We start from the raw sequence: 114,247 nt of genomic DNA, 5'->3' as shown, positions 1-114,247 counted from the left end.
AGCCATGAGGAGATTCCATGCCCACGCCGGACCGCACGTCGCTCGAGGAGATCGTGGCGGCGGCCTGGGCGGTCCTGGAGGCAGAGGGGCTCTCGGGGCTGACGATGCAGGCCGTCGCCGTGAAGGTCGGGGTGCGCGCCCCGTCGCTGTACAAGCGCGTCCGCGACCGCGACGCCCTGCTCGCGCTGGTCGCCGTCGCCGCGGTCGACGAGGTGGCACGGCGCCTCGAGCCGGCGGCCACGCTCGCCGACATCGCCCGCACCTACCGCGCGTTCGCGCACGAGTGTCGGCAGGGGTTCCGCCTCATCCAGTCCGCTGGTGCCGACCCCGCGTCCCTGGCCCGCGCGAGCGAGCCGGTGCTGCGCATCGCGGCCGACCTGGTCGGCCCGGGAGAGGCGCTGGAGGCCGCCCGGCTCGTCACGGCGTGGGCGACCGGGTTCCTCACCATGGAGCTGGCCGGCGCGTTCCGCCTCGGCGGCGATCTGGACGAGGCGTTCGAGTACGGGCTGGCCCGGCTGACGGCGGCACTGACGCCCGCCGGAGGCCTGTGACCAGGCGGCATGCAAGCCGGTCGGGTGTGCTCGCCCGCCCTGCCAGGACGGTCAGAGGCCGACCGACCGGCGCCCGGCTCGCGCCGCGAAGGCGTCGAGCGCTGAGAGCACCTGTGCCGACTGCCACAGGATCGACCGGCGCCGACCGCCCACCTGGCTGAGCGCGCCGACCTCGACCAGGCGACCGATCGCCTTCATCGCGTTGGTGTGCGACACCCCCAGCTCACGCTGGACGAGGGCCGTGCCGAGGACCGGCTGACGCAGCACCAGGTCCATGAGCGGCCACACGGTCGCGTCGGTGCGGGCTCTCGTGCGGTCGGCCCACCCGGCGCGCACCTCGCGCAGGTCGGCGACGAGCTGGCGCCCGTTGACCACGGCGTCCGCCGACGCCTGCGCCATCGCGTCCACGATCGGCGCGAGGTCACCCTCCCGGTAGGCGGTGAGCGCGTCGAAGTAGCGCCGCACGTCCACCAGGAGCCCGGCGGACACGGGCACGGTGACCGTCCGGGTCAGCGCCCGGTGGCGCAGCAGCGCGTGGATCAGTGCGCGCCCGGTCCGCCCGTTGCCGTCGACGAAGGGGTGGATCGTCTCGAACTGCGCGTGAGCGACTGCGGCGTGCTGGAGGGCCGGGACGTCGTCGCGTCGGCAGAAGGCGACCAGGTCGTCGATGGCCGCCGGCACGCGCTCCGGATGCGGCGGGACGAACGCGGCCCGGTGGGGGGAGAACCCGCTGCCCCCGATCCAGACCTGCTCGGTGCGCCAGCGCCCGGCGATCTGCTGCTCGGTCGTCTCCATGAGGGCGTGGTGCATCGCGAGCACCGACGCGGCATCCACGCGCTCGGACATCGCCACTGCGGCTTGCATCGCGTGGACGTTGCCCACGACCTCGGTGGCGTTCCGCCTCGCGTCCTCCCCGAGCTCGGCGAGAGCGATCTGCCGGGCCCCTGACGTGAGGTTCTCGATCTGGGACGACGACGCCGACTCCGAGCGCAGCAGGATGGCGGCGAACGGCGCGATGTCGGCGCCGACCTCCGCGTCGAAGTCACGGACCAGCACGGACGCCTCCTCGGCTGCGGCTGCCGTGCTGCGGGGCAGGCGCACGTCGAGGTCGGCGACCGCAGGGGGCACCGCCGCGCGGTACGGCTGCGACATCTCGTCGCGCTGCGAGCGGGACAGCAGGTCCCGAGCCACCGTCGACCGCCACGGCCGCTGCTCCCAACCGAGCGCGGGCCAGCGGTCCTGCCGTGCAGCGTGATCCGTGTCCACGGCGTGAGCCTATCGCTGGATCCCCGCTAAAGATGGATAAGCGGCGCCGCTGTCACTCTTTCTGGATGGCTCCGGATCCGCGGTCAGGCTCCCAGATGTCTCGACGCCCCGTGCCCGAAAGGACGGACCAGCCGCACGGCTCCGGTCCTCGCCCAACCGTCGGCGTCGGCGAGGCCTCGTGAGCGACGCGTCAGCCGGTGCGTGTCGCCAGGTAGCGGCGCACGGCCTCCGCTGCCACGGCGTGGTCGACGACGTCCGGCTCGCCCGAGGTCGTCAGCGTGCCCACGACCTCGCCGTCGACACGCAGCGGGACCGCGCCGCCGTGCGCCCTGAGCAGGTCGTGGTCGACGTCGGCACGCTGCTCGAACGGCGTGCCCGCTGCCTCATGGCGCCGTCGCACCAGCAGCGACGGCTCACCGAAGCGGTGCGCGACCCGCGCCTTGCCCTCGAGCCACGGCACGTTGCCCTCACCCGTCGACCCGGTCATGGCCACGAACACCGTCTGGCCGCTCAGCTCGACGCGCACCGCGAGGTTCGCGCCGCGCTCGCGGGCCACGGCGACGGCCAGCAGGCCGAGGTCCACGGCGTCGTCCTGCGTGAATGCCGGGAGGTCGAGCCGGGGCTCGGCCTCGAGGTCGGCGACGGTGAAGGTGGGGGGCTCGCTCACGGGCTCATCCTGGCGCACGTCGGTGGACCCGTCGCGACCGTCCGCGCGGATCAGGCCGGCGGGGTCGTCCCGGCCAGGGCCGGCAGCACGTGTCCGACGAGCAGGGGAGCGAGGTCGTCGGGCAGGTCGCCGGACGGGTCGAGCCAGCGCAGCTCCTCGATCTCGCCCGCCGCCGCCGGGGCGCCGGTGTACGGGTGCTCGAAGACCGTGCCGAGGACCTCGTGCCCCGCCTCGTTCGCCGCCGCGGCGCGGAACGTGCCGATCGCGTGCAGCCGCGCCTCGTCGAGCACGGCGCCGACCTCCTCGTACGCCTCGCGCACGGCCGTCCGTGCGGCGCTCTCACCGGGTTCCGGCTTGCCGCCCGGGAGCATGAAGCGCTGCGTGCCGCGCTTGCGCACGGTGAGGACCTCACCCGTCGGCCGTCGCAGGACGACGGCGCTGACGCGGATGACGGGAACGGTTGGCACGCTCGGGATCGTACGGCGCGCGCCTGGGAGCGCGCGGCCCGTGCCGTCCGGACGCTGCGGATCCGCGCAGGCTCAGAGCTGCGCGGCCAGCGCGTACGCCGAGTTCACCGCCTCGCCCACCTTGGCCGGCTCCACGCAGTCCCCGACCGCCTGCACCGGGAGCCCGGCGGCGGTCAGCTCGGTGAACAGGTCCGTGCGCGGCCGGCTGCCGAGCGCGAGGACGACCGTGTCGGCCGGCAGCGTCCCCACGCCGTCGGGTCCCTCGACGATGACGCCGTCGTCGGTGATCTCCCGCACGCGGGTGCTGGTCAGCAGCCGCACGCCGGCCTCGTCCAGGCGGCGCAGCAACGTGATCCGGTTGACGACGAGCATGTCGCGGGCGATCTCGTCGAGCATCTCCACGACCGTCACGTCGTGCCCCTCGTTCGCGAGCTCCAGCGCCGCGTCCGAGCCGGACAGGCCGCCGCCGACCATGACCACTCGGTGCCCGACGGGCGCTCCCTGGTGGAACCGCAGGACGTCGACGACGTCGTCACGGTCGGTGCCGGGGATGCTCGCGGGCACCAGCTGGGTCGACCCCGTCGCGACCACGACCTGGTCGGCGTCGCGCAGCTCGGAGGAGTCGGCGGTGATGCGGTGACCCAGGTGCACGCTCACCGGCAGCTCGGCGAGCTGTCCCTGCCACCAGTCGACCATCCGGCGCAGCTCGCGCTTGAAGTCGGGCGTCGCGGCGGGCCACAGCACGCCCCCGGCGTGGTCCGCTTCGTCGTAGACGTCGACCCGGTGCCCCCGCGTCGCCGCGACGCGCGCCACCTCCAGCCCGGCCGGGCCCGCGCCGACGACGACGACGTGCCGCTGCTCGGGGGCCGGCCCCGGCAGGTGGGCCTCGAAGCCGACCTCCGGGTTGACCGCGCAGCCCAGGGGCTCGCCGGCGAGGATGTTGCCGACGCACAGCTGGTTGCAGCGGATGCACGGGCGGACGGCCGCGGGCTGCGCGGCCGCGAGCTTGCGCGGCAGGTCGGGGTCGGCGATGAGCGCGCGGCCCATGCCGATGAAGTCGACCTCGCCGGCGGCCACCGCGCGGTCACCGATCTCGGGGGTGATGTTGCCGGTGGCCATCACGGGCACGTCGACCACGGCCCGCACGGCGGCGGCCCCGGGCAGCAGCGGTGCGTCGCCCATGTAGTACGGGGGGAAGATCCAGTCGACGGTCTCGAACGCGCCGTCGTCGACCATGAGCAGGTGGATGCCGGCCTCGGCGATGATCGGTGCCATCTGCAGCGACTCCTCGAGGCTGCGGCCCCCGGGCATGTGGTGGTCGACCGTGAGGCGGAACGTGATCGCCAGCTCCGGTGCGGCCGCCCGTGCGGCGGCGATGAGCTCGAGCGGGAAGCGCAGCCGGTTCTCCAGCGAGCCGCCGTAGCGGTCGGTGCGCTGGTTCCACTGGCTGCTCATGAACTGGTCGATGAGGTACCCGGTGTGGGAGTGGATGTCGACGGCGTCGAACCCGGCCGCGGCCAGGCGCGCCGCGGCAGGGCCGTACTGCTCGACCAGGTACTCGACCTCACCGGTGGTGAGCTCGCGGCACGCGCGCGACGGGTCGGCGAGCCACGGCGTGGCGGAGGCGGACACCGGGACCTCGCCCCCCGGTTCCGGCGGGCCGACCCGCCCGGAGCCGGGGGTGAGCTGCCCGGCCAGCAGGGCGCCACCGGCGTGGACGGCGTCCGCGAGCCGCGCCAGGTCGGGGATCGCCCCGTCGTCCTCGACCTTGGGCCACCCCTCGTTGTCCTCGAAGCGCGACGTGGTCGTCATCGTCCCGGTGATGATCAGGCCCACACCCCCGGCGGCGCGCGCCGCGAAGTACGCGACCTCACGCTCCTCGACACGTCGGCCGAAGCCGACGTGCATGGGCGGCATGACGATCCGGTTGCGGGTCTCGAGCCGGCCGATGCGGCCACGGCTGAGCAGGTGATCGAACACGGCGCCCCCTTGCGTCCACGGTCACTCTCGACGCTACGTCGCCCCGCCGTGCGGCGCACCCGGCGGGCGGCGTCGCGGAGGTCGACCCGGCCGGGGTGGACACAGCGGGTCGTCGGTCCCTCGCCGTGCGAGGCTGGTGCGGTACGCAGCAGACCTCTCGACAGGAGCACCCAGGTGGTCGACCTCGCCTACGTCATCGCCGGATCGGAAGCGACCGGCGGTGCCGGGATCCAGGCGGATCTGCGGACCTTCCAGTCCCTGGGGGCCTTCGGGCTGGGGACCGTCACGTGCATCGTGTCGTTCGACCCGGCGAACGACTGGGGGCACCGGTTCTTCCCCGTCCCGGCCGACGTGATCGCCGCGCAGATCGAGGCCGCGACCGCGGCGTACGCGCTGGACGTCGTGAAGATCGGCATGCTCGGCACGCCCGCGACCATCGACGTCGTCGCCGAGGGGCTGCGCTCGCAGCCGTGGCGGCACGTGGTCCTCGACCCCGTGCTCATCTGCAAGGGGCAGGAGGCCGGGGCGGCGCTGGACACCGACAACGCGCTGCGCGAGCAGGTCGTGCCGCTCGCCACGGTGGTGACGCCCAACCTGTTCGAGGCCCGGGCGCTGTCCGGCATGGAGACCATCGAGACGGTCGAGCAGCTCACGGAGGCCGCGCGTCGCATCCAGCAGCTCGGTCCGCGCGCCGTCGTCGCGAAGGGCGGCGTCGAGCTGCCCGGTGACGACGCCGTGGACGTGCTGGTCGACGGCGACGAGGTCACGGTGCTCCGTGCACCCAAGGTCGGTCAGGAGCGCGTCGCCGGTGCCGGCTGCACGTTGGCCGCCGCGATCACCGCCGAGCTGGCGAAGGGCGCGGAGGTGGCCGATGCGGTCGCCGCGGCGAAGCGGTTCGTGACCTCGGGCATCGAGGGACGCCTGGCCGGTCGCGCGCCGTTCGAGGTGGTCCGGCAGGGCGCCTGAGGAGGGCCGACCACCACGCGGTGCGGCCAGGTGCGGGCCCTGTAGTCGAGTGTGCCCCCGCGGCCCGCTCCGCAGGGAGCGAGCCGCAGGGGCACACGGTGTCGATCAGACCTCGACGGCTACCGCTGCATCGTCAGCAGGCCGGGCCGGTACGGCAGGGCGCCGTAGTCGCCGCCGGAGGACGGGTTGCGGCCCTGGTAGAGCAGCTGCAGGTTGCACGGGTCGACCGTCATGGTCTGGTCCGCGTTGGTGCGCAGCAGCTCACCGTGGGAGATGTCGTTCGTCCACGTCGCGCCGCTGTTGGCCTTGCCGGCGAACGGGTTGGACTCCGAAGCGGCCTGCGGGGTCCACTGCCCGTCCAGGCTGGTGGCCGTGAAGGACCGGAAGTAGCGGCCCTGCGACCCCATGGCCTCGACGATCATGAGGTAGCGCTGCTGGCCCTGGAGCTTGTAGACCTGCACCGCCTCGAAGAGGTTGGCCTGGGTGTCGGTCATGATCGTCGTGTAGTTCGACCCGAAGCTGCCCGGGAAGTTCCCGATCGGCATGGACGCCCGGTAGATGCGCCCGTTGTCACCGGCGAAGAACAGGTACATGTTCCGGTCGTCACCGATGAGCGCCTGGTCGATCGGGCCGGTGCCCGAGTCGCTGATCGACCCGGTGAAGAGCGTCTGGTGCGCGCCCCAGCTGTTCGGGTCGGACGGGTTGGTCGACGTCCGGTAGGAGAACGCCGGGCCGCCCCACTGGTAGGCCAGGACCCAGACGTTCTTCGGCGCGAAGTAGAACAGCGACGGCGCGACGGCCGTGAACGGCATGGACCGCTGCTGCGCCGAGGCCATCTGCGAGTAGCTGGAGAACGGGGCGAACGCCGTCGACTGCCACGCGGTGCCGGTGTTCGTCGTCGCGTACACGAGCTGCTGGCCGTTGACCGGCGCGACGGTGAAGTCCTTCAGCGACACCCACCCGGAGCGCGGCTGGGCCAGCACGCCGGAGTCACGCCACCGGTACGACGACGGCAGCGAGCAGGTGCCCGTCGGCGGCGGTGTGGTCGGCGACGTGGTGGGCTGCGTCGTCGGGTTGCTCGTCGGGTTGCTCGTCGGCTGCGTGGTCGGCTGCGGGTTGCTGCCGACGCGGACGAGCTGCCACTGCTGGTTGTTGCCGCCCCAGTTGCTGTACTGGACGATGTTGGCGCCGTCGGCTGTCGAGCCGCCCTGGACCTCCACCGCGAGGCTGGAGTGCCGGTTGACGAGGATGACGTGCCCGTTGGGTGCGTCCTGCAGGCGGAACTGCTGGTTGTTCGTGTTGTTGTCGGTGTACTGGACGATCGCGCCGCCGTTGGCGGTCGACCAGTTGTGCACGTCGAGGACCTTGCCCGAGAGGCGTGACTTCAGCCGGTAGTACCCGTTGCCGGAGTCGACGAACTGCCACTGCTGCTGCGAGCCGTCGTTGCGGGTCCACTGCGTGATCCGCGCGCCATCGCTCATCGAGAGGTTGTACACGTCGAGGGCCTTGCCGCTGCCGCGGTTGATCAGGACGTACGACGCGCTGGTGTCGACCGTCGCCGCCGAGGCCGCGGGGGCGGCAACGAGCGCGACAGCGCCTGCTGACACCGCAGTGGCCGCGGCGACGAGGACCGACGCCCAGCGGCGGCGTCCTCGTGCCGGGGCAGGCGCCCCGTGGGCACGTGCTGATCTCATGCTGCTCTCCTTCGAGTTGTCGGGGGGTCGAGCGGCCCTTCGCGGCGGCGGTCGACGTCGACTGCCGGGCGAGGGCGATGTGAGCCTTCACATCCCGGTTCGAGCGGTTTGTGAAGGTTCACATTGTCATGTGGGATCGCTCCGACTGAAGAGCTGCCGAGCACTCCTAAACGGTTCGGGCCGTCGCGTCGGGCGCCGGGTTGGCAATCGTTCCCTCGTTCTGGTGGGCAGGGGGGCGAGGTCATGTCCGGAACGTCGGTTGCGCCCCGTCCGACCGGTCCGGCACGGTAGGTCCTCCGCCGCCGATCGAAGGGACCCCATGTCGCCCAGCCCTCGTCGTCCGACCGTCCTCGCCTCCGCGACCGCCGCGCTGCTCGCCCTGCCGCTGGCGCTCGGGGCGACCAGCAGCGCGTCCGCGGCCGCACCCGCCGGCGCCTCCGCGCCCGTCGGCACGCCGACCCTGGCCGAGCAGGACCCGGCGGCCCTGTCGCGCGCCGTGCGGGCCGCGTTTGAGGAGGCGTCGGCGTCCACCGCCTTCTCCGCCCGCGGCCACGGCCCCGACCGGCCGGCGCCGTCAGGCCCCGACCGGCGCGCGCTCGACGCCGCTGTGCGCACGATCGTCGACGAGGGTGCCGTCGGGGTCACCGCGCGCGTCGAGTCGTCGCGGCTGCGGTGGGCGGGCGCGGCGGGATCCCGGCAGCTCGACCGCCGGCCCACGGCGCACACGGGTGACCGCTTCGAGGTGGGCAGCATCACCAAGCCGATGATCGCCACGCTCGTGATGCAGGAGGTCGAGAAGGGCACCTGGCAGCTCGACACCCCCGTCGAGGACGTCCTGCCCGGCGTCCTGGGGGGTCGTGCAGAGGTCACCCTGGAGCACCTGCTGAGCCACCGGTCCGGCCTGCCGACCGGCTCAGACGTCATGGTGGCCCTACGCATGACCGACCTGACCTCGTGGGACGAGTTCATCCGGGTGCTCGGCGAGGAGTACACCGACGCCGAGCACGTCGCGGCGGCGCTCGCCACGCCGTGGCTCTTCGAGCCCGGCACGGACTGGTCGTACTCCAACGCCGGCTACATCGTCCTGGGGATGATGCTCGAGGAGGTCACGGGCCAGGACCTCGACGCGCTGCTGCGCCACCGCGTCACGCGCCCTGCGGGCATGCGCCACACCGAGCTGCCGCACGAGCCCCGGTCCCACGGCCCGTTCCTCGTCGGTGCGGCGTTCACCGGCCCGGACACCGGGTGGTACTCCCTCGGGCACGGCGACCCCGACCTGTTCGGCGCCGCCGGGGCGGTCACGAGCACCACGGCGGACCTGATGTCCTTCACGGACGCGCTGCTGGGCGGTCGCCTGGTGCGGCCGGACACGGTCGCGGACATGGTCACGCCGCGGTCCCTCGCGCCGCTCGAGTACGGCTTGGGTGTCTTCCGGGTCGCAGACCCGTGCGCCCCGCCCGGGTCCGGCGCCTACCTGTACGGGCACAACGGGGCGACCTACGGCACGCTGAGCATCGTCCTCAGCTCGCCCGACGGCGCCCGGTCGCTGGCGGTCGGCGTCACCGGCCGTGACCTGACCAGCGAGAAGTCGGTCGAGGACTTCAACGCGCTGCTGCTGCCGATGGCTCTCGCGACCTGCTGACCGACGGCCGGCACGGGCCGCGGCGCTCGAGCAGGGGGTACTCGCGGCATGACAGGACCTGTCCTCATCACCGGCGCCACCGGAGGCCTCGGGCAGGCGACCGCGCGCGCCGTAGCCCGCGAGGGGCATCCGCTCCTCCTCGTCGTGCGTGACCTGGACCGGGGCGAGGCGTTCGCGCGCACGCTGCGTGAGTCCACGCCGGGGATCGCGGTCTCGGTGCGCCGCGCGGACCTCGCCGACCTGTCGAGCGTCCGGGCGCTGGTGGACGGGCTGATCCGCGAGGAGGTGGTCCCGCGGGCCGTCGTCTGCAACGCGGGGCTCCAGGTGGTCGACGGGATCCAGTGGTCTCCCGACGGCTACGAGCTCACGATGGCGACGAACGTCCTGGGGCACGTCGCGCTGCTCGCCCCGATCCTCGAGCACATGGGCCCCGGCTCACGCGTCGTCACGATCGGCAGCGAGACGCACCGGGGTGGCGCGAAGGCGTTCGGCTTCCCCGCCGCACGATGGACCGACATGACGGCGCTCCTGCGGCCGCCGCCGGGCACCCCGTCGCACCAGGCGGCCGGGAGGGTGCGGTACTCGACGTCGAAGCTGGCCTGCATCGCGCTCGCCTACGAGATCGACGCGCGGTGGCGCGGCCGGGGCGTGCGCGCCGCGGCCTTCGACCCGGGTCTGATGCCGGAGACGGGGCTGGCCCGGGAGTACCCCCCTGCGATCCGGTCCGCGTACGCGGCCCTCACCCCGCTGCTGGTGTGGCTGCCCGGGGCGAGGAGGGTGACGGACTCCGCCGTGGACCTCGCGTGGCTGGCGACCGCCGAGGAGGCCGAGCCGCTCATGGGCCGCTACGTGAGCGAGCGGCGCGCGCGCGACAGCTCGGCCGCGAGCCACCGGGCGGGGCTGGGTGCGGCGATCTGGGACGGCTGTCTCGCGGCAGCGGGCGTCGAGCCCACGGGCGCCTGACGGGTCGGGACCCACGTGCGCCGGTGTCCTGACGGTCGCCGTGCCGTCCCTCCCCGGTGCCGCGTCCTCCTCCCGTGGGAGGAGGACGCCGCGCGCCACCTCTCCTCCACCGGCAGGTGCTGGGCACCCACCCCGTCTCCGTAGCGTCGCCGACGGACGCACCGCAGGGTGCGACGCGACGACGAGGAGACGCCATGATCGAGGTGGAGGCGCTGACCAAGCGCTACGGGAGCACGACGGCGGTGGACGGTCTGACGTTCACGGCACGGCCGGGGACGGTCACCGGGTTCCTCGGTCCCAACGGGGCGGGCAAGTCGACGACCATGCGCGTCGTCGTGGGGCTCGAGCGTCCGACGTCCGGGAGCGCGCGCGTCGGCGGGCACCGGTACGCCGACTTGACGGCACCCCTGCACGCGGTGGGCGTCATGCTCGACGCCCGCTCGGTGCACCCGGGCCGCACGGCCTACAAGCACCTCCTCGCGATGGCGCAGACGCACGGCATCGGCAAGGCGCGCGTCCGCGAGGTCATCGCGCAGACCGGCCTCGAGCCGGCCGCGCACCGCCGTGCGGGCACGTTCTCGCTCGGCATGGGGCAGCGCCTGGGGATCGCCGGTGCGCTGCTGGGCGACCCGCAGACGCTGATCCTCGACGAGCCGGTCAACGGCCTGGACCCCGACGGCGTCCTGTGGGTGCGTCGCCTGGTCCGGGAGCTGGCAGCCGAGGGGCGCACGGTGCTGCTGTCGTCGCACCTCATGCACGAGCTCGCGCTGTGCGCCGACCGCGTCGTCATCATCGGCCGCGGGCGGCTGCTCGCCGACGCGACCGTGCAGGACATCGTCGAGCGGACCGAGCGTGCCGGCGCGGTGCGCGTCCGCACGACGGAGCCCGAGGCGCTGGCCCGCGAGCTGCTCGCCACAGGTGCCCAGGTCACGCCCGCCGAGGGCGGGGCGCTGCAGGTCCGCGGCGCGTCGGTCGACGAGGTCGGCACCGCCGCGCGTCGCTGCGGCGCCACGGTCCTCGAGCTCGCCACCGAGTCCGGCACGCTCGAGGAGGCGTACCTGCAGCTCACCGGCGACGCCGTCGAGTACCGCACGGCCGACACCCGGGGCGGTGCGCGATGAGCGCCACGACGGTGCCCCGCGCCGCCCGTCCGGCGGCCGGCGCGCGCTCCGGCGGCCCGACGTTCGGACGCGTGGTCGCCGCGGAGTGGACCAAGCTGACGTCGCTGCGCTCGCCGTGGTGGACGGCGCTCGTCACGGTCGTCGTCGCGGGTGCGATCTCGTACATGTCCGCGACGGCGTCCTCGGTGGACCCCGGGTTCGAACCGACGCGCGACCTGTCGACCGGACTCATGCTGGCGCAGCTCGGGCCCCTGGTGCTGGGCGTCCTCTACGGGGCCGGCGAGTTCCGCACGGGCGCCTTCCGCACGACGTTCGCGCTGGTCCCGCGGCGGTGGCCGGTGCTGGCGGCGCAGGCCGTGGTCCTGACGGCGTTCACGCTGGTGCTGGGCGTCGTCACCGTCGCGGTCTGTGTCGCGGGTGTCATGCCGGCGGCCGCGTCGCGTGACATGCCGCTCCGGCTCGCCGAGGGGGAGACCCCCGGGGCCATGCTCGGCATGGTGGTGCTCCTGCTCGGCATGGCGCTGCTCGGTCTGGCGTTCGGTGCGCTGCTGCGCAGGACGGTCCCCGCGCTCGTCACGGCGCTCGTGGTGCTGGTCTTCCTGCCGGTGACGCTCCAGATGATGAGCGACCCGGGGGTGGACGCGAACGGCATGGCCCTGCCGCACAGCGTCACGCCCGCGGGTGCGGTCAGCGTGTTCACACCCGGGACCGGGATCGCGCTGCTGACGACCAGCGCCTCGAGCGAGGGCATGCCCGGCACACCCGACGTCGGGCCTGTCGGCGGCGGCCTGGTGGTCGGTGCGTGGATCGTCCTGCTGCTCGTCGTCGCGGGCGTCCGGCTGCGGGCGAGGGACGCCCGATGACCACGCTCACCCCCCGCGCGGCGGCACGTCCGTCGCGCGGGGCGCCCACCCGGCCTGGCGTGACGTTCCCCCGTGTGCTCGCCGCGGAGTGGACCAAGCTCACGAGCATCGTGTCGAACCCCTGGCTCGCGCTGGGCACGGTCGCGGCCACGGCGCTCACCGCCTACGGGCTCGGCCTCTTCGTGCGGACAGGGGACGGCCGGTCCGGCTCCTGGGTCGTGGTGTCCGGGTTCCTGCTCGCGCAGATCGGGTTCCTCGTGCTCGGCGCGGTCGTCGGGACGTCGGAGCACACGACCGGCACCGCGCGCGTGACCTTCACCGCCGTGCCACGACGGCAGCCGGTGCTCGCGGCGCAGGTCGTCGTGACGACCGTCGCGGCGGCCGTCACCGCGGCGCTGGCGCTGGGGGCGTCGTACCTGGCGACCGCCGGGCCGCGCGCGGGCGAGGCGCCCGCGCTCGACCTGGCCGTTCCCGGCACGCTGCGCGTGCTCGCGGCGTTCGTCGCCGTCGGCGTCGCGTTCGCCCTGCTGGGCCTCGGCCTCGGGGCCCTCCTGCGCCGCCCGGCGGACACGATCGTCACGGGCATCGCCCTGGTCTACCTGCTCGACTTCTTCCTGCAGGCCAACCCCGGCCGGTTCACCGACACCGTCCGCGCGCTGCTGCCCTCGGCGGGCCGACGGCTCCTGGAGGACGACGCCGCCGTCGCGACGATCGACGCCACCTCCCAGGGCCTGCAGCTCGGCGTGTGGGGCGGGGGAGCGGTGCTCGCCGCGTGGGTCGTCGTCGCGCTCGGGGCCGCGGCCTACCGGTTGGGCCGTCATGACGTCCGCTGAGCGCGCCAGGGCGGTGATGCCCGCCGCCCGGGCGGTGCGCGGCCCCGACGCCCACGGGTGGGAGAGTGGGCCGGTGATCCGACGTGGAGCCGTGCTGCGGGCGCCCCGCACCGACGACGAGCCGCCGCTCACCGAGGAGCAGGTGCGCGGCGCGAGCCCCGTCGCGCGGCTCGTGACGGCCCGGCCGTGGGTCATGGACGTCACGGTCGCCTTCGTGGTCGCCCTCGTCGGGCTCGTGGGTGCGGCCTTCATCGAGCAGACCGCGTACGGCGCGCTGGTCCTCGGCATCTACCGGCCGGACTCGGGGATCGTGTCCCTCGCGACCGGCACCTGGCTGGTCGGGGTCGCCGTCGGCGCGGCGCTGCTGGTCGTGCGGCGCCGGGCCCCGGTCACGGTGACCGCCCTGCTCGTCGTCGCCGCCGCGGTGTCCCTGCAGGTGGCGGGGGTCCTGGGCATCCTGGGCGCGTGCCTGGCCTGCGCGCTGTACAGCGTCGCGGCCTCCCGCGGGACCACCACGACATGGGTGGTGTTCGGGGTGGTGCTGACCACGGTGACCGTCGCCCTGTGGCGGTGGGAGGACCTGGGCCTCTTCGAGATCATCAGCTGGTCCGGCGTCTACGCCTCGTCAGGTGAGGAGTGGCTGGAGTACCGCGGTGCGCCGAGGTTCTCGGCCGGCAGCCGCACGGGATCGGTGCTGCTGCTGGCGGTGATGCTGCTGCTGGGCGTGGCGGTGGGATCGGCCGCCCGCTCACGACGCCTGCACGCCGCCGAGCTGGTCGAGCGGTACCGGGCGCTGGCACGTCAGCGCGACGACGGCATCGCGCTCGCGCGCGCCGCCGAGCGCGCGCACATCGCCCGGGAGATGCACGACGTCGTCGCGCACAGCGTGTCGGTCATGGTGGCGCTCGCCGACGGCGCCGACGCCGCCTTCGAGCGGGCGCCGGACCGCTCGCGCGACGCGCTGCGGCAGCTGGCGGGCACCGGACGGGCGGCTCTGGCCGACATGCAGCGCGTCCTGGGCGCGCTGGGCCCGACAGGGTCCGACGGCGCCGACCGGCCCGGGGAGCCGACCGACGTGGACCTGCCGACCGTCGTCGGGCGGTTCGCCGCCGCCGGGCTCCCGATCACCGCGACCGGCCTGGACACCGCGCTCCCGCAGGACACCTCCGTACGCCTCGCGGTGCTGCGGATCCTCGGCGAGGCGCTCACCAACGTGCTGCGCCACGCGCCCGGTGCGACGGCCGTCGAGGTCACGTTGCAGCGCACCCCGACGACCGTGCGGCTCGACGTCGCCGACACGGGCGGCGCACGGCCCGGTACGGGCGGCGGCACCGGCCGCGGCCTCGTCGGCATGCGCGAGCGGGCCGCGCTGCTCGGCGGGCACGTCGAGGCGGGCCCGCGCCCGGAGGGCGGGTGGCGGGTGCGCGCGGTGCTGCCGTGGGAGGGTGTGCCCGCGTCCGACGGGCACGGACCCGACGCGGACGGAGCCGGGGCCGGGGCTGACAGGGACACGGCCGGCAGGGACGTGGCGGACCAGGGCGGAGGACGACGATGACGACCGTGCTGCTGGTGGACGACCAGCCGCTGCTGCGCATGGGGTTCCGGCTCGTCGTCGACACCGAGCCGGACCTCGAGGTGGTCGGCGAGGCGTCGGACGGTCGGGTCGCGCTCGAGCAGGTCGCGGCGCTGGCGCCCGACGTCGTGCTCATGGACATCCGCATGCCGGGCATGGACGGCATCGAGGCGACCCGGCGCGTCGTCGCCGAGCACCCGGCGTCCCGCGTGCTGGTGCTCACGACCTTCGACGTCGACGACCTCGCGTTCGCCGCGCTGCGTGCGGGCGCCAGCGGGTTCCTGCTGAAGTCGGCCCGGCCCGACGAGCTCGTCGACGCGATCCGCACGGTCGCCGCCGGCACCTCGGTCGTCGCGCCGCGCGTGCTGCGCCGCATGCTCGACCTGTTCGCGGGTCATCTCCCCGCCGGCGGCGACGTGCCGACGGCCGGCGACCCGCACCCGCGCCTGGCTGCGCTCACCCCCCGCGAGCTCGACGTGCTGCGCCTCATCGCGGGCGGTGCGTCTAACTCCGAGATCGCCGCCGAGCTGTTCGTGTCCGAGACGACCGTGAAGACGCACGTCGGGAACGTCTTCGCCAAGCTCGGTGCCCGGGACCGCGTACAGGTCGTGATCATCGCGTACGAGTGCGGGCTGGCGGCCGGTGGCCGGGAGACCGTGCGGTGATGCCCACGGCCGCCGCCTGCGCGGCCCGGCCGACGAGTACGCCGAGCTCCTCGCCGATGCTCACCGCGAGTCGGCGGCCGGCTCCCGCGGGTCGACGGGGCCGACGGGGTCGGCCGTGCGGACCGGAGCGGGAGCCCCGCCCGATCGTCGCCAGCCCCACACCTCCCGGCCCTTGTCGACGCCCGCGTGCCCCGCGGCCCGCGCCTTGTCGAGCCACCGGCGCGCCCACGCGAACTCCGTGGCCAGCAGCGCGAGGCCCGCGAGGATCGCGAGGATGCCCGGACCGGGCAGGACGAGCATCGCCACCCCGGTGAGCACCACGGTGCCGCCGACGACCGCGACGGCGACCATCCGCACGGGACGCGGCAGCAGCTGGATCTGGGCGCGGGTCCGGTCCCAGCGCTCCGACCACGAAGCCATGCGTCCCCCTCCCGTCGTCGTCGTCGGCGCGTGCGCTCCTGCTGACCTGCCAACGTCGGGCGGGTCCGTACCGTGCCCGGTGCTGGGAATCTAGTCGAGCCGGGCGTGCACCGCCGCCGCGACCACGCCGGCCGCCTCCGGGACGACGTGCAGGTTGAGCGCGGGCTCGAACAGCTCGGCCTCCAGCAGGACCAGCCCGTGGGCGGCGGAGTCGACCGTGTCGATGCGCGCGTACAGCGGGACGCCCAGCCCGGTGGCCTCGGTGACCGCCGCGACGACGCGCTGCGCGAACGCCGCCTCGGCGTCGGTGACGTCCACCTGCTCGGGGTGCTCCGCGTAGACGCCGCCGATGAGCCCGCCACCCGGCGCGAGCAGCGCCCCCTTGGCGATCGCGTGCGTGAGCCGGCCGTCGATCACGTACAGCGCCTTCTCGCGCCCCTGCGACAGCTCGGGCACCTCGGGCTGGACCATCACCACGCCGCCGCCGTCGAGGATGCGGGCCGCCAGGGCGAGCGCACGGGCGTCGTCGGCGTGGAACAGGCCCGTGTCGCGTGCACCGGCCGACACCGCGGGCTTGAGCACCACGTGCGCACCCGGGGCAGTGCCGGCGAGGTCCGCGCGCACGTCGTCGAGCGACGTCCGGTACGTCGTGGGGACGACGTCGACGCCCAGGGCGGCGAGCTGCGTCAGGTACCGCTTGTCGAGGTTCCACCGCACGAGCGCGGGCGGGTTGAGCACCTGCGTCACCGAGCCGGCGTGGTCGAGCCACGCGAGGAACTCCGGCAGTCGCTCGGGGTAGTCCCACGGGCTGCGCAGCACCAGCAGGTCGTAGGTGGACCAGTCGACGCTCGCGTCGTGCCACACGGTCGCGTGCGCCTCGACCCCGCGCGCCCGCAGCGCGGCGACGAGCGGCGCGGTGTCGTGGTCGAGGTCCTCGGCGGGGTAGGAGTCGGTGACGACGACACCCACGCGGGTGCCCGGTCGTGAAGGCGTCGTGCTCACCTGCGGGACCTTACGTGGGGTCGGGCCGCGGGCGCGCGCGCCCGAGTAGGGTCGCGCGTCGTGAGCACCGAGGGTCGGCCGTCGACGCAGCCGCAGGAAGCGGCGCCCGGACGGCGCGGGCTCGTCGTGGGAGCGGTCGCCGCGCTCGTGCTGCTGGGCGTCGGGGGGCTGCTGGTGCGCGACGTGCCACCGGCGGGCAGCCACGGCTGCGCGGTCCACGCGGACGACGGGCGGCCTCCCGCAGCCGTGACCGAGGCGGCCGGACGCCTGCGCGAGGGCGTCCCGGCCGACGTGGCGTCCCTCGAGGTCGTGTGCCGCCTCGCGGTGGAGGCGTTGCCGACGGGCCCTGGTGCACCGGACGTGCGCGACGACCCCGCCTCCTGGGTCGTCGGTGTGGACGCCGAGGCGCCGCAGACGCAGGGCGTCGTGGCGGCGGCCCGCACCCTGCTGGATGCAGCGCCGACCGACGTGCCCTTCACCTGGGACCTGCGTGTGCGGGACGCCGCCCGCTCCCTGGAGGTCCTGCTCTCGGCCGGCGGCGGCACGGGCCTCGTGGCGGACGCGGTGGCGGTACGGCTCGTCCCGGGGGTCGTCGAGACGTGGTTCGGGGCGGAGAGCGGCACGGTCACCGTCGCGTCGGCGGGCGACGTCGTGCCGGTGCTCCGGACCACCGCGGGGCGGGACCTGCCGGTGACGACCGTGACGACCGGGGACCCGTGGGTCGAGGTCCGCCAGGTGAACCCCGGGGCGTGGCCCGACGAGGACGCGGTGGCGCTCGCGCTCGACGTCGCGGGCTGGGACGGCGTCTGGCGCGTCCTGCTGGACGGGGGTGAGCCCGCGTCGACGACGCTGACGACCGCGGTCGAGGACGACGCCCAGCGTGCCTACGTGGTGTCGCGTCTCGAGGCGCTCGTCGCCGCCCCGCGTGTGTCGTTCCGGGTGGAGTCGCCCGCCGCGGCGATCGAGGGGACCGTGGGTGGCCCGGCTCCGGCGTCCGACGTGGCGGCGCCTGACGGGGCGGCGGCCGACGGGGTGCCGGCCGACGGGGTGCCGGCGTGCACGGGTGCCGAGCTGGACGTCCAGGTGCTGGGCACGGACGCCGCCCTCGGCTCGCGCTTCCTCTTCCTCGCCGCCACGCACACGGGCGAGCAGCCCTGCGTCGTGCAGGGCTTCCCCGGGCTGGCGTTCACACGGGCGTCGGGGACGTGGACACCGGACCTCACGCAGCTGCCCGACCGCGGCACGCCGCCCGTCGTCGTGCTGGCTCCGGGCTCGTCGGTGCAGTCCGAGGTGCGGTGGGGGGCGATGTCGACGGCGCAGGACCCCGACGTCGCCGTCGCGGTCACCGTGCAGCCCGTCCCCGGCGGCCCGACGGTCGAGCTCGCCCTGCCGACGGACCTGGACGTCCTCGCAGGGGCGACCGTGAAGGTCCGGCCGTGGGACGTCGGCGGTGAGCTGCCCGAGACCGGGAGCTGACGGCCCGGCTGAAGGGCGGGCTTGCGGAGCAGGCGTCAGGTGGGGTCGGTGCCGGGTGCGGCGCCCGATGCGTGCGCGGGTGCCGTGCGGTTGACCGTGGCGAGCAGCCTGCCGAGCACCGCGAGCTCGTCGGCGTCGAGCCCGAACGCGGCGACGACGCGGGTGGGCACGTGGGCCACCCGGTCCCGCAGGGCGTGACCCTCGTCGGTGAGCGCGACGGTGACCGAGCGCTCGTCGTCGGCACGTCGACGGCGCTCGAGCAGGCCGCGCGCCTCGAGCCGCTTGAGCAGCGGTGAGACCGTGCCGTAGTCGAGGTGCAGGACGTCGATGACCTGGCGCACGGTCTGCTCGCCGCGGGTCCACAGCACGACGAGCACGAGGTACTGCGGATAGGTCAGGCCCACCGGGTCGAGCAGCCCGCGGTACACGGACGTCATCGCCCGTGAGGCCGCGTACAGGTCGAAGCAGAGCATCGTCGCCAGGGAGATGCCTTCGGTCGGCGCGTCGTCCGGGCGGGTGTCGTCGTCCACAGCCCGAGTGTAGATCCACTATTGACGCCCGCAACTAGATCGTGCACGATGTAATCGCCCCCGCCTGATCCGGCGGGGAGTCGATGCGTCCAGGCCACCGCCCGGACGCCGAGGAGAGGGCAGGGGCATGCCGTACATCACCAGCACCGCGACCGACCAGACCGTCGAGCTCTACTACGAGGACCACGGCACCGGGCAGCCGGTCGTGCTGATCCACGGCTACCCGCTCGACGGGCACTCGTGGGAGAAGCAGACCGTGGCCCTCCTCGACGCCGGCTACCGGGTCATCACGTACGACCGCCGCGGCTTCGGCCGCTCCACCAAGGCGACGCAGGGCTACGACTACGACACCTTCACCGCCGACCTCGACGCGGTCCTGACGACGCTCGACCTGCGGGACGCCGTCCTCGTCGGCTTCTCGATGGGTACCGGCGAGGTCGGTCGCTACCTCGGCACGCGCGGGTCGGACCGCGTGGCCAAGGCCGCGTTCCTCGCTGCCATCGAGCCGTTCCTGCTGCAGACGGAGGACAGCCCCGAGGGTCTGCCGCAGAGCGCCTTCGACGGCATCGTCGCGAACGCCCGCGCCGACCGCTTCGCGTGGTTCGACGAGTTCTTCGCCAACTTCTACAACCTGGACGAGAACCTCGGCTCGCGGATCAGCGAGGCCGCCGTGCGTGGCTCGTGGGCCGTGGCCGCCGGCTCGGCCCCGTGGGCCGCGTGGACGGTCGTCCCGACGTGGCACACCGACTTCCGCGCCGACATCGCGAAGATCGACGTCCCCACGCTCATCCTGCACGGCACCGGGGACCGCATCCTGCCCGTCGAGGCGACGGGACGCGCGTTCGCGGCGCTGCTGCCCGAGGCGACGTACGTCGAGGTCGAGGGCGCGCCCCACGGTCTGCTGTGGACGCACGCCGACGAGGTCACGCGCGCCCTGCTCGACTTCCTCGCCGCCTGACCCGCCCGTCGGTGCCGGCCGCGACGAGCAGGCCGGTCGGCACCGACGGCCCGCCGGACGGTGGAGGATGGCCCCGTGCGCGCGGTCGTGATCGAGCAGTTCGGTGTGATCCCCCAGGTGAGGCAGGTCCCCGACCCCGCCTGCCCGCGCGACGGCGTGGTCGTGCGCGTCGCCGCGACGGGCGTGTGCCGCAGCGACTGGCACGCCTGGCAGGGGCACGACGACGACGTCACGCTGCCGCACGTGCCCGGCCACGAGCTGGCCGGCACGGTCGTCGAGGTCGGCCCCGACGTGCGCGGCTGGCGCGTGGGTGACGTCGTCACCACCCCGTTCGTCATGGCCTGCGGCGCGTGCACGACGTGCCGCGCGGGTGACCACCAGGTGTGCCCGCACCAGACGCAGCCGGGGTTCACGCAGTGGGGCTCGTTCGCCGAGCTCGTCGCGCTGGACCACGCCGACACCAACCTGGTGCGGGTCCCCGCGGGCCTCGCGCCGGTCGCCGCGGCGGCGCTCGGCTGCCGGTTCGCGACGTCCTACCGCGCGGTCACGGTCCACGCCGCCGTCCGCGCGGGCGACGAGGTCGCGGTGCTCGGCTGCGGGGGCGTCGGCCTCTCCGCGGTCATGGTGGCGGCGGCAGCAGGCGCGCACGTCGTCGCGGTCGACCCGTCACCGGCAGCCCGGGAGGCCGCCCGCGCGGCCGGTGCGCACGCGACCCTCGACCCGCGGACCGACGGGCCGGCGTCCGTGGCGGCCGCGATCGTCGAGGCCACCGGGGGAGGGGCCCACGCGACGCTCGACGCGCTCGGCAGCCCCGCCACCGCGCAGACCGGTGTACTCGCCCTGCGGCGCCGCGGCCGGCACGTCCAGGTCGGGCTGCTGCTGCGGGACGACGCGTGGACCGCCCTGCCGATGGACCGCGTCGTCGCGTGGGAGCTGTCCGTGCACGGCAGCCACGGGATGGCGGCGCACGAGTACCCGGCGATGCTCGAGGCGATCGCCGCCGGGCGCCTGGCGCCGGCCGGTCTGGTCGGGCGCACGACCGACCTCGAGGGCGCGGGTGACGCGCTGGCGGGCCTGGCTGCGACGGGTGCCGCGGGGATGACCGTCGTCGTCCCCTGACGCCGGGCCGCTCCGTGAGCCCGGCGGCGGACGCGGCGTGCGCGACTGTGGTTGACGTCACGTCCGGATGTCCGGTAGACCTTGCGCAGGCGACACAACGGCGTGGCGCCGAACGCAGGACACGGGCCCGGTTCCTCGGTAAGGCCGAGCGCCCGACGTGCTCGCCGGTCGCATCGCGACGGCGGCGAGCACGTGCGAGGTGGGAGCGCATCCACAGCGCCCGGCCCGATCCCGGGACCTCCGCGCAGCTCTCCAGGACCGTGCGGGCGTCCGCTCAGCGGCCCAGCCCGTCGATGGCCGCGACCTCCTCGGCCGTCAGCGTCAGGTCCAACGCAGCGAGGTTCTCCTCGAGGCGCTCGCGCCGCACCGACTTCGGGATCACGACGACGTCGTGCGCGACGTGCCAGCGCAGGACGACCTGGGCGGGGGTCGCGCCGTGGGCCCGGGCGGCGGCCGCGATGGGCCCGGCGTCGAGGTCCGTGCGCTTCAGCGGGCTATACCCCTCGACCACGACACCGCGCTCGCGGTGCGCCGCCAGCAGCGCCGCGTCGTGGTCCACCGGCGAGTACGGGATCTGGTTGACCGCCGGTGCCTCGCCCGTCGCGGCGATCAGCTCGTCGATCTGGGCGATCGAGTAGTTCGACACGCCGATCGAGCGCACGTGGCCCTCGTCGCGGGCACGGCGCAGCTCCTCCCAGACGTCGGGCCGTGCGTGCCCGCCCGGCGGCCAGTGGATGAGCCACAGGTCGAGGTGGTCCGTGCCGAGCGCGGCCAGCGACTCCATGAGCGTCTGCCGAGCGCGGTCGGCGTGGTCCGGTGGCAGCTTGGTGGTGAGGAAGATGTCGTCACGGTCGATGCCGCGGGTGGCGAGGACGCGGCCGACCTGCGCCTCGTTGCCGTAGCCGGTCGCGGTGTCGACGTGCCGGTAGCCGAGCTGCAGCGCGGTGCTGACGGCGAGCTCGGCGTCCGAGCCCTCCGACTGCCACGTGCCGAGGCCCATCACGGGGATGACGCCGCCGGGCAGGGTCAGGGTGGGAGCGGTGAAGTCGGGCATGCGTCCATCCTCAGGGAGGGTGGGGCGGACCGCAGGTCGGGCGGGGGTGGGCCCTCCGCAGCGACGGGGGCGCCGCCCACCACCACGACTCCGCGAGCAGCGCGCGGACCAGGTCCGCACCTGCGACCCGGAGGTCGACCAGGACCAGGTCGGTGCCCCGGTGGTGGTCGGTCGTGGAGTACACGTCCGGGTCCTGCGCGGCGAGGGCCCGCCGCTCGCCGTCGTCCTCGACGTGCACCGTCAGACGGTGCTCGTCCCACATCCGGGCGACGAGCCGCTGGTGGAACCACGCGGGCAGCCCCCAGCTCAGGCGTTCCGTGACCTCGGGGAGTGCGAGCGCCAGGCGGCGCACCACGTCGAGCTCCGTGCCTGCCACCTGAGCCGCCCTCAGGCCTCGGAGCCCGGGCCGGTACGCCCCGGTCCCACCTCGAGCCGGTCGCCCGGGTGGCCCGTCAGGCCGAGCTCGTCGGCCAGGAACATGAAGGCGCGCGCATAGGGCTGCCCCTCGATCTCCTCGCGCACACGGTCCCAGTCGATCTGCTCGCGCAGCGCCCGGGCCATCGGCAGCAGCCACGTGAAGTCGCAGTAGTGCTCGCCCAGCACGCGCATCTTGGCCGAGATGATGTCGGTGGCGGGCAGCACGGGCATGCGCACCGCCAGGACCTCGAGCTCGTCGGCCTGCGCGAGCTGCTCGCGCGTGACCGGTTCACCGACCATCCGGAAGATCACGTCGACGAGCTGGCCGTGGTGGTACGCCTTGAACAGCCAGTTCTCGGCCGGCTGCTGCACGTCCAGGCCCGCCGCCGCGAGCGCCGCACGGGCCTCGTCGACGTCGTCCTCGGCGACCGCGAAGTCCGCGTCGTGGCTGGGCTCGGGCGCGCCCCGGGCCCACGCGGCATACCCGCCGACGAGGGCGAACGGGATCTGTGCCTCCAGGAGCGCGACCGCGGTACGCCGCAGGCCGTCCTGCAGGGCCGCGCGGTCGTCGGGGGTCTCCGCGCCGGTCGGCTGCGGCAGGGGCGGCGGTGCAGCACCGGTGAGCGGCGCCGGCGCGTCTGTGGGGGTCGAGTGCATGGCACGGTGTCTACACCGCACCGGCGGACCGCGCGCGTCGAGGCGGTCGCGGGCGCACATGACGACCGCGGCCGGGTCGACCGCGCCCCGGGGTCGTCGCGGGCTGCCGTGCGGGGGCCCCGGGGACCGGTGAGAATCGCAGGGTGCGGCTCGCGACCTTCAACATCCTCCACGGGCGTTCGCTGGTGGACGGGCGGGTCGACCTCGACCGGTTCGGCGACGCCGTGCGGCACCTCGACGCCGACGTCCTCGCGCTGCAGGAGGTCGACCGGGCGCAGAGCAGGTCGCACGGCGCCGACCTGACCGCCGTGGCCGCGGAGGCGATGGGCGCGCCGCACCACCGGTTCGTCGCGACCCTGCACGGCGAGCCCGGCCTGTGGGTCGCCGGCACGGGCGAGGACCAGCCGGACACCGCCGCCTACGGCATCGCGCTGCTCTCGCGCCGCCCGGTACGCGCGTGGCACGTGCTGACGCTGCCCACGCTGCGCCGCCGCACACCGGTCCGGTTCCCGGGCTCGCGCTGGCCCGAGCTCGTGCGCGACGAGCCCCGCACCGCGCTCGGCGCGGTCGTCGACGACGAGCACGGGCCGCTGACCGTCATCTGCACCCACCTGACGTTCATCCCCGGGTGGAACGTGCGGCAGCTGCGCCACCTGGTGCGCGAGACGCGCACGCTCCCGGGCGCGAAGGTCGTGATGGGGGACCTCAACCTGGCGGGCGAGCAGCCGGCGCGGCTGTCCGGCCTGCGCTCGCTCGTGCGGGCGCCCACGTTCCCGGTCGACGAGCCGGTGCGCCAGCTCGACCACGTCCTCGCCGGGCCGGGCGTCCGCGCGGCAGGCCCGGGCCGGGCGCTCGACCTCGGGCTGTCCGACCACCGCGCCCTCGTCGTCGACGTCACGCGCTGAGGCGCAGACAGCAGGACCACCCGCGTGAAGGTGCAGCCCGGGGGTGCACATGCCGGGAGGGATCTCGCGGGTCGGACGAGCGTTTGCGTCCCTGGTGCAGCCCGGGTCACGGTGGAGGGGTCCGACGGCGTCGGACCGGGGCACGTCGTCCCGCCCGTGGTGCGGCCCTGCGGTCGCCGACGCGGCGGGGCCGCGGGTGCCGGCCGACGTCCCCAGGCCATGGGAGAGGAGCCCTCGTGCTCACACTGACCGACACCGCCCGCACCGCCGTCGAGACCCTCACGATCCAGGCAGGTCTGTCCGCGGAGGGCGGCCTGCGCATCGCCGAGCAGGAGGCGGGAGGCTTCGAGCTCGAACTCGTCGCGGCACCCGATCCGGGGGACGACGTCGTCGCCGAAGGCGCCGCCCGCGTCTACGTCGACCCGCGCACGTCCGAGACGCTCGCCGAGCAGCTGCTCGACGTGGAGGCGACGGAGACAGGGGCCGTCTTCACCCTGACGCACCAGTGACGCACGCCTGACGCGGCGCAGCGCCCGAGGGGCCGACCACCACCGGTGGTCGGCCCCTCCTCGTCCCGTCCGTGCGCGGGCGGCGGTCAGGAACCGCCGAGCAGGTCCTCGAAGGACGGCACGGCGTCGTACAGCCCCGTCCTGGTGACCGGCTCGCGCGCCGCGACGCGCTGGGCGAGCTCGGCGGCCGCCCGGCGGATCCGGGCGGGCAGCGGCTTGACCTGGTCGGTGCCCGCGTCGGCCCAGTCGTCGGTCGCGGCGAACACCGACGTCGGCACGACGTCCGCGTGCAGGTACGCGAACAGCGGGCGCAGCGCGTGGTCGAGCGCGAGCGAGTGACGCACGGTTCCGCCGGTCGCGCCCAGGAGCACGGGCGTGCCGTCGAGCGTGTCGGCGGCCAGCACGTCGACGAACGACTTGAACAGCCCGGCGTACGACGCCGCGTACACCGGGGAGACCGCGATGACGCCGTCGGCCCCGGCCAGGGCGCTCTGGGCGGCGGCGAGGTCCGGCCGGGCGTACCCGGTCAGGGTCATGTCGACGACGTCGTGCGCCAGGCCGCGCAGCTCGACGACCTCGACGACCGTGTCGACGCCGCGCGCGGCGAGGTCGGCGACGGTTGCCTCGGTGAGGCGGTCGGCCAGGATGCGGGTCGACGACGGCTGCGACAGCCCGCCGGACACGACGACGATCGATCGGGATGCCACGGGGTCCTCCTGGGGACGTGCTGGGCGGAACTGGATTGCTCTCTCGCGGGAGCGGCGGGTGACTGGATTGCACTCTCGCGGGGGTGGCGGGTGACTGGATTGCACTCTCGCGGTGAGAGGGCGATCCAGTTGCGTTCAGGGGAGGGTGGTGGCGCCGGCGGCCTCGGCGGCGGCGAGGTCGTCCTCCGCCGCCTTGCCCGTCCAGTGGTCCGCGGGGGCGGACTGCTGCACGTGCACGTGCCCGGCGGCGCGGGCGGCGGCGACGCGCTCGGCGTGCGTCGGCGGGTTCGCCGGGACGTCGGCGGGACGGCGGGACTCGGCCTCCTTGCGGAGCACGGGCACGACGTCCTCGGCGAGGATGTCGATCTGCTCGAGCACGGTCTTGAGCGGCAGGCCGGCGTGGTCCATGAGGAACAGCTGGCGCTGGTAGTGGCCCACCTGCTCCCAGAACGCGCCGTAGCGGTCGATGACCTGCTGCGGCGAGCCCACCGTCAGCGGCGTCTCGCGCGTGAAGTCCTCCATCGACGGGCCGTGGCCGTAGACGGGCGCGTTGTCGAAGTACGGCCGGAACTCGGTCCACGCGTCCTGCGAGTTCTTCCGCATGAACACCTGGCCGCCGAGCCCGACGATCGCCTGGTCCGCGCGGCCGTGGCCGTGGTGCTCGTACCGCTGCCGGTAGAAGTTCACCATCTGCGCGGTGTGCTCCATGGGCCAGAAGATCGCGTTGTGCAGGAACCCGTCGCCGTAGTACGCGGCCTGCTCGGCGATCTCGGGGGAGCGGATCGAGCCGTGCCAGACGAAGGGCGCGACGCCGTCGAGCGGGCGGGGCGTCGAGGTGAAGCCCTGCAGCGGCGTGCGGAACTTGCCGGACCAGTCGACGACGTCCTCCTCCCACAGGCGGCGCAGCAGCGCGTAGTTCTCGATCGCGAGCGGCAGGCCCTGGCGGATGTCCTTGCCGAACCACGGGTAGACGGGGCCGGTGTTGCCGCGGCCCATCATGAGGTCCATGCGGCCGTCGGCGATGACCTGGAGCATCGCGTACTCCTCGGCCAGGCGGACCGGGTCGTTGGTGGTGATGAGGGTGGTCGCGGTCGACAGCACGATGTTCTTCGTGCGGCCCGCGAGGTAGCCCAGCATCGTCGTCGGCGACGACGGGACGAACGGCGGGTTGTGGTGCTCGCCGGTGGCGAAGACGTCGAGCCCGGCGGCGTCGGCGTGCTCGGCGATGGTGAGCATCGCGCGCACGCGCTCCGTGTCGTCCGGGGTCCGTCCGGTGGTGGGGTCGGTGGTCACGTCACCGACGGAGAAGATCCCGAACTGCATGCTGCACCCCGCTCGTCAAAGTCCATGCGTTTGCATCGAACAGGTGGCTCAACGGCCCGGTCGGTGCAGGTATTCCGGCCGTCCGGACGAGGGGTCGCTCGGGTCACCCGGCGGGGGTCGGGAACACGAGCGACGTCGACACGACGGTGGTCGTCCGCGCGGTGTCCGTCAGGAGCGCCGCCGTGAGCTCGACCGCCGACGACAGCGCCAGCAGCACCAGCAGCAGGGTCAGCACGGCGAGCCGCACCCACGTGCCGCGGGCAACGGGGGCCGCCGTCCGCGCGTCACTCGAGGACGAGCGCATCGACCCTCCTGTCGTCCTGCGGGCGCTGGGTGCGCCGGCCGCGTCGCCGTCCTTCGAGCACCGAGACCACCTCGAGCGTCGCGAGGGCGAGCAAGGGCGGGACGAGCATGACCGCGCGCCCGCGCGGCGACGTCGCCCACGACAGGACCGGTCCCCAGCCGTGGTGGACCTCCAGCAGCACACCCTGCACGCGCTCGACCGGCGTGGCGTTCGCGTCCGGGCTGTGGTTCGCGTCGCCCTGGGTGCGGATGTACGGCTGCAGGACCGGCTGGCCGTCGTCGCCCAGGACCGGCTCCATGCGGCCCGACCCGTCACCGACCTCACGCATGGCCGGGAGGCGGTGCAGGGACACGATGCGGTGGGTCACCAACCCGGTCTGGCCGACCGGCTGGAAGGTGACGACGAGGTTCGGCTTGAGCTCGGAGGCGTCCGACACCGCTCGCAGGACGACGACGTCGCCCGCCACGAACCGCGGGGCCATCGAGCCGGACGTCACGATCAGCAGCCGCTGACCCTGCGCCTGGAACCACAGCGGCGCCGCGAGCGAGGCCGCGAAGGTCACGACGCCCACGGTCACCACGGTCCACAGGGCCACGCTCGTCGCGCGTCGCCACCAGGGCGTGCTCGGACGGGCCGCCGGGCGCGACGCGCGGCGGTCGACGAAGGGCTGCGGGGCCGGGAGGTCCGGGGTCAAGGCCGTCTCAGTTGTTCACCGTCTGCTCGGAGTCGAGCTGGAAGGTCAGCTCGGCGGCCGTGTTCTGGTATGTGTCGTCGGCGTCGCTCGACATGTCGACCCGCAGGCACAGCGTCTCCGACCTGACCACGGCGTCGAGCGTGCGGTCGTCGGGCTGCGCACCCGTCGCCGGGTCCCCGACGATCGCGGCCGGGTCCGGACCGGGCGGGAGCCCGAAGTCGCCGTCGACGAGATTCGCTGTGTCGCCCAGGGACTCGGCGTCGTCCGTGGCGGCGAGCGTGCACGCCGGCCCCGGGAAGACGCGTGCCCGCAGCTGGGTGCGCAGGTCTCCCGTGCCGGCGGTGCCCGCGGACGGCGTCGTCGTCGCGGCCGCCATGCTCACGGCGTACCGCAGCGCGAGCGAGCCCTCGTTGTTCACCGTCAGGGGCGCGAAGACGCTCCCGCCCGGCGCCAGGCCCTCGAGGGGCAGCTCGAACTGCGCGCCGTCCGCCGTCAGCACCACCGTGCCCGTGGTGATGGCGCCGCTCAGCGAGTCCTGGTCGGTGAACAGGGCGGACGTCGTCAGCGACGTCACGCCCACGCCTGCCAGGACGAGGATCGAGCCCGTGGCCCAGAAGCGGCGACGCCGTGCGACGTCCTGCCGCGACGGTTCGGGGTCGATCATCTCCTCGAGCAGCTCGTCCATCATCGCGTCGGCCCCCTTCGTCCGGTCGTGCGCCATCGCCGGCCGAGACGCGGCCGCACTCCACCTGCTTCGTCCCTCATCGGCTCGGGTCGCCCGAACCTTGAGGTATGTCCTGCTACTTCACCCGATCGGGTGAAGCGAGCTGCCGCCGGGCGGATGCACCGCGGACGCCGGTGCCGGCCGTGCCCACAGGAAGCCCTGCGCCCGGTCGACGCCCAGACGCTCCAGCGTGCGGGCCGTCGGCTCGTCCTCCACGCCCTCGGCCACCACGCGCAGGCCGAACGAGTGCGCCAGGTCCACCATCGCCTGCACGACGACCTCGGAGCCCGCCCGGCCACCCTCACCGAGGTCGGCGACGAACACCCGGTCGATCTTCAGCTCGGCCACCGGCAGGTCGCGCAGCTGGGAGATCGACGTCGTCCCCGTCCCGAAGTCGTCGATCGCGACGCACACCCCCAGGGCGCTCAGGCGCTCCAGGACCGGGACCACCCGCGTGCGGTCCGCCACGAGCGCGGTCTCCGTGACCTCGACCTCCAGCAGCGAGGCGTCCACGCCGTGCCGGGCGAGCAGCAGCTCGATCATGTCGACCACCGCGGGACTCGCGACGTCGTGCGCCGACAGGTTGACCGCGACCGGCACGGCCTGGCCCTGCGCGTGCCAACGCGCGAGCTGGCGCACCGACTCCTCGAGCGCGAACTCCGTGACGCGGTGGATCAGACCCGACTGCTCGGCGAGCGGCACGAACGCACCCGGTGGCAGCAGTCCTCGCGTGGGGTGCCGCCAGCGGATCAGGGCCTCCAGCCCCACGGTCCGCTGCGACGCCAGCTCGATCTTCGGCTGGTAGTGCATCTCCAGCTGCGGGACCTCCGTGGGGTCCCCCCGGGACTCGAGCGCGCGGTGCAGCTCACCCAGCAGCACCAGCCGCGCGGGCGAGGAGTCGTCCGAGGCGGGCGAGTAGACGCTGACGCCCGTGCGGTGGTGCTTGGCGGCGTACATCGCGATGTCCGCCGTGCGCATGAGGGCAGAGGCGTCCGCGGCGTGGTCCGGCAGGCACGCGACGCCGATCGACGTCTCGACGTGCAGCGCGATGTCGCTCAGCTCGAACGGGCGGGCGAAGAGGCCGCGCACGCGCAGGGCCAGGCGCTCGGCGTTCGCGACGGTCCGTACGTCGGGCAGCAGGATCGCGAACTCGTCGCCGCCGAGGCGCGCGACCACGTCGTCGTCGCGCAGCGCGTGGCGCAGCCGCTCGGCGACTTGCTGCAGCAGCTCGTCGCCGTGGTCGTGCCCCAGGGTGTCGTTGATGTCCTTGAACCGGTCGATGTCGAGCAGGATCAGGCCCACGCGCGCGTCGTCGTCGGCCACCTTCTCGATGGCCCGTTGCATCTGGTCGGCGAGCAGCCGCCGGTTGGGCAGGCCGGTGAGGGAGTCGAGCAGCGCGAGGCGTGCGTTGTCGAGCGCGGTCGTACGCAGCCGGCGCGACGTGGCGTGCACGATCCGGAACAGCAGCAGCCACAGCACGACGAGGCTGCCGACGACGACGAGCGTGACCGTGCGGGTCGTGCTCTGCAGCGTCTGCTGCGTCACGGTGTGGTCGAGCATGACCTCCGCGCCGCCGACGCGGGCCGTGGCCGCGACGTCCGTCGGCTCCTCGGGCGTGGCGGTGTCCGACAGCCTCACCGGGACGTACACGTCGAGGACCGTGCGCTCGTCGGGGGCGGGGACGCCCGCGCGCACGTCCGGCTGGACGACGGCGTCGGGGGTGCCGGAGCGCATGACCCGCGTCAGGCGGTCGGCGCGGGGCAGCCCGGTCGTCGCCCCGTCGGAGGAGTACATCAGCCGCCCGTCCGCGCTCCACAGCCGCAGCTCGACCAGCTCGTCGCCGAACCCGCGGATCGCGTCCGTCACCGCGTCGCGCTCCTCGGCGGACAGGAGGCCCGTCACGAAGGCCGTCGACGGGACCGCGCGTGCCGCGAACATCGCGGTCCTCGCCGCCGCCGCCGTGCCGTCCCGGACGGCCTGACCGCGCATCTGCGACGACGTCACGACGACCAGGGCGACACCCACGAGGAGCATGCCGACGAGGCTCACGAGAGCGAACCGGCGCGTCGGGCTCGAACGGCGGCGTCCAGCTGGCACGTGCACCTCGCGGCTCGGGCGGACCGGGGGATCTCCCCGCCAGGCTATGTCCCCAGGTGGCGACGGTGACGGACGCCGGGCTGGGCGGTGTCCAGGTCCGCAGGGAACGCCGGGTGAATCTCGGGTGTTGAGTCCGACGGAGCCGCCGCCAGGGCGGCACCGGGAGGAGCCCGACGTGACCGAACCCCGTGCGTACCCCGTGACCAAGAGTGACGCCGAGTGGTCGCTCGAGCTCGAGCCCCAGGAGTTCGCGGTACTGCGCCGTGCGGGCACCGAGCGCGCGTGGACCGGTGCGCTGCTGGACGAGCACCGCGAGGGCGTGTACCGCTGTCGCGCGTGCGGCAACGAGCTGTTCCGCTCGGACACCAAGTTCGACTCGCACTGCGGGTGGCCGAGCTTCTTCTCCCCGCTGGCGGGGGACCGCGTCGAGCTGCTCACGGACCGGACGCTCGGCATGGTGCGGACGGAGGTGCGCTGCGCGCGCTGCGGCTCCCACCTGGGGCACGTGTTCGACGACGCGCCGCAGACGCCCACGGGGGACCGCTTCTGCATGAACTCCGTCAGCCTCACGTTCGAGCCCACCGGGCACGACGGGTGACGGGTCGTCCCTCGGAGGTGCGAGGCGCGCTCCCGGCGGGGGGACCGTCGGGGTGACGACACGCCGCGACACGCCGCCACGTCCGGAACTCCGCCGTGGACGGGACTGAAGTACCGCGCTCCCCGTGCCGATAATGCGGACGTGGACGAGGTCCTGAAAGTTCGGCGATGGCGGCGATACGGTGCCGACCGCCTCTACGTGACGCACGAGACGACCGGCGCGCGCATGGGTTCCGTCGACCTGCAGTCCGGTGAGGTCGTCGCGGACGACCCGGTCCTGGAGGCCAGGGTCCGCCGTGCCGCGCAGGCCTACCTGCGGTCCGACGTCCCGGAGCTGGTCCTGCCAGTCACCTCCGAGCTGGCGTCGATCGACGCGCTGGAGGGCGCCGGCGTCGAGGCCTGGCTCGGCGAGGACGACGACCACCCGCGCGGTGAGCGCGGCAGCCCGGTGCGGCTGCGCCTCGACCGTCTCGCGGACGAGGGCTGGCAGACCGTGCACGACGTGCCCCTGGGCCGGCAGGGCACGGTCGTCGAGCACCTGCTCATCGGCCCCGGGGGGATCTTCACCGTCACGGAGCGCAAGCACCCGGGCAGCCACGTGCGTGCCGCGTCCCGCACCATGCACGTCGACGGACGCGCCGTGCCCTACCTGCGCGACGCACGGCTCGAGGCCTCCCGCGTCCAGGGGCTGCTGCACTCCGCCGGCTGCGCCGGTGTCGCCGTGCGCGCGGTCCTCGTCATCGCCGGCGACCTCGAGCGGGACGTGCAGGACCCGCCCCAGGACATCCTGGTCATCGCCCGCCACGAGGTCCCGAACCTGTTCCGTCGGATGCCCGAGCGGCTCGACGCGGCCAGGGTGTCGGCCGTCGCGCACGTCGCCCGCCGTCGCACCACGTGGGCGCGCTGAGCGGGTCGCCCGTCCGGCCGTGCGGTCCCCGCGCACGTCGTCGCTGCGTCAGGATGAGCGCATGAGCGATGACCCGGTCCTGCGTGTCGAGCGGGAGCTCGGGCTCTTCCTGCGCCGGGCGCGCGCCGCCTCCGCAGGGCTCGCACGCACGGTGCACCCCGACCTGGACTCGTCCGCGTACCTCCTGCTCGCGACCGTGGCGCGCACGCCCGGCACGCGCACGAGCGACCTCGCCGACCTGCTGGGGGTGGGACGCGGCACCATGTCACGCCAGGTGACCCGCCTCGAGCGGCTGGGTCTGGTGACGCGCACGGCCGACCCGCGCGACTCCCGGAGCCAGCCCCTCACGCTCACGGAGGAGGGGGCGCGTCGGCTCGCGCGCGCGAGGACCGGCCGCCAGGAGTACATGCGGCGCTCCCTGGACGGGTGGCGCGTCGAGGAGCTCACGCAGCTCGCCGACCTGCTCGCGCGCCTCAACGCGGACCTGGTGGCGGACGTCGAACGGCCCGCCGACACCGCCTGAGGGCGGCGTCAGCGCGAGGTTGCCGGCGCGTCCTGCGCCCGAGCCGCCTGCGCCGCGAGCCGCTGCTCGACGCCCGACGCGCGCCCCAGCGGGACCTCCCGCAGCGCGATCACCGCGACGAGGGCCAGCAGCGCGACGGGTGCGCCGATGAGGAACAGCTCCGCGACGCCCACGCCGAACGCGTGCTCGACGACCTGGCGGACCGGGCCGGGGAGCGTCGCGAGGTCGGGCAGCGACGTCGCACCCCCGGAGCCCAGCGCGGAGGCGGGGACGCCGAGGCCCGCGAGACCGTCGACCATGAGGTGCGAGACCCGGTTCGACAGGACCGCGCCCAGGGCCGAGACGCCGATGGTGCCACCGAGGGTGCGGAAGAACGCGACGGTCGCGGTGCCCGCGCCCATGTCGGTGATGGGCAGCGTGTTCTGCGTCGCGAGGACGAGGTTCTGCATGAGCATGCCGACACCCGAGCCCAGCACCAGCATGTACAGGCCGACGAGCGTGAAGCTCGTGTTCTCGTCGATCGTGCCCATGAGGCCCAGGCCCGAGGTCAGGAGCACCGCTCCGACGACCATGACCTTCTTGTAGCGGCCGCTGCGGGAGATGGCCCGCCCCGAGAGCGTCGAGGCGAGGAACGTGCCGGCCACCATGGGGATGGTCAGCAGGCCGGACTCCGTGGGCGTCCTGCCGCGCGCCAGCTGCATGTACTGGCTGAGGAAGACCTGCGTGCCGAACATCGCGATGCCGACGGCGACCGACGCGAGGATCGCCAGGACGACGGTGCGGTTGCGGAACAGGTGCAGCGGGATGATCGGCTCGGCGGCCTGCGACTCGACGGCGATCACGGCGACGACGCCCAGCAGCGCGCCGCCGACCATGGCGCCCGACTGCCAGGACACCCACGCGAACGACGAGCCCGCGAACGTGATCCACAGCAGCAGCGTCGCGATCGACGCGGAGAGCAGCAGGGCCCCGGCCCAGTCGATGCGGACGCGCCGCCGGACGACCGCGGGCAGGCGCAGCGTGCGCTGCAGCACGACGATCGCGGCGACGGCGAACGGCAGACCGACGAAGAAGTTCCAGCGCCATCCGGCCGCATCGGTGATGACGCCGCCGAGCAGGGGGCCGCCCACCATCCCTACGGCCATCACGGAGCCCATGAGGCCCATGTACCGGCCGCGCTCGCGCGGGCTGATGATGTCGGCGATGAGCACGGTGCCCAGCGCCGTCAGGCCGCCCGCACCGATGCCCTGCAGGGCGCGCATGCCGATGAGCATCTCGGTGCTGTGCGACAGCCCGGCCAGTGCGGACGACAGCACGGAGATCACGAGGGCGAGCTGGACGAGCAGCTTGCGGTCGACGAGGTCGGCGAGCTTGCCCCAGATCGGCGTCGAGACGGTGGTGGTCAGGAGGGTCGCGGTGACGACCCAGGTGAACGCCGACTGGCTGCCGCCGAGGTCGGTGATGATGCGCGGCAGGGACGTCGACACCACGCTCGTCGCGAGGATCGAGACGAACATCCCCAGGAGGATCCCGGAGAGGGCCTCGAGGACCTGCCGGTGCGTCATGGGGGCGGTCGGGGGGGTGTCGACGGCGCTGCCGTCGAGGGGGGTGGTCGTGCTCACGCGTGCTGCTCGCTTCCGGGCGCGGGGACGGGGGAGACCGGGCGTCGTCGGCGGTCGAGAGCGGCCGGAAGGGGCGATTCCGACAGTTGCTTCGGGCAACCCTACGCGGACCGGTTACCTCGGGCAACATGTTCTGGGCCACACACGGGACGTCAGGCCGGCGCTCGGCGCCCGCGGCGCTCGACCTTCAGGCCCTCCATGTCCTCGAGCTGCACGCCCTTGGTCTCCGGCACCTTCGTCAGGACGAAGACGAACGAGATCAGCGCGAAGGCCGCGTACATCAGGTAGGGGACGGACGCGCCCCACCGGTCCAGCATCTCGGGGAACGACAGCGTGATGAGGAAGTTCGCGACCCACTGCGCGGACGCCGCGACGCCGAGCGCCGCGGCGCGGATCCGGTTCGGGAACATCTCGCCCAGCAGCACCCAGACCAGCGGCCCCCACGTCGCACCGAAGAACACGACGAACGCGTTGGCCGCGACCAGCGCGATCACGCCCCACGACCCCTCGAGCCGGATGTTCTCTCCCGTCCCCGTCCCGTTCATGAACGCGACGGCCATCGTGGCCAGCGCGACCGTCATGCCCGCGGACCCGATGAGCAGCAGGGGCCGGCGTCCGACCTTGTCGATGAGGCCGATGGCGATGAACGTCACGGCGACGTTGGTCACGGCCGTGATCGTCGAGATGAGGAACGACTGGCTCTCCTCGAAGCCCACCGCCTGCCAGAGCGTCGTCGAGTAGTAGAAGATCACGTTGATCCCGACGAACTGCTGGAACACCGACAGCAGGATGCCGACCCACACCACGGGCAGCAGGCCCAGCACCGGACCCCGCAGGCTCGCCTGGTTGACGAGGGCCTCGTCCGTGCGGATCGTCTGCTCGATCTGCGCGACGCGCTCCTCGGGGTCCTCGTCCGCCCCGAGCACGTCCGCCAGCACCGCGCGGGCCTCGTCGCGACGGCCCTGGGAGACCAGGTAGCGCGGCGACTCCGGGATCCGCATCGCGATGATGCCGTAGACGGCCGCCGGGACGACGCAGACCAGGAACATCCAGCGCCACGCCTCCAGGCCGAACCACAGCTCGCTCGACGCGCCGCCCGCGGTCGTGGCCAGCAGCTGGTCGGACAGCAGCGCGGCGAAGATGCCGAGCGTGATCGCGAGCTGCTGCAGGGAGCCGAGCCGGCCGCGCATCGCGGCCGGGGCGATCTCCGCGATGTAGGCGGGCGCGATGACCGACGCGATGCCGATGCCGATGCCCGCCACGACCCGCCACAGCGCGAGGTCCCAGGCGGAGAACGCGAAGGCCGACAGCACGGAGGAGACGAAGAACAGCACGGCGCCGAGGACCATCACGCGCGTGCGGCCCCACCGGTCCGACAGGCGCCCGCCGAGCCACGCGCCCTGCGCGCACCCCAGCAGCGCCACCGCGACCACCAGCCCGGTGACGACACCCGAGAGGTCGAACTCGCCCTGGACCGCGTCCACCGCGCCGTTGATCACCGAGCTGTCGAAGCCGAACAGGAAGCCGCCCACCGCGGCCGCGGTCGCCAGCGCGACGGCCTTGCCCTTGTACTTCCCGGTCCCCGCCGGTGACGAGCCCCTGGACGTCGCGTCGGCCATGACCAGCACCCCCCTCGCCCGGGTCCGTCCCGGTCAGACCCACTGTGAACCGCACGACCCGACCCCGCACGTCGGCGCCGCGAAGCGCCCGGGGGCACGCGACCGGCACGTGCGGCTGGTGGTCGGCGCCAGGGCGAGAGATCATGCCGCCGTGAGCGAGCACGGGACAGGCAGCGGCGGCGGAGCGGACGACGGCCGGCAGGGCGGCGGGTCGTCCGGCGGGCGGCGGTACCACCGGCCGGTGGTCGTCGACCCCGCGGTCGCCGACGAGCTGCCCGGTGCGCTGGACCCGACGCTGCGTGACGAGATCGCGCACACCACCGCCAACGCGCTCGTCCGGCACGGCCGGGCCACCGAGGACCCGCAGGTCGTCGAGCGGCTCGTGGCGCTGGTCGAGACCGAGGGCCTCGACGTGGTCGCCGCGATGTGGGCCGACAGCCCGTCCGACACGCTGCCCGGGGCGCTGTGGCGGCTCTACGTCCTGCGCGAGTGGGTCCGTCGCGACCCCGAGACGGTCGCCGACCGGTACCGCCAGGGGGTGGCCGCCGCGCCCGTGCACGACGTCGTCGCCGGCGTCGTCGACGGGCCGGGGCCGGACGACGTGCGGACCGTGGCGGACGCCGTGCTGTCGGGCGTCTACACCGGGGACCTCGCGACCGCACTCGAGCGTGCGGCCGCGTTCTGCCAGGTCCTGGCCACCGGGGCGGCGTTCGACGCCGACCACCTGGACGCCCTCGACCCGGGTGCGGCCGCGCGCCAGACGCGCGGGGCAGCCTCCCTCGTCCGGACGGCCGAGGAGCTCGCGCACGCCGCCCAGCTGTGGCGCGCGGACCGGCTGGAGTGACCGAGCCCCAGTACACTGGCGGAGCGACGTCGGGTCGGTAGCCCCGGGCTCCATCATCAGCCGCTTCGAGCGGCCTCGCGCCGTCAGGCGCTCCGGCCCGGCGTCGCACATCTCACACGGCCCAGCGATCTTCCCGGATCGCCCGGGCCGGAAGTCCCGGCACATCTGGTGTTCGCCGCCGGTTACGCTGAGCATGCCCCGCCCCTGGGGCGTCCACCAGTCGATGACCCGGAGCCCTCCGTGCGCCTGCGCCTGACACCGCGCGATACCTCGTACTTCGACCTCTTCGCCGCATCCGCCGTCCATCTCGTGACGGGCGCGAACATCCTGGCGGAGATGCTCGGTGCCGATCGCGCCACCCGCAAAGAGCTGAACAAGCGGATGGCCGCGGAGGAGCACGCCGCGGACGACGCGACGCACACGATCATGCGTCGCCTCAACCAGACCTTCGTCACCCCGTTCGACCGCGACGACATCTACGACCTCGCGTCGAGCCTCGACGACTGCATGGACTACATGGACGAGGCCGCCGACCTCATGGTCCTGTACAAGATCGGGGAGCTGCCGGCCCGCGTGTCGGACCAGGTCCAGGTCCTGCAGCGCGCCGCCGAGCTGACGGCCGAGGCGATGCCGCGGCTGCGCTCGATGGAGTCGCTCCAGGAGTACTGGGTCGAGATCAACCGCCTGGAGAACCAGGCCGACAAGTCGCACCGCAAGCTGCTCGCGGAGATGTTCGACGAGATCGCCGACCCGATCCTGCTCATGAAGCTCAAGGAGATCGTCGAGAAGCTCGAGGACGCGGCGGACGCCTTCGAGAAGGTGGCCAACACGGTCGAGACGATCGCGCTCAAGGAGTCCTGAGCACTCGTGGAACCTGTGCTGGTCGTCTTCGTCGTCGCGCTCGCTCTCGGGTTCGACTACACGAACGGTTTCCACGACGCCGCCAACGCGATCGCCACGTCGGTCTCGACGCGTGCGCTCACGCCGCGGGCGGCGCTCATCATGGCCGCGGTCATGAACTTCCTGGGCGCGCTGCTCGGCACCGAGGTCGCCGAGACGATCGCCACCCAGATCGTGGACCTGCAGTCGGCGTCGTCCCACAGCGCGCTCGTCGTCATCCTGTGCGCGCTCGTCGGCGCCATCACCTGGAACCTCGTCACGTGGTGGTTCGGGCTGCCGTCGTCGTCGACGCACGCCCTGATCGGCGGTCTCGTCGGAGCGGGTCTCGCCGGTGGGTTCGGTGTGTACGGCAGCTCGATCGTCGACAAGGTCGTCCTGCCGATGATCTTCTCGCCGCTGATCGGCTTCACCCTCGCGTTCTTCGTGATGGTCGGCCTGCTGTGGCTCATCCGCAACCGGCCGCCGGCGCGTACCAACCGCCGTTTCCGGTTCGCGCAGACCGTCTCCGCGGCCGCCATGGCACTCGGTCACGGCCTGCAGGACGCGCAGAAGACGATGGGCGTCATCTACCTGGCGCTGCTCACGGCCAACTGGGCGGACCCCGATCACGGCATCCCTTTGTGGGTCAAGCTGGCGGCCGCGGGCGCGATCTCGCTCGGCACGTACGCGGGCGGGTGGCGCATCATGCGCACCCTGGGGCGCAAGATCATCGAGCTCGACCCGGCGCGCGGGTTCGTCGCCGAGTCCGTCTCGGCGGTCGTGCTCTACGTCAACGCGTTCTACCTGCACGCGCCGGTGTCGACGACGCACACGATCACCTCGGCGATCATGGGTGTCGGCGCGACCAAGCGGCTCTCGGCCGTGCGCTGGGGAGTCGCCAAGAACATCGCCGGTGCGTGGATCCTCACGATCCCCGCGGCAGCCGCGGTGGCCGCCTTGGTGTTCTGGTTCGTGCACCCGATCCTGGGCTGAGACGCCCGTCGGGACCGTGGGCTGAGACGTCAGTCGGGCATCGCCGGCGACAGGTGACGCTCGACCGCCAGCACGCGGACGCCGCGGGGCGTCTCGCCCCGGTGCGCGACGAGCAGCTCCGCCGGGGCCAGGAACGGGTTCTTCTCGGGCAGGGCGTCGGCGACCTGCCGACGGCTGTGCTCCGCGAGCACGTCCAGCACCGTCGGCAGCACCGGGCGGTGCGTGCACAGCAGCGCGTCGCGGGGGTCGACGAGCATCTCCCGGACGATGGCGCCGACCCGGCCCGGTGACTCGTCGTGCCTCGCCTCGGTGAGCCCGTCGGCGACCTCCGCCCCGATCCCGGCCGCCGTCGCGTACGGGGCGACGCTCGCGGCGCACCGCTCCCAGCGGCTCGTCACGACCCGGTGGACGCCGAACGCGGCCAGGACGGGCACCGCGGCCACCGCCTGCCGCAGCCCGAGGCCCGTCAGCGGGCGGTCCTCCTCGGTGCCGCCCCACAGGGTGCGCTTGCGGGCCTGCGCGTGCCGCGCGACCACGAGGGCCCGTGTGGCCAGCCGGCCCCGCTGGTGCGCCTCGACGAGGGCGTCGAGCGGACGTCGGTCGGCGCCGCGGGTCAGGCGCCGCGCAGCGTCCCCCACGTCGAACCACTCCCACAGGTCGATCTCGGCGCGGGCGGCGTGCGTGACCGGGGGGCGGGCGCCCAGCGGTGCCTCGTCGCCGCGACCGCCGGCCAGGGCCGCCCAGTAGTGCACGAGCTTGCGCCGACCGTCGGACAGGCGGTACTCGAGCCCGGGCAGCGGGATCCCCAGCACGACGGCCATGCCCGTCTCCTCCTCGACCTCGCGGACCGCCGCGACGGGCGCGATCTCACCGGGGTCGAGCTTGCCCTTGGGCCACGACCAGTCGCGGTACCGCGGACGGTGGACGAGCGCGACCTGCAGGCGACCTGAGCGCACACGCCACACCAGCGCCCCGGCGGCCTCGACGGGGGCAGGGGCGAGAGCCTTCACCGCGCGGCGCCCGGACGGCGCCTCTGACGGTGGATCAGCACCTCCTGCAGGTCCACCAGCGGCCCGTCGGGGCCGACGTGGTGACGGACCCACTCGCCGTCCGGCTGCAGGTGCCAGGACGACGTCGCGTCGTCCATCGACTCCTCGAGGTAGTCGACGAGCTCGCGGACCTGCGCCGCGTCGGCGACGCGGACCAGGGCCTCGACGCGGCGGTCGAGGTTGCGGTGCATGAGGTCGGCGGAGCCGATGTAGACCTCGGGCCCGTCGAACCCGTCCTCGCCCGGCGTCGCGGCCGTGTGCGCGAACGCGAAGACACGGGAGTGCTCGAGGAAGCGTCCGAGGATCGAGCGCACCCGGATCGTCGCGGACATCCCCGGCACGCCCGGACGCAGCGCGCAGATCCCGCGCACGTTGATGTCGATGGGCACGCCCGCCTGCGACGCGCGGTACAGGGCGTCGATGATGGCCTCGTCGACCATCGAGTTCACCTTGATCCTGATCCACGCCGGCTCGCCCCGTCGGGCCGCCTCGGCCTCGCGCTCGATGCGCTCCAGCAGCCCCGAGCGCACGGAGCGCGGCGCCACCAGCAGGCGGTGGAACCGGGACTTCGGCGCGTACCCCGACAGCTGGTTGAACAGCCGCGTGAGGTCCTGGCCGACGTCCGGGTCGGCTGTCAGGAGCCCGAGGTCGGTGTACAGGCGCGCGGTCTTCGGGTGGTAGTTGCCCGTGCCGACGTGGCTGTAGCGGCGCAGGCCGTCGGCCTCCTGCCGCACGACGAGCGAGAGCTTGCAGTGGGTCTTGAGCCCCACGATGCCGTAGACGACGTGCACGCCCGCCTGCTCGAGCTTGCGGGCCCACGAGATGTTGTTCTGCTCGTCGAACCGCGCCTTGATCTCCACGAGCGCGAGGACCTGCTTGCCGGCCTGCGCCGCGTCGATGAGGGCGTCGACGATGGGGGAGTCGCCCGAGGTGCGGTACAGGGTCTGCTTGATGGCCAGCACGGCGGGATCGGCCGCGGCCTGCTCGAGGAACGTCTGCACGGACGTCGAGAACGAGTCGTACGGGTGGTGCAGGAGGATGTCGCGGGCGCGGATCGCCGCGAACACGTCCGTCGGCGTCGCGGACTCGACCTCCGCGAGGTGGCGGTGCGTCACGGGGACGAACCGCGGGAACTGCAGCTCGGGCCGGTCGAGGTCGGCGATGAGGTTCAGCCCCGTGTGGTCCAGCGGCGCGGGGAGCTCGTACACGTCGTCCTCGGACATGCCGAGCTCGCGCACCAGGAACTTGCGGACGCGCGGGCTGATGCCCTCAGCCACCTCGAGGCGCACGGGCGGGCCGAACCGGCGCCGCAGGAGCTCCTTCTCCATCGCCTTGAGGAGGTTCTCCGCGTCGTCCTCCTCGACCTCGAAGTCCTCGTTGCGGGTGATGCGGAAGGTGTGGAACTCGCGCACCTCCATGCCGGGGAAGAGCATGTCGAGGTGCTGGGCGATGACGTCCTCGACGGGCACGAACGACATGGGCCCGCGCTCGGGGGCGGCGGTCTGCGGGACGGGCGCCGACGGACGGCCGGCCGCGTCGACGGCGATGTAGCGCGGCAGCAGCGGCGGCACCTTGACCCGCGCGAAGTGCTCCTTGCCCGTCGCCGGGTTCACGACGCTCACGGCGAGGTTCAGCGAGAGCCCCGAGATGTACGGGAACGGGTGTGCCGGGTCCACGGCGAGCGGCGTCAGCACCGGGAAGATCTGCCGGCGGAAGAACTTGTGCAGGCGGTCCTGCTCGGCCTCACCCAGGTCGTCCCAGCGCACGATCGTGATGCCCTCGGCGGCGAGCGCCGGCTGGACGTCCCGCGCCAGGACCCGTGCGTGGCGCTCCATGAGGTCGTGCGCGCGCTCGCTGATCGACTCGAGCACCTGCCGCGGTGACAGCCCCGACGCGGCGGTGACGGCGATGCCGGTCGCGATGCGTCGCTTGAGGCCCGCGACCCGCACCATGAAGAACTCGTCGAGGTTGGACGCGAAGATCGCCAGGAACCGGACTCGTTCCAGCAGCGGCAGGCTCGCGTCCTCGGCGAGCTCCAGGACGCGCTGGTTGAACGCCAGCCAGGACAGCTCCCGGTCGAGGAAGCGGCCCTCGGGCAGCGGCTCGTGCGCGGTGGGCACGACCTCCTCGGGCGTCTCCACGTGCTCGGCGATCCGCTCGGCCAGCGCCGGGTCGATCGGTGGGGCGTCGGTCATGTGCTCATCGTGACACCGTCGCGGGGACTCGTCGTGTCGGCGCCCTCCACCTGCACGACGGGCGTCCCGTGGGGAGGGCTGCCGGCCGCCGGGGGACCGAACATGACGTCGACGGCGGTCCGGACGAACCCGGCACGCTCGTAGGTGTGCACCGCGACGGTGTTCTCCGCGCCCGTGTAGAGGATGACGGTGCGCAGCCCCCGGTCGCGCAGGTGGGCCAGGCCGAGCGAGGTCAGCGCGCGGCCCATCCCCAGGCCCTGCGCGTGCGGGTCCACCCCCACGACGTAGATCTCGCCGACCTCCTCGCCGGGTGCGCCGTCCGGGGCCGTCCCCGCCGGGTGCACCTTGGTCCACACCGACCCGAGCAGCCGGCCGTCGCGTTCCGCCAGCAGGAAGCCCGCGGGGTCGAACCACGGCTCCGCCTCACGTGCCCGCAGGTCCGCCGAGGTCATCCGCCCCTGCTCCGGGTGGTAGGCGAACGCGCGGGCGTTGACCCGTCGCCACGCCTCCTCGTCCTGCCCGGGGACGAACGGGCGCACCTCGACGCCCTGCGGGAGCCGCGGCGCCGCCGGTGGGTGCTCGGTGAGGTCGAGCGCCATGCGCCACAGCTCGCGGACCACGACCATGCCCGTCGCCTCCGCGGTCGCCCTGGCGGCGGGCAGGTCGCCGTGCGCCCAGACCTGCAGGCGGCGTCCCGGGACCCGTCCGGCCTCCTGCGCGGCACGCGCCAGCAGCACACGCGCGACGCCGTGGCGACGGTGCGCCGGGGCGACGACGAGCTCGGCGCGGACGGTGGTCGAGCTGCCCACGTCGAGCTGGGCGTACCCCACGAGCCCGGCGTCGTCCTCGGCCGTGGGGTCCGTGGCGAGCAGGTGCACGACCGGCGCCTGGTCGTCGGACAGCCACAGCAGGGGTTGCTCGGACAGCGGCGACACCCCGTCGTGGCGCGTCGCATCGTCCTGCAGGGTCCGCACGGCACCCGCCTGCGAGGAGGGCAGGGGACCGGTGACGACGGCGAGCGACGTCGGGACGTCGGTGTCGGACGGCATGCCCCCATCCCATCACGGACGCTTGTCCACCGCGGCCGCGATCCGGGTGATCCGTGTCGGCACACCCACCGTGGCGTCGGCACCGCACCAGCCCCCGGATCCCCGGTACCGTGGACGCGCCATGCCCCCTCCTCCCGCACCCGCGCCAGCTCCGGCGTCCCGACGTGCGCGGCGGGACCGCAGCCGCCCGCGGAGCGTCGAGGTCGACGTCGTCGTCGTCGGTGCTGGGCAGGCCGGCCTGTCGACCGCGTACCACCTGCACCGCACGGGCCTGGTGCCCGTGGGGTCGGCCGGCTGGGAGCGGGCGCGCGGCACCTACGTCGTCCTGGACGACAACCCGCGCGCCGGCGGTGCGTGGCAGCACCGCTGGCGCTCCCTGACGATGGCCGACGCCCACCGCGTGCACGACCTGCCGGGCATGCCGCTGACGATCGTGGACGGTGCGGAGCCTGCAGCCGACGCCGTCCCGTACTACTTCGCGCAGTACGAGGAGGCCTTCGGGCTGAACGTGCAGCGCCCGGTCCGGGTCGAGCGCGTCGAGCGGGCCGAGGGCAACGAGGGGGACGACCCGCGGTTCGTCGTGACGACCCGGCACGTCGAGCACCCCGACGAGGTCGTGGTGTGGTCCGCGCGCGGCGTCGTCAACGCGTCGGGCACGTGGGGCAAGCCGTTCTGGCCCGCGTACCCCGGCCGCGCCACGTTCCAGGGGCGCCAGCTGCACACGCGTGACTTCCGCTCGGCGCAGGACCTCGCGGACGGGCACGTCGTGGTGGTCGGCGGCGGGACGTCCGCCGTCCAGCTGCTGCTGCAGGTCGCCCAGCTCACGACGACGACCTGGGTGACCCGGCGGCCTCCGGTGTGGACGGACGAGGAGCTCACCCCCGAGCTGGGCCGCGACGCCGTGGGGCGCGTCGAGGAGCGCGTGCGCGCCGGCCTGGCGCCCGGCTCGGTCGTGTCGGTGACGGGACTGCCGCTGACGCAGGCCTACCGCGCCGGGATCGACGCAGGCGTGCTGCGTGCCCGCCCGATGTTCACGCGCATCGTGCCTGAGGGTGTCGAGTGGGAGCCGGGTGCGGGCGGTCTGGGCGGTCCGCGGGGCGACGACGGTGCGGGCACCGGCGGGTGGGTCGACGGTCCGTCGTCCGTGGCGGCGCGCACGATCCTGTGGGCCACCGGCTTCCGGGCGTCCCTCGACCACCTCGCACCACTGGGCCTGCGCGGCCCCGGCGGTGGCATCGCGATGGACGGCACCCAGGTGGTCGCGGAGCCGCGCGTGCAGCTCGTCGGCTACGGCCCGAGCGCCTCGACGATCGGCGCGAACCGCGCCGGCCGGGAGGCCGCGCGCCGCCTGCGCAGCGCACTGGGCTGGTAGCACCCGCCGGCTCGGCACCGCCCGGAAGTGGTCACATCGGGCGCCTCCCAGGGCTCTCCCACGGGGCAGATGTGACCACTTCCGTCGGTGCTCAGGCCAGGCGGGCCCGTAGGCGGGCCCGGCCCTGTGCCGTGAGGGTCGAGGTTCGCAGCAGCGAGAGCCACGGGCGGATACGGGCGGGTGCGTGAGGGCGACCGACTGCGCTGTCGATGTCGCGGAGCACCGCGACCGGGTCCCGGCACAGGTCGGCCGCGACATAGCCCCGCCGCGTCCAGCCGGCGGCGGTCAGTGCCCGGTCCCGTCGGAGGTCTCTCGTGTGCGCCTGCGCGGTGCGGTGGACGCCGCCGTCGTACTCGTGCAGCACCCGCGTCGCGGGGAGCCACAGGTCGCCCCGCGCCACGAACATGCCATCGGCCGTCCGGACGACGTGCTGGGGGACCACCGGCGCGTCCACGGTGACGTGCAGCACGCGCAGCACGGTCTCCCAGGGTGACTCGCTGCGAGATCCGCCAGGCCGAGCGCCCGACGCAGCAGCGGCCCACCCCGGCTGCCGTGCGCGGCCACCTCCCCGATCTCGTCGGCGACGCAGCCGTCGCGCAGGGCGGAGTCGACCAGCACCACCAGGTCGAGCAGCCCCAGATCGCGTGCGCACGCGAGGAGCGCGGTCGCCGGCGTGGCGACGCGGACGCCGTCGACGAGGATCGCGGGCACGTCCCGCGCGACGCGGGTCACGCGGATCCCCTCGCGCCGCGATCGTGGTTCGGCTCGTGGCTGGTCGACGAGCACGGGAAGGTCGGGCGGCAGCTGCGGCAGCCACCACCCGTGCAGACCCGCGGCCGTGAGGTGCGAGAACGCTGCGGACGCGGGCAGCACCGCCTGCCACGCAGCGACGTCCTGGGTCGCGGCACGCCGGTGGAGCGCGTGCGCGACGCGGACCCAGCCGGGCCCGCGGCTGCGCCCGACGAGCACCCCGTGCGAGCCGTCCCTGTCCACCGGACGAGCCTCACGCATGGATCAGCCGGACCGACGGGCCGCGCACCCACCTGTGGACACCGCACCCGCACGCGACGCCTGTGGTCCGGTCGGCGAGGGTGGCACGGAAGTGGTCACGTCTGCCGACCCGCGGGTGGCGGAGTGGTCACATCCGTGACCACATCCGGCGCGCTCAGTCGGAGACGGGTCGGCCCCGCCCTGGAGGGGAAGGGGGCGGGGCCGACCGGTGGACGCGCACGTGCGCGCGCCCGCTGGGGGGACCGGTCAGCGGCAGCTCACCGCGACCGCGCCGGTCGGGGCGGAGCCGGAGCCGATGAACCCGTAGGTCACGGTCTGCCCGGCACCGAGCCGGCCGTTCCAGGCCGCGTTCGTGGCCGTCACCGCGCTGCCCGTGCCGCTGAACGTGGCGCTCCACCCCTGCGAGACGGACGCACCGCCGGGCAGGGTGAAGGAGGTCGTCCAGCCGGACAGGGCGGTGGCCCCTGCCGTGACGTCGACCGTCCCCTGGAACCCGCCGGGCCACGCGTTGGACACCGTGAGCCGCGCCGTGCACGCCCCGCCGGGGCTGGTCGTGGGCGTCGCCGTGGGTGTGGGCGTGCGGGTCGGGGTGGGGGTCGGCGTGGGCGTCACGGTCGGCGTGGCGGTCGGCGTGGGCGTGACTGTCGGCGTGGGTGTGACCGTCGGCGTCGGCGTCGCACCGGAGAAGAACGTGGCCGTCCGCGCGGTCGCCTTGATGCCGTTGGTGCCGTCGAAGATCAGGGTGCCCCACGCCGTCTTCCGGGCCGGGTCGAAGTTCGTCACCATGTCGAGGTACTCGACACCGCCGCCGTTGCCCGACCACGACCAGCCGTAGTAGCCGATGCCGCGCGCGACGGCCTCCCGCATGATCGTCGCCTCGTCGGGGTTGCCGTCCGAGTGGTCGTGCCCGAACTCGCCGATGACGAGCGGCAGGCCCTGGGCCTCGAAGGCGTCCAGGTACGACGTGATGGTGGAGGCCTGGGCGTACACGCCGTACATGTGGACGGAGAACAGGGTGTTGCGCTCGGGGTCCGCGGCGGCGACGGTCCCGGCGGTGTCGCGCATGACGCCCTTCCAGTCCTGGCCCCAGTTCGGTGCGTCGACGACGATGTTGTGGCGCAGGCCGGCCGCCCGGACCTTCTTGATGGCGTTGGCCGTGTCGGTCGTCCACGCGGTGACCTGCGGCTCGTTGTTGCCCGTCGGCTCGTTGCCGATGTTGATCTGGATGAAGTCCTCGGTGCCCTGCAGCGCGGACCTCAGCGAGATGAAGTAGTCGGCGGCCGTGTCGAGGCTCACGGCGCCCGACTGCTCGCCGTAGCCGGTGGTGTCGTGGTTCTCGAGCATGCAGACCAGCTGGTTGGCCCTGCACAGGGCGATGACGCCGGCGACGTCGGTGGCGTCGTTCTCGGTCCAGCGGTCGCCGCCCGACAGCACGACGCGCAGCGCGTTGGCGCCGGCGGCCCGGATGGCGGGGATCGCCGTGGGTGTCTGCGACGTGTACCAGGTGTGCGCGTGGCTGACGCCGCGCGCGACGAACGGTGTGCCGTCCTGCTCGACGAGCCGGGCGTCGGAGATGTGCAGTCCGACGGGCTCGGCTGCGGTCGCCGTGGTGGCGGCGGTGGTGATCCCGCCGACGACCACGAGTGCGGTCGCGCAGGCTGCTGCCGCGCGCAGGGAGGTGCTCTTCATCGACTTCCTCGTTCCGCGAAGGTGTCCGGGGGGCACGCGTCGACGCCGACGTGCGGCGGGGACGGGGGTGCGGCCGTCAGAAAACCAGCAGGCCCCAGGCCCCTCCATCGGTGAAGCGTTTCGCCGCGACATCGGCGAAGCGCGTCTCCCCGGGGTCCGGCGCGGGACGCGCGCGGAGGTCCGTCGGCCCGGTGCCCGGGACGGCGGACGGCCCGGGACGACGTGCGTCCCGGGCCGTCACGACGGACCGCTCTCAGTCCTCCGACGACGCGACCGGCGTGGCCAGTCCCTGGGCGATGAGGTCCATGACCGACGAGTCGGCCAGGGTCGTCGAGTCCCCGACCTGCCGGTGCTCCGCCACGTCACGCAGCAGGCGCCGCATGATCTTGCCGGACCGGGTCTTGGGCAGCTCCGCCACGACGAGGATCTGTCGCGGCTTGGCGATCGGGCCGATCTCCTTGGCGACGTGCGTGCGCAGCGTCTCCTGGACTGTCGCGGCGTCGGCCGCGTTGCCCTCGACGACGTCGCTGCGCAGGATGACGAACGCGACCACCGCCTGCCCGGTCGTCTCGTCGGTCGCACCGACCACGGCCGCCTCGGCCACCCACGGGTGCGAGACGAGCGCCGACTCGATCTCCGTGGTCGACAGCCGGTGGCCCGACACGTTCATGACGTCGTCCACCCGACCCAGCAGCCAGATGTCGCCGTCGTCGTCCTTCTTCGCGCCGTCCCCGGCGAAGTAGATGCCCTTGAAGCGGGACCAGTACGTGTCCTTGTAGCGCTCCGGGTCGCCCCAGATGCCGCGCAGCATCGACGGCCACGGCTCGGTGAGCACGAGGTAGCCGCCGCCCCCGTTCGGCACCGGCTGCGCGTCGTCGTCGACGACGTCCGCGGCGATGCCGGGCAGGGGCACCTGCGCCGAACCGGGCTTGGCCGCGGTGACGCCCGGCAGCGGGCTGATCATGATCGCGCCCGTCTCCGTCTGCCACCACGTGTCGACCACCGGGGTGCGGTCCGCGCCGATGACCCGGCGGTACCACATCCACGCCTCGGGGTTGATGGGCTCGCCCACCGACCCGAGCACGCGCAGCGAGGACAGGTCGAAGTTGCTCGGGATCTCCTCGCCCCACTTCATGCAGGTGCGGATCGCCGTGGGTGCCGTGTACAGGATCGTCACGCCGTACTTCTGCACGATCTCCCACCAGCGCCCGCGGTGCGGGGTGTCGGGCGTGCCCTCGTAGATGACCTGCGTCGCGCCGTTGAGGAGCGGTCCGTAGACGACGTACGTGTGCCCGGTGATCCAGCCGACGTCGGCGGTGCACCAGTACACGTCCGTCTCCGGCTTGAGGTCGAAGACGTTGAGGTGCGTGTACGCGGCCTGCGTGAGGTACCCGCCGGTCGTGTGGAAGATGCCCTTCGGCTTCCCCGTGGTGCCGGATGTGTAGAGGATGAACAGCGGGTGCTCGGCGTCGACGTCCACCGGCGTGTGCTCGGGCGACGCCGCCTCGACGGCGTCGTGCCACCAGACGTCCCGGTCCGGCGTCCACTCGACCGACTGGCCCGTGCGACGCACGACGAGCACGTGCGCGACGCTCGGTGCGCCCTTCGCGAGCGCCTCGTCGACCGCCGGCTTCAGCGCCGACGGCTTGCCGCGGCGGAACCCGCCGTCGGCGGTCACGACGAGCTTCGCCTCGGCGTCCAGGATGCGTGAGCTGAGCGCCTCGGCCGAGAAGCCGCCGAACACCACGGAGTGCGGCGCGCCGATGCGCGCGCACGCGAGCATCGTGACGACCGCCTCGGGGATCAGCGGCAGGTAGATCGCCACGCGGTCACCCGTGCGCACGCCCAGCGTGGTCATCGCGTTGGCGGCCCGCGAGACCTCGCGCTGCAGGTCGGCGTACGTCAGCGTGCGGGTGTCGCCGCCCTCACCCTCGAAGTGCAGGGCGACGCGGTCGCCCCGGCCCTCCTCCACGTGGCGGTCCACCGCGTTGTACGCGGCGTTGAGGCGGCCATCGGCGAACCACCGGGCGAACGGCGCGTCCGACCAGTCGAGGGTCTGCGTGAACGGCGTCGACCACGTCAGCAGCTCACGCGCCTGGTCGGCCCAGAACCCGGTGCGGTCGGCGTTCGCCCACGCGTAGGTGTCGGCGGTGGCGTTGGCCTGGGCGGCGAACTCCGCCGACGGAGGGAAGCGACGCTCCTCCGACAGCAGGTTCTCCAGGCCGTGGGCGCCCGGGGAGTTCGGTGGTGCGTCGGTCAGTGCGGCAGACGGTTCGGTCACGGTGTCTCCTACGCAGCGGCTTCGGTGCGATGGTGGGGCTGACCTGTGCGGTCCTCGTCAGGGGACCTTAGTCCTGGTCGTCCGGTTCGCGCACCGTGCCGCCGGTGACGTGTTGCCTCAGGCCGCTCTGTTGCGCTCGCGGAAGGTGCCCAGACGCACGCCGTGCCGCCGCGCGAGCGCGGTGATCGCACCACCGGCGAGCAGCAGCACGCCCGCGACCATCGTGGTGCCGGAGGTGCCCGCGACGGTGACCTGCGTGACCGTCAGGCTCCAGGCGTCCGCGTCGACAACCTCGAGCGTGGTCGCGCGCGCGATGCCCGGGGCGTACAGCTGCAGCCCTCCCAGCACCCCCAGCAGCAGCCCCGCGGTGACGGGCACGGCCGCGGTCCACAGGCCCAGCACGAGCAGCGCCGCGAGGATCAGCACGCCCGCGCTGACCAGCACGATCCCGAGCAGCTCGAGCGACGCGTCCCAGCCCTCGACCTGGACGTCGAGGATGCGGCTCTGCCCGAGCAGCAGCAGGCCGATCGCAGCAGGGGCGAGCACCAGGCCGACCAGCACCCCCAGCACGTGCGTGCCGGTGTGCGGCGTGCGCGGCGCGTGCGGGTCGGGGAAGAGCTCGTCGTCGCTCCCGGTCCGCTCGTGCCCGTCGTCCCGACGGCCGCGGGTGTCGGTGGGCGTGTCCCCGGTGCGCGTCGTCGCGGCGGTGGTGTCGCCCGCGGCGGCACCGGGGCCGGCGGAGGCCTCCGCCGTCGCGTCCGGTCCGGGCGTCACCGACCGTGCCGTGCCCGGGCGGGCGACCGGGTCGGGTCGCTCGCTCCCGGGTGTCGAGGGGTCCGCGGGCTCGGGCGGGGTGGGAGCGGGCCGCTGCACGGCGTGGCGCCCCGTGTCGGTGTCGAGCGCTTCGGTCGGCGTCGTGCCCGTGTCGGTGTCGGGCGCTTCGGTCGGCGTCGCACCCGTGCCGACGGCGTCGTCGGGTCGCTGGGGGTCCGTGGTGCTCACGCGTGCTCCTCGGGGTCGCGGGGCGCGTCGGCGACGCATGCCCGGCCACGGTATTGCGCCCGGCCGGTGTGCGCCTCGCGGCGCGCGGGCCGTGGGCCCAGGACCTACGTCCCTGAGCCTGCTCGCGGAGCCGGTGGAGCGGAGCGGAGGGCCCACCGTCGGCCTGACCTGGCGTGACGTTGGTCCCCCGGTACCCCATCGCCGCCACTCCACGATGTGCGTCACGCCCGACGGCGGGCACAGACGTGGGAGGAGTCACTATGGGGTGGCTGGACAAGAGTCGAACGGTCGCACCGCGCGGCTACAACCGGTGGCTCGTGCCGCCTGCCGCCCTCGCGGTTCACCTGTCGATCGGCCAGGTGTACGCGTTCTCGGTGTTCAAGAACCCGCTGCTCGACCGCTTCGGGACCAGCCACACCTCGGTGGCCGTCATCTTCTCGATGGCGATCGTCATGCTCGGCCTGTCGGCCGCGTTCGGTGGCAAGTGGATGGAGCGCAACGGCCCGCGCAAGGCGATGGTGCTGTCGACCATCTGCTGGGTGACCGGGTTCCTCGTGGCGGCGCTCGGCGTCTCCGTCGGCCAGCTGTGGGTCGTGTACCTCGGGTACGGCCTCATCGGCGGCATCGGCCTGGGCATCGGCTACATCTCGCCGGTGTCGACCCTCATCAAGTGGTTCCCCGACCGTCCGGGCCTGGCCACGGGCCTGGCGATCATGGGGTTCGGGGGCGGTGCGCTCGTCGCCTCGCCACTGACTGCCAAGCTGCTCGAGACGTACGCGCCCACGCCGTCCGAGGCGATCGTGCCGACGATGCTCACGCTCGCGGCGATCTACGCGGTGCTCATGACGTGCGGTGCGGTCACGATCCGCGTCCCGGAGCCCGGCTGGCGGCCTGCCGGCTGGACCCCGTCCGTCGCCGGCACCAACCGCATGCAGTCGCACGCGGACGTGCGGGTCGCCAACGCGGTGCGCACGCCCCAGTTCTACCTGCTGTGGATCGTGCTGTTCACCAACGTCACGGCCGGTATCGGGATCCTCGAGCAGGCGTCGCCGATGATCCAGGACTTCTTCCCAGCGGTCACCGCCGCGACCGCCGCCGGGTTCGTCGGCATGCTCTCCCTGGCGAACATGGGTGGGCGGTTCGTCTGGTCGACCACGTCCGACAAGCTGGGCCGCAAGCGGACCTACATCATGTACCTGGGCGTGGGGGCGCTGCTGTACGGCTGCCTCGCGGCCGTCGGTGCCTCGGCGGTCGGCCTGTTCGTCGGGCTGACGTTCGTGATCGTCAGCTTCTACGGCGGCGGCTTCGCGACGATCCCCGCGTACCTCAAGGACCTCTTCGGGCAGCTCGAGGTCGGGGCCATCCACGGGCGCCTGCTCACCGCGTGGTCCGCGGCGGGCATCGCCGGACCGCTGATCGTCAACGGCATCGCCGACGCGCGCAGCGCGCAGGGTGTCACCGGTGCCGCGCTGTACCTGCCGTCGCTCGTCACGATGTGCGGGGTGCTCGTCGTGGGCTTCGTCGCCAACATGCTCGTCCGCCCGGTCGCGGCACGCTTCCACGAGCCCGTCGCCGACGCTGCCGTCGTCACGCCCGCCGAGCCCGTCGGGGTCGGCGCCACCACCGAGGAGACCCGATGACCACCACCCAGCAGCCGCGCACGGACGAGCCCGTCGCCACGGACGACGTCGCCACGGTGACGGGTGCGCCCGTGCGTGCCATGGCGCTCGCGCTGTGGGTCGTGGTCGGCTCGCTCCTCACGTACGGGGTCGCCCAGACCGCCCTGAAGGCTGCCGCGCTCTTCGGCTGAGACCGCGCGGCCACGCGCCGCCGTCGCGCATCCGCGCGACGGCGGCGCTGCTGTGCGTCCGGGGCGGTCGCGCGATCTCTCGACGGGCCTGCGGGACCCGTCCGAACCGGTACATTTGCCCGCGTCCGGCGCGAGGGAGCGATCCCACGAAAGGTCGTCATCTGTTCGTTATCGCAGGTCCTTGACTGGGCCCCACCCCGACGCCTAGCGTCCCGACACATCGACGGCTGTATCGTTAATACTCGGTACATGTCACGATGTTTTCCGACATGCCGCCGGCGATGATGCCGGCGGTCCTCGGGCCGACGACGTACCGCACACAGGCGGGGTCGCCGGTGCTCGTTCCCTGCTCCAACGCCCGGGTCGTGGCCTGGGACGGATCTCGAAGAGGAGAGCCCTGATGGCACGTGCGGGATACCTGGCAGGACGGCGGACGCGCTCGGCGCGAGCTGCCGGTGCGCTGACGCTGGTGGGTGCGCTAGCGCTTGCCGCCTGCGGCGGCGGGGACGGCGGGGACACCACCGCCGACGGTGAGTCGAAGGACCTGGAGTGCTCCTCCGAGTCGGTCGCCGACGAGCAGTGGAAGGCCGCCGAGCCGCGTGAGTTCTCGCTGCTCTGGACGGACTGGGCCGACTACCCGATCACGGACACCTGGGAGTTCTTCGACGAGGTCGAGAAGCGGACCAACGTCAAGCTCAAGCTCACCAACATCCCGTTCAGCGACGCGACCGAGAAGCGCAGCCTGCTGATCAGCGCCGGCGACGCGCCGCAGATCATCCCGCTCGTCTACACGGGCGAGGAGCGCCAGTTCGCGGCCTCCGGCGCCGTGGTGCCGCTGAGCGACTACGCCGACTACATGCCCAACTTCAAGAAGTACACGGAGGAGTGGGACCTCGTCGACATGGTCGACGACCTCCGCCAGGAGGACGGCAAGTACTACATGACGCCGGGCCTCCAGGAGGTCTCCGTCCCCACCTTCACGCTCATCATCCGCAAGGACGTGTTCGACGAGGTCGGCGCCCCGGCGCCCGAGACCTGGGAGGACCTGCAGGAGGGCCTCGAGCTCATCAAGGCCAAGTACCCGGACTCCCTGCCGCTGGCTGACGGCTTCGAGGCCTGGTCGATGATCAACTACGCCGCGCACGCGTTCGGCACGGTCGGCGGCTGGGGCTTCGGCGACGGCGCCTGGTGGGACGAGGACGCCGGCGAGTTCGTCTACGCCGCGACGACCGACGGCTACAAGGACATGGTCACGTACTTCCGTGGGCTGTACGACGCCGGGCTGCTCGACGGGGAGTCCTTCACCGCGGCCAACGACGGCGGCGGCACGGTCGTCGAGAAGGTCGCGGCCGAGAAGGTCTTCGCCTTCTCGGGCGGCTCGTGGACCGTGCAGGAGTTCGGCACGGCGCTCGAGGCTGCCGGTGTCACGGACTACGAGCTCGTCCAGATCGCACCCCCGGGTGGCCCGGCCGGCGACGTCGTCGAGCCGCGCAACTTCTGGAACGGCTTCATGCTCACCGCGGACGCGGCGAAGGACGAGAACTTCTGCGACCTGCTCCACTTCACGGACTGGCTGTACTACAACCCCGAGGCCCGTGACCTGATCCAGTGGGGCGTCGAGGGCACGCACTTCACGAAGGAGGACGGCAAGTACACGCTCGAGCCGGACTTCACGCTCAAGACCCTCAACCTCAACCCGTCGGGCACGATCGACATCAAGAAGGACCTCGGGTACGCCAACGACGTCTTCGCCGGCTCGACCGAGTCGCGCGAGCTGAAGGAGTCGTACAACGTCCCGGCGTACGTCCAGTACATCGACGACGTGCAGTCCAAGCGCACGCCGCGTGACCCGTTCCCGCCGCACCCCCTCGACGAGGCGGAGCTCGAGCAGTCGTCGCTGCTCGGCACGCCGCTGAAGGACACGGTCGACACGGGGACGCTCGAGTTCATCCTCGGGCAGCGCGACCTCTCGGAGTGGGACTCCTTCGTGTCCCAGCTCGAGGGCCAGGGCCTGCAGAACTACATGGACCTCATCAACGGCGCGTACAAGCGTGCCGCTGAGGCCAACGGCTGAGCCCACGCTCGACGAGGTGCGGTGGGTCGGTCCCTGCGGGGACCGGCCCACCGCACCACCGATCCGCTCACGAAGGAGTGAGACATGAGCGCTGCTCACGCGACGGGTGACGCACCAGCTACGACCGTCCAGGCACCACCGGGCGGCACCGCGCCGCCGAAGGTGGCGGGCGAGGAACCCGGCGGTACCGGACGACTGAAGGCGCGCAAGATCGGGTGGGGACACACGATGCGTCGCGACTGGGTGCTCTACGCGATGGCACTCGTCCCGGTGCTGTTCCTGCTGCTCTTCCGGTACGTGCCGATGTTCGGCAACATCATCGCCTTCCGACGGTTCCGCCCCGGTGGCAGCATCATCGGTGACGAGTGGGTCGGCATGCGGTATGTCGAGCTCTTCCTGAACGACCCGAACTTCTGGAACGTCTTCACCAACACGGTCATTCTCGGCGGACTCACGCTGCTGTTCTGCTTCCCGCTGCCGATCGTCCTCGCGCTGCTGCTCAACGAGGTCCGCAAGACGACCTTCAAGCGCGTGATCCAGTCGATCTCCTACCTGCCGCACTTCCTGTCGGTGGTCATCGTCGTCGGCATGGTGATGCAGCTGCTGTCGCTGCAGGGCACCGTCAACCAGCTCATCGAGGCGACGGGCGGGGAGGCGATCCCGTTCCTGCAGCGCGCCGAGTGGTTCCGCACGGTCTACGTCGGCTCCGAGATCTGGCAGACCGTCGGCTGGGGGACGATCCTCTACCTCGCCGCCCTGACCACGGTGGACGCCTCGCTGTACGAGGCCGCTCGCATCGACGGCGCGGGCCGGCTGCGCCAGACGTGGCACGTCACGCTGCCGGGCATCCGGCCGACGATGATCACGCTGCTCATCCTCAACATCGGCCTGTTCCTCAACGTCGGTTTCGAGAAGGTCCTCCTCCTGTACAACCCCCTGACCTACGCCACCGGTGACGTCGTCTCGACGTACCTCTACCGCGTCGGTCTCGTGTCCAACAACTTCAGCTATGCGACGGCCATCGGCCTGTTCCAGGCGATCATCGGCCTCGTGATGATCCTCTCTGCGAACTTCCTGTCGCGACGAGTGGTGGGAGCAAGCCTGTGGTGACCCAGAGCGCACTCACGGCCACGCCGGAGGTCGGTGCAGGAAAGTCCGTCGGACCCCGCGACTCGCGTGGGTACAAGGCATTCACCTGGTTCAACGGCACATTCCTCGTGCTGCTGTCCGGGCTCATGCTGTACCCGTTCGTGACGGTGCTCGCGCAGTCCTTCAGCAGCGCCGGCGCCGTCAAGGCCGGCATGGTCAACGTGGTGCCGATCGGCTTCAACATCGACACCTACAAGGTCGTCATCGCGAACGACCTGTTCTGGTCGTCGTACCGCAACACCATCGTGTACACGCTCGTCGGCACGACCATCGCCATGGTCCTGACGACGCTGCTGGCCTACGTGCTGGCCAGGAGACACCTGCGGGGGCGCAACGTCCTGATCGGCATCGCCGTGTTCACGATGTTCTTCAACGGCGGTCTGATCCCCAACTACGTGCTCATCCAGACCCTCGGGCTGAAGAACACGATGTGGGCGGTCGTGCTGCCGGGCGCGATCTCGGTGTTCAACCTGCTGGTCATGAAGTCCTTCTTCGAGAACATGCCGATGGAGCTGGAGGAGGCTGCGCAGATCGACGGCCTCGGCTGGTGGGGGATCTTCCGCCGGATCGTGCTGCCGCTGTCGAAGGCGGTCCTCGCGACGATGATCCTGTTCTACGCGGTGGCGATCTGGAACGACTGGTTCGCCGCGTTCCTCTACCTGGACAAGCAGGAGCTGTTCCCGGTGACGCTGTACCTGCGCAACATGATCGCGGGTGCCTCGTCGACGGCCTCCCAGGGCGCGGCTGCCGCCGGGTCCACCAAGGAGGCGATCTCGGCGAACATCCAGGCCGTGACGATGATCCTGACGATCATCCCGATCCTGTGCATCTACCCGTTCGTCCAGCGGTACTTCGTGTCCGGCATCATGCTCGGCTCCGTCAAGGGCTGACCACGACGCCGGCCGGCGGGCGGCACGTCCGCCGGCGAGCACGACAGCACGCGACCCCGGCGAGGACTCCTCGCCGGGGTCGCGTGCGTTCAGGCTCCGGCGGCGCGGACCGTCGCGATGGCTCCGGTGTCGGGCCGGGCGTGCGCGGCACCGGCCTCGGCCTCGGCCGCGGCGCGGACGGCGGCGGCGACGGCGGTCGTCGCCTCGGGGTTGAAGACGCTGGGGACGATGTAGGTCGGATTGAGCTCGTCCGGGTGCACGACGGACGCGAGAGCGCGCGCAGCGGCGAGCAGCATCGACTCCGTCACGGACCGCGACTGTGCGTCGAGCAGCCCTCGGAAGACGCCGGGGAAGGCCAGCACGTTGTTGATCTGGTTCGCGAAGTCCGAACGACCCGTGCCCACGACCGCCGCGTGACGGGCCGCGTCGTCGGGGTCGACCTCGGGGCGGGGGTTGGCGAGGGCGAACACGATCGAGTCGGGCGCCATCCGGGCGACGTCGTCACCGGTGATGACGTCGGGCGCGGACAGGCCGATGAAGACGTCGGCGCCGGCGACCGCGTCCCGCAGCGTGCCCGTCACGCCGCGCTGGTTGGTCGCCTCCGCGGTCCAGCGCAGCGCGGGGCTCAGGCCGGGCCGGTCACGGTGGATCACGCCGTCGACGTCGGCGACGACGACGTCCCGTGCGCCCGCGGCGAGCAGCAGCTTGAGCACCGCGGTCCCCGCCGCCCCGGCGCCCGACATCACGACCCGCACCTCGCCGATGCGCTTGTCGACGACCTGCAGGGCGTTCTCCAGCGCCGCGACCACGACGATCGCCGTGCCGTGCTGGTCGTCGTGGAAGACCGGGATGTCGAGCCGCTCGCGCAGCCGGCGCTCGATCTCGAAGCAGCGCGGCGCCGAGATGTCCTCGAGGTTGATCCCTGCGAACACCGGTGCGATCGCCACCACCGTCTCGACGATGCGGTCGACGTCCGTGGTGTCCAGGCAGATGGGGAAGGCGTCGATGTCGGCGAACCGCTTGAAGAGCACGGCCTTGCCCTCCATGACGGGCAGCGCCGCCAGCGGGCCGATGTCGCCCATGCCCAGCACGGCGGTGCCGTCGGTGACGACCGCGACGGTGTTGCGCTTGATCGTCAGGCGGCGCGCGTCCTCGGGGTGGTCGGCGATCGCCTGGCAGACACGGGCGACTCCCGGGGTGTACGCCATCGACAGGTCGTCACGGTTGCGCAGCGGCACCTTCGACTCGATGGACAGCTTGCCGCCCAGGTGCATGAGGAAGGTCCGGTCGGAGACCCGCTGGACGACCACGCCGTCGAGCCCCTCGAGGGCGCTGACCACGTCGGCCGCGTGCGCGGTGTCGCGGGTCGCGCACGTGACGTCGACCGTCATCGTCTCGTGGAAGGACGCCGTGACGTCCAGCGCGGTCACGATCCCCCCGGCGCGCTCGATGGCCGTGGTGAGGTCCGAGACGGCGGTGGGCCGGGCCTGCACCTCCAGCCGGGCGGTGATGGACGACGACACGGACGGCGCGGAGACCATGCGGCCATTGTGGCGGTTCGAGGGCCGGTGTCGCCTTTCGACGCCCCGTCGACGTGGTCGCGCTCGGTCCGGGCCGGGGCCGGTGGCGGCGCGTAGCATCGGCGCGTGCCCGTCCCCCCCTTCGTCCTGGCCCTGCGTGAGCGTGTGGGGCACGACCTGCTCTGGTTGCCGGGCGTGACCGCGGTCGTGCTGCGCGAGGACGGCCCCCGGCCGCAGCTGCTGCTCGTGCGCCGGTCCGACACCGGTGAGTGGACGCCCGTGACGGGGATCGTCGACCCGGGGGAGGAGCCGGCCGCCGCCGCCGCGCGGGAGGTGCTCGAGGAGGCCGACGTCGTCGTGACGGTGCAGCGGCTCGCGCAGGTGGGTGTCGTGGGGCCGGTGGTGTACGACAACGGTGACCGCTCGCAGTACGTGGACCTGACGTTCCGGTGCCGCTGGGTCTCGGGCGACCCCTTCCCGGCCGACGGTGAGAACACCGACGCCCGGTGGTTCGACCTCGACGCGCTGCCGGTGATGTCGGGGTCGATGTCCGCCCGCGTCGCCGCGGCGCTCCCCGCGCGCGGCGAGGCGCTGTTCACCGCATGAGCGGCTCGCCGGACGCGATCGGGCCGGGTGACGCGCACGGGCCCCTGCCCGCCGACGCGCTCGCGGCCGTCGCCGGGCTGCCGGGCGTGGCTGCCGCGGTGGACCTCGCGCGCGCGGCGTGCGAGGAGCTGCGCTGGCACGAGGCGTTCCGGCGTCGGTGGCGTGAGGTGCGGGCCGAGGCGGGGCTGCGGGCGGCGGCGGCCTCGGCAGCCCTCGACGGCGCGCCCGTCGGCGTCGAGGTGCTGCGCACCTGGGCGACCGGCACGGCGGCACCCGCCGGGGGCCTCGATGCGGTCGCCGCGGGTGCGCTGCGCGCGCAGGCGGTCGTCGAGGCGCAGCTCCCGGCACTCGGGTCGCGTGACCCGGGGCCGGGCGTCCCTCTGCCGCAGGTGCTGGCGCGGCTGCACGCCGCCGCCGCGGCCGACGTGCTGCCGGCGGATGAGGTCGGGCGGCCGCGCAGCGGACCTCCGGGCGATCTGCGCGGACTCGGGGCGGCGCCGGCACCCGGGGTGGCGGCGGCGCGCGTCACGGGTGTGCTGCGCGACGCCGCGGCCACCCGGGCGCCGGCCCTCGTCGTCGCGGCGGTGGTGCACGCGGAGCTGCTGACGGCCCGGCCGTTCGCGGGGGCCAACGGTGTCGTCGCGCGTGCCGCCGCGCGCCTGGTGGGGACGCGCACGGGGCTCGACCCGACGGGCTCGGTGCTGCCGGAGGTCGTCTGGCAGGGGGGCCCGTCGGCGTACCTCGCCGCGGCCGCGCGGTACGCGACGGGTGAGGCCGACGCCGTGGCGCAGTGGGTCGTCGCGTACGGGCAGGCCGTCTCCGGCGGGGCCGGGTATGCGCGGCTCGTCGCCGACGAGGTGCTCGCAGGGCGGCGCGCGTAGATCGCTGGTCGCGACGGGGACGTCGGGACCAGGACGACCGCGCGGACCGGTGCCGCGTCGTTCCTGGCGCAGAAACGGACGGCGGCGCCCCTCGGGACGCCGCCGCCGTACTGAGGACCGACGGGAGTGATCAAGCGGGCAATATCATGGTTCGCTCCGGGACCAGCCCGGTCGACCTGCCCATAGGTGGGCTACGCCGCCCGTGGGTTCCCCCGCGGTCGTTCAGTTGTGGGTCTTTCCTACACCCGGTCGTGCGCATGGGCAACGACCGCAGGCGTATTCGCAGGTCAGCGCTGAAGATTCGGTCGCATGGCGAGATCTGCGTACCGTCAGGCGGACCGTCGGCGCCGTCGCCACCACACCAGCAGGAGCACGACCAGTGCAGCCCCCGTGAGGACCGCGCCCGTCGTCACCCGCACCTGCGTGTCGTGCCGGCGCAGCGGCACCGGCCGGCGGAACGTCAGCACGTCCCAGCCCTGGTCGGTGGCGAGTCGACGCAGCGCACGGTCCGGGTTCACGACGTGCGCGTGGCCGACGGCCGCCAGCATCGGCGCGTCCGTGACGGAGTCGGAGTACGCCGAGCAGGCGGCGAGGTCGTACCCGCGAGCCTCCGCGAGCTCCCGGATCGCGACGGCCTTGTTCTCGCCGTACGCGTAGAAGTCGATCCCACCGGTGTAGCGGCCGTCCGCCACGGCCATCCGCGTCGCGATGACCGCGTCCGCGCCCAGCATCTGCGCGATCGGCTGGACCACCTCGGCGCCGGACGCCGACACCACCACGACGTCGTGGCCCGCCGCGTGGTGGGCGGCGATGAGGTCGACGGCCTCGGCGTAGACGGTCGGGTCGATCGACTCGTGCAGCGTGTCGCGCACGATCGTCGACACCTGCTCGACGTCCCACCCCACGACGGACCGGGAGAGGGCCGCGCGCAGGCGTTCCGTCGACGTCTCGCCCGCGCCGCCGAGGAGGTAGGCGAGCTGTGCGTAGGCGGACACCACCACGGAGCGTCGGGTCAGCAGACCCTCCGCGAGGAAGCCCCGGGAGAAGGCGGTGGCCGACGACGTCGCGATGATCGTCTTGTCGAGGTCGAAGAACGCGGCCACGCGCGGGTGCCGCGCGCGGTGGTGCGCGCGCTGCGACGTGGCGGCGGGTTGCTGGTCGACCATGACGCTCCGCAGGGGCCGGGGGCAAGGACGAGGACCTGACCTGCGCGAGCGTAGCGGCGACGTCCGACAGGCGCGTGCGTTCCGGTGTCAGTCCGGGGTGTCGCGGTCGCGACCGCCGGGCAGGTCGGTGCAGTCGACGTCGACGGCCGGGTGCGTCAGCAGGTAGCCGCGCGCGCCCGCGTCACCGTGCAGGTGGTCGCGCAGCGGGGCCCAGTGGTCGCGGCCGACGAGCACGGGGTGGCCCGGCGCACCGGCGAAGACGGCGCGTCGCAGGTCACGCGGACCGACGGGAGCGGCGGTCACGCGGGCCACCGCACGGTCGTCGAGGTCGGGCAGGTCGACGAGGGTGACGACGACGGCCACGTCGCCGCGCGCGCCGGAGGAGCCGGGGGAGCCGGTGAGCCCCGCCGCGAGGGACGCGCCCATGCCGGTCGGCCAGTCCGGCGCCACGACGACCTCGGCGCCCGGCGGCACGAGCGCGCGTGCCTCGTCGGCCGCCGCCCCGAGGACGACACGGACGCGGGCGCAGCCGCCGCCGAGCAGCGCGTCGTGCGCGCGCCACAGCCACGGCACTCCCTCGGGCGTCGTGCACAGCGCCTTGGGTCGCCCCATGCGCGTCCCGGCCCCGGCGGCCAGGACGAGCCCCAGCAGCGGTTCAGGCACGCCCGGCCGACGGCCCGAACCGCTCGAGCACCCACTGCTCGAGCAGCTGCGCGATCGTGTAGAGGACGAGCGACGCCAGCGTGACGACGACGACCAGCGCCCACACCTTGGTGTTCTGGGCGCGGCCGACGGCGGACACGACGCCGTACCCGATGCCGCCGCCGGTGGCGAGCCACTCGGCGATGAGCGCGCCCGTGACCGCACCCGGCACGGAGATCCGGACGGCGGCGAAGACCGCCGGCAGCGCCGCGGGCAGCTGCACCAGGCGCAGCACGGTCCGCGGCCCGCCGCCCAGGACGGTGACGACGTCACGCATCTGCGGGGACGCCGAGCGCAGCCCCAGCACGATGGTCACGAGGGCCGGGAACAGCACGACGATCCCGCTCATGACGGCGACCGAGGCGACGCCCCGCCCCACGAGCAGCACGATGATCGGGGCGAGCGCGATGAGCGGCACGGAGCGCAGCAGCATCGCCACCGGCATGATCGCTCCTTCCGCGGTGCGGGACAGCACGATCGCGGCAGCCAGCACGAGCGCCGCCGCCATCCCGACGACGAAGCCGATCGACGCGTCCGTGAGGGTCACGCCGAGCAGCCCCAGGACCTCCGTGCGGTGCTCGCCCGCGTCGACGTCCGTCACGAGGTACTCCCACACCTGCGCGGGTCCCTTGCCGACGTACGGCGAGACGTCGAACACCGCGAGCAGGGTCGTCCACGTGATGAGCACGACGGCGGTCGTCGCGGCGGCGTCGAGCAGCACGCGGCCCACGCGTCGCCACGCGGGGTGGGAGCGCGCCACGGCGGCAGGCCCGGCGACCCCGGGTGCCGCCACGGGAGGCTCGGCGGGGGCGTGGGTCAGGGGTGCGCTCACGACGCGCCCCCGTCCGCCGCGCTGCCGCCCGCCGACCAGGGCGTGACGACCCGCGCGAGCACCGCGAACAGCGCGTAGCCGGCACCGGCGAGCAGCGCGCACACCAGGGCGATGCCCCACGCGCGCTCGGCGTTCAGGGACTGCCCGGCGTTGACGAGCGCCGGCCCGACGCCGCGGTCCACGCCCCCGATGTACTCGCCGAGGATCGCCCCCAGCAGGGCGGCCGGCGCGGCCACCTGCAGCGCGCCGATGATGCCGGGCAGCGCCGCGACGAGCCGGACCCGCACGAGCTGCTGCCACCGCCCCCCGCCGAAGACGGTCACGACGTCGAGGCTCGCCGGGTCGGCCGACCGGAAGCCCAGAACCGCCCCCACGACGGTCGTGAAGAACACCGAGAGCGCCGCGAGCACGACCGCCGTACCGGACGGCTCGCCCGACGGTGGTGGCCCGATGACGATGTAGAGGATCGGGGTGATCGCGACCAGCGGCAGGCAGTAGCTGATGACGGCGACCTGCATGATCAGCCGCTCGAGCGCGGGCACGAGCAGCACCAGCGAGGCCAGCAGCAGCGCCAGGCCGTTGCCGACGACGAAGCCCCGCGCGGCCTCCTCGAGCGTGATCGACAGGTGGGCGACGTAGAACCCCACGCCGTCGTCGGCGAACCCCTGCACGACGCCCACGGGTGTGGGCATCGTGGTGCCGGCCAGGACGGTCACGGCAGCGAGCCACCAGAGCGCGACGACCCCGACGACGCCGACCGCACCGGGCGCCCACCGCCGGGCCAGTGCACCGACGCCCCGGGAGGTCCGGCGCGGGGGAGCCGAGGTCGCGTCGGGCATCCCCACCTCGCCCGTCACGACGCTCACGCGTCCGCCCCGCCGCCGAACAGGAGCTCGGAGGCGTGGTCGTGCAGCGCGTGGAACTCGGGGGTGCGCATCATCTCGGGCGTCCGCGGCCGCGGGAGATCGACGTCGAGGACCTCCTTGACCCGCCCGGGCCGCGCGCTCATCACCGCGACCTGGTCCGACAGGAAGATCGCCTCCGAGATGCCGTGCGTCACCATGAGCGTGGTCGCGGGCTTCTCGGTCCAGATGCGCAGGAGCTCGAGGTTGAGACGCTGGCGCGTCATGTCGTCCAGGGCCCCGAACGGCTCGTCGAGCAGCAGGACCGACGGCTGCACGACGAGGGCGCGGGCGATCGAGACGCGCTGGCGCATGCCGCCCGAGAGCTGCGCGGGCTTGGCCTTCTCGAACCCCTCGAGCCCGACGAGCCGCACGAGGTCGGCGACGAGCGCACGGTCGACGGGCGTGCCCACGACCTCGAAGGGGAGGCGGATGTTGGCCTCGACGCTGCGCCACGGCAGCAGCGCGGCGTCCTGGAACGCGATGCCGAGCGCGTGCTCGGCCCGCAGCTCGACGGGGGTGCGGCCCTCGACGAGCGCCGTGCCCGTGGTGGGCTCCTCGAGACCGGCGAGGATCCGCAGGATCGTCGACTTGCCGCACCCCGACGGGCCGAGCAGCGACAGGAAGCTGCCCTTGTCGGTGAACAGGGTCGTGTCCTGCAGCGCGGTCACGTGGCGGCGACCCGTCGTGAACGTCTTGCCGAGGCCGTCGAGGCGCACGCCGGTGCCCAGCGGACCCGTGGGGGTCCGCCGGGCACCGGCGTCGTGCTGCACGTCCGTCAACGTCGGCTCACTTCGCCAGGTCCGGCTGCTCCTCGAGCAGCTCGGTCAGGAGCGAGAGGTCGAACAGGTCGTCGGCCTCGAGGTCGATGCCTGCCGCGGCCAGCGTCCGCAGGTTCTGCTCGATGAGGTCGTCGGAGATGGTGAACAGGCCGTTCTCCTTCGTCTCGTCGGTCACGATCAGGTCGATCTGGATCGTGGCCTGCTGGACCTCCTTCTCCATGTCGAGCTCCTGGTCCGCCCCGTACTCCTCGACGGCGAGGCGAGCGCCCTCCTCGGGGTCGGCGACGGCGTCCTTCCACCCACGGATCTCGGCGGCGAGGAAGGCCTTCACCTTCGCCGGCTCGTTCGCGATCATCTCCTCGGTCGTCACGACCGACTCGGCCACGAACGGCAGGCCGTTGTCCGCGAACAGCAGGTTGGTGACCGGGTTGCCCTCGGACTCGACCGTGATGGCCTCGTTCGTCACGTACGCGAGGAACCCGTCGACCTCGCCGTTGACGAGCGGCGACGGGTCGTACTCGACGGGCACCTTGGTGACCTCCGCCGGGTCGATCTCGTTGATCACGAGCAGGGCGTCGAACAGCGCCTCGTTGGGGCCGGCCTGGACGCCGATCTTCTTGCCCTTGAGGTCGTCGGCCGTCGCGATGTCGGCGCCGTCCTTCAGCGACAGGATCGTGAACGGGTTCTTCTGGAAGGTCGTGCCGACGATCTTCAGCGGCGCGTCCTCCTCGGCGACGACCTGGCCGACGGAGATCGCGTTCGACAGCCCGAAGTCGGCGCCCCCGGACAGCACGATCGACTCGGTCGCGCCGGGCCCGGCGTTGAGGGTCACCGAGCTGAAGCCCGCGTCGGCGAAGTAGCCATTGCTGTCGGCGAAGAACTCACCCGCGAACTCGGCGTTCTTGATCCACGAGAGCTGGACCGTGATGGCGCCGTGGTCGGCGGCGCCCGTCGCGTCCGGGTCCGCGTCGGCCGGCTCGGCGTCGGCACCCGAGGAGCAGGCGCCGAGGGCGAGAGCGAGGGCGACGCCCGCCGCCGCGAGGGCGGCTCGGCGCGAGCGACGGCCGGGCCGGGGCTGCTGGGGGAGGGTCATCGGCACTCCATCTGGGACGGGCGAGGGGGCTCGCGCGGTGTCGTGGAACGCGCAGCAGCTGCTGCGGTGAAACAGGTGTTGCGCGCGGTGACGCTACGGACGCGGCGTGTCGGCCCGTGACGCGATTCGTGTCCCAGGTGTAAACGAGCCGCCGTCCCGGTCACGGTTCGGTCTCGGTCGGGCGTCCAGGACGCGCCGACACGCCCGTCAGTAGTCCGTGCGCGCCGCGTGCGTGAGCCACGCGTCGAACGGGAGCGCGGACTCCGGCAGCCGCAGCTCGTCCACGCGCGTGCGGTCCCACGTGCCGCGGTCGCGCCCGAACAGCTCGTAGAACGCGGAGTCGTCGAACCCGCCGCGGCTCGCGTCGTGCCGGTCGGCGCTGAACACGACGCGGTCGAGCCGCGCCCACAGGCAGGCCGCGAGGCACAGGGGGCACGGCTCGCACGACGTGTAGAGGGTCATGCCGTCGAGGGTGAACGTGCCCGCGGCGCGGCACGCCGCCCGGATCGCCTGGACCTCGGCGTGCGCGGTGGGGTCCAGGTCACGCGTGACACGATTCTGGCCCACGGCCACCTCGACGCCGCCCGCGACGACGACGGCACCGAACGGGCCGCCCCCGTCCGCGACGTTCGCGGTGGCGAGCCCGACCGCCCGGCGCAGCCACCGGGCGTCCACCTCGGCCGACGGGCGGGGCACCTCGGTGCTGACGGCGGCGCCCACGGGGTCCACGACGATCGACATGGCAGGTCCTCTCGTTGTCTGCCGTCGATCGTGCGGCCGCGCTGTTTCGGCGTCGTTACCCCCGCGCGCCAGTTCTCGAAACAATCATTTCGTAGCGTCACGTCATGCTCGACCAGGCCGCGGAGATCTGCCGTCGCCTCGACGCCGGTCAGCGCGTCGCGGCGGCCACGGTCGTGCGCGTCGAGGGCAGCGCGCCGCGCGCGGTCGGGTCGTCGTTCGTCGTGGGGTCCGACGGGACCGTGGCGGGCAGCGTGTCCGGCGGGTGCGTGGAGTCGGACCTCGTCGAGCGCTGCCGGGGGGTGCTCGACGGTGGCCCGGCCCACGTCGTGTCGTACGGGGTCGGCGACGACCTGGGCGGGCCCGGCCTGACGTGCGGCGGCACGATCACGGTGCTCGTGCACGAGGTGTCGGCGCTGGCGGCGGGTGCGCTGCACCAGGTGCGGCGGGCGGCTGAGGGCCTCGACGCGTGCGTCGCGCTCGACGGCGACGGCCGCGCCTGCACCGACGACCCGCTGGTCACCCTGCGCACGCCGGCCGCGCACCCGCTGCTCGTCGTCGGGGCCAGCGAGCACGCCGTGGCGCTCACCCGTCTGGCGGCGACCTGCGGGTTCGCCGTCACCGTGCTCGACCAGCGCCCGCTGTTCGCGACGAAGGAGCGGTTCCCCGACGCGTACGCCGTGGTCCGGGACTGGCCCGACCGCTGGCTCGCGTCGCACCCGCTCACCGCCGCGCACGCCGTCGCAGTCCTCACGCACGACGAGCGCGTCGACGTCCCGACCCTGACCGCCGCCCTCGCGTCACCGGCGCGGTACGTCGGGGCGATGGGGTCGCGGACCACGCACGCCCGCCGGGTCGAGGCGATGCGCGCCGCGGGGGTCGGCGCGGACGCGCTCGCGCGGCTGCGCTCGCCCATCGGCCTGGACCTGGGCGGCTCGACGCCGGAGGAGGTCGCACTGTCGATCCTGGCGGAGGTCGTGATGACCCGGCACGCCGCGACCGGCCGACCCTTGTCGACGACGGCCGGCCCGGTCCACGGTCGCTGACCCACCGCGCCGGCCGCGAGACCGGGCTCAGGTCGCTCACGGCGGCCCGTCAGCCACCTCAGCCCGGTCTCGCGGCGTGCCCGTCCCCCCACATGGACACCAGGGGTCAGCGGGCAGCGTCGACGGGGAGGCGGCGGCGCCGCCAGACGACGTCGAGGGCCCGGTCGCCCGACGGGCTCGGGTCGACGCGCTCCACGATGAAGCCCTCGCGCTCGTAGAAGGCCGCCGCCCGGGTGTTCGCGGCGACGTGCTCGACGCACAGGTCGGTGACCTCGGGTGACAGCCGACGGACGAGGCCGTCGATGAGCCGTGGCCCGAGCCCGTGGCCCCGGAACGCCGGGTCGACGTACAGCTTGTACACGACGTGGTCGGCGCCGTACCGCCCGCGCTGCCCGACGCCGACGCACGCACCGTCGACGTCGGCGACCACGACGCACCCGGCCTCGACCCCGGCGGCGACGTAGGTCGGGTTCCACCAGTCGCGGACCTGCGCGTCGGCCGCCTCGGCACCGATGAGCGGCGCGTAGTGCGGCCGGACGTGCTCCTGGCCGAACGCGCAGATCGCTGCGACGTCCGCGGGACGGGCGTCGCGGACGAGGGGGACGGTCGCCGGGGGCATCGACGGCTCCGTCACGATGCCTCGACCGGTGCGACCGGCTGACGCAGGATCGTGCGCAGGCGTTCGGGTGCCGTGCGGCGGGCGTCGCTCAGGTAGATCTCGTGGTGCGTGCCCGTCATGCGCAGACCGTGGGCGGGGAGGAACTCGTGGTGCATCGCGTCGAGCACCGGGGCCTCGGCGTCGTAGGGGCCGACGTGCAGGGTCTGCACCGCGAGTCCCTCGTCGAGCGCGTCCACACGGATCACCTCGATGAGGGGTGCGCTGCCCTTGCGGGCCACGGCGGCACGGGCGGTCTGGACGTGCTCGGCGGTGATCCAGTCGGGCACCAGGCTGAGCAGGGTCCAGTCCCACCGGGACTTGTCGCGTCGGGCGGTGAACGCGGCCATGTCGTCGGACCACCACAGGCCCTCGAGCGGCGGGACCCCGTAGTCGCGGTCGAGCTCACGCTTGCTGAGGAACTTCAGGGTGTACGCGAGCGGGTAGATCGAGCTCAGGGCGTCGCGGTACGCGTCGGACGTGTTCGGGTCGCCGTGCCCGTCGACCATGAGGTACCGCAGGGGCGGGACCGTGACGACGTCGAACCGGCCGCGCGTCGCGCGGTACGTGGGCGTCTCCTTGACGAGGTCGACCTTCACGGTGGGCACCTCCGCGTCCGCGACCGGATCATGTGACCACGTCCAGCCCGGCAAACCGTAGCCCAGGAGCCCGGCAGACTGTAGCTCTGTCCCCGCTGACCTGCGCAGATGCTCAGAACCATTTCCGTGCGCAGACGACCGTCACGACGGCCGCAGGGAGACGGGATCGTCTCGAGCTCTCGCCACCAGCGCGGTCGGGTCGGGCACTGGGTCGGAGGGCGCGGTCTTCACGGTGACGTGCTGCGCGCCGGGGTCGGGTGGGCCCGCGCGCAGCTCGCCGCCGCCGGGGGTCTGCCGACCCCGGCGGAGTAGTCGGGCCGTTCCGCGACGACAGCGGTCATCCCCGAACGGCGGAGCGCCCGTTGACGGCAGTTGCTCTGCTGTGCAGAGTAAGCGTCGTGCAGAACCTCCCGGACTACCTCGACGACGTCCGCCGACGGGAGCGCGCCGCGCGCCACACGGACTCCCTCGTGCTCGCCGTCCACGCGGTGGCGCTCGGCGTGCTGTCGTTCGCACGCGGCATGCCGGGGAGCCGGCCCGGGCTGTGGCAGATCGCCGTGCCCGCCGTCGTCTACGGCCTGCTCTGGATCGTCGTTCGGGCGCGGGAGCGGGCGACCGGCATGGGGGGCGGGCGCGACGGGTTCGGCGCCGCGGCGGTCCTCGCGCTCGCGCTGGCGCTCTTCTTCCCGTTCTCGGCGATCGCCGCGTTCATGGTCGGCCCCGCGGCGTTCCTCGGGCTCGGTCTCGTCGCCCTCGGGCTGCGGCGCCGCAGCCGCAGGCTCTGGTGCCCGGGCCTGGCGCTGGTCGTCCTCGGCCCGCTGGTGCAGCTCTACACGGTCGACAACCACGTCGTCTTCCTCGGTCCGCAGCCGGGGGTCGTCGTCCTCGCGCTCCTGGCGGTCCTGCTCGCCGTCGGCAGCCTCCGGGCCTTCGCCGCGGAGCGGGCCGTCCTGGTCGGCCCCCGTCCGTGAGCGACGCCGACCGCCACCCTCTCGCCGACCTCGACGAGACCGTCCACCAACGGGCGCGGCTCGGCATCCTCGCCGTCCTGGCCGAGCACGAGGAGGCCGACTTCACGCGCCTCAAGCGCGCGCTCGGCCTGACGGACGGCAACCTCGGCCGGCACCTGGAGGTGCTCGTCGACGCCGGGCACGTGGAGCTCCGCAAGGGATCCGACGGCCGACGCGCGCGGACGTGGGCGCGGATCACACCGCAGGGCGAACGTGCCCTCACGGCCGAGGTCGACCTCCTGCGGCGGCTGCTGCGCCTCGACGCCCCGCCGGGCACCCGATGACCCCCCACCTCTGCGCGCCCCCCACCGAGGAGACCCGATGACCCGCCGCCCCCGCACGCTCACCCTCGTCGCCGGGGCGCTGCTCGCGCTCGCGCTGGCGTACCTCGCCCTGTCGATGGTCCTCGCGCGTCCCCAGGTGACCGGTGCGTCCTTCAGCGCCGCGGAGGTCGGGACGGCCCCGGAGGCCCAGCGGCGCGCGCTGGCGGACGGCGTGGTCACCCTGCCGGAGATGGTGGCCGCCTGGGAAGCCGATCGCGCCTGCCTCCAGGCCGCGGGGTACGACCCCGGACCCGCTGGCGTCGACGGGCCCGGCACCGGCTTCGAGGTCGAGGTCGACTACTCCGACGAGGCCGACCCGGAGGCCGCTGACCAGACCTTCCAGCAGGCGCACCGGGAGTGCGCCGATGAGCACTCGGCGCTCGTCGCGCGCGCCTTCGCGGCGCAGCCCTGACCCGGTGGCCCGCCCTCAGCGCAGCAGCCGCCAGACCCGGTCCTTCGTCATCGGGATCTCGTTCGGACGCACGCCCAGTGCATCGCGCACCGCGTTGGCGAGCGCGGGTGCGACGGGGTTGTACGGGGCCTCGCTCATGGACTTCGCACCGTGCGGGCCGAGCCCGTCGCGGGTGCGGGCGAGCAGGACACGGGTCGGGGGGACGTCGGCCATCTGCGGGACGCGGTAGCCGCGCAGCGTGCGCGTGACCACGACCCCGTCGCGCAGCACCGTCTCCTCCAGCAGGGCCGAGCCGATGCCCTGCGCGACGCCGCCCTCGATCTGGCCGCGCAGCTGCTCGGGGTTCAGCACGACGCCGGCGTCGGCGGCCTGCACCGACTGCAGGATCCGCACGGTGCCCGTCGCGGTGTCGACGGCGACGCGGAAGGCGTGGACGTTGAACGCCACGGACCGAGGGCTGCCGTGGTGCGAGCCCTCGGCCGACCGCGGGCCGAGCTCGGCGAACGTCACGAGCCGGTCGCCGACGCGCACGCCGTCCGGTCCGACGACAGGGGCGTCGTGCGACGTCGGTGCGCGACCCGACGCGACCCCCGCCTCGTGGGCGCCCTCGACGAGGCCGCGCGCCGCCGCCACCAGGTCCTCGCGCAGCAGCGCCGCCGCCTGCGCGACCGCGCGCCCCGCGACGACCGATCCCGTCGACCCGTACGCCCCCGTGTCGTACCCCCCGCGGTCGGTGTCCGACTGCCGCAGCCGCACCCGGTCCGGGCTGGTGCCCAGCGCCGTGGCGACGAGCTGCACGTGCACAGTCGACGTGCCGTTGCCGAACTCGGCGGTGCCGACCGCGACCTCGTAGCGGCCGTCCGCGTCGACCGAGACGGTCGCCGTCGAGTGGTGACCGCGCGGCGGGATGGTCGCGATCATCGCGACCGCCATGCCCTCGCCCACGCGCCACCGCTCACCCACGGGCACCAGCGCGGCGTCGCCGGCCCGCGTCGTCGCCAGTGCGTCCTCGACCAGGTCGAGGCACTGCGTGAGCCCGTAGGACGGGGTGTCGTCGCCCGGCTCGACCAGCCCGTACCCCAGGTCCGTCGTCGTGTCGGCGTGGTTGACGAGGAACTCGTCGCCCGGCCGCACGACGTTGCGCCGCCGCATCTCGAACGGGTCGATCCCCACCTCGCGCGCCAGCTCGTCGACCGCCGACTCCAGCCCGAACATCACCTGCCCCAGCCCGTACCCGCGGAACGCGCCGGACGGCAGCTGGTGGGTGTACACGGCCTCGGCGTCCACGCGCTTGGCCGGGCACCGGTACTGCGCGACCGACTCGTGGATGCCGTGGAACAGCACGCCCGGCGCGTGGTTGCCGTACGCGCCGGTGTCCGTCAGCACGTCGAGGTGCATCGCGGTCAGGTGCCCGTCGGCGTCGGCGCCCAGCGTGACCTCGACGCGCACCGGATGCCGGCAGGGCGCCAGCGCGAGCTCGTCCTCGCGCGTCATCTCGTACTGCACGGGCCGGCCCGTGCGCAGCACCGCGAGCGTCACGAGGTCCTCGGTGAGCAGCTCCTGCTTGCCGCCGAACCCGCCCCCGACGCGCGCGGCGACGACGCGCACGCGCTCGCGGTCGAGGTCGAACACGTGGCACAGCTCGTCGCGCACGAGGAACGGGACCTGCGTGCTGGTGCGGACCACGAGCCGCCCGTCGTCGTCGAGCCACCCCACGGCCCCGTGCGTCTCCAGGGCTGCGTGCGACACCCGGGCCGTGCGCCACGTGCCCCGCACGACGTGCGTCGACGCCGCCAGCGCGCCCGCCACGTCACCGACCTCGCCGCGGCTCGCGGCCACGACGTTGCGCGCCGGGTCGGCGATGCGGGACGTGGCCGCGTCCTTGTCGCCGTGCACGAGCGGCGCCCCCGGACGGCGTGCCTCCTCCGGGTCCAGGACAGCGGGCAGCGGCTCGTACGTGACGTCGATCAGGTCGCACGCGGCGCGCGCGAGGGTGGCCGAGTCCGCGACGACCGCGGCGACGCGCTGCCCGTGGAACCGCACGACGTCGTCGAGCACGCGCGTGTCGTCCGGGTCGTCGGTGCGGTGCTGGTGGCGGCCGGTCGAGAACAGGACGTCGGGGGAGTCGTGGTGCGTGAGCACCAGGTGCACGCCGGGCAGCGCCCGGGCGCGGCTCGTGTCGATCGACACGATCCGCGCGTGCACGTGCGGCGAGCCGAGGACGGCCAGGTGCAGCAGGCCGGCGGGCGGCTCGTCGAGCGTGAACGGCTCGCGCCCGCACACCAGGCGCCGCCCGGCGGGGACCGCCACGGACTCGCCCACGCCGCCGTCGCGGACGACGTTCGCCTTGCCGGCCAGGGCGTCGCGCACCGACCGGTACCCGGTGCAGCGGCACAGGTTGCCCTTGAACCGGCGGACGAGCGTCTCCTCGTCGAGGTGCACGTGCCCGTCGTCGTCGGCCAGCGCGGTGGCCGTGACGACCATGCCCGCGGTGCAGAAGCCGCACTGGAAGCCCTGCGCGTCGACGAACGACTGCTGCACGGGGCTCAGCGCGTCGGGGGTGCCGAGGCCCGCAGCCGTGACCACCTCGGCGTCGACCGCGCGCACCGCCGGCACCAGGCAGGAGTGCCGTGCCTGCCCGTCGACGAGGACCGTGCACGCGCCGCAGTCGCCCGCGTCGCAGCCCTTCTTCACCGCGACGTGCCCCTCCTGCCGCAGGAACGTGCGCAGGCACTGGCCCGGCGCGGGCGCGGCGGTGACCTCCTGGCCGTCGACCCTCATGCGGTCACCTCCGCGACGACCTCGTGCGCGAGGAGCGTCGTCACGGCGCGCCGCCAGTCGGGGGCGCCGTGGACGTCGTCGTACCACTCGACGTCGGACAGGACCCCGCTGACCTGGGCCGACGTCGCTGCGGAGGGGAACCGGTGCCGGACCGGGCGGGGCGTCGCGGCGGTCACCGTGAGCGTCACGGCGTCGTCCGCGTCCCGTCGCGCGACGACGAGCGACGCCGACCGCCCGGCCGCCGTCAGCGACACCTGCCGCACCGCCACGCGCGAGCCCAGGGCGTGCTCCGGGACGTCGAACGCCCGCAGCACCTCACCCGGCGCCAGGGTGGTCCGGCCGGGCCCGACGACGAGGTCCGCGACCGCCTCGCGCCGCTCGCCGCCGTCCGGTGTCCAGACGACCGCGACCGCGTCGAGGGCCGTCAGCAGCGTCGTCATCGCCCCCGCGGGCAGGGCGAGGGCGACGTTGCCCCCGACCGTCGCCTGCCCCTGCACCTTGAACGACATGAGCAGCGCGTCGGCGCACGCCCCGACGAGCGGCCACGCCGTCCAGGCCGGGTCGGGCGCGTACCCGGCGAGCTGCTCGACCGTGCAGGTCGCCGCGACGCGCAGGCCGTCGGGCGTGCGCTCGACCGACGGCCACCCCAGGGACGTGAGGTCCACGAGCCCCGTGACGCCCGGCTGCGGCTCGGAGAACAGCCACGTCCCGCCCGCGAGCAGCCGTTCGCCGGCGGCTAGGCGCAGGTCGGCGCGGGTGCGCGCGGACCGCAGCGACGTCACGGCGAGGTCCATCAGCGTGCCTCGACCTCGCCGAGCGCGCGGTATGCCGAGTCGATCGTGGCGACCCGCTGCTCGCCCGTGCGCCCGCGGCGGGTCAGGACGGCGTCGGCCAGCGCCGCGACGACCGAGGACGCGGCGGCGTAGGAGTCGAACGCGCCCCGCGCCTGCACCGGGCACTCGACCCACCACGTCGCGTGGGCGGCCAGGGCGCGTGCCGTCGGGTCGGCGACGAGCACGACCGGCGTCCCCGCGGCGCGCAGCCGCTCGGCCAGCGCGCGCACGCCCGGCGGCCGTCGCCGGAACGCGACCAGGACCACCGCGTCCTGCGGCGACAGGTCCACGACGTCCTCGGACCACGACTGCCCGGGCTGCGGCAGGAGCGTGACGTGCGGACGCACCTGCGTGAGCTGCTGGCGCAGGTGCAGCGCCACGGGGTAGCTGCTGCGCAGGCCCACGACGACGACCCGCGGCGCGTGGGCCAGCACGTCGGCGACCGCGTCGAGGTGCACCCCGAGCGCCGCGACCGCCGCCCGCACGGCGGCGGCCTCCGCGGCGGCGTGCCCGTCGAGGTCCGGTGCGGCGCCGAGCGTGACGGGCACGCCGTGCTGGCGCAGCCCGCGCAGGTGGTCGCGCACCTGCGTGAAGTCGTCGAACCCCAGGCTGCGGAACAGGCGGCTCATGGTCGCCTTCGACACCCCGGCGAGGGTCGCCAGCTCGGCCGCCGTGTACGTCGCGAGATCGCCGAAGTGCTCGAGCAGCACGTCCGCCCCCCGGCGCTCCTGCGGGGGCAGCTCGGCGTAGCGGGCCACGATGCGCTCGTCGAGGCGCAGGCCGTCGACGTCGGTGCCGTCGACGGGAGGTGCGACCGGGGCGGTCGTCATGCCCGCACCCCGGGCCGCGCACCGCCGGGCGCCGTGCGAGCGGCGACGCGGTGCGCGACGTCGCGCACGGCCGTCGTGAACGCGTCGAGCCCGGCGGCGACGTCCCGCTCGCGGACCGCCTCGTCGGGGTGGTGGCTGATGCCGTCGTGGCAGCGGACGAACAGCATGCCGACGTCCGTCACGGCCGTCACGGCCATGCCGTCGTGCCCCGCGGGGCTCCACACGTCCATCGGCTCGTCGTCACCGGACGCGACGACCCCGGCGCGCAGCGCGTCCCGCAGCCACCCCGCGCACGTCGTCGCGGGCGCCTCGTACAGGTCCGTGACCGTCATGCTCAGGCCGCGTGCGGCGCACAGGCATTCCAGGCCCGCCAGCAGCTCGTGCCGCGTCGCGTCGCGCGCGTCGTCGGTCGCGGCGCGCAGGTCCACGGAGAGCACGACGCGGCCGGGGATGACGTTGACCGCACCGGGCTCCACGTGGAGCTGCCCGACCGTGGCGACGGTGCCCCGCGCGCGGGCCGTGCGCTCGACCAGCAGCACCGCCTCGGCCGCCCCCGCGAGCGCGTCGCGCCGGCGCGGGTACGGGGTGCCGCCCGCGTGGCGCGCCTCGCCGACCACCTCGACGCGGAACCGCTGCGCGCCGGCGATCGACGTCACGACGCCCAGCGAGCGGTCGGCCTCCTCGAGCAGCGGGCCCTGCTCGATGTGCGCCTCGAGGTAGGCCACCAGGTCGGTGGGCCGCCGGGCGGCCGTGCCGATCAGCGCGGGATCGAGCCCGAAGTCTCGGGCCGCCTGTGCGAGCGTCGTCCCGTCCGCGTCCCGCAGCGCCCACCACGCGTCGTCCCAGGTCCCGGCGAGCGCGCGGGACCCCAGCAGGGCGGTGCCGAAGCGCGCGCCCTCCTCGTCCGTGAACCCGACGACCTCGAGCGCGCACGGCCAGGTCGCGACCTCGTCGCGCAGGCGCTCGGCCACGGCGACGGCCATGAGGACGCCCAGCATGCCGTCGTACCGGCCGGCGTCGGGCACGGTGTCGAGGTGCGAGCCCAGCAGCAGCGCGGGCAGGCCCGGCTCGCGGCCCTCGGCGCGCCCGCACAGGTTGCCTGCCTGGTCGCGCCACGTGCGCAGCCCCGCCGCGGTCATCCAGCCCTCGACGAGCCCGTGCGCAGCCGCCAGCGCGGGGGTCAGGTGCGCGCGGTCGAGGTGGTCGGGGCGGTCGCTGCACGCGGCGAGCGCGTCGCAGCGGGCCAGGACAGCGGCGGCGGTCGTCATGCGGCCAGCGCCTCCTGCGCCGCGGTGACGCCGCCGCCGGTCGGCACGGTGACGCCCTGCGCGCGCAGCACGTGCTCGAGCGCCGCGAGCGTCGTCAGGACGGCGTCGCGGCGCGCGTTCCAGCCCATCGTCCCGATGCGCCACACCCGCCCGTGCAGGGGCCCGAACGACGTGCCGATCTCGATCGCGAAGTCGTCGAGCATCGCCTGGCGGACCGCGTCGGCGACGACGCCGTCCGGGACGTGCACCGCGACGACGTTGTGCATGCGGTGCGCCGGGTCGCCGAAGACCCGCAGCCCCAGCCCCTCGACGCCCGCCGCCATCGCCGCCCCCGCGACGCGGTGACGCTCGATCGTCGCGTCCAGCCCGTCCTCGAGGACGACGCGCGCGCACTCGTGCGCCGCGTACAGCATCGACGTGGCCTCGGTGTGGTGGTTGAGGCGTCGGGGTCCCCAGTAGTCGAGGAGCTGCGCGAGGTCGAGGTAGTTGGAGCCGATGACGGTCCCGCGCGGCTCGTCGTCGTCCGTGCGCAGGCCCTCCTCGACGTGCCGACGCGCCTGCACCGCGTCGCGCGCGCGGTCCGACAACGTCGCCGGCGCGCTGCCCGACGGCCCGCCGAGGCACTTCTGCAGGCCCGCGGTCACGACGTCCAGGCGCCAGTCGTCGGTGCGCACGTCGTTGCCGCCGAGGGACGCGGTCGCGTCGACGTACAGCAGCGCGTCGTGCTCCGCGCACGCGGCGCCGATGTCCGCCAGGGGCTGGCGCATCGTCGTCGACGTGTCGCCGTGGACGACCGCGACGAGCCGGGGACGGTGGGTGCGCACCGCGTCGGCTACCCGCTGCGGGTCGACGACCTGCCCCCACGGCGCCTCGACGGTCTCGACCTGCGCGCCCGCACGGCGTGCGATCTCCACCAGGAGGTGCCCGAACCGCCCGAACACGGGGACCAGCACGCGGTCGCCGGGCTCGACCAGCGACACGACGGCCGCCTCGATCGCGGCGCGCGCGGTGCCGTCGACGAGGAGCGTCGCGTCGTTCGCGGTGCGGAACACCCGGCGGTACAGGTCCTGCGTCGCGTTCATGTAGCCCGTCATCACCGGGTCGAACTGCCCGACCAGCGGCGCGGACATGGCCCGCAGCACGCGGGGGTCGGCGCTGCTCGGCCCGGGGCCCATGAGCAGGCGGTGCGGCGGGTGCAGGGTCATGGCGGCACGCTACGAAACAGCCGTTTCACCGAGGTTTCCGTCGGGTGCGCGCCCGATGACGTCGGGTCTCCTCACGGACGGGACAGCAGACGCCCCGTGCCGGCCGTCACGGCGCCGTCGCGCGCCACGACGCGTCCGCGCAGGACCGTCGCCGTCACGGACGCCGAGAGCTCGACGCCGTCGTAGGCGCTGACGGGGTTGCGGTGGGCGAGGGCCCGCACGTCGACGTGCAGCGGGACGCGCGGGTCCAGGACCAGGACGTCCGCGTCGGCGCCGGGCGCCAGCCGGCCCTTGTGCGCCAAGCCCACGAGGTCGGCGGTCGACGTGGACATCCACCGGCTGACGTCCGCGACGTCGATGCCGCGGGTCGCCGCACCGTGCGCGACGGCCTGGAACCCGACCTGCAGCCCGGCGACACCACCCCACGCCTGCTGCAGGTCACCGTCGCCGCGCAGCTTCTCCGCCGCGGTGGACGGCGAGTGGTCCGTGACGACGACGTCGATCACCCCCGCGCGCAGGCCGTCCCACAGCGCCTCGCGGTTGCCCGCGTCGCGGATCGGAGGGCAGCACTTGTGCGCCGGGGACGCGTCGGGGATGCGGTCCGCGTCGAACGTCAGGTAGTGCGGGCACGTCTCGACGGTCACGGGCAGGCCCTCGGCGCGAGCGTCGGCCAGCAGGTCCAGCGCGCGGGCGCTGGACAGGTGCAGCACGTGGACGCGGCAGCCGGTGGTGCGCGCCCCCGCGACGACGCGCGCGATCGCCGCGGTCTCCGCCTCGTGCGGGCGCGACGCGACGAAGTCCCGGTACGCGCCGCCGGGACGGACGGGCGCGCCCGCCAGCACGTCCGCGTCCTCCGCGTGCACGATCACCAGACCGTCGAACGCCGCGACCGTGCGCAGCGCCGCGTCGAAACCCGCGGGACCCAGCGGCGCGAACTCCTCGACGCCCGACGGTGACAGGAAGCACTTGAAGCCCAGGACCCCCGCATCCCACAGCGGACGCAGGTCGTCCAGGTTGCCGGGCACCGCGCCACCCCACAGGGCGACGTCCACCGACAGCTGGCCGGTGGCTGCGCGGCGCTTGGCCGCGAGCCCCGCGGTCGTCGTGGTCGGCGGGATGCTGTTGAGCGGCATGTCGACGAGCGTCGTGACACCCCCGAGGGCGGCCGCGCGCGTCGCGGACGCGAACCCCTCCCACGCCGTGCGGCCGGGCTCGTTGACGTGCACGTGCGTGTCGACCACGCCCGGCAGGACGTACGCGTGGTCCGGTGCCGCGAGAACCGGGCCGTCGACGGGGTCGTCGTACGGGCCGACCGCGGTCACGCGCCCGTCGGCCAGGTGCAGGGTCGCCGGACGCAGGACGCCGTCGACGAGCACCTGCCGGCCGCGGACGGCCGTGAGCAGGTCACCGGGGACCGGGTCGGTGCCGACCCGCGGCACGGGCGCACCGCTCGCGGCCGTCGTCGTCACTCCTCGCCCCCTCAGACGAAACCGGGCACGGACGCCCACACGTGGGGCACCGGGGGATCGCCCTCGCGGTGCACGGCCGCCTCGATCAGGCCGTACGGGCGGTCGGCGGCGTAGAACACCTCGTTCGGGTTCTCCAGGCCGAAGGGCTCGAGGTCGACGAGGAAGTGGTGCTTGTTGGGGCACGAGAGCCGGACCTCGGCGACGTCGTCGCAGGCCTCGAGCACGGCCCGGCCCATCGCGAAGATCGTGTGCTGCAGCGCCAGCGAGTGCACCTGCGCGAACGTCGACAGCAGCAGGTCCCGCACGACGGGGTAGCGCGCCTCGAAGTCCACGTCGGCGTCGGCCCACCGCCACCAGGCGGTCACCGACGTCGCCAGGACGCGGTCCTTGGTCTCTGCCAGCGTGGTGTGGGCGTCCCGCGGGAACCCCCAGAACTCCGACCCCGTCGACTTCAACACCGTCGCGCCCGTGAATCCCGAGATCACGTGGACGTCGTCGCCGTCGAGCTGCACCACCGCGCGCCGCGTCTCGCGTCCCGTGCGGACGAACGCGTGGTCGTGCGGCTCGCCGTCCACCGCGATGCGGTCCCACGCGTGCACGTCCGCGGCGAGGCGCCCACCGGTGACCTGCTCGAACCCGTCGACGAAGTGCCGTCCCAGCCGCAGCAGGAAGCGCTCCGGCGACCCGACGCCGAACCGCTTCGCGAACGCGTACACGGTGTTCTTCTGCGTGTCGGTCGCCACCACGTGCGCGTTGTCGCCCGTCGTGTGGCACGCCTCGAAGTCCCCGCGCAGCTGCGTGGTGACCGTGAGGTCCTCGATCTCGTGCACCGGGGTGTCGCGCGTGACCCGCACGAGCCGCACCTCCGCCTTCCCGTACTGGTTCGCTCCCAGGACGACGTCTCCCACGGCCATGCGTCAGCTCCCTCGGTACGTGGTGTAGGCGAACGGGCTCAGCAGGAGAGCCAGGTGGTAGTGGGGCTGCGCGCCGTCGACGAGCACCTCGAGGTGCACGGCGGCGTGGACCGTCGCGACGTCGGCCGCGGCGTACCACGCACCCGTCGCGAAACGCAGGCCGTACGTGCCGGTCACGAGGTCGGTGGACCAGCGCAGCCGGCCGTCGGCGTCCGTGCGGCCGGACTCCAGAAGGGTGCCGTCGAGCCCGTGCAGGGTGACGGCGACCCCCACCGCAGGCCGGCCGGCCGCGGCGTCGAGGACGTGCGTCGAGCAGGTGGTCATGCGCCGGTCCCCCGCGCCGTGGACGCTGCCGTCCTGGTCGTGGCGTTCGTCGCGGCGGTCGCCGACGGCACCGACGGGCGGAGGTCACCCGTGACGAGACCGGCGAGGCGCAGGGCGGCGATCTCGCGCAGCTGCTGGGCGACGACCTCGGCCTCGGTCGCGTCGTCGTGCCTCAGGCGCTGCTCCAGCAGCGCGAGGATCTCGGTGCTGCTGCGACCGGCGGCGCGGACCAGGAACACGCGCCCGAAGCGCCGCTCGTACCGGGCGTTGCCCGCCGCGAGACGAGCGGCGACGTCCGCGTCGCCCGGGTCGACCCCGGCCTGCTCACGCGCCGACAGGTCCGCCGTCGCGCCCGCCGCGCGGTGCCGCTCACCGATGCGGGGGTGGTCGGCCAGGGCCTGCGCGACGTCCGTGGCGCCCCATGCCAGCGCCTGCACCTCCGCCTGCGCGCGCAGCGCCGAGACCGACGGGTACGGACGCGCCGCCACGACCGCAGCGGCCCACCACGGCACCTCGGCGCAGGTCCGCACCAGCGCCTCCGCGGCCGCCACCGGCAGCGCGTGGAACTCCTCCAGCAGCATCCTCGTGTCCTCTCGCCTGCGCCGACCGTAGGCGGGCGATGTGTGCGTCGAGGGACACGCGTGTTTCAGCGGCGTGACGACATCTCGCGGGCCAGGGCGAGGAGCTCGCGGTCCCGGCCCGGAGCGGCCAGGAGGCACACCCCGACCGGCAGCGGGGCCCGGCGGCCCGGCTGCCACGGCGCGCCCTCCGCGTCCCGTGCGTCGGATGGTGAGTCGGGTCCCGTCCCGCACGGCAGGACGACGGCGGGCAGACCGCCCAGTCCCGCGACGCACGTCAGGCGCAGGGTCGCGGCGCGGACGGTCGCGAGCTCGGCGGGGTCGGGGCGGGGTGCCACCGACGCGGACGCCGGCAGCAGCAGGACGTCGTCGCCCACGAGCTCGAGGACCTGCTCCCGGATCAGCCCGCGTCGCGCGCCGGCGGCCGCTCCCGCGTCGTCGGCCACGCGCGACGCTGCGGTGAACCGGTCGGCCACGTCGGCACCCAGTGCACCGGGGTGCGCGTCGACCCAGGCGCCGTGCTCCTGCCACGCCTCCCACGCCTGCCGCACCCGGAACACCTCGGCCCACTCCGCGAGGTCGACGTCGTCCCACCTGTCGGTGGCCGTCGCGCCCGCGTGCCGCGCGAACGCCGCCACGCGTCCCGCCACGTCCTCGTGCGCGAGGGCGAGCAGCGCGGGGCTCACGGTGACGTGCGGCGACCAGGCCCCACCCGTCCCGGCCGGCAGCAGGACGTCACCGACGGCGGCAAGCAGGTCGGCGTCGCGCGTCAACCAGCCCACGGTGTCGAACGTCGGCGCCAGGGGGACGAGGCCGGCGGTCGGCACCGCGCCGTGCGTCGTCCGGATCCCGTACAGCCCCTGGTAGGACGCGGGCACGCGGATCGAGCCGCCCGTGTCCGTGCCCAGGCCGACGTCGGCCTGCCCCAGTGCCACGGCTGCCGCCGAGCCCGAGGACGACCCGCCCGGCACGCGACCGGGCGCCCGCGGGTTCGGTGGCGTGCCCGTGTGGGCGTTGGTTCCCGCGAGGGAGTACGCGAGCTCGTCGGTGCGCGCGACGCCGCGGACGTCGGCGCCCGCGGCGAGCAACCGGTCGACCGCGGCCGCGTGCCGGGTCGCGACCGGAGCCGCCGCGAGCCACGTCGGGTTCCCGGCGCCGACACGCTGCCCGGCCACGGCGAACAGGTCCTTCACCGCGACGGTGCGACCCACCAGGGTGCCGTCGTCGGCCCCGGCGACGAGGGGGTCGCCGAGCACGCGCCACACACGCGCGTCGAACGCCGGGCCGGGGGCGTGCACGTGCGCCGCGACGACGACCCAGCCGCTCGCGCCGCGCTCCCACAGCTGCGTCTGCTGCCCACGCCCGCCGCCGACCGGTTCGGTGACCGCGACGACCAGCGCGTGGTCGTCGTCGACCGTGCGCACGTGCACCTCGACCAGGTGGCGGGCCGGGGCTCCGCCGCGGGTACCCCGGAACGCCGCGATCTCGTCGTGCCCGACCAGCAGACCCGTGGCGTCCCCGCGCAGGGTCGCCGGCCCGGGGGCGAACAGGCGGTCGAGCGCGGTGAGGTCGTCGGTGCCCAGCGCGCGCTCGTACGCGCGCAGCGCCTCCAGCAGGCCGGGGGGCGGGTCGGTCCTCATGCGTGCGGCTCGTCGAAGTCCGCCAGGCGGATGCGCGCGTGCACGCCCGTGACGCGGTCGACCACCTGCGAGACGTCGAAGTCGGTCGCCGCCGACAGGTACGCCAACGCGTGCGCGCGGTCCATGCCGAACCTCGCCTCCAGCAGGTCGAGCGCGGCCCGCACGCAGCGTCGCAGGGCCTCGTCGAGGTCCACGTCCAGGCCCGTCGGGACGAGGTGCTCGGCCGTGCGGACCAGGGGACCGACGAGGTGCCCGAGCTCGGCGACCGCGTCGTCCCGGGGGATGACGTCGAGGCGCAGCGTGACCCGCAGGGACGCCTCCAGTGCGGTGAGCGCGACCTCCCCGTCACCCTGGGCGAAGTGCGGGTCGCCGACGTAGGCGAGCGCGTCGTCGACCTGGACGGGCAGGTACAACGTGGCGCCCGCCTGCAGCAGGTTGATGTCGAGGTTGCCGCCATGGGCACCGGGCGGCACCGAGTGCGGCCGGGTGTCACCCGCGACGGCGACGCCGAGGATCCCGGGGAACGGCGCGACGGGGAACGTGACGGTGCGGTCGCTGCCGGCCCCGCGCGGCATCACGGCACGGGTCCCGCTCGCGTCCAGGCGGGCGACGACGCTCACCACGTCGACGTCGCCCTGGGGCATCTCGCCCGGCAGCGCCCCGCGCCCGTGACGGTTCGAGATCACGCCGTAGGGGACGCGCGGGAGCGTCTCGACGACCGTGATCGCGAGGACGTCACCCGGCCGCGCGCCGCGGACGGCGATCGGCCCGGTCACGACGTGCGGGCCGTCGACCGCGGGGTCGTGCGGGTGGGCGGACCCCGCCAGTGCGACGGCGTCGGCCAGCACGTCCGTCAGACCGTGGGCACCGAAGAACGCGCGGGGGTCACGCCCCTGGTCCTCCAGGAGGCCCTCGTGGCTCAGGGTGTCGACCGTGACCTCGGTGCCGGTGTCGACGGTGAGCACGGGCGTGTCCGTGGCGCACGGGAGCTGCCCCCACAGGACGTTCTCGGGCGTCGAGGGCAGGTAGGTGGCGGCGCGGACGGGTCCGGTGCCGGGGTCGAGCAGCATGGGCGGACTGTAGAGGGCCCCGGTGACAGACATGTTGCGGGGTGTGCATGGCTGCCTCCGCGACGGCGGCGAGCCGACCCCAGGGCCCGGCGACGGCGAGTGCGTCCACAGATCCGACCCGTCGTCGGTGTCGACGGCCCCGCGCGGTGGAGGGTCGACCGTGCCAGGGCCCCACGCCGGGGGACGGCGGACGGAGGCGCGGGTGCGGACGGGACGACGAGCGGTGGTGGTCGGTGTCGTCGGGGCGGCCGGTGGCGTGGGTGCCTCCACGCTCGCGGCGCTGGTCGCCCGTCGGCTCTCGCGGGTGACCTCGACGGCACTGGTCGACCTCGACCGGGGAGCCGCCGGGATGGACGTCGTCGTGGGTGTCGAGGACGTCGAGGGCGCCCGGTGGCCGGACCTGAGCGGCGCCGGCGGAGACGTGCGTGGTGCCGACGTCGTCGCACTGCTGCCGCGGTGGGGTGCGTGCGCCGTGCTCTCGGCGGACCGGACGCGCCCCACGACGGTCGACCCCGGTGTCCGGCTCGACGTTCTGCACGCGCTGGCGTGCGAGGTCGGGGCGCTCGTCCTCGACCTCGACCGCGGGACGATCGTCGACGGCGACGCACCCTTGGCGGCGTGCGACGCCGTCGTCGTGGCAGCCCGCCCCGACCTGCGCAGTGTCGCCGGTGCCCTCGCCCTGCGGCCCCGCCTCGACGAGGCCGCCACGACGTGCGGGCTGGTCGTCCGCGGCGGGGCGTCGGCAGCACTCGGGGCGGCGGACGTCGGTGCGGCGAGCGGGTTGGACGTGTGGCACGTCGCGCGTCGGGACCGCGCGTTGGTGGCCCGTGCCGAACGCGTCGGGCCGGGCGGACGCGGTCCGGCGGCCCGGTCCGCCGACGCCGTCGTCCGGCGTCTGGGGATCGGCACGTGAACCGTGCGGTCGTGCCGGTGCGGGCGCCCGGGGCGCAGCGCAGCACCGCGCCGTCCCGTCGCGCGGCGCCGGACGGCGTCGTCGCCCACGTCCGGGAGGCGATGCGCGTGCGACCGACCGACGCGGCCGGGCTTCCGGCGCTCGTCGACGCCGCGCTGCGCGCCCAGGGGACGCTGCTCGGGCCGGCGCCCCTCGCGGAGACGGCGCGGGCCGTCGCCGACGAGCTGCTCGGCGCCGGGGCCCTGCAGCCGTGGCTCGACGACCCGGCCGTCACCGACGTGCTCGTGAACGGGCCGCGGGACGTCTGGGTCGAGCGGTCCGGGGCGCTCGTCCGTGTCGACGTCGACCTCGGCGCCCCCGCGGACGTCCGTGCGCTCGCGGTGCGCCTGGCCGCCGCAGCGGGACGCCGCCTGGACGACGCCGCGCCGACCGTCGACGCACGCCTGCCCGACGGGACACGCCTGCACGCGGTACTGCCCCCGCTCGCGGAGACGTGCACCGTGCTGAGCCTGCGCGTCGTCCGGCCGCGTGCGTTCACCCTGGCCGAGCTCGTGGTCGCCGGTGCCGTGACGCCCGCCGTCGTCCCGGTCCTGCACGGCCTCGTCGACGCCCGGGCCAACGTGCTGGTCTCGGGGGCCACCGGCGCAGGCAAGACGACGCTGCTCGCCGCGCTGCTGTCACTGGTGCCGCACGACGAGCGCGTCGTCCTGGTCGAGGAGGCCGGGGAGCTCGTCGCCGACCACCCGCACGTGGTGCGGCTCACGAGCCGCCCGCCCAACGTCGACGGGGCGGGCGGGGTCGACCTCGCGGACCTCGTGCGCCAGGCGTTGCGGATGAGACCCGACCGGATCGTCCTGGGGGAGTGCCGCGGCGCCGAGGTCCGCGAGGTCCTCGCCGCCCTCAACACCGGCCACGAGGGCGGCTGCGCCACGCTGCACGCCAACACCGCCGCCGACGTGCCCGCGCGCCTCGAGGCGCTGGCCGCGCTCGCCGGAATGGACCGGGCGGCCGTCGCCGCGCAGGCGGCGAGCGCGCTCGACGCGGTGCTGCACGTCCGTCGCGTCCGGCACGGGCCCGACGCCGGACGCCGCTACCTCGCGGAGATCGGCGTGGTCGAGCGCGGCGGCGACGGCGACCTGCGGGTGACGACGGCCGTCGACGTCGCCGAGGACGGGTGCGCGCGGCCGGGTGCGGGATGGGCCCGGCTCGCGGCACGCACCGGGGTCGGGACGTGAGCCGCACGACCCCGCAGGCTCGATGCGGTGGTCGGTCGTGAGTGCCGTCGTGGGCGTCCTGGTGGGCCTCGCGGTGCTCGCGCTCACCGGTCCTGCGCCCCGGCGCGGGGGCGTCGACGCGGTATCGGTCGGGGCAGGCCGCTTCCGGGGGACCGCGCGACCGGGTCGATCGGCAGGGCCCGGGCGGTCACTCCTCCCGCGCGGACCGCGGGCTCGGCGGCGAACGGCGGCAGGAGGTGCGCGCGGCGACCGGACGGACCTCGCGGGGGTCCTGCACGCGGTCGCCGCCCAGGTGCGTGCCGGTGTCCCGCCCGGGGCGGCGTGGGCCGGGGTGCTCGGCGCGCCCGTCGAGGGGCAGGTGCCCGACGTCGAGACGGTCGCCGCGGCGGTCGACGGCGGTGCCCCTGCGAGCTCCGCGCCGCGCGCACGGGTCCGCGCGGTCGTCGCCGGGGCGCGCGTCGCTGCCGAAACCGGTGCGCCGCTCGCTGACGTCCTCGAGCACCTGGCCGAGGCGGTCACGGCCGACGCCGAGCAGGCAGGTGAGCTGGAGGCGGCGCTCGCGGGACCGCGCGCGACCGCGCGCGTCCTCACGTCGCTGCCGGTCCTCGGGCTGCTGGTCGGCAGCGCGATGGGTGCTCGGCCGTGGCAGGTGCTGACGGACGGCGGGCTCGGGAGCGCCCTGGGGGTGACGGGCATCGCGCTGGTCGTCGCCGGGCGCCTGTGGGTCGGGGCGCTGCTGCGTCGAGCGGGGACGCCGTGAGCCCCGTCCTGGCGGGCGCGGTCGTCGCCGTGTGCGTGCTGGTGGCGGTGCTCCCGTGGGCCTGGCCGGGGCGGCGTGCGGGCGTGCGGGCCGGTCGCAGGAGGCCGGGTGGGTGGGTCCGGACCGCGATCGACAACCACCTCGAACGCCCCCGGGCGGGGGTGAGTCCTCTCGACCCCGCGTTCGTCCTGGACCTCTGTGCCGCAGCGGTGCGCGGCGGTGCGCCCGTGCCGACCGCGCTGGTGGTGACCGGGCGGAACCTCGGCCAGCAGGAGGGGGACGCGCTCGTCCGCGCCGGGACCGCACTGGGTCTCGGCGCGCCGTGGGAGGCCGCCTGGGCCGGTGCACCGCGGTCGATCACCGCGCTCGCGGGTGTACTGCGTGTCGGCTGGGAGGCGGGAGCGTCACCGGCGCCGCAGCTGGTCGCAGCGGCCGCCAGGCTGCGACGCGAGCGTCGCGCGCGCGTCCGGGTCGCTGCGGGCGCGTTGGGCGTGCGGCTGACGCTGCCGCTCGGTCTGTGCTTCCTCCCGGCCTTCGTGCTGCTCGGGCTCGTCCCGGTCGTCCTGAGCCTCGCCGGGGACCTCCGGGGTGCGGCGCCGTGACCGGCGCCGGATGCCACGGGCCGACGCCGATCCGCGGTGAGCCGCCCACAAGCACCGGCACGGTGCACCCGATCCACAGATCGCAAGGCACGCCACCACACGCAGACCCCGCCGCAGGAGGCTCGTCGTCGGCGCCACGACGGTGCCAGGCCCGCACGAGCGGACCAGGTCGACGGACGAAGGAGTGGACGGATGGGACACGGGACGACGAGGCGGGTCGCGAACGCGGCGTGCCGGCGGACGGCAGAGCGAGCGGCGTCCGTGACCGGGCGGCTGCGCGGTGCGCGCGGACACCTGGACGACGCGGGGATGGCCACGGCGGAGTACGCGATCGCGACCCTGGCGGCCGTTGGGTTCGCCGGCGTGCTGGTCGTGGTGCTGAAGGGGAACGAGGTGAAGGGTCTGCTCTCGGGGATCGTGCGGCAGGCACTCGGCGGATGATGCGACGGCGCCGCGTTGCACTGGTCGTCGCCCGGACGGCCCGGACCTGCCCGACGACTCGGGCCGCCCGGGCCGCCGGAGACGCCCGGACCGGCTCGCACGACGTCCAGGACCGCGGCGCCGTCACCGCAGAGCTCGCTGTCGGCATGGTGGCCGTGGCCGCGGTGCTGGCCGCCGTGCTGGCGACCGGTGCCGCGACCCTGACTCGCCTGAGCTGCCTGGACGCGGCTCGCACGGGCGCCCGGGTCGCGGCACTGGGGGAGTCGGACGGCGAGGTGGTCGCCGCCGCACGGCACGTGCTGGGAGCGCGCGACGGCGACGTGCGCGTCGCCCGCGACGACGGCTGGGTCACGGTCACGGTGAGTACACCGTTCACCGCGTGGCCCGCGGCCGGTGCCCGTGCGCGCGCATCGGCCACGAGCTGGGCCGAGCCGTGAGGTCCCCGGAGGGCCGGCCCGGGGGGCCGTCACAGGGACGGTGTGCCGACGCGGGACCGGATGCCGGCTCGCCCGCCACGAGCGCGGGGCGGGACGCGGGTTCCGGCGCGGTGCTGGTGCTCGCGGTGGTGGCGGTCGCGCTGTCACTGGTGCTCGCCGCGGGGCTCGTCGGGTCCGCCCACGTCGCCGCGGCGACGGCGAGCACGGCCGCGGACCTCGCCGCACTCGCTGCTGCCCAGCACGCTGCGAAGGGTGGAGCCGAGCCCTGCACGCAGGCGTCTGTGGCTGCCCGCCGCAACGGCGCGCTGCTGACGTCGTGCACACCGGGGTCGACGGGTGACGTGACGGTCCGGGTGCGCGTGACCTCGGGCGTCGGCCACGCCGACGACGCAGCCCGCGCCGGCCCCCGCCACCCCACCTCCCCCGTGGGTGAGAGTGCAATCCAGTTCCGCAGGTGACTGGATTGCCCTCTCGCGGGAGTGGGGTGGGGGGTGGGGCCTGTCGCTCTCCCTCGTGGGTGAGAGTGCAATCCAGTTCTGTAGGTGACTGGATTGCACTCTCACGGGGGTGGGGTGGGTCAGGGGGTGGCGTGGGCGAGGACGGTGGTGAGGAGGCGGAGTGCGCCCGCCTTGTCGAGCGGCTCGTTGGCGTTGCCGCACTTGGGGGACTGCACGCACGCGGGGCAGCCCGTGGGGCACGGGCAGGCGGCGATCGCGTCGCGCGTCGCAGTGAGCCACACCGGCCCCAGCTCGAACCCGCGCTCCGCGAAGCCCGCGCCGCCCGGGTGCCCGTCGTGGACGAAGACGGTGGCGTGCCCCGTGTCCGGGTGGACGAGGGTCGACAGCCCGCCCAGGTCCCAGCGGTCGCAGGTCGCCAGCAGGGGCAGCAGCCCGATCGAGGCGTGCTCGGCGGCGTGCAGCGCGCCGGGTGCGGTCTCGAGGGTGACACCCGCCGCCGCGAGCACCTCGGGCGGTGCTGTCCACCAGACCGCCGTCGTCCGCAGCGTCCGGGCCGGCAGGTCGAGCTCGTGCGTCGAGAGCACCTGCAGGTCCGGGATCCGGCGGCGCTGGTAGCCGATCACCTGCGTCGTGACGTCCACCTGCCCATAGCTCCACGTCAGGGGTCCCCATGCGACCTCGCGCTCGACGTCGACCACCGTCGTCGACGTGATCCACCGCGCCCAGGTGCCGTGGTCCACGTCCCGGCGGGTCGCCAGCGCAGCGCCGTCCTCCAGGTGCAGCTCGTCCACCACGTACGTCGCGCCCAGGTGGACGTACACCGCCCCGGGGTGGACCGTCGCGTCGGCGGACGCGGCGTCGACCGTCCCCAGGAGTCGCCCGGTGGCGGTCTCGACGACCCGGACCGGCTCGCCACCGGCACCGCGCAGGTCCGTCATGCGGCTCGCCGGCTCCGCGTGCGTCCAGTACCAGCCCGACGGACGCCGCCGCAGGATGCCGCGTTCCGTCAGCTCGGTGAGCAGCTCGAGCGCGCGAGGGCCGAAGAGCTCCAGCTCCTCGGCGCGCAGGGGACGCTCGGCGGCCGCCGCGCACAGGTGCGGCGCCAGGACGTAAGGGTTGCCGGGGTCGAACACGGTCGCCTCGACCGGGGCGTCGAGGGCCGCCTCCGGGTGGTGCACCAGGTAGGTGTCCAGCGGGTCCTCGCGGGCGACGAGCACGACCAGCCCCTCCGCCCCGGCGCGGCCTGCGCGCCCCGCCTGCTGCCACAGCGACACGCGCGTGCCGGGCCAGCCTGCGATGAGCACCGCGTCGAGACCGGAGATGTCGACCCCCAGCTCGAGCGCGTTCGTCGTGGCCAGCGCCCGCAGGTGGCCGTCCCGGATGGCGCGCTCGAGGGCCCGGCGCTCCTCCGGGAGATACCCGCCGCGGTACGACGACACGAGCGGCGGCAACGTGGGATCGACCTCCGCGAGGTGGTCGCGGGTCGCGGCCGCCACCGACTCCGCCCCCCGCCGGGACCGCGTGAAGGCCAGGACCCGGGCACCTGCCGCGACGAGGTCGGCGAGGAGGTCCGCGACCTCCGCGGTCGCGGTGCGTCGAGGGCGGTCCTGGGGGACGGCGACGAGCCGCTCGCCCGTGCCGAGGGGCCCCGAGCCCTCCGGCGCGGCTGCCGACCCGTCGACCCGCCCGTCGACCGACCCGTCGACCGAACCGTCGACCGCCCCGTCGACGAACCCGTCGGCCGCCCCGGACCCGCCGCTCGTGTCGGGCTTCCCACCAGCGGGGGACACATCGTCCGGCCCCTCGGGTCGCGCCGCGGACCCGTCACCCCGCGGCACGGTGATGACGGTGGACCACGGGTCCTCGCCGGGCAGCAGCGCCGCCCAGGGGCCGTCGCCGCCCGGCAGCTCGGGCGGCTGCCACAGCACGACCGTCTTGCGGCCGGCGGGCGAGGTGTCGGCGGTCACCGCGTGCACGTCTCCCGGAGCCACGCCCAGCAGGCGGGCGGCGCTCGCGGCAGGGTCCGACGTCGTCGCCGACGCGAGGACCATGACCGGCGCAGCCCCGTACGTTGCGGCGAGCCGTCGCAGTCGCCGCAGGACCAGCGCGACGTGCGCGCCGAACACGCCGCGGAACGCGTGGCACTCGTCGACCACGACGTACGCCAGCGACGACATCAGCCGGGACCAGGTCGCGTGCGCGGGCAGCAGCGCGAAGTGCAGGAAGTCCGGGTTCGTCAGGACGACGTCCGCGTGCTCGCGGACCCACCGGCGCTCGTCGCGCGACGTGTCGCCGTCGCACGTCGCGACCCGCACGTCGCGGGTCCCCGCCGCGACGAGCAGCCGCTCCAGCCCGGCGAGCTGGTCGGCTGCGAGCGCCTTGGTCGGGCTCAGGTACAGCACCGTGGGACGACGTGCCACCGTCTCGATGCGTCCGGGGTCCAGCAGCGTGCCGGCTGCGCCCCGACGGACCGCGGACAGCGCCGGCAGCCAGAACGCGAGCGACTTGCCGGAACCGGTCGAGGTTGCGAGCACCGTGTGCCGACCCGACCAGGCCGCGTCGGCGGCGTCCACCTGGTGCGCCCACGGTCGCCCGACGCCCAGCGCGCGGTAGCCCCGGACGAGGTCGGCGTCCGCCCAGGCCGGCCAGTCCGCGCGCACGCCGTCCCGTGCCGGCAGGTGGCGCACGTGCGTTGCCCGGTCGGCCCGCCGGCCACCGGCGAGCAGCACGTCGAGCAGCTCGCCGGGACCCACCTGCCCATCCTCGCACCGACCCCGCTCGCACCTCGGACCCGGCGGCCGACCGTCGTGCCACGTCCGACGCGTGCGGTCGTGCGCGGCCGCCGCGACGACGTGCGGGAGGATCGGGGGGTGGGTGCCATCGACCTGAACGCGGACCTCGGCGAGGGGGACGGGCCGTGGCGCCTCGAGCCGCCCGGCGACGAGGCGCTGCTCGACCTGGTGTCGAGCGCCAACGTCGCCGCCGGCTACCACGGGGGCGACGCGCAGACGATGGCCGTGACGTGCGCGGCGGCGGTGGTCCGCGGCGTCGCGGTCGGCGCGCACCCGTCGTACGACGACCGCGACGGGTTCGGCAGGCGGCGCCTCGACGTCCCGGCCGACGTCCTGCGTGCGCAGGTCGCGTACCAGATCGGGTCGCTGGTCGCGGTCGCGGCGTCGGTCGGCGCACGCGTCACCCACGTCAAGCCGCACGGGGCCCTGTACAACGCGGTCGTGCACGACGCGGAGCAGGCGCGCGCGGTCGTCGAGGCGGTGGCGACGACGGACCCGACGCTCACCCTGCTCGGGCTGCCCGGCTCCCGGGTGCTGACGCTCGCGCGGGCGGCCGGTCTGCCGGTGGTGGGCGAGGCGTTCGTCGACCGCGGGTACGCGGCGGACGGCACGCTCGTCCCGCGGGGGCGGCCCGGTGCCCTGGTCGTGCACCCGGACGAGGCCGCCGAGCGGGCCGTGCGGATGGCGGTCGAGGGCCTCGTCACGGCGGTCGACGGCACGGTCGTGGAGCTCACCGCGGCGTCGCTGTGCGTGCACTCGGACACGCCGGGTGCGGTGGCGATCGCGACAGCGGTGCGCGCGGCGCTGGCGGGGGCCGGGATCGACGTCCGGCCGTTCGTCGTCCCGGCCCATCCCGGACTCGGTCCGCGGTCGCACGATGCTGCGGCTCCGGGCGGCGTCGACCCGCACGCCGAGCGCTGACGTGACCTCCCGGCTGCTGCCGTGCGGCGAGGACGGCGTCCTCGTCGAGGTCGCCGGCCTGGCGGCGGTCCGGGCGCTCGACGCCGCGTTGCGGGCCGCGCCCGTCCGTGACGTCGTCGACGTCGTCCCCGCCGCGCGGACGGTGCTCGTGCGGGGCGCTGCCCGCAGCCGCCGTACGTGGGCGGCGGCGGTGGCGCGCGTGGCGGCCGACGCCGCCGCACGGTGGGACGACGCGGGTGCCGAGGGGGCGGGTGCGGCGGCGGGTTCGGGACTCGCGGCGGCGGGCGGGCGGGTCGTCGAGGTGCCTGTCGTGTACGACGGGGCCGACCTGCACGACGTCGCCGACGAGACGGGACTGAGCGCCGAGGAGGTCGTGGGCCGGCACCTGGTCGGCGGGCCGGACGGCTACCGCGTGGCGTTCGGCGGTTTCGCTCCGGGGTTCGCCTACGTCGTCGGGCTCGACCCCCGGCTCCACGTGCCGAGGCTCGCGTCGCCGCGCACGCGGGTGCCGACGGGTGCGGTGGCCGTGGCGGGCGAGTTCACGGCCGTCTACCCGGCGGCGTCGCCCGGCGGGTGGCGTCTGCTGGGCACGACGGACGTCGCGATGTTCGACGTGGCACGTGGGCGCGAGGGCGCGGCGCTGCTCGGGCCGGGTGACGTCGTGCGGTTCGTCCGGCGGTCGGCCCCGGCGGTCGCCGCGGCGGCAGGCGCCAGGGCGGCTGCTGCGCCCGAGCCCGTGACCGCAGGCCCCGACGCCCGGGCCGCCGGTGCACCGACGCCGCGGGCCGTCCCCGCCGCTCGGACCCTGACGGTCGTCGCGACCGGCCCTCTGACCCTGGTCGAGGACGCGGGCCGTCCTGGCCTGGCGGCCGTCGGCGTGCCGCGCTCGGGCGCCGCGGACCCGGACGCGCTGCGCCGGGCGAACCGCCTGGTCGGCAACCGCGCCGACGCGGCGGGCCTCGAGGTGCTGCTGGGCGGGCTGGTCCTGCGGTGCGACACCACGACCGCGGTCGCGGTGACCGGCGCGCGCGTCGCGGCGCTGATCGACGGCGTCCTGGTGCCGCACGCGACGGCCGTCCGCGCCCCCGCGGGCTCGACGCTGCGGCTGGCCGCACCGCGCGACGGCCTGCGCACGTGGCTCGCGGTGCGCGGGGGGATCGACGTGCCGCCGGTCCTCGGCTCACGGTCGGCGGACGTCCTGTCCGGTCTGGGTCCGGCGGCCGTGCGGCCGGGCGACCTGCTGCCGCTCGGGGCGGCACTCGACGGGCTGCCGGAGCCGGCCCTCCCCGGGGCCGCGGCGGGGGACGGGCAGGACGCGGCCGACGTCGACGGCCCCGCCGCGGTCGTGCTGCTCGACGCGTCCGACGGCCCGCGCCTCGACCACCTGGACGGGCGCAGCGGCGCCGACCTGTGGTCGACCGTGTGGGAGGTCGCCGCGGCGAGCAACCGCGTCGCCGTCCGGCTGACCGGCGCGCCCCTGACGCGCGCCACGCTCGGCGAGCTCGCGTCGGAGGGGCTCGTCGCGGGGGCCGTACAGGTGCCGCACGACGGTCGGCCGGTGCTGTTCGGCCCGGACCACCCCGTGACCGGCGGCTACCCGGTGGTGGCCGTGCTGACACGCGCGGCGCAGGCCCGCGCGGCCCAGCTGCGGCCGGGACAGCAGGTGCGGCTACGACGCGTCGCGCCCGTGGAGTCGTGAGCCGATTCACCCACGCGCCGGGACCAACGTCCTCACAGATGGCACTGCGGGGCGGATTGAAACCGCACATGTGGGCGTGTCGCGCGTGTTGAACCACTAGATGTAGTGCTCGGCACCGTTGAGTGGTGATCCACTTCAAGGGATCGCACAGCAGCACGAAGGAGCGCACGCATGCCGCAGGACAGCCGCACCGGCACCCCGGTCGTCGTCGACGTCGCGTCGACCGTCGACGAGTACCTCGACCGCAGCGACTGGCGGGTGAACGCGAACGCCAACCAGGGGTACTCGTTGGGTGGGCTGATCCTCAACACGGCCGGCAAGGTCATCGCCAACTACTGGCTGAACGAGGTCTACCCCTCCGAGGTCGGCCAGGCGCACCGTGACGGGTCGATGCACGTCCACGACCTCGACATGCTGTCCGGCTACTGCGCCGGATGGTCCTTGCGCACGCTGCTGCAGGAGGGCCTCAACGGCGTGCCCGGCAAGGTCGAGGCGCGCCCCCCGAAGCACTTCAGCGCCGCGATCGGCCAGATCGTCAACTTCCTCGGCACGATGCAGAACGAGTGGGCCGGCGCGCAGGCTTTCAGCAGCTTCGACACGTTCATGGCGCCGTACGTCCGGCTCGACAACCTCACGTACACCGAGGTGCGCCAGGGCATCCAGGAGCTCATCTACAACCTCAACGTGCCGTCGCGCTGGGGCACGCAGACGCCGTTCACGAACCTCACGTTCGACTGGACGTGCCCGGCGGACCTCGCGGACCAGACGCCGTTCGTCGCGGACGAGCCGTGCGACTTCACGTACGGCGACCTGCAGGTCGAGATGGACATGCTCAACCGCGCGTACATGGAGGTCATGACCGAGGGCGACGCGTCGGGTCGCGTCTTCACGTTCCCCATCCCGACGTACAACATCACCAAGGACTTCCCGTGGGAGTCGGAGAACGCCGAGCGGCTGTGGGCGATGACGGCGAAGTACGGCCTGCCGTACTTCCAGAACTTCATCAACTCCGACATGGAGCCGGGTGACGTGCGGTCGATGTGCTGCCGCCTCCAGCTCGACCTGCGCGAGCTGCTCAAGCGCGGCAACGGGCTGTTCGGCTCCGGCGAGCAGACCGGCTCGATCGGCGTCGTGACCGTCAACTGCGCGCGCCTCGGGTTCCTGCACCCCGGGGACGAGGAGTCGCTGCTGACGGACCTGGACCGGTTGCTGGACCTCGCGCGCACCTCCCTGGAGCTCAAGCGCACGACGATCCAGCGGCTCATGGACGAGGGGCTGTTCCCGTACTCGCGCCGCTACCTCGGCTCGCTGGACAGCCACTTCTCGACGATCGGCGTCAACGGCCTCAACGAGATGGTCCGCAACTTCACCGGTGACCTGTACGACATCACCGACGAGCGCGGCCACGCGATGGCGCTGCGCGTCCTGGACCACGTGCGCGAGCGCATGGTCGAGTTCCAGGAGGAGACCGGCAACCTCTACAACCTCGAGGCCACGCCCGCGGAGGGCACGACGTACCGGTTCGCCAAGGAGGACAAGAAGCGTTACCCGTCGATCCTGCAGGCCGGGACCTCCGAGCACCCGTACTACACCAACTCCTCGCAGCTGCCGGTCGGCTTCACGGACGACCCGTTCGAGGCGCTCGAGCGCCAGGACGAGCTGCAGACGAGGTACACGGGCGGCACGGTCCTGCACCTGTACATGTCGGAGCGCATCTCGACGCCCGAGGCCTGCCGCGAGCTGGTCAAGCGCGCGCTGAGCACGTTCCGCCTGCCCTACCTGACGGTCACGCCGACCTTCTCCATCTGCCCGGCGCACGGCTACCTGTCCGGCGAGCACCCCACGTGCCCGACGTGCGAGGAGGACGGCGAGGTCACGACGTGCGAGGTGTGGACGCGCGTCATGGGCTACCACCGGCCCGTCAGCTCGTTCAACATCGGCAAGCAGGGCGAGCACGCCGAGCGTGTGCCGTTCCTCGAGACCGCGGGCGCGCCCGCGTGACAGCTCGCCACGACGCCGGACCGGGCGGCCCCGTGCAGGGGTCGTCCGGCCCGGACGGCTGGGAGCAGCAGGCCTCGTCCCTGCAGATCGCCGGCCTGACGCCGCTGTCGACGGTCGACTGGCCGGGCCGGCTCGTCGCGACGGCGTTCCTGCAGGGGTGCCCGTGGCGGTGCACGTACTGCCACAACAGCGCGATCCTCGACACCCGGCTGCCGGGCGTCGTGGCGTGGTCCACGGTCACGGACCTGCTGCGCCGGCGCCGGGGGCTGCTCGACGGCCTCGTGCTGTCCGGTGGCGAGCCGACGCGGCAGGCGGGTGTCGTCGCGGCGGCGCGCGAGGTCAAGGAGGCCGGGTTCCTCGTCGGTCTGCACACCGCAGGCGCCTACCCCGCGCGGCTGCCCGACCTGCTGCCGTACGTCGACTGGGTGGGCCTGGACATCAAGGCCCCGGCGCACCTGTACCGCGCGATCACGCGCACGGGCGGGGAGACGACGACCGCCGACAAGGCGTTCGAGTCCCTGCGCATGGTGCTGGACAGCGGGGTGGACGTGCAGGTGCGCACGACCGTCGACCCGACGGTTCTCACCGACGCCGACGTCACGGACCTGACGGCGGCGCTGGCGGACCTGGGCGTGCGCGACCACGTGCTGCAGCAGGTCCGTCCCGACGGGACGAGCGACGAGTACGCGCAGGCCCTCGCGCGCGTCCCGCGGGAGCGTCTGCACCGGGGATGAGACGCGCCACCGGAGCAGGACCTCACCGCAGCGTGAGCGGCCAGGGCCCCTGCAGGACGTGCACGGGGGTGCCGTCCGCGGGGAACTCGATGAGCCGCAGGTCGATCGTGACCCACACCTCGTAGTCCCCGGGGGGCAGCGGCTGCCCGTCGTCGCCGCCGGGCCCGGCGGCGGCGCCTCCCGGACCGCACCCGACCAAGGGGCTCTCGATCTCGAAGCCCATCGTCGTCTGCGGCTCGAGGCGCCTCACCTCCGGTGCGGTGGCCTGGCGTCCCGAGGGCGTCGCGACGACCGCACCGTCGCGCGTGAGCAGCACGGCGAGAGACTGGTCGAACGCCTCGAGTGCCATCTGTCCTTGGTTGTGGACGTAGGCCTGGAGGGTCAGGTCGCCGTCCGCGGGGGTCTCACGAGGCAGCTCCGCATCGACCGCCACGTGGAACGGGTTCGCATCGGCGTCGGTGAGCGCCGCCAGCGATGCCGTGTCCGCGCCGCACGTCTCGGCCTCGACGGGTGGCACGGCCTCCGTGACCTCGACCGGCGCGGCGTGCCGGACGCGCACCGAGCCCTGCGAGCCGTCGTGCGCCGACCAGACGACCGTCTCGGTCGCCACCAGCTCGTACGTCCCGACGGGGACGCGCGGTGCGCCCACCCCGCCGGGGTACTGCGCGCAGGACTCCAGGACGGCGCCGAAGGACCACAGCGCGTTCCCCGGGTCGGACGGTGCCGGTTCCAGCTCGGACAGCGGCACCACGACGCGGCCGCCACCGTCGACACCGACGACGACACCGTCGCGCACGAGCACGACCTCGGTCTCGGAGTGGTGCACGGAGGCGACCTCCGCGGGGTCGAACGTCACGCGGGTGGTGAGCATCGCCTGACGATCGGCACCGATCGTCGTCACCGGCTCGAGCGTCACCTCGACGGCCTCGTCACCTGCCCCGACGGGGTCCGCCGAGGCGACGACGTCCTCGCCGGGCGAGGCGGTCGCCATCCGGGCGGGCTCTCCGCAGCGCGTGAACGCCTCCGGCCAGTCGCGCTGCGACGTCGGCGGCGTCGCCGGAGGTGCGGCGGTGACCGCCGGCAGCACGGCGGCCACGGCCCCGACCGCGAGGGCGGCCACGCCTCCCCGCGCCGCGGCCCTGGCGCGGCGTCGCCGCCGTACGCGAGCCCGGACGAGCGTCACGGGCACCTCGTACGTCTCACCTTCCCGCTCGGCGTCGCTCAGCGCGTCGTCCAGGGGGTGCCGGTCCGTGCTCATCGTGCCTCCCGGGCGTGGACGACGACGTGCTCACCGTCGTCGGGCAGGGGCCCCAGCCGCTGCGCGAGCTTCGCCGACCCTGTCGACAGGTAGCGCTTGACGGTGCCGACGGCGAGTCCCATCTGCGCCGCGACGTCGGGCACGGTGAGGTCCTCGACGTGCCGCAGGACCACTGCGACCCGCTCCTGCGGTGCGAGCGTCGCCAGGGCGTCGTGCACCGCCGACCCGGTCGCGACGGCCGCAGCCGGGTCGCGGACGGCCTCGTCGCCGGGCACGTGCAGCAGGTGCCGCACCGCCGTCCACCTCCCGCGCCGCCGCAGCGCGTCGAGGTGCAGGTGCAGGATCGCCGCGCGGACGTACGCCTCCGCGTGCGCGACGTCGGTGCCGGCCCGCAGCCGCGAGAACGTGCGCACGAGCGCGTCCTGCACGAGGTCCTCGGCGGTGCCGCGGTCACCCGTCAGCAGGTAGGCGTACCCGAAGAGCGCCCGACCGCGCTCGCGCGCGAGCACCCCGAGAGTGTCGTCGTCGACGTCCTCGTGCGTCGGCACGCCACCTCCCGGGTGTCCGCCCGTCGTGGGCGTGACGGGGGGATCCCGTCACCAGCCTCGACGTGCGGCGACCTCGGAACGTTGTACCAGCGGGCGGATCGCCCTCAGGGCCGCCGCGTCAGCGTGTACACGACCGACGGCTCACCGTCCGCCGTTCGTGAGGCGGCGGCCCGTACAGCCCACCCGGGCAGCTCGACGCCCGCGGCGGAGAAGAGCACGTTGGCGTACGGCGGCGGCAGGACGCGCCCGTCCCAGTCGCTGACACCGTCGCCGCGCAGCGCGCCCTGGGCGAGCAGCGTCGTCGCGATCGTGGCGCGGTCGTCCCCGGGCGCGGCGATCTCCACCGTCCACCCGCTGCCGTGCCACTCCGCGCCGACCAGGCGCCCGGGGATCAGGGGCACGTCGGCGGGGAAGCCGTCGGGCAGGTCGTGGGACGTCGCCTCGTCGTCCTGGGCGATCTCGACGTCCCACGGACCCGCCGAGCCGCGGGCCGTGCCCACGGAGTCGGCGATCGTGGCGTACACCTGGTAGGTCCCGGAGGGCAGCTTCCCGGTGCCGTTGCACGCCGTGAACCCGAGCGCGGCGCTCTGTGCGACGCGCTGGACGCCTGTCGACGTCTGCGCGATCTGCCACCTGTGGCCCGTGTCCTCCAGCGGGTACACCGGGAGGTCCTCGGTCGTGGCCGGGGCCGGCGTGGCGAGGTGCGTGCGCAGGACCTCGTCGGTGGTCGTGGGCGTGATGGACACGGGACCCTGGGTGAGCGCCTTGACCACACCCTCCTGGGTGACCAGGAACCGCAGACGCGTGGCACCCACGCCGGCGTCGGGGACCTGCGAGACGTTCACGACGAGGTCGGCCGACCGGCCCTGCCACGTGCCCAGGTCGTTCCCGGCCTCCGCGGTGGCGATGACCGGGACGCCGCCGCCGGCCCGGTGCCCGAGCTCGACGCCGAGGGCGTCCCGTGGCCCGGACGGGAGCTTCGTCACCGACGAGCGGCACGTCCCCGGTGCCGCGTCCGGGTCACCGGCGGGCGACACGTCCCGCGTGAGCTGCGGCGCGACGAGCGCGACGGCCCCGGCTGCGCTCGCAGCGACGGCGGCCGTCCCGGCCCCGCGGGTCGCGCGGCGCCGGCGGACGCGTGCGGTGAGCCGCGCGACGGTCTGGACGGTGGTGGACGTGTCGGGGTCGCCGAACCCGCTCGTCGCGCCCGCGGCGTCCGCCAGCTCCTGCAGCGCGAGATCCAGGCGTGTGCTCATCGTGACCTCCGGACGGTGACGAGGACCTCGTCGGTGTGGTGCGCGGGGGCTTCGTCGACTCCCGCGAGGTCACCGAGGTGGGTCTCGAGCGTGCGTGTGGCGTCGGACAGGTAGCGCTTGACGGTGCCGATCGACAGGGAGAGCGCATCGGCGACCTGCGCCACCGTCATGTCCTCGAAGTGGCGCAGCACGATGCAGGCCCGCTCGCGCGGCGGCAGCAGGGCGAGCGCCTGCTGGACCGCGAGGCGCGTCGTGACCACGGGCTCCGGCCCGGCGTGCGGCCCGTCGGGCGGGCTGGGCTCGGGGACCGCGGCGAGGTGCCGGATGGTGGCCCAGTGCCGTCGTCGGCGGAAGCCGTCGACGTACGTCGTGAGGATCGCGCGCCGCACGTACGCCTCCGCGGACGCGACCTCCCGCGTGCCGCGGCCGCGCGTGAACGTACGAACCAGCGCGTCCTGCACGAGGTCCTCGGCCTCACGCGGGTCACCGGTCAGCAGGTACGCGTACCCGACGAGCGCACGACCACGCGTGCGGACGAGCTCGTCCAGCGCGTCCTGCCAGGCGGTCACGGTGCTCCTGTCGTCGGCCGTCGGGGTCTGGGCGCAGGTGCCCCCTCACATGATGGTGACGGATGACGGCCCCGAAAGGTTGGGTTGCACCCCCCGACTTGCGTGTGCGATCCACCGAGCGGGTGCGGGGGTGCTTGAATGCAGACGGCGCGACGGCACGAGGAAGGGGGCGTCCATGGAGGTGCAGGTGACCACCGAGGACGTCGGTGCGCGCACGGTCGTCCGCGTCGCGGGGGAGGTCGACGTCGCGTCGGCCGACCGGTTGCGCGAACGCCTCGCGGTCCTGCTCTCGCAGGGCCGCACGGACCTGGTCGTCGACCTCACGGGCGTCACGTTCCTGGACTCCACGGGTCTGGGGCTGCTCGTCGGCACCCTCAAGCGCGTGCGGCTCGCCGGGGGCCGGCTCGAGCTCGTCGTCGACTCCGAGCGGCTCCTCAAGGTCTTCCGCATCACGGGCCTCACGCAGGTCTTCGCGATCCACGACACGCTGGACGGCGCGCTCGCGCCCTGACGGGCACGTCGTCCGCAGGCGAGTGCCGCCAGGGTGCGACCTGCGTCACACCCCCCGCTAGACTCACCCGGTCCGTCGGCAACGGTGCCGGGCGGTGGGGCTGCGTTCAGGGGGAGCGCGCCGGTGTGTCGAGGAGGATGCATGCAGCTCGGTGCCACGAGCATCACGATCGTCACGGCGATCGCCGTGATCGGACTGGCGGCCCTCGTGGTCGCCGCCGTGCTCCGTCGCCAGGTCCTGGCGGCCGGTGAGGGCACGGCCTCGATGCAACAGATCGCCGTCGCGGTGCAGGAGGGCGCCTCGGCGTTCCTGAGTCGGCAGTTCCGCACGCTCGCCGTGTTCGCCGCGGTCGTCTGCGCGCTGCTGTTCCTGCTGCCGGGGGACAGCGGGGTCAAGATCGGGCGGTCCGTGTTCTTCCTCGTCGGCGCCGGGTTCTCCGCCGCCATCGGGTTCCTCGGGATGTGGCTCGCGACCCGCGCCAACGTGCGCGTCGCGGCGGCCGCCTCGGGGCCGGACGGCCGCGCGGAGGGTGCGCGGATCGCGTTCCGCACCGGTGGCGTGGTCGGCATGGCCGTCGTCGGCCTCGGCCTGGTGGGTGCGTCGCTCGTCGTGCTCCTCTACCGCGGTAACGCCCCGGCGGTGCTGGAGGGCTTCGGGTTCGGTGCGGCGCTGCTCGCGATGTTCATGCGCGTCGGCGGCGGCATCTTCACCAAGGCCGCCGACGTGGGTGCGGACCTGGTCGGCAAGGTCGAGCAGGGGATCCCCGAGGACGACCCGCGCAACCCCGCCACGATCGCCGACAACGTCGGCGACAACGTGGGTGACTGCGCCGGGATGGCCGCGGACCTGTTCGAGTCCTACGCGGTCACGCTGGTCGCGGCCCTCATCCTCGGCCGGGCGGCGTTCGGCGAGGAGGGCATGGTGTTCCCGCTGATCGTCACGGCCGTGGGCGCGCTCGTCGCCGCCCTCGGCGTCGCGATCACGCGGGTGCGGGGTGACGAGAGCGGGCTGGCGGCGATCAACCGCGGCTTCTACGTCTCGGCGCTCGTGGGCGTGGTGCTCGCGTCGGCCGCGGCGTACGTGTACCTCCCGGGGACGTTCGCCGAGCTGCCGGGGGGTACGACGGGCCTCGAGGGCCACGCGGGTGACCCGCGCCTCGTCGCGTCGCTCGCCGTGCTCATCGGCGTGGTCCTCGCGGGCGTCATCCTGTGGGTCACCGGCTACTTCACCGGCACCACGAGCAAGCCCACGCTGCACGTGGCGCGCACGACCCTCACAGGCCCCGCCACCGTCGTGCTGTCCGGCATCGGCGTGGGCTTCGAGTCCGCGGTCTACACGACGGGCATCATCGCGGCGGCCATCTGCGGCGTGTTCCTGCTCGCCGGCGGCTCGGTGCCGCTCGCGCTGTTCCTCATCGCGCTCGCGGGCTGCGGCCTGCTGACGACCGTCGGCGTCATCGTCGCCATGGACACGTTCGGCCCGGTCAGCGACAACGCGCAGGGCATCGCGGAGATGTCGGGCGACGTGACGCCCGAGGGCGCGCAGATCCTCACGGACCTCGACGCCGTCGGCAACACCACCAAGGCCGTCACCAAGGGCATCGCCATCGCGACGGCCGTGCTCGCGGCGACCGCGCTGTTCGGCTCCTACGCGGACGCGGTCCGCACGGCGCTCGACGGCATCTCCGGAGGGCTCGGCGGGGACCTCGTGGAGGCGATGATGTCGTACGACATCATCAACCCGATCACCCTCGTCGGCGTGATCCTGGGTGGCGCGACGGTCTTCCTCTTCTCGGGGCTGGCCATCGACGCGGTGACGCGCGCCGCGGGCGCGATCGTCTTCGAGGTGCGTCGCCAGTTCCGCGACAACCCCGGGATCATGACGGGCGAGGTGCGCCCCGAGTACGCCCGGGTCGTCGACATGTGCACGCGCGACTCGCTGCGCGAGCTGGCGACCCCCGGGCTGCTGGCCGCGTTCGCGCCGATCGCCGTCGGCTTCGGCCTGGGCGTCGGGCCGCTCGCGGGGTTCCTGGCCGGGACCATCGCCACGGGCGTGCTCATGGCCGTGTTCCTGTCGAACTCCGGCGGTACCTGGGACAACGCGAAGAAGATCATCGAGGACGGCAGCTACGGCGGCAAGGGCTCGCCGGCCCACGCGGCCGCCGTCATCGGCGACACCGTCGGCGACCCGTTCAAGGACACCGCCGGCCCGGCGATCAACCCGCTCATCAAGGTGATGAACCTGGTGTCCGTGCTGATCGCCCCGGCCATCGTCGCGGTGTCCGTCGGGGAGGACGCGAACCACACCCTGCGTCTGACCATCGCGCTGGTCGCGACGGCCATCGCGTTCGGCGCGGTCATCGCCTCCCGGCTGCGTGCCGCGAAGGTCGACCGTGAGGGTCGGCTCGAGCACGAGACCCAGCTCGTCGGCTGACGCCCGCGCAGCCCGCTCCGCCCTCTCGTCCCTCGCGGACGGGAGGGCGGAGTGCTGCCGGAGGGGCTCAACGGCCGCTCAGCGACGGAGCGTGTACGCCATCGTCAGGGGCTCGCTGCTCTCGTCGGGCTGCAGCGACATCACCAGGGTCAGCGTGCTCGCGCTGCAGGTCGCCGTCGACGCCGTGGGCGGCAGCGCCTCGATCGCGTCCTCCGCGGAACCCTCCGGCAGCTCGAGGTCCTCACCGTCGAGGGTGCCGCTCGTCGTGACGTCGAGGCCCGAGGAGTCGACGTCGGAGATCGTCAGCTGGTCACCGGTCAGCGCCCACCGGCCGGTGAGGTCGCCCGTGGACCGCGACTCCGACGTGAGCTCGACGCCGTCGCCCGACATCGTCATGGCCGAGTTCGAGTCGACGTCGGCCGCGAACGCGCCGCCGTCGGCGAACTCGTACGTGGTCGTGCCGTCGACGGTGACCTCCACGGCACCCTCGCCTGCGGCCCCGAGCACCCGGCGCAGGTCGTCCTGCATCGCGGCCAGGTCGAGGCGCCACGTGCCCAGCAGGCACTCCTCGGTGACGCCGCCCGCGACGGGCTCCTCGTCGGCCGGGTCGCTCGTCGCGGCCGCCGACGAGGGTGGCGGGGTCCCCGCGGTGGTCGCGTCGGGGTCGGCGTCCGCGTCGCCGGTGCAGGCGCTCAGCAGGAGCACCGTCACGGCACTCGCCGCCAGTGCGGTCGGACGTCGTCGCACGGGGTCGTCCCTCCTCGCGCACGCAGGCGCATACGTCGGTCGGTGCCGACCAACGTACGGCACGCCCGGCGCAGCCGCGGGGGCGGACGGAGCCCTCACGCGGCGTCCCATGCCGCCGACGACGGGCCCACGGCGTGTGCAGTGGTCCACCCGGCCCGGTGGGTCGGTACGCTCACGCAGCCGAAGGACGGACGGAGGCCACCGTGGACGCACGCGACGTCGGCACCCTGCGGGTGATGACCTACAACCTGCGTGGTCTGCGCGACGAGCTCGACGCGCTCGTCGACGTCGTCCGCAGCGTGCGCCCCGACGTGCTGGCGGTCCAGGAGCCGCCCCGCGGGGCGTCCGGGCGGGCGCGGCTGCGCCGGTTCGCCGCGCGGACCGGCCTGCGCGTGGCAGTGGGCGGCGGTGGTGCGCGCACGACCGCGCTGCTCGTCGCGCCGTACCGCAGCGTGCGCGACGCCGCAGGCCTGCGGCTGCCCTGGCGCGTCGGGCTCACGCGCCGCGGCGTCGCGACCGCGCGCATCGACGGGGTGCGCGTCGTGGTCGTGCACCTCGGGCTGCGTGCGGCCGAGCGGGAACGGCACGTCGACCTGGTGGTGCGCCGCCTGCTGCGCGGCACCGACGGGCCGGTCGTCGTGGCGGGCGACCTCAACGAGCGTCCCGGGGGTCCGTCCTGGTCCGTCCTGGGCGACGCCGCGGGCGGGCTGCAGGACGCGGCGAGCGTCGTGGGGTCCGACCAGCCGACGTACCCGGCGGACGTCCCGCGCGTGCGTATCGACGTCGTCCTGGTGGACCAGCGCCTGCCCGTCCTGGATGCCTGGGTGCTCGACGACGCCGCGGTGGGTGTCGCGAGCGACCACCGGCCGCTCGTGGTCGACCTGCACCTGCCGGCCTGACGCGCGCCCGTCGCGCCGTCGCGGCGCCTGGGACGATGGCGGCGTGACCGCCACCCCTGACGCGCCCGTCGTCGTCCCCGCACTCCTCGACGCGCTGCGCGCCGACCTCACCGCCGCCCAGTTCACGGTCGAGCACGTCGACGAGCTCCTCGGCCCCGTCGCGGCGGGGGCGCTGACCCGCGGGGAGGTGCTGCCGGCCCTGCGGGCGACGGACCCCGCGACCGGGTCCGGGTCGGAGCGCGCCGCCACGCTGACGCGCGCGTTCCTGCTCGGTGTGCCCGTGCGGGCCGCCGCCCTGGAGGCGGCCCTCCCGACCGTGGGCGTCACGGGGGCGCGACGCCTCGGCCTGGTGGACGTCGCGGGCCACCATGGCGACGACGAGGCAAGGGCTCTCGTCGACCTGCGTCCCTACGCCGCGAGCGACGGTGCGGGCGACGCGGCGTGGTGGATCGCGTCGGACCTGGGCGAGCTGGCGACCGGTGGCCCGTTGCGCACCGACCACGTGCTGGGCGTCGGCGGTGCGTCGCTGACGCTCGCGCAGGCGACGGTCCGGGACCCGCGCCGGCGGGTGCTCGACCTCGGCACGGGCTGCGGTGTGCAGGCGCTGCACGCGAGCCGGCACGCGGCGCACGTCGTCGCGACGGACCTGTCGACCCGCGCCCTGGCGTTCGCGCGCTTCACGACGGCGCTGGCAGGGCTGGGCCCGGACCGTGTCGAGCTGCGCGCCGGGTCGATGCTCGAGCCCGTCGCCGGTGACACGTTCGACCTGGTCGTCTCCAACCCGCCGTTCGTCATCACCCCCCGGCGTGCCGACGTCCCCGCGTACGACTACCGCGACGGCGGCCGGGCCGGTGACGACCTCGTGCGAGACCTGGTCACCGGCGTCGGGACCGTGCTGGCGCCCGGGGGCGTGGCGCAGCTGCTCGCCAACTGGGAGGTGCGGGACGGCGAGGAGTGGCACGAGCGGATCGGCGCGTGGGTCGACGCGTCGGGCCTGGACGCGTGGGTCGTGCTGCGCGACCAGCAGGACCCCGCGCAGTACGCCGAGACCTGGATCCGCGACGGCGGCACGACCCCGGCCGACCGCGGCACGTGGACCGCGCGGTACGGCGCGTGGCTCGACGACCTGGCGTCCCGCGACGTCTCCTCCGTCGGGTTCGGCGTGGTCACGCTGCGCCGCCCGGTCACCGGCCGGCCGACCCTGCGCCGCCTGGAGTCGCAGACCGGGCCGGTGCGCCAGCCGCTCGGGCCCGTGATCTCGGCCGCGCTGGCCGCGCACGACGCGGTCACCGGTCTGTCGGCCGAGGAGCTCGCGGGTCTGCGGCTCACGGTCGCCCCTGACGTCACCGAGGAGCGCTACCTGCAGCCCGGTGCCGTCGACCCGCGCGTCGTGCTGCTGCGCCAGGGCCGGGGCTTCGGGCGCACCGTGCAGGTCGGCACGGCGCTCGCGGCCTTCGTCGGCGCGTGCGACGGCGAGCTGACGGCCGGGCAGATCGTCGCCGCGCTCGGCGCCCTGCTCGACGTCCCGGCGTCCGACGTCGCCGCCGACGTGCTGCCCATGGTCCGTGGTCTGGTCACCGACGGCCTTCTCACCCTCCCCTGAGCGCGAGAGAGCAATCCAGTCGCTCGCCTGCCTGGCGGGCGAGTGAGCAGCTCGGTCGCCCCCCGCCCGAGCGTGAGAGTGCAATCCAGTCGCCCCCCGCCCGAGCGTGAGAGTGCAATCCAGTCGCCCCCCGCCCGAGCGCGAGAGTGCAATCCAGTCGCCCACCATCGAGCGTCCGGTCGATCTGGCCTTGGCAGCGGGCGACTCCACGTGTCGGGGTGCTGGATTGCTCTCTCGCGGGGGGAGGGGGTGGGGTGGGACTGGATTGCACTCTCGCGGGGGGAGTGGGTGGGGTGGGACTGGATTGCACTCTCGCGGGGGTGGCGTTCGACGGCTCGGCGTCCGCGGGCGCCAGTAGGCTCGTCCCGGTCGCGCCCGCGGCCGGGTGCGCAGCGACGGAGGCACGATGACCACGCAGGACACGGGGCCGGCGCCGGCTGTCGCGGTGCTCGGCGGCGGGGTCATGGGCGGCACGCTCGTCGCGGCACTCCGGGCGGGCGGCTGGCCCGGGGACCGCGTGACCGTCGCGGACCAGGACGCGGCCAAGGCGGACGCGCTCGCGCGGGAGCACGGCGTGCGCACGGCCGGCAACCAGGACGCCGTCGCCGCTGCGGACGTCGTCCTGCTCGCGGTCAAGCCGGACGTGGTGCCCGCGGCGCTGGCGGAGGCCGCGCCCGTGCTGCGCGCCGGTGCGCTCGTCGTGAGCGTCGCGGCGGGAGTCCCGCTGCGGGTCTACGAGGCCGCGCTGCCCCCGGGCACGCCCGTGATCCGCGTCATGCCGAACACGCCCGCGCTGATCGGCAAGGGGGCGAGCGCGATCGCGCCCGGCGCCGCGGCGCGCGAGGAGCACCTGGCGCTGGTCGAGCGCGTGCTCGCGGCGACGGGGCTCGTGGAGCGGGTCGCCGAGAAGCAGCTCGACGCGGTGACGGCGCTGTCCGGGTCCGGCCCGGCGTACGCGTTCTACGTGATCGACGCGCTGGCCGAGGCGGGCGTGCTGCTGGGCCTGCCCCGGGACCTCGCGTCGCGGCTCGCGGTCGCGACCGTCGAGGGTGCGGCCGCGATGGTCGCGCAGACGGGCGAGCACCCGGCGGTGCTGCGCGAGCGGGTGTCGTCACCCGGGGGCACGACGGTCGCGGGTGTCGCCGCGCTCGACGCGCACGCGGTCCGCGCGGGCCTGGTGGCGGGTGTGCGTGCCGCCGCCGACCGCTCGCGCGAGCTGGGCGCCGGTTGACCCGATGACCGAGGACCCTCGCACGGCGGGTGCTGCACGCCCGCCCGCCGCGCACCGCTCGCGCGACGGCCGGCCCCCGGCGATGAACGACGTCGCCGCGCTCGCGGGGGTGAGCCACCAGACGGTGTCGCGGGTGCTCAACGAGCACCCGAGCGTGCGTCCGGCCACGCGGGAGCGCGTGCTCGAGGCGATCGCGACGCTCGGCTACCGGCCGAACCTCGCCGCCCGCGCACTGGTGACCCGGCGGACCGGGACCCTCGGCGTCATCACGCCGGCGACCGCGCTGTTCGGGCCCACCAGCACGCTCGTGGCGTTCGAGCAGGCGGCGCGCGACGCGGGGTTCTACGTGTCGGTCGCGACGCTGCGTGCCTTCAGCGGGGACGAGGTGGTCGCCGCCGTCGAGCACTTCCTGGCGCAGGGCGTCGACGGGGTGGTCGTGGTGGCGCCCCGCAGCGGGACCGTGGACGCGGTCAGCGGCGTGCACGTGCCCGTGCCGGTCGTCCTGGTGTCGTCGGGCCGCGAGGGGGTGGACCTGCCCACGGTGTCCGTGGACCAGGTCGCCGGTGGCCGGCTGGCGACCGAGCACCTGCTGGCGTCCGGCCGCGGGTCCGTCCTGCACGTCGCGGGGCCGCAGGACTGGTATGACGCCCGGGACCGCCTGCGAGGGTGGCAGGACGCGCTCGAGGCGGCCGGGGCCCCCGTCCGCGCGCACCCCGCGCGCGGGTGGTCCGCGGCCGACGGGCACGCGGTGGGCCTCGAGCTGCTGCGCGCAGGGCTGCCGGACGCCGTGTTCGCCGCGAACGACCAGCTGGCGCTCGGTCTGCTCGCGGCCTTCGGGCAGGCGGGTGTCCGCGTCCCGCAGGACGTCGCGGTGGTGGGGTTCGACGACGAGCCCGGCACCGCGTTCTACTCCCCGCCGCTGACGACGGTCCGGCAGGGCTTCGACGAGCTGGGGCGTCGTGCGGTGCAGGCCGTCGCGGACGCGTTGACCGGAGGGCAGCCGGCGCAGCAGTCGATCGCGCCGGAGCTGGTCGTCCGGCGGTCGTCGGCGTCGTCGGAGCCGCCGACGGCGCCCGAGCGGCTGGATTCTGCATCATGTGATCGTTAACATCAGGATCGCCGGGTCGACTCGACCCGGTGGCCGTGAGCACGACGCCGGGCGACGAGGCCCGGAGAGGGAGCAGCACGCGATGGCGCACCACCACGACGACGCCGACACCCGCCGGGACGCCGCACGCGAGGCCCTCGAGCAGGGGCGCGCGACCCTCGGCATCGAGCTGGGATCCACCCGCATCAAGGCGGTGCTGGTCGGGGACGACCACGCCGTGCTGGCGAGCGGCGGGCACGCGTGGGAGAACCAGCTCGTCGGGCGGACCTGGACGTACTCGCTCGACGCCGTGTGGGAGGGGCTGCGCGCGGCCGTCGCCGACCTCATCGCCGACACCGAGCAGCAGCACGGCGTGCGCCCGACGTCCCTCGCCGCGATCGGCGTCTCGGCGATGATGCACGGCTACCTCGCCTTCGACGGTGACGACGACCCGCTCGTGCCGTTCCGCACGTGGCGCAACACGTCCACCGGGCCGGCCGCTGCCGAGCTCACCGAGCTGTTCGGGTACAACATCCCGCTGCGCTGGTCCGTGGCCCACCTGCACCAGGCCGTCCTCGACGCCGAGCCGCACGTGCCGGACGTCCGGTTCGTCACGACGCTCGCCGGCTACGTGCACTGGCGCCTGACGGGCCGCAAGGTCCTGGGCGTCGGTGACGCCTCGGGCATGTTTCCCGTCGACCCGGCCACGCACGACTACGACGCCGACCTGCTCGCGCGCTACGACGCGCTCGCGGCCGACCGGCTGCCCGTCGACCACCTGCGCGACCTGCTGCCGCAGGTGCTCGTCGCGGGCCAGGACGCCGGCGTGCTGACCGACGAGGGCGCGGCGCTGCTCGACCCGACGGGCACGCTGCGCGCCGGGACGCCGCTGTGCCCGCCCGAGGGCGACGCAGGCACCGGCATGGTCGCCACCGCGTCGGTGGCACCGCGGACCGCCAACATCAGCGTCGGCACCAGCATCTTCGCGATGGTCGTGCTCGAGAAGCCGCTCGCGACCGTGCACCACGAGATCGACCTCGTCACGACGCCCGCGGGCGACCTGGTCGCGATGGTCCACTGCAACAACGGCGCGAGCGAGCTGGGGGAGTGGGCCGGGGTCTTCGGCCGGTTCGCCACCGCGCTGGGCTCCGACGCCGGCGCGGACGAGGTCTTCCGCGTCCTGCTGCGCGAGGCCCTGGAGGGCGAGGCCGACGGCGGCGGGCTGCTGGCGTACAACTACCTGGCCGGCGAGCCGGTCACCGGCCTGGCGGAGGGCCGCCCGCTGATCGTGCGGACCCCCGACAGCCGGCTCACCCTGGCGAACTTCGTGCGCACGCAGGTCTACGGCGCGTTCGGCACCCTGAGCCTGGGCATGCGGATCCTCGCGGCCGAGGGCGTCGAGGTCGACGCGATGTACGCGCACGGCGGCCTGTTCCGCACGGCGGGTGTCGCGCAGCGGCTGCTCGCGGCGGCGGTCGACACGCCCGTCGCGGTGGGTCGCACCGCCGGCGAGGGTGGTGCGTGGGGCATCGCGGTGCTCGCGGGCTACCTCGCGAGCGGCGCGTCGCAGGACCTGGGCACCTACCTGACGACGCAGGTCTTCGCGGACGCCGAGATCGAGGTCGTCGCGCCGGACCCCGCCGACGTCGCCGGCTACGCCGCCTGGCTCGAGCGCTACGAGGCCGGCCTGGCCGTCGAGCGCACCGCGACCGAGGTGCTCTGAGCACCGTCCCGGACCACGCGCGGCACGACCGCGCACCGGCGCCCGCGCGCCGGACCACACCGCCCGCCACCGCGGGCACCGATGCAGGAGGCCGGATGACCACCACAGCACTGGACGCCTACGGGCCCGACGTCCGCGAGGCGGTCGCGCGCGCCCGCGAGAAGGTCAGCGCGCTGCACGCCGAGCTGCCCCGGTGGGGCCTGGTCGTGTGGACCGCGGGCAACGTCTCGCAGCGCGTCGTCGTCGACCCCGCGGGCCCGAGCGAGCGCGACCTGCTCGTCATCAAGCCGTCCGGCGTGACGTACGACGAGCTGACGCCGGAGTCGATGGTCGTGTGCGACCTGCAGGCGAACCTCGTCGAGGGCGACCGCGCGCCGTCGTCCGACACCGCCGCGCACGCGTACGTCTACACGCACATGCCCCACGTGGGCGGCGTGGTGCACACGCACTCGACGTACGCGACCGCCTGGGCGGCGCGCGCCGAGCCCGTGCCGTGCGTGCTGACGATGATGGCCGACGAGTTCGGCGGGGACATCCCCATCGGCCCGTTCGCGCTCATCGGCGACGACTCGATCGGCCGCGGCATCGTCGAGACGCTGCGCGAGTCGCGCAGCCCCGCGGTCCTCATGCGCAACCACGGCCCGTTCACGATCGGCAAGGACGCCAAGGCCGCCGTGAAGGCCGCGGTCATGGTCGAGGAGGTCGCCCGGACCGTCCACATCAGCCGGCAGCTCGGCGAGCCGCTGCCGATCGCGCAGAGCGACGTCGACTCGCTGTACGCGCGGTACCAGAACGTCTACGGCCAGCACTGATGCCCGGCCACGAAGGAGACAGCACGATGAGCAAGGCCTACCCCGACCAGGAGATCTGGTTCCTCACCGGCTCGCAGGACCTCTACGGCGAGGAGACGCTGCGCCAGGTCGCCGAGCAGTCGCAGGAGGTCGCCGCCGCGCTCGACGCGTCCGGTGACGTCCCGGCGAAGGTCGTCTGGAAGCCGGTCCTCAAGGACTCGGACTCCATCCGCCGTGCGGTGCTGGACGCCAACTCCGACGACCGCGTGCTGGGCGTCATCACGTGGATGCACACGTTCAGCCCCGCCAAGATGTGGATCACGGGCCTGGACCTGCTGCGCAAGCCGCTGCTGCACCTGCACACGCAGGCCAACGTCGAGCTGCCGTGGGACAGCATCGACATGGACTTCATGAACCTCAACCAGGCCGCGCACGGCGACCGCGAGTACGCGTACATCGCCACGCGCCTGGGCGTCGCCCGCACCACCGTGTCCGGCCACGTGTCGAACCCGGCCGTCACCGCACGCATCGGCACCTGGGTGCGCGCCGCCGCCGGCTGGCAGGCCGCGCAGGACCTGCGCCTCGTGCGCTTCGGCGACAACATGCGCAACGTCGCCGTCACCGAGGGCGACAAGACCGAGGCGGAGATCCGGCTCGGTGTCTCCGTGAACACCTGGGGCGTCAACGACCTCGTCGCCGCGGTCGAGGCCGTCGACGACGCGAGCGTCGACGCGCTCGTCGCGCAGTACGAGGACCTGTACGACGTCGTCCCCGAGCTGCGCCGCGGCGGCGACCGCCACGAGTCGCTGCGCTACGCCGCCCGCCAGGAGATCGCGCTCGAGGGCTTCCTCACCGAGCGCGGCGCCATGGCGTTCACGACGAACTTCGAGGACCTGGGCGACCTGCGCCAGCTGCCCGGCCTGGCCGTGCAGCGGCTCATGGCCAAGGGCTACGGGTTCGGCGCGGAGGGCGACTGGAAGACGGCCGTCCTCGTGCGCGTCGCCAAGGTGATGGGTGCAGGGCTGCCCGGCGGTGCCTCGCTCATGGAGGACTACACCTACGACCTCACGCCCGGTGCGGAGAAGATCCTCGGCGCGCACATGCTCGAGATCTGCCCGACCCTCACGACGTCGAAGCCGCGCGTGGAGATCCACCCGCTGGGCATCGGCGGCAAGGAGGACCCGGTCCGCATGGTCTTCAACGCCGACTCCGGCCCCGGTGTCGTCGTGTCGATGGCCGACATGCGCGAGCGGTTCCGCCTCACGGCGAACGTCGTGGACCTCGTCCCGCCGACGGCCGACCTGCCGAACCTGCCCGTGGCACGTGCCGTGTGGGAGCCCCGCCCGGACTTCACGACGTCGTCCGAGTGCTGGCTGACCGCCGGCGGCGCGCACCACACGGTGCTGAGCACGGCCGTGGGCATCGAGGCGTGGGAGATCTTCGCCGAGCTGGCGCGCACCGAGCTGCTGGTCATCGACGAGTCCACGACGCGTCGTGGGTTCGCGGACCAGGTGCGGTGGAACCAGGTGTACTACCGGGTCGCGCAGGGCCTCTGACGCGTCACGCACGACGAGGGCGGGCACCGGCCGTGGGCCGGGCCCGCCCTTGGCCGTCAGCGGGCGCCACGGCGTGGCGTCACTCGGTCGGTCGCGGGCTGAGGTCGGCGACGAGGACGATGTCGGCCTCGCTGCTCATGTCCTGCAGGTCCTCGACGACCTCGTCGGGGCAGGGGAGGTCGTCGGTGGTCACGGCCGGGCCGGCGTCGCGGTCGACGACGACCTCGAAGCACGCCGCGGCGAGGACCTGGGACTTCAGCGGACCGTCGGCCGCACCGGTGACCACGGAGTGCCACGTCGTACGTCGGCCCGGTGCGCCGACGAGGTCGAAGGTCCCCGTGCTGCTGTCGGCGACAGCCGTGGCCAGCAGGTCCACGAGCTCGTCGTCGGTGACCGAAGCGTTCTGCTCGACCGTGCGGTCGACGACACCGAGCAGGCGGTACACCCTGGTGACGGTGTCTCCCCTGGCGGCATCGTCGTAGTCGCGCAGGCGGGCGCATCCCGGGGTCGTCCCCGCCAGGGCGAGGACGACCGCGAGCACCGCGGTCCGCGGTCGGCGTCTCACGGCACCGGCGGGTCGAGCGTCAGGTCCATGGCCCACGTAGTCGAGGTGGCCTCGAGTTCTGTCATCGCGGTGTGACGCTAGCGGGGGCCGTGACGCGTCAGCAAGGCGGTACCGGGAGGTCGCCCGGTCCGCTTCCGCGGTGCGCACGGCCCGGCCGGCGCCCCACGGCGCCGGGGCGCCCCCAGCGCCCGGCGAGAAGCGGGGAAACGGGCCCTGACGTGCGACTTCACCCCGTGCGGTGATGCGGACGGGTCTGCGTCGACGTAGCGTCTGGGGAGTGCGTCAACGGTGACGCGCGGAAGGGAGCGTCGTCGTGCGAGCACACTCACGGACGCTGGTCTGGGCGCTGCGGGCCTTGCTGGTCTCGACGGTCGCCGTGCTGATCGTCGTCGTCGACGCGGTGCTGAGCAGCCCCTGACGGGGAACGTGTCACGAGACGTCGCGTCAGGTCCGAGCACCGGGCGAGCCCGGTGACCTGGGCCGACGTGCGCACCCGGGCGCCCGGCCGGCCAACCGTCAACCGGATGGCCGAAAGATGCGCTTTTGGGTGATTGAGGCCGCATACTTGGCTCACGCGCGTTCGAGGGCGACACGCGCCGGGGGAGGAGCCGGGATGCACGCGCACCGGTGGGGAGACGCGAGGACATGGGTCCTGCGCGCGCTCTTCGTCGTCGTGGGCGGGCTCCTGCTCGTGCTCCTGCAGATCGTGGCGAGCGGCGCCGCCACGGCGCAGGCCGTGCCGACCGCGGTCGACGGGGCCACAGCGGTGGACGGTGCCACGGACGTTCCCGGCTCTGCGGCCGCGGGCGGCAGTCGGCCCGCGGAACCGCAGGACGTGGCGGGTCGACGCGCCCCCGAGGGGCGCGACGTCGCGGCAGCCGTGCTCGCCGCTCTGGACCTGCGGTCCTCGTCCGACGCCGTCGCAGTACCCGAGGTGCCCGCTCCGCAGGACGTGACGACCGGCGTCGACGATGCCACGGCGGACGAGAGCGACCCGGTCGAGCCGGTGGACCCGGTGGACCCGGTCGAGCCGGTGGACCCGGTCGAGCCGGTGGACCCGGTCGAGCCGGTGGAGCCGGTCGAGCCGGTGGAGCCGGTGGACCCGGTCGACCCGGTCGAGCCGGTGGACCCGGTGGACCCGGTCGACCCGGTGGTCGTCCCCGTCGACCCCGCACCGGTGCCCGTCGAGTCGGTCACCGAGCCCGTCACGGAACCTGTCACCGAGCCCGTCCAGGCCGAGTCCGACGGCGCGGACGCGACGGACGGCGGGGAGTCCACGACGACGCGCGCCACGACGCGGCCGGGCGACAGCGCGACCACCGGCCTCCTGGCCACCGGCCTCCTGGCCACCGTCCCGACGAGCACGTCGACCCCCGTCGTCGAGACCCACGACGTCCCGCGCGAGCGCTCCGACAGACTGCGTCAGTTCGGCCCGGCGCCGCGGACCAGCGCGCCGCAGGCGCCACCTGTTCCCCTTGCCCTGCCCGACGACAGCACGCTGCCGACCGTGCCTCCCGGCATCGACCCGCCGGACGCCGCGCGGTCGACCCAGCAGACCCCGTGGACGCCCGCACCCGGCCCCGGGGGCCCGAAGCCCGAGGCCCCCGCCGTGGTCACCGCCACCTCCTACGTCGCCGGCGGTCAGGTGGCCGTCGCCAGTGCGACGGTGACGGCGACGACGACGTCGCACTGCTCCGCCACCCCGCACCTCGTCGCGGCCCTCCCGGGCCACGGCGCGCCGGGCACTGGTTCGGTCACGCCGCGCGCCGGGCCGCACGACGGTCCGGCCTCCGGTCAGCCGGTCGGTCCCGCGCACGCCGCGACGACTGCCGCCTCACCCGACGCCGGCCCGGACGTACCCGCGTGCGACGCCCTTCGGAGCCCTGCCTGACCGGACGGACGCGCGCACGCGCTGCGTCGTCCATCGCCCCTGCGGGGCGTCTCCGGTTCACAGGCAAGGAGTTCGATGATGTTCACGTTCCTTCGCCGAGCGGTGGCGACACTTCTCGTTGCCGGCGGCCTTCTGCTCGCCTCCACCGGTGCCCTCCTGGGTGCCGACGACTACACGATGCCCGGCGCACTCATGCTGGTCCTGACGGGTGGGGCGGCGCTCCTGATCGGGCGCCGCAGCCGTCCGCAGCCCGCGGCGCCCGTCCGGCCCCCCGTGCGCCCCGGCGCGTGGGTGGCCCCGTCCGCGGTCACGCTGCGCGCCGCACGGCACTGCGCGGTCCCTGCTCCCCGGGGAGCTCCTGACCTCGATGCCCCTGTCGGTGGCATGGTGGGGACGCCCCCCGCGACCTGGCGCCCCGCCCGCGCTTCCGGTGCGCGCTACGGGGTGCGCCACTGCGTGCTGCCCCGCGGTGCGGTGCCGCACCAGCGGCGCGCGTCCGACGGGTCCTGACGACGGCGGGCGGGGCGTATCGCCCCGCCCGCCGGACCCTCAGCGGGTGGCCGCCAGCCGGCGCTTCTCCGTCTCGACGTCGTAGTCGGGGACGGGCCAGTCGAGCCGCAGGTCGGCCAGCGCGCGGTGGAGCAGAGCGCTCACCGCCAGCCGCGCGTACCACTTGCTGTCCGCGGGCACGACGTGCCAGGGCGC

General features: G+C 74.3%; 109 protein-coding genes (1 of these 109 only partly in view). 54 read left to right on the top strand and 55 right to left on the bottom strand.

Features of this window, described 5'->3' with window-relative positions:
* Positions 1-17: 17 nt before the first annotated feature.
* Positions 18-551: a TetR/AcrR family transcriptional regulator gene (locus NP048_RS14450; RefSeq protein ID WP_227576318.1), complete on the top strand. Its 534-nt coding sequence runs from the start codon at positions 18-20 to the stop codon at positions 549-551.
* Between the two features lie 51 nt (positions 552-602).
* Here NP048_RS14450 and NP048_RS14445 read toward each other — a convergent pair whose 3' ends face one another.
* From NP048_RS14445 to NP048_RS14430, 4 genes are all read right to left on the bottom strand, one after another.
* Positions 603-1,817 (bottom strand): Fic family protein, encoded by a 1,215-nt coding sequence (locus NP048_RS14445; RefSeq protein ID WP_227576317.1) that lies wholly within the window; start codon positions 1,815-1,817, stop codon positions 603-605.
* 190 nt (positions 1,818-2,007) lie between these two features.
* A complete protein-coding gene (locus NP048_RS14440; protein ID WP_227576316.1) occupies positions 2,008-2,484 on the bottom strand; it encodes a heme-degrading domain-containing protein in 477 nt (158 codons plus the stop codon).
* 50 nt (positions 2,485-2,534) lie between these two features.
* On the bottom strand, positions 2,535-2,951 hold the full coding sequence (locus tag NP048_RS14435) for an NUDIX hydrolase (protein ID WP_227576315.1): 417 nt from the start codon (positions 2,949-2,951) through the stop codon (positions 2,535-2,537).
* Between the two features lie 72 nt (positions 2,952-3,023).
* Complete coding sequence (locus NP048_RS14430; protein ID WP_227576314.1) at positions 3,024-4,931, bottom strand: oxidoreductase; 1,908 nt, start codon at positions 4,929-4,931, stop codon at positions 3,024-3,026.
* Positions 4,932-5,105: 174 nt separating this feature from the next.
* Between NP048_RS14430 and thiD the strand changes: the two genes are divergently transcribed.
* A complete protein-coding gene (gene thiD / locus NP048_RS14425) occupies positions 5,106-5,897 on the top strand; it encodes a bifunctional hydroxymethylpyrimidine kinase/phosphomethylpyrimidine kinase (RefSeq protein ID WP_227576313.1) in 792 nt (263 codons plus the stop codon).
* Positions 5,898-6,016: 119 nt separating this feature from the next.
* Here thiD and NP048_RS14420 read toward each other — a convergent pair whose 3' ends face one another.
* Positions 6,017-7,591 carry a non-reducing end alpha-L-arabinofuranosidase family hydrolase gene (locus NP048_RS14420; protein WP_227576312.1) on the bottom strand — a complete coding sequence of 525 codons (1,575 nt, stop codon included), beginning with the start codon at positions 7,589-7,591 and terminating at the stop codon, positions 6,017-6,019.
* A 319-nt stretch (positions 7,592-7,910) separates the two neighbouring features.
* Here NP048_RS14420 and NP048_RS14415 point away from each other — a divergent pair, with 319 nt between their 5' ends.
* The 7 genes from NP048_RS14415 to NP048_RS14385 all read left to right on the top strand — a co-directional run bounded on the left by NP048_RS14415 (position 7,911) and on the right by NP048_RS14385 (position 15,251).
* Positions 7,911-9,233: a serine hydrolase domain-containing protein gene (locus NP048_RS14415; RefSeq protein WP_227576311.1), complete on the top strand. Its 1,323-nt coding sequence runs from the start codon at positions 7,911-7,913 to the stop codon at positions 9,231-9,233.
* Positions 9,234-9,281: 48 nt separating this feature from the next.
* Positions 9,282-10,196, top strand: a complete 915-nt coding sequence (locus tag NP048_RS14410; RefSeq protein WP_227576310.1) for an SDR family NAD(P)-dependent oxidoreductase — start codon at positions 9,282-9,284, stop codon at positions 10,194-10,196.
* Between the two features lie 194 nt (positions 10,197-10,390).
* The gene (locus tag NP048_RS14405; RefSeq protein WP_227576309.1) at positions 10,391-11,317 is read left to right on the top strand and encodes an ABC transporter ATP-binding protein; all 927 of its coding nucleotides are present in this window, start codon (positions 10,391-10,393) and stop codon (positions 11,315-11,317) included.
* Complete coding sequence (locus tag NP048_RS14400) at positions 11,314-12,180, top strand: ABC transporter permease subunit (protein ID WP_227576308.1); 867 nt, start codon at positions 11,314-11,316, stop codon at positions 12,178-12,180. Before NP048_RS14405 ends, NP048_RS14400 begins: the two co-directional genes overlap by 4 nt.
* Positions 12,177-13,013 carry a hypothetical protein gene (locus tag NP048_RS14395; RefSeq protein ID WP_227576307.1) on the top strand — a complete coding sequence of 279 codons (837 nt, stop codon included), beginning with the start codon at positions 12,177-12,179 and terminating at the stop codon, positions 13,011-13,013. Before NP048_RS14400 ends, NP048_RS14395 begins: the two co-directional genes overlap by 4 nt.
* Positions 13,014-13,086: 73 nt before the next feature.
* A complete protein-coding gene (locus NP048_RS14390; RefSeq protein WP_227576306.1) occupies positions 13,087-14,568 on the top strand; it encodes a sensor histidine kinase in 1,482 nt (493 codons plus the stop codon).
* Positions 14,565-15,251: a response regulator gene (locus tag NP048_RS14385; protein WP_227576305.1), complete on the top strand. Its 687-nt coding sequence runs from the start codon at positions 14,565-14,567 to the stop codon at positions 15,249-15,251. The genes NP048_RS14390 and NP048_RS14385 overlap by 4 nt, the downstream gene beginning before the upstream one ends.
* Positions 15,252-15,311: 60 nt before the next feature.
* Here the strand turns inward: NP048_RS14385 and NP048_RS14380 are convergent, their stop codons facing one another.
* Positions 15,312-15,671 (bottom strand): PGPGW domain-containing protein, encoded by a 360-nt coding sequence (locus NP048_RS14380; RefSeq protein ID WP_227576304.1) that lies wholly within the window; start codon positions 15,669-15,671, stop codon positions 15,312-15,314.
* A 90-nt stretch (positions 15,672-15,761) separates the two neighbouring features.
* The gene (locus NP048_RS14375; RefSeq protein ID WP_227576303.1) at positions 15,762-16,673 is read right to left on the bottom strand and encodes an ATP-grasp domain-containing protein; all 912 of its coding nucleotides are present in this window, start codon (positions 16,671-16,673) and stop codon (positions 15,762-15,764) included.
* 60 nt (positions 16,674-16,733) lie between these two features.
* Between NP048_RS14375 and NP048_RS14370 the strand changes: the two genes are divergently transcribed.
* Positions 16,734-18,149 (top strand): DUF4232 domain-containing protein, encoded by a 1,416-nt coding sequence (locus NP048_RS14370; protein ID WP_227576302.1) that lies wholly within the window; start codon positions 16,734-16,736, stop codon positions 18,147-18,149.
* A gap of 35 nt (positions 18,150-18,184) precedes the next feature.
* On the opposite strand, the gene NP048_RS14365 is transcribed toward NP048_RS14370, so the two are convergent.
* Complete coding sequence (locus NP048_RS14365) at positions 18,185-18,679, bottom strand: MarR family winged helix-turn-helix transcriptional regulator (protein ID WP_227576301.1); 495 nt, start codon at positions 18,677-18,679, stop codon at positions 18,185-18,187.
* 127 nt (positions 18,680-18,806) lie between these two features.
* Here NP048_RS14365 and NP048_RS14360 point away from each other — a divergent pair, with 127 nt between their 5' ends.
* Positions 18,807-19,637 (top strand): alpha/beta fold hydrolase, encoded by an 831-nt coding sequence (locus NP048_RS14360; RefSeq protein WP_227576300.1) that lies wholly within the window; start codon positions 18,807-18,809, stop codon positions 19,635-19,637.
* Positions 19,638-19,712: 75 nt separating this feature from the next.
* Positions 19,713-20,756, top strand: coding sequence for an alcohol dehydrogenase catalytic domain-containing protein (locus NP048_RS14355; RefSeq protein ID WP_227576299.1), 1,044 nt, complete (start codon positions 19,713-19,715; stop codon positions 20,754-20,756).
* Positions 20,757-21,030: 274 nt separating this feature from the next.
* Here the strand turns inward: NP048_RS14355 and NP048_RS14350 are convergent, their stop codons facing one another.
* The 3 genes from NP048_RS14350 to NP048_RS14340 are packed head-to-tail and all read right to left on the bottom strand — an operon-like array spanning position 21,031 to position 22,884.
* The gene (locus tag NP048_RS14350; RefSeq protein ID WP_227576298.1) at positions 21,031-21,810 is read right to left on the bottom strand and encodes an aldo/keto reductase; all 780 of its coding nucleotides are present in this window, start codon (positions 21,808-21,810) and stop codon (positions 21,031-21,033) included.
* 10 nt (positions 21,811-21,820) lie between these two features.
* Positions 21,821-22,186 carry an MmcQ/YjbR family DNA-binding protein gene (locus tag NP048_RS14345; RefSeq protein WP_227576297.1) on the bottom strand — a complete coding sequence of 122 codons (366 nt, stop codon included), beginning with the start codon at positions 22,184-22,186 and terminating at the stop codon, positions 21,821-21,823.
* Positions 22,187-22,197: 11 nt separating this feature from the next.
* A complete protein-coding gene (locus tag NP048_RS14340) occupies positions 22,198-22,884 on the bottom strand; it encodes a nucleotidyltransferase family protein (protein WP_227576296.1) in 687 nt (228 codons plus the stop codon).
* Between the two features lie 143 nt (positions 22,885-23,027).
* Between NP048_RS14340 and NP048_RS14335 the strand changes: the two genes are divergently transcribed.
* Entirely contained in the window at positions 23,028-23,789 is a 762-nt protein-coding gene (locus NP048_RS14335) for an endonuclease/exonuclease/phosphatase family protein (protein ID WP_227576295.1), read from the top strand.
* A gap of 236 nt (positions 23,790-24,025) precedes the next feature.
* On the top strand, positions 24,026-24,298 hold the full coding sequence (locus NP048_RS14330) for an iron-sulfur cluster assembly accessory protein (RefSeq protein ID WP_227576294.1): 273 nt from the start codon (positions 24,026-24,028) through the stop codon (positions 24,296-24,298).
* 86 nt (positions 24,299-24,384) lie between these two features.
* Here the strand turns inward: NP048_RS14330 and NP048_RS14325 are convergent, their stop codons facing one another.
* The 6 genes from NP048_RS14325 to NP048_RS14300 all read right to left on the bottom strand — a co-directional run bounded on the left by NP048_RS14325 (position 24,385) and on the right by NP048_RS14300 (position 30,084).
* The gene (locus NP048_RS14325; RefSeq protein ID WP_227576293.1) at positions 24,385-25,005 is read right to left on the bottom strand and encodes a CE1759 family FMN reductase; all 621 of its coding nucleotides are present in this window, start codon (positions 25,003-25,005) and stop codon (positions 24,385-24,387) included.
* A 135-nt stretch (positions 25,006-25,140) separates the two neighbouring features.
* A complete protein-coding gene (locus NP048_RS14320; RefSeq protein ID WP_227576292.1) occupies positions 25,141-26,328 on the bottom strand; it encodes an LLM class flavin-dependent oxidoreductase in 1,188 nt (395 codons plus the stop codon).
* A gap of 103 nt (positions 26,329-26,431) precedes the next feature.
* On the bottom strand, positions 26,432-26,632 hold the full coding sequence (locus NP048_RS14315) for a hypothetical protein (RefSeq protein ID WP_227576291.1): 201 nt from the start codon (positions 26,630-26,632) through the stop codon (positions 26,432-26,434).
* Positions 26,613-27,326: a S24/S26 family peptidase gene (locus NP048_RS14310; RefSeq protein WP_227576290.1), complete on the bottom strand. Its 714-nt coding sequence runs from the start codon at positions 27,324-27,326 to the stop codon at positions 26,613-26,615. Before NP048_RS14310 ends, NP048_RS14315 begins: the two co-directional genes overlap by 20 nt.
* Before the next feature lie 7 nt (positions 27,327-27,333).
* A complete protein-coding gene (locus NP048_RS14305; protein ID WP_256769303.1) occupies positions 27,334-28,047 on the bottom strand; it encodes a hypothetical protein in 714 nt (237 codons plus the stop codon).
* An 84-nt stretch (positions 28,048-28,131) separates the two neighbouring features.
* Entirely contained in the window at positions 28,132-30,084 is a 1,953-nt protein-coding gene (locus tag NP048_RS14300) for a putative bifunctional diguanylate cyclase/phosphodiesterase (protein ID WP_227576288.1), read from the bottom strand.
* A gap of 238 nt (positions 30,085-30,322) precedes the next feature.
* On the opposite strand from NP048_RS14300, the gene msrB reads away from it, so the two are divergent.
* From msrB to NP048_RS14285, 3 genes are all read left to right on the top strand, one after another.
* A complete protein-coding gene (msrB, locus tag NP048_RS14295) occupies positions 30,323-30,745 on the top strand; it encodes a peptide-methionine (R)-S-oxide reductase MsrB (protein WP_227576287.1) in 423 nt (140 codons plus the stop codon).
* A gap of 198 nt (positions 30,746-30,943) precedes the next feature.
* Complete coding sequence (locus tag NP048_RS14290) at positions 30,944-31,651, top strand: NERD domain-containing protein (RefSeq protein WP_227576286.1); 708 nt, start codon at positions 30,944-30,946, stop codon at positions 31,649-31,651.
* A gap of 61 nt (positions 31,652-31,712) precedes the next feature.
* Positions 31,713-32,174, top strand: a complete 462-nt coding sequence (locus NP048_RS14285) for a MarR family winged helix-turn-helix transcriptional regulator (protein ID WP_227576285.1) — start codon at positions 31,713-31,715, stop codon at positions 32,172-32,174.
* A gap of 8 nt (positions 32,175-32,182) precedes the next feature.
* Here the strand turns inward: NP048_RS14285 and NP048_RS14280 are convergent, their stop codons facing one another.
* Together NP048_RS14280 and NP048_RS14275 are read right to left on the bottom strand one after the other, a co-directional pair.
* Entirely contained in the window at positions 32,183-33,796 is a 1,614-nt protein-coding gene (locus tag NP048_RS14280) for an MFS transporter (RefSeq protein ID WP_372456797.1), read from the bottom strand.
* Between the two features lie 152 nt (positions 33,797-33,948).
* Positions 33,949-35,415 carry a sugar porter family MFS transporter gene (locus NP048_RS14275; RefSeq protein ID WP_227576284.1) on the bottom strand — a complete coding sequence of 489 codons (1,467 nt, stop codon included), beginning with the start codon at positions 35,413-35,415 and terminating at the stop codon, positions 33,949-33,951.
* A 241-nt stretch (positions 35,416-35,656) separates the two neighbouring features.
* On the opposite strand from NP048_RS14275, the gene NP048_RS14270 reads away from it, so the two are divergent.
* From NP048_RS14270 to NP048_RS14260, 3 genes are all read left to right on the top strand, one after another.
* Positions 35,657-36,259, top strand: a complete 603-nt coding sequence (locus tag NP048_RS14270) for a hypothetical protein (protein WP_227576647.1) — start codon at positions 35,657-35,659, stop codon at positions 36,257-36,259.
* A 240-nt stretch (positions 36,260-36,499) separates the two neighbouring features.
* On the top strand, positions 36,500-37,120 hold the full coding sequence (locus NP048_RS14265) for a DUF47 domain-containing protein (RefSeq protein ID WP_227576283.1): 621 nt from the start codon (positions 36,500-36,502) through the stop codon (positions 37,118-37,120).
* Between the two features lie 6 nt (positions 37,121-37,126).
* A complete protein-coding gene (locus NP048_RS14260; protein WP_227576282.1) occupies positions 37,127-38,131 on the top strand; it encodes an inorganic phosphate transporter in 1,005 nt (334 codons plus the stop codon).
* 29 nt (positions 38,132-38,160) lie between these two features.
* Here the strand turns inward: NP048_RS14260 and NP048_RS14255 are convergent, their stop codons facing one another.
* Genes NP048_RS14255 through mshD form a run of 3 tightly spaced genes read right to left on the bottom strand, consistent with a single transcriptional unit; the run spans position 38,161 to position 42,424 of the window.
* Positions 38,161-39,141, bottom strand: coding sequence for an NUDIX hydrolase (locus NP048_RS14255; RefSeq protein WP_227576281.1), 981 nt, complete (start codon positions 39,139-39,141; stop codon positions 38,161-38,163).
* A complete protein-coding gene (locus NP048_RS14250) occupies positions 39,138-41,375 on the bottom strand; it encodes an RNA degradosome polyphosphate kinase (protein WP_227576280.1) in 2,238 nt (745 codons plus the stop codon). Before NP048_RS14250 ends, NP048_RS14255 begins: the two co-directional genes overlap by 4 nt.
* Positions 41,372-42,424, bottom strand: a complete 1,053-nt coding sequence (gene mshD / locus NP048_RS14245; RefSeq protein ID WP_227576279.1) for a mycothiol synthase — start codon at positions 42,422-42,424, stop codon at positions 41,372-41,374. The genes NP048_RS14250 and mshD overlap by 4 nt, the downstream gene beginning before the upstream one ends.
* 121 nt (positions 42,425-42,545) lie before the next feature.
* Between mshD and NP048_RS14240 the strand changes: the two genes are divergently transcribed.
* Positions 42,546-43,796 (top strand): NAD(P)-binding domain-containing protein, encoded by a 1,251-nt coding sequence (locus tag NP048_RS14240; RefSeq protein WP_227576278.1) that lies wholly within the window; start codon positions 42,546-42,548, stop codon positions 43,794-43,796.
* A gap of 91 nt (positions 43,797-43,887) precedes the next feature.
* On the opposite strand, the gene NP048_RS14235 is transcribed toward NP048_RS14240, so the two are convergent.
* The 4 genes from NP048_RS14235 to NP048_RS14220 all read right to left on the bottom strand — a co-directional run bounded on the left by NP048_RS14235 (position 43,888) and on the right by NP048_RS14220 (position 49,779).
* Entirely contained in the window at positions 43,888-44,265 is a 378-nt protein-coding gene (locus NP048_RS14235; RefSeq protein WP_227576277.1) for a hypothetical protein, read from the bottom strand.
* 788 nt (positions 44,266-45,053) lie between these two features.
* Positions 45,054-46,496 carry a cellulase family glycosylhydrolase gene (locus tag NP048_RS14230; protein WP_227576276.1) on the bottom strand — a complete coding sequence of 481 codons (1,443 nt, stop codon included), beginning with the start codon at positions 46,494-46,496 and terminating at the stop codon, positions 45,054-45,056.
* Positions 46,497-46,749: 253 nt separating this feature from the next.
* Positions 46,750-48,777, bottom strand: a complete 2,028-nt coding sequence (gene acs / locus NP048_RS14225) for an acetate--CoA ligase (protein ID WP_227576275.1) — start codon at positions 48,775-48,777, stop codon at positions 46,750-46,752.
* A 117-nt stretch (positions 48,778-48,894) separates the two neighbouring features.
* Positions 48,895-49,779 (bottom strand): hypothetical protein, encoded by an 885-nt coding sequence (locus NP048_RS14220; RefSeq protein WP_227576274.1) that lies wholly within the window; start codon positions 49,777-49,779, stop codon positions 48,895-48,897.
* Positions 49,780-50,039: 260 nt separating this feature from the next.
* Between NP048_RS14220 and NP048_RS14215 the strand changes: the two genes are divergently transcribed.
* The 5 genes from NP048_RS14215 (at position 50,040) to NP048_RS14195 (ending at position 55,702) form a co-directional block, all read left to right on the top strand.
* A complete protein-coding gene (locus NP048_RS14215; RefSeq protein ID WP_227576273.1) occupies positions 50,040-51,419 on the top strand; it encodes an L-lactate MFS transporter in 1,380 nt (459 codons plus the stop codon).
* Entirely contained in the window at positions 51,416-51,589 is a 174-nt protein-coding gene (locus NP048_RS14210; RefSeq protein WP_227576272.1) for an MFS transporter small subunit, read from the top strand. The genes NP048_RS14215 and NP048_RS14210 overlap by 4 nt, the downstream gene beginning before the upstream one ends.
* Positions 51,590-51,989: 400 nt before the next feature.
* Positions 51,990-53,663, top strand: a complete 1,674-nt coding sequence (locus NP048_RS14205; RefSeq protein ID WP_227576271.1) for an ABC transporter substrate-binding protein — start codon at positions 51,990-51,992, stop codon at positions 53,661-53,663.
* An 84-nt stretch (positions 53,664-53,747) separates the two neighbouring features.
* Positions 53,748-54,773 carry an ABC transporter permease gene (locus tag NP048_RS14200; RefSeq protein ID WP_227576270.1) on the top strand — a complete coding sequence of 342 codons (1,026 nt, stop codon included), beginning with the start codon at positions 53,748-53,750 and terminating at the stop codon, positions 54,771-54,773.
* Positions 54,770-55,702, top strand: coding sequence for a carbohydrate ABC transporter permease (locus NP048_RS14195; protein WP_227576269.1), 933 nt, complete (start codon positions 54,770-54,772; stop codon positions 55,700-55,702). The genes NP048_RS14200 and NP048_RS14195 overlap by 4 nt, the downstream gene beginning before the upstream one ends.
* Before the next feature lie 89 nt (positions 55,703-55,791).
* Here NP048_RS14195 and NP048_RS14190 read toward each other — a convergent pair whose 3' ends face one another.
* Complete coding sequence (locus NP048_RS14190; RefSeq protein WP_227576268.1) at positions 55,792-57,243, bottom strand: NAD-dependent malic enzyme; 1,452 nt, start codon at positions 57,241-57,243, stop codon at positions 55,792-55,794.
* A 105-nt stretch (positions 57,244-57,348) separates the two neighbouring features.
* Between NP048_RS14190 and NP048_RS14185 the strand changes: the two genes are divergently transcribed.
* A complete protein-coding gene (locus tag NP048_RS14185) occupies positions 57,349-57,828 on the top strand; it encodes an NUDIX hydrolase (RefSeq protein ID WP_227576267.1) in 480 nt (159 codons plus the stop codon).
* Positions 57,825-58,709: a Fic family protein gene (locus NP048_RS14180; protein ID WP_227576266.1), complete on the top strand. Its 885-nt coding sequence runs from the start codon at positions 57,825-57,827 to the stop codon at positions 58,707-58,709. The genes NP048_RS14185 and NP048_RS14180 overlap by 4 nt, the downstream gene beginning before the upstream one ends.
* 329 nt (positions 58,710-59,038) lie before the next feature.
* Here the strand turns inward: NP048_RS14180 and NP048_RS14175 are convergent, their stop codons facing one another.
* From NP048_RS14175 to NP048_RS14145, 7 genes are all read right to left on the bottom strand, one after another.
* On the bottom strand, positions 59,039-59,875 hold the full coding sequence (locus NP048_RS14175) for an HAD family hydrolase (protein ID WP_227576265.1): 837 nt from the start codon (positions 59,873-59,875) through the stop codon (positions 59,039-59,041).
* An 87-nt stretch (positions 59,876-59,962) separates the two neighbouring features.
* Positions 59,963-60,538: a nucleotidyltransferase family protein gene (locus NP048_RS14170; RefSeq protein ID WP_227576264.1), complete on the bottom strand. Its 576-nt coding sequence runs from the start codon at positions 60,536-60,538 to the stop codon at positions 59,963-59,965.
* A complete protein-coding gene (locus tag NP048_RS14165; RefSeq protein WP_227576263.1) occupies positions 60,531-61,409 on the bottom strand; it encodes an ABC transporter permease in 879 nt (292 codons plus the stop codon). The genes NP048_RS14170 and NP048_RS14165 overlap by 8 nt, the downstream gene beginning before the upstream one ends.
* Positions 61,406-62,275, bottom strand: a complete 870-nt coding sequence (locus NP048_RS14160; RefSeq protein WP_227576262.1) for an ABC transporter permease — start codon at positions 62,273-62,275, stop codon at positions 61,406-61,408. Before NP048_RS14160 ends, NP048_RS14165 begins: the two co-directional genes overlap by 4 nt.
* Positions 62,272-63,093 (bottom strand): ABC transporter ATP-binding protein, encoded by an 822-nt coding sequence (locus NP048_RS14155; RefSeq protein WP_227576261.1) that lies wholly within the window; start codon positions 63,091-63,093, stop codon positions 62,272-62,274. Before NP048_RS14155 ends, NP048_RS14160 begins: the two co-directional genes overlap by 4 nt.
* A 7-nt stretch (positions 63,094-63,100) precedes the next feature.
* Positions 63,101-64,186, bottom strand: coding sequence for an ABC transporter substrate-binding protein (locus NP048_RS14150; RefSeq protein ID WP_227576260.1), 1,086 nt, complete (start codon positions 64,184-64,186; stop codon positions 63,101-63,103).
* Positions 64,187-64,393: 207 nt separating this feature from the next.
* Complete coding sequence (locus NP048_RS14145) at positions 64,394-64,927, bottom strand: nucleoside deaminase (protein WP_227576259.1); 534 nt, start codon at positions 64,925-64,927, stop codon at positions 64,394-64,396.
* Positions 64,928-65,031: 104 nt separating this feature from the next.
* On the opposite strand from NP048_RS14145, the gene NP048_RS14140 reads away from it, so the two are divergent.
* Positions 65,032-65,970, top strand: a complete 939-nt coding sequence (locus NP048_RS14140; protein ID WP_227576258.1) for an XdhC family protein — start codon at positions 65,032-65,034, stop codon at positions 65,968-65,970.
* A 106-nt stretch (positions 65,971-66,076) separates the two neighbouring features.
* Here NP048_RS14140 and NP048_RS14135 read toward each other — a convergent pair whose 3' ends face one another.
* Together NP048_RS14135 and NP048_RS14130 are read right to left on the bottom strand one after the other, a co-directional pair.
* Positions 66,077-66,589, bottom strand: a complete 513-nt coding sequence (locus NP048_RS14135) for a GNAT family N-acetyltransferase (RefSeq protein ID WP_227576257.1) — start codon at positions 66,587-66,589, stop codon at positions 66,077-66,079.
* A gap of 11 nt (positions 66,590-66,600) precedes the next feature.
* Positions 66,601-67,224, bottom strand: a complete 624-nt coding sequence (locus tag NP048_RS14130) for a GyrI-like domain-containing protein (protein WP_227576256.1) — start codon at positions 67,222-67,224, stop codon at positions 66,601-66,603.
* 362 nt (positions 67,225-67,586) lie between these two features.
* Here NP048_RS14130 and NP048_RS14125 point away from each other — a divergent pair, with 362 nt between their 5' ends.
* The 3 genes from NP048_RS14125 to NP048_RS14115 are packed head-to-tail and all read left to right on the top strand — an operon-like array spanning position 67,587 to position 68,969.
* On the top strand, positions 67,587-68,195 hold the full coding sequence (locus NP048_RS14125) for a hypothetical protein (RefSeq protein WP_227576255.1): 609 nt from the start codon (positions 67,587-67,589) through the stop codon (positions 68,193-68,195).
* Positions 68,192-68,518 carry a transcriptional regulator gene (locus tag NP048_RS14120; protein WP_227576254.1) on the top strand — a complete coding sequence of 109 codons (327 nt, stop codon included), beginning with the start codon at positions 68,192-68,194 and terminating at the stop codon, positions 68,516-68,518. Before NP048_RS14125 ends, NP048_RS14120 begins: the two co-directional genes overlap by 4 nt.
* 37 nt (positions 68,519-68,555) lie before the next feature.
* Positions 68,556-68,969, top strand: a complete 414-nt coding sequence (locus tag NP048_RS14115; RefSeq protein ID WP_227576253.1) for a hypothetical protein — start codon at positions 68,556-68,558, stop codon at positions 68,967-68,969.
* Between the two features lie 15 nt (positions 68,970-68,984).
* On the opposite strand, the gene NP048_RS14110 is transcribed toward NP048_RS14115, so the two are convergent.
* From NP048_RS14110 to NP048_RS14060, 11 genes are all read right to left on the bottom strand, one after another.
* Positions 68,985-71,750 carry a molybdopterin-dependent oxidoreductase gene (locus tag NP048_RS14110; RefSeq protein WP_227576252.1) on the bottom strand — a complete coding sequence of 922 codons (2,766 nt, stop codon included), beginning with the start codon at positions 71,748-71,750 and terminating at the stop codon, positions 68,985-68,987.
* Positions 71,747-72,544 (bottom strand): FAD binding domain-containing protein, encoded by a 798-nt coding sequence (locus NP048_RS14105; RefSeq protein ID WP_227576251.1) that lies wholly within the window; start codon positions 72,542-72,544, stop codon positions 71,747-71,749. The genes NP048_RS14110 and NP048_RS14105 overlap by 4 nt, the downstream gene beginning before the upstream one ends.
* Positions 72,544-73,413, bottom strand: a complete 870-nt coding sequence (locus NP048_RS14100; RefSeq protein ID WP_227576250.1) for a MurR/RpiR family transcriptional regulator — start codon at positions 73,411-73,413, stop codon at positions 72,544-72,546. Before NP048_RS14100 ends, NP048_RS14105 begins: the two co-directional genes overlap by 1 nt.
* Positions 73,410-74,681 carry an allantoate amidohydrolase gene (locus tag NP048_RS14095; RefSeq protein ID WP_227576249.1) on the bottom strand — a complete coding sequence of 424 codons (1,272 nt, stop codon included), beginning with the start codon at positions 74,679-74,681 and terminating at the stop codon, positions 73,410-73,412. The genes NP048_RS14100 and NP048_RS14095 overlap by 4 nt, the downstream gene beginning before the upstream one ends.
* Positions 74,678-75,886 carry a pyridoxal-phosphate-dependent aminotransferase family protein gene (locus tag NP048_RS14090; protein WP_227576248.1) on the bottom strand — a complete coding sequence of 403 codons (1,209 nt, stop codon included), beginning with the start codon at positions 75,884-75,886 and terminating at the stop codon, positions 74,678-74,680. The genes NP048_RS14095 and NP048_RS14090 overlap by 4 nt, the downstream gene beginning before the upstream one ends.
* Before the next feature lie 71 nt (positions 75,887-75,957).
* The gene (gene allB / locus NP048_RS14085) at positions 75,958-77,289 is read right to left on the bottom strand and encodes an allantoinase AllB (protein WP_304502808.1); all 1,332 of its coding nucleotides are present in this window, start codon (positions 77,287-77,289) and stop codon (positions 75,958-75,960) included.
* A 77-nt stretch (positions 77,290-77,366) separates the two neighbouring features.
* The gene (gene pucL / locus NP048_RS14080) at positions 77,367-78,269 is read right to left on the bottom strand and encodes a factor-independent urate hydroxylase (protein ID WP_227576246.1); all 903 of its coding nucleotides are present in this window, start codon (positions 78,267-78,269) and stop codon (positions 77,367-77,369) included.
* A 3-nt stretch (positions 78,270-78,272) separates the two neighbouring features.
* Entirely contained in the window at positions 78,273-78,593 is a 321-nt protein-coding gene (gene uraH, locus NP048_RS14075) for a hydroxyisourate hydrolase (protein WP_227576245.1), read from the bottom strand.
* Positions 78,590-79,174 carry a 2-oxo-4-hydroxy-4-carboxy-5-ureidoimidazoline decarboxylase gene (gene uraD / locus NP048_RS14070; RefSeq protein WP_227576244.1) on the bottom strand — a complete coding sequence of 195 codons (585 nt, stop codon included), beginning with the start codon at positions 79,172-79,174 and terminating at the stop codon, positions 78,590-78,592. The genes uraH and uraD overlap by 4 nt, the downstream gene beginning before the upstream one ends.
* Before the next feature lie 65 nt (positions 79,175-79,239).
* Entirely contained in the window at positions 79,240-80,811 is a 1,572-nt protein-coding gene (locus tag NP048_RS14065; protein ID WP_227576243.1) for an amidase, read from the bottom strand.
* Positions 80,808-81,881, bottom strand: coding sequence for an acetamidase/formamidase family protein (locus NP048_RS14060; RefSeq protein WP_227576242.1), 1,074 nt, complete (start codon positions 81,879-81,881; stop codon positions 80,808-80,810). Before NP048_RS14060 ends, NP048_RS14065 begins: the two co-directional genes overlap by 4 nt.
* A gap of 226 nt (positions 81,882-82,107) precedes the next feature.
* Here NP048_RS14060 and NP048_RS14055 point away from each other — a divergent pair, with 226 nt between their 5' ends.
* From NP048_RS14055 to NP048_RS14025, 7 genes are all read left to right on the top strand, one after another.
* Positions 82,108-82,794, top strand: a complete 687-nt coding sequence (locus tag NP048_RS14055; RefSeq protein WP_256769302.1) for a CpaE-like family protein — start codon at positions 82,108-82,110, stop codon at positions 82,792-82,794.
* A 101-nt stretch (positions 82,795-82,895) separates the two neighbouring features.
* Positions 82,896-84,029, top strand: a complete 1,134-nt coding sequence (locus NP048_RS14050) for a TadA family conjugal transfer-associated ATPase (protein WP_431355888.1) — start codon at positions 82,896-82,898, stop codon at positions 84,027-84,029.
* Between the two features lie 37 nt (positions 84,030-84,066).
* Positions 84,067-84,789, top strand: a complete 723-nt coding sequence (locus NP048_RS14045; RefSeq protein WP_227576239.1) for a type II secretion system F family protein — start codon at positions 84,067-84,069, stop codon at positions 84,787-84,789.
* Positions 84,786-85,391 (top strand): type II secretion system F family protein, encoded by a 606-nt coding sequence (locus NP048_RS14040; protein WP_227576238.1) that lies wholly within the window; start codon positions 84,786-84,788, stop codon positions 85,389-85,391. The genes NP048_RS14045 and NP048_RS14040 overlap by 4 nt, the downstream gene beginning before the upstream one ends.
* Positions 85,392-85,583: 192 nt before the next feature.
* Complete coding sequence (locus tag NP048_RS14035; protein WP_227576237.1) at positions 85,584-85,832, top strand: DUF4244 domain-containing protein; 249 nt, start codon at positions 85,584-85,586, stop codon at positions 85,830-85,832.
* Positions 85,829-86,269, top strand: a complete 441-nt coding sequence (locus tag NP048_RS14030) for a TadE family type IV pilus minor pilin (RefSeq protein ID WP_227576236.1) — start codon at positions 85,829-85,831, stop codon at positions 86,267-86,269. Before NP048_RS14035 ends, NP048_RS14030 begins: the two co-directional genes overlap by 4 nt.
* Positions 86,212-86,727, top strand: a complete 516-nt coding sequence (locus NP048_RS14025; protein WP_308054099.1) for an Rv3654c family TadE-like protein — start codon at positions 86,212-86,214, stop codon at positions 86,725-86,727. Before NP048_RS14030 ends, NP048_RS14025 begins: the two co-directional genes overlap by 58 nt.
* Positions 86,728-86,846: 119 nt before the next feature.
* Here NP048_RS14025 and NP048_RS14020 read toward each other — a convergent pair whose 3' ends face one another.
* Complete coding sequence (locus NP048_RS14020) at positions 86,847-89,480, bottom strand: DEAD/DEAH box helicase (RefSeq protein ID WP_227576234.1); 2,634 nt, start codon at positions 89,478-89,480, stop codon at positions 86,847-86,849.
* 117 nt (positions 89,481-89,597) lie between these two features.
* Between NP048_RS14020 and NP048_RS14015 the strand changes: the two genes are divergently transcribed.
* The 4 genes from NP048_RS14015 (at position 89,598) to NP048_RS14000 (ending at position 94,874) form a co-directional block, all read left to right on the top strand.
* Entirely contained in the window at positions 89,598-90,440 is an 843-nt protein-coding gene (locus NP048_RS14015) for a LamB/YcsF family protein (RefSeq protein WP_227576233.1), read from the top strand.
* A gap of 1 nt (position 90,441) precedes the next feature.
* Positions 90,442-92,139 (top strand): 5-oxoprolinase subunit B/C family protein, encoded by a 1,698-nt coding sequence (locus NP048_RS14010; protein ID WP_227576232.1) that lies wholly within the window; start codon positions 90,442-90,444, stop codon positions 92,137-92,139.
* 171 nt (positions 92,140-92,310) lie between these two features.
* Positions 92,311-94,140: a ribonucleoside triphosphate reductase gene (locus NP048_RS14005; RefSeq protein WP_227576231.1), complete on the top strand. Its 1,830-nt coding sequence runs from the start codon at positions 92,311-92,313 to the stop codon at positions 94,138-94,140.
* Positions 94,137-94,874 (top strand): anaerobic ribonucleoside-triphosphate reductase activating protein, encoded by a 738-nt coding sequence (locus NP048_RS14000; RefSeq protein ID WP_227576230.1) that lies wholly within the window; start codon positions 94,137-94,139, stop codon positions 94,872-94,874. The genes NP048_RS14005 and NP048_RS14000 overlap by 4 nt, the downstream gene beginning before the upstream one ends.
* A gap of 22 nt (positions 94,875-94,896) precedes the next feature.
* Here the strand turns inward: NP048_RS14000 and NP048_RS13995 are convergent, their stop codons facing one another.
* From NP048_RS13995 to NP048_RS13980, 4 genes are all read right to left on the bottom strand, one after another.
* Entirely contained in the window at positions 94,897-96,132 is a 1,236-nt protein-coding gene (locus tag NP048_RS13995) for a hypothetical protein (protein WP_227576229.1), read from the bottom strand.
* Positions 96,129-96,680 (bottom strand): RNA polymerase sigma factor, encoded by a 552-nt coding sequence (locus NP048_RS13990; protein WP_227576228.1) that lies wholly within the window; start codon positions 96,678-96,680, stop codon positions 96,129-96,131. The genes NP048_RS13995 and NP048_RS13990 overlap by 4 nt, the downstream gene beginning before the upstream one ends.
* A gap of 104 nt (positions 96,681-96,784) precedes the next feature.
* On the bottom strand, positions 96,785-97,936 hold the full coding sequence (locus NP048_RS13985) for a hypothetical protein (RefSeq protein WP_227576227.1): 1,152 nt from the start codon (positions 97,934-97,936) through the stop codon (positions 96,785-96,787).
* The gene (locus tag NP048_RS13980) at positions 97,933-98,505 is read right to left on the bottom strand and encodes a SigE family RNA polymerase sigma factor (protein WP_227576226.1); all 573 of its coding nucleotides are present in this window, start codon (positions 98,503-98,505) and stop codon (positions 97,933-97,935) included. Before NP048_RS13980 ends, NP048_RS13985 begins: the two co-directional genes overlap by 4 nt.
* A 175-nt stretch (positions 98,506-98,680) precedes the next feature.
* Between NP048_RS13980 and NP048_RS13975 the strand changes: the two genes are divergently transcribed.
* Both NP048_RS13975 and NP048_RS13970 read left to right on the top strand, forming a co-directional pair.
* Complete coding sequence (locus NP048_RS13975; RefSeq protein ID WP_227576225.1) at positions 98,681-99,016, top strand: STAS domain-containing protein; 336 nt, start codon at positions 98,681-98,683, stop codon at positions 99,014-99,016.
* 141 nt (positions 99,017-99,157) lie between these two features.
* Positions 99,158-101,449 (top strand): sodium-translocating pyrophosphatase, encoded by a 2,292-nt coding sequence (locus tag NP048_RS13970; RefSeq protein WP_227576224.1) that lies wholly within the window; start codon positions 99,158-99,160, stop codon positions 101,447-101,449.
* A 78-nt stretch (positions 101,450-101,527) separates the two neighbouring features.
* Here the strand turns inward: NP048_RS13970 and NP048_RS13965 are convergent, their stop codons facing one another.
* Positions 101,528-102,196, bottom strand: coding sequence for a hypothetical protein (locus tag NP048_RS13965; protein WP_227576223.1), 669 nt, complete (start codon positions 102,194-102,196; stop codon positions 101,528-101,530).
* A 203-nt stretch (positions 102,197-102,399) separates the two neighbouring features.
* Between NP048_RS13965 and NP048_RS13960 the strand changes: the two genes are divergently transcribed.
* The 7 genes from NP048_RS13960 (at position 102,400) to araA (ending at position 111,086) form a co-directional block, all read left to right on the top strand.
* Positions 102,400-103,095 carry an endonuclease/exonuclease/phosphatase family protein gene (locus NP048_RS13960; protein ID WP_227576222.1) on the top strand — a complete coding sequence of 232 codons (696 nt, stop codon included), beginning with the start codon at positions 102,400-102,402 and terminating at the stop codon, positions 103,093-103,095.
* 43 nt (positions 103,096-103,138) lie between these two features.
* Positions 103,139-104,698, top strand: a complete 1,560-nt coding sequence (locus NP048_RS13955) for a DUF7059 domain-containing protein (protein WP_227576221.1) — start codon at positions 103,139-103,141, stop codon at positions 104,696-104,698.
* Positions 104,699-105,104: 406 nt separating this feature from the next.
* Positions 105,105-105,929, top strand: coding sequence for a pyrroline-5-carboxylate reductase (gene proC / locus NP048_RS13950; RefSeq protein WP_227576220.1), 825 nt, complete (start codon positions 105,105-105,107; stop codon positions 105,927-105,929).
* Between the two features lie 4 nt (positions 105,930-105,933).
* The gene (locus tag NP048_RS13945; protein ID WP_308036722.1) at positions 105,934-107,037 is read left to right on the top strand and encodes a LacI family DNA-binding transcriptional regulator; all 1,104 of its coding nucleotides are present in this window, start codon (positions 105,934-105,936) and stop codon (positions 107,035-107,037) included.
* An 82-nt stretch (positions 107,038-107,119) separates the two neighbouring features.
* Entirely contained in the window at positions 107,120-108,739 is a 1,620-nt protein-coding gene (locus NP048_RS13940) for a xylulokinase (RefSeq protein WP_227576219.1), read from the top strand.
* Positions 108,740-108,834: 95 nt separating this feature from the next.
* Complete coding sequence (locus tag NP048_RS13935) at positions 108,835-109,551, top strand: L-ribulose-5-phosphate 4-epimerase (RefSeq protein WP_207339140.1); 717 nt, start codon at positions 108,835-108,837, stop codon at positions 109,549-109,551.
* A gap of 26 nt (positions 109,552-109,577) precedes the next feature.
* Positions 109,578-111,086: an L-arabinose isomerase gene (araA, locus tag NP048_RS13930; RefSeq protein WP_227576218.1), complete on the top strand. Its 1,509-nt coding sequence runs from the start codon at positions 109,578-109,580 to the stop codon at positions 111,084-111,086.
* Positions 111,087-111,165: 79 nt separating this feature from the next.
* On the opposite strand, the gene NP048_RS13925 is transcribed toward araA, so the two are convergent.
* Complete coding sequence (locus NP048_RS13925; protein ID WP_227576217.1) at positions 111,166-111,651, bottom strand: hypothetical protein; 486 nt, start codon at positions 111,649-111,651, stop codon at positions 111,166-111,168.
* A 613-nt stretch (positions 111,652-112,264) separates the two neighbouring features.
* Here NP048_RS13925 and NP048_RS13920 point away from each other — a divergent pair.
* On the top strand, positions 112,265-113,542 hold the full coding sequence (locus NP048_RS13920) for a hypothetical protein (RefSeq protein ID WP_227576216.1): 1,278 nt from the start codon (positions 112,265-112,267) through the stop codon (positions 113,540-113,542).
* A gap of 78 nt (positions 113,543-113,620) precedes the next feature.
* Positions 113,621-114,052, top strand: a complete 432-nt coding sequence (locus tag NP048_RS13915) for a hypothetical protein (RefSeq protein WP_227576215.1) — start codon at positions 113,621-113,623, stop codon at positions 114,050-114,052.
* A 39-nt stretch (positions 114,053-114,091) separates the two neighbouring features.
* On the opposite strand, the gene NP048_RS13910 is transcribed toward NP048_RS13915, so the two are convergent.
* Positions 114,092-114,247 carry the 3' portion of a PPK2 family polyphosphate kinase gene (locus NP048_RS13910; RefSeq protein ID WP_227576214.1) on the bottom strand. The gene runs 897 nt beyond the window's last position, so the window shows 156 of its 1,053 coding nt (coding positions 898-1,053); its start codon lies beyond the right edge, outside the window — the gene reads right to left on this strand; the stop codon is at positions 114,092-114,094.

This window comes from Cellulomonas xiejunii, from assembly GCF_024508315.1.
GTDB lineage: Bacteria > Actinomycetota > Actinomycetes > Actinomycetales > Cellulomonadaceae > Cellulomonas > Cellulomonas xiejunii.
Note: the sequence above shows the minus strand (reverse complement) of the source record. Positions and strands in the feature narration are given on the sequence as shown.

Coding starts and splice junctions, on each gene's coding strand:
- NP048_RS14105 (WP_227576251.1), bottom strand. CDS start 72,544: ATGGACCTCGCCGTGACGTCGCTGCGGTCCGCGCGCACCCGCGCCGAC.
- uraH (WP_227576245.1), bottom strand. CDS start 78,593: ATGACCACCTGCTCGACGCACGTCCTCGACGCCGCGGCCGGCCGGCCT.
- NP048_RS14285 (WP_227576285.1), top strand. CDS start 31,713: ATGAGCGATGACCCGGTCCTGCGTGTCGAGCGGGAGCTCGGGCTCTTC.
- NP048_RS14315 (WP_227576291.1), bottom strand. CDS start 26,632: ATGCGCTCGTCCTCGAGTGACGCGCGGACGGCGGCCCCCGTTGCCCGC.
- NP048_RS14145 (WP_227576259.1), bottom strand. CDS start 64,927: ATGTCGATCGTCGTGGACCCCGTGGGCGCCGCCGTCAGCACCGAGGTG.
- NP048_RS13975 (WP_227576225.1), top strand. CDS start 98,681: ATGGAGGTGCAGGTGACCACCGAGGACGTCGGTGCGCGCACGGTCGTC.
- NP048_RS14035 (WP_227576237.1), top strand. CDS start 85,584: ATGGGACACGGGACGACGAGGCGGGTCGCGAACGCGGCGTGCCGGCGG.
- NP048_RS14110 (WP_227576252.1), bottom strand. CDS start 71,750: ATGAGGGTCGACGGCCAGGAGGTCACCGCCGCGCCCGCGCCGGGCCAG.
- NP048_RS14100 (WP_227576250.1), bottom strand. CDS start 73,413: ATGACGACCGCCCCGGTCGCACCTCCCGTCGACGGCACCGACGTCGAC.
- NP048_RS14395 (WP_227576307.1), top strand. CDS start 12,177: ATGACCACGCTCACCCCCCGCGCGGCGGCACGTCCGTCGCGCGGGGCG.
- NP048_RS14360 (WP_227576300.1), top strand. CDS start 18,807: ATGCCGTACATCACCAGCACCGCGACCGACCAGACCGTCGAGCTCTAC.
- NP048_RS14385 (WP_227576305.1), top strand. CDS start 14,565: ATGACGACCGTGCTGCTGGTGGACGACCAGCCGCTGCTGCGCATGGGG.
- mshD (WP_227576279.1), bottom strand. CDS start 42,424: ATGCCGTCCGACACCGACGTCCCGACGTCGCTCGCCGTCGTCACCGGT.
- NP048_RS13915 (WP_227576215.1), top strand. CDS start 113,621: ATGTTCACGTTCCTTCGCCGAGCGGTGGCGACACTTCTCGTTGCCGGC.
- NP048_RS14190 (WP_227576268.1), bottom strand. CDS start 57,243: ATGGTCTCCGCGCCGTCCGTGTCGTCGTCCATCACCGCCCGGCTGGAG.
- NP048_RS14250 (WP_227576280.1), bottom strand. CDS start 41,375: ATGACCGACGCCCCACCGATCGACCCGGCGCTGGCCGAGCGGATCGCC.
- NP048_RS14205 (WP_227576271.1), top strand. CDS start 51,990: ATGGCACGTGCGGGATACCTGGCAGGACGGCGGACGCGCTCGGCGCGA.
- NP048_RS14150 (WP_227576260.1), bottom strand. CDS start 64,186: ATGACCCTCCCCCAGCAGCCCCGGCCCGGCCGTCGCTCGCGCCGAGCC.
- NP048_RS14135 (WP_227576257.1), bottom strand. CDS start 66,589: ATGCCCCCGGCGACCGTCCCCCTCGTCCGCGACGCCCGTCCCGCGGAC.
- pucL (WP_227576246.1), bottom strand. CDS start 78,269: ATGGCCGTGGGAGACGTCGTCCTGGGAGCGAACCAGTACGGGAAGGCG.
- NP048_RS14095 (WP_227576249.1), bottom strand. CDS start 74,681: ATGACGACCGCCGCCGCTGTCCTGGCCCGCTGCGACGCGCTCGCCGCG.
- NP048_RS14350 (WP_227576298.1), bottom strand. CDS start 21,810: ATGCCCGACTTCACCGCTCCCACCCTGACCCTGCCCGGCGGCGTCATC.
- uraD (WP_227576244.1), bottom strand. CDS start 79,174: ATGCTGCTGGAGGAGTTCCACGCGCTGCCGGTGGCGGCCGCGGAGGCG.
- NP048_RS13920 (WP_227576216.1), top strand. CDS start 112,265: ATGCACGCGCACCGGTGGGGAGACGCGAGGACATGGGTCCTGCGCGCG.
- NP048_RS14090 (WP_227576248.1), bottom strand. CDS start 75,886: ATGACCCTGCACCCGCCGCACCGCCTGCTCATGGGCCCCGGGCCGAGC.
- NP048_RS13970 (WP_227576224.1), top strand. CDS start 99,158: ATGCAGCTCGGTGCCACGAGCATCACGATCGTCACGGCGATCGCCGTG.
- NP048_RS14450 (WP_227576318.1), top strand. CDS start 18: ATGCCCACGCCGGACCGCACGTCGCTCGAGGAGATCGTGGCGGCGGCC.
- NP048_RS14180 (WP_227576266.1), top strand. CDS start 57,825: ATGAGCGGCTCGCCGGACGCGATCGGGCCGGGTGACGCGCACGGGCCC.
- NP048_RS14140 (WP_227576258.1), top strand. CDS start 65,032: ATGCTCGACCAGGCCGCGGAGATCTGCCGTCGCCTCGACGCCGGTCAG.
- NP048_RS14275 (WP_227576284.1), bottom strand. CDS start 35,415: ATGGCCGACGCGACGTCCAGGGGCTCGTCACCGGCGGGGACCGGGAAG.
- NP048_RS13985 (WP_227576227.1), bottom strand. CDS start 97,936: ATGAGCACACGCCTGGATCTCGCGCTGCAGGAGCTGGCGGACGCCGCG.
- araA (WP_227576218.1), top strand. CDS start 109,578: ATGAGCAAGGCCTACCCCGACCAGGAGATCTGGTTCCTCACCGGCTCG.
- NP048_RS14305 (WP_256769303.1), bottom strand. CDS start 28,047: ATGGCGCACGACCGGACGAAGGGGGCCGACGCGATGATGGACGAGCTG.
- NP048_RS14300 (WP_227576288.1), bottom strand. CDS start 30,084: ATGCTCCTCGTGGGTGTCGCCCTGGTCGTCGTGACGTCGTCGCAGATG.
- NP048_RS13945 (WP_308036722.1), top strand. CDS start 105,934: ATGACCGAGGACCCTCGCACGGCGGGTGCTGCACGCCCGCCCGCCGCG.
- NP048_RS14065 (WP_227576243.1), bottom strand. CDS start 80,811: ATGAGGACCGACCCGCCCCCCGGCCTGCTGGAGGCGCTGCGCGCGTAC.
- NP048_RS14380 (WP_227576304.1), bottom strand. CDS start 15,671: ATGGCTTCGTGGTCGGAGCGCTGGGACCGGACCCGCGCCCAGATCCAG.
- NP048_RS14405 (WP_227576309.1), top strand. CDS start 10,391: ATGATCGAGGTGGAGGCGCTGACCAAGCGCTACGGGAGCACGACGGCG.
- NP048_RS14030 (WP_227576236.1), top strand. CDS start 85,829: ATGATGCGACGGCGCCGCGTTGCACTGGTCGTCGCCCGGACGGCCCGG.
- NP048_RS14175 (WP_227576265.1), bottom strand. CDS start 59,875: ATGGTCGACCAGCAACCCGCCGCCACGTCGCAGCGCGCGCACCACCGC.
- NP048_RS14410 (WP_227576310.1), top strand. CDS start 9,282: ATGACAGGACCTGTCCTCATCACCGGCGCCACCGGAGGCCTCGGGCAG.
- NP048_RS14420 (WP_227576312.1), bottom strand. CDS start 7,591: ATGAGATCAGCACGTGCCCACGGGGCGCCTGCCCCGGCACGAGGACGC.
- NP048_RS14400 (WP_227576308.1), top strand. CDS start 11,314: ATGAGCGCCACGACGGTGCCCCGCGCCGCCCGTCCGGCGGCCGGCGCG.
- NP048_RS14005 (WP_227576231.1), top strand. CDS start 92,311: ATGCCGCAGGACAGCCGCACCGGCACCCCGGTCGTCGTCGACGTCGCG.
- NP048_RS13935 (WP_207339140.1), top strand. CDS start 108,835: ATGACCACCACAGCACTGGACGCCTACGGGCCCGACGTCCGCGAGGCG.
- NP048_RS14215 (WP_227576273.1), top strand. CDS start 50,040: ATGGGGTGGCTGGACAAGAGTCGAACGGTCGCACCGCGCGGCTACAAC.
- NP048_RS14200 (WP_227576270.1), top strand. CDS start 53,748: ATGAGCGCTGCTCACGCGACGGGTGACGCACCAGCTACGACCGTCCAG.
- NP048_RS14210 (WP_227576272.1), top strand. CDS start 51,416: ATGACCACCACCCAGCAGCCGCGCACGGACGAGCCCGTCGCCACGGAC.
- NP048_RS13940 (WP_227576219.1), top strand. CDS start 107,120: ATGGCGCACCACCACGACGACGCCGACACCCGCCGGGACGCCGCACGC.
- NP048_RS14415 (WP_227576311.1), top strand. CDS start 7,911: ATGTCGCCCAGCCCTCGTCGTCCGACCGTCCTCGCCTCCGCGACCGCC.
- NP048_RS14320 (WP_227576292.1), bottom strand. CDS start 26,328: ATGCAGTTCGGGATCTTCTCCGTCGGTGACGTGACCACCGACCCCACC.
- NP048_RS14060 (WP_227576242.1), bottom strand. CDS start 81,881: ATGCTGCTCGACCCCGGCACCGGACCCGTCCGCGCCGCCACCTACCTG.
- NP048_RS14115 (WP_227576253.1), top strand. CDS start 68,556: ATGACCCGCCGCCCCCGCACGCTCACCCTCGTCGCCGGGGCGCTGCTC.
- NP048_RS14050 (WP_431355888.1), top strand. CDS start 82,896: ATGCGCGTGCGACCGACCGACGCGGCCGGGCTTCCGGCGCTCGTCGAC.
- NP048_RS14340 (WP_227576296.1), bottom strand. CDS start 22,884: ATGCACTCGACCCCCACAGACGCGCCGGCGCCGCTCACCGGTGCTGCA.
- proC (WP_227576220.1), top strand. CDS start 105,105: ATGACCACGCAGGACACGGGGCCGGCGCCGGCTGTCGCGGTGCTCGGC.
- NP048_RS14230 (WP_227576276.1), bottom strand. CDS start 46,496: ATGAAGAGCACCTCCCTGCGCGCGGCAGCAGCCTGCGCGACCGCACTC.
- NP048_RS13995 (WP_227576229.1), bottom strand. CDS start 96,132: ATGAGCACGGACCGGCACCCCCTGGACGACGCGCTGAGCGACGCCGAG.
- NP048_RS14240 (WP_227576278.1), top strand. CDS start 42,546: ATGCCCCCTCCTCCCGCACCCGCGCCAGCTCCGGCGTCCCGACGTGCG.